The sequence below is a fragment of the Paenibacillus sp. JT22N7 genome (genome assembly GCF_059383875.1).
In genome coordinates, this window is record NZ_JBXENY010000015.1 from 1 (window position 1) to 114,907 (window position 114,907).

Sequence of the window (114,907 nt, forward strand, 5' to 3'; positions counted from 1 at the left end):
GCCGCCGATACCTTGGCCTCCGCCTTGGCCAGCTCCGCCACCAATGCCTTTGCCTCCGCCTTGGCCTGCTCCGCCACCAATGCCTTTGCCTCCGCCTTGGCCTGCTCCGCCACCAATGCCTTGGCCTCCGCCTTGGCCTGCTCCGCCACCGATGCCTTGGCCTCCGCCTTGACCGGCTCCGCCACCAATGCCTTGGCCTCCGCCTTGACCTGCTCCGCCGCCGATGCCTTGGCCTCCGCCTTGGCCAGCTCCGCCGCCGATACCTTGGCCTCCGCCTTGACCTGCTCCGCCGCCGATGCCTTGGCCTCCGCCTTGGCCAGCTCCGCCGCCGATACCTTGGCCTCCGCCTTCTCCTTTAATGCGGAGGTTGCCCTTCGCTCCGCTTTTAGCCTTTGCTCCCGAAGGAAACTTTACTTGGCTGTAAGCATAAGTAATGGATTGGAACGTCCGGCTGTCGACTGCACCGGTTACTGGAAGCCCATGCATTTTCTGAAAATACTTAACCCCCTTAACGGTCAAACTGTCGAATTTTCCGTTGATTGGGCCAGCATAGCTTCCCATTGATTTCAGCATCCCTTGAACGACATATACATCCGGCCCATGATCACCTTTTCCAAAAGCCATGCTCGTGCTCGGCATGCTCATCATCAAGGCGAGAGCCAGAAATAAGGCCCCAATCGTTTTCCCCAATTTCCTGCGAGAGGAAATGCTCCAGTCCCATTTCATGCAGTAGACACCATCCTTATTTATTTTTGATATTGTTTTGCTACACGCCTTACTATTCCCAACTTTTAAAATTCATTCCGCGATTTGCGAAAATCGGTCATGTAAGGAGGCAACGAGGCTCTATCTTCAATCATTAATTGCATGTTAAACACAAGAAAACCGCTTACTAAATAAGCGGCTAATCCAAACTATCGTTTATCGTTACATTTCATTTCAAACAAACCTCTGCCTATAAAATGGGATGATATTGGCTCAATCCCATGCCCATCAAGCTAAGAACCTTCAGTTTGGATTCAAGTGAGGCATTCTCCTATTTTTATAAGTAGTCGTATTGTTTCCTTAAAAATAAACATGCCAAATTAAGCCTAAACGACGAGGCTGTTTTTAAAACGTTAACTATGCAACCTTCTTGGTAGACGTGGCATACTCGTAAACAACACCTAAGATATCAAAGACTGTTTTTTTCTCATAGCGGTGGGACTTTCGCCCTTTTTTTTCTAACAGAAGAAACAGACGAGACAGGATTTTCGATATGGCTTGGGCATTCTTTTGTATGGCTTGATGCAGGATGGGCATGTAATCCTTGATCATATAAAAGGCTTTGTATTCACTGAGCTCTCTTTTCTTCCGCCATAGAAGTTGCCGCATCTGAAACATCGTTGAGGAACAAAGCAAGATACCGATCAACTGACCATAAAGATGACATTGCAAGCGTTCAAGTTTGATCTCTTTACAGTGGTGGATCTGGAAGAATGATTTCCATGTTTTAAAGAGAATCGCAATTTGCCAGCGTAAGGAATACAGGTCATGCAGGTGTATCCCAGGTACCCATTCCATTGGAATATTTGTTATATAAAAGTTCAACGCACTGAGTTTCTTGCTGCGTTCGGAGTACGTAATCCCTTTCTTTTTCCCCCGAATTTCCTGGTCTTTGTCTCTTTTTTTGATCTGGGTTTCCGTTAAGCGATAGACGACAAGCCGCGCAGGTAATTTTTCATACATGCCGATGTAGACAGGAATTTCTAACGTTTCCCCTGCTTGTAGACCTTCCATGATGTCTTCCATCGACAAGGGGAGGTATTCCGATTTCTTCTTGAGCGTGCCGTCCCGAAAATACTCTGGATTCTCGTTCTTTTGATATACCCGTGTGTTGAGTTTTAAGCGTGATATGTAATAGGCCTCTTTCTCATGGATGGTATGTAAATCTTCTAAGCAGAAATATCCTAAGTCCCGAATGAATACATCCTTCTGTTGAATGTCCTGTAAACATGCGGAACCGTAGGTTTTGTCATTTTCCTTTCCGTGACTCGTATGCAGATGAATGAACTGCCCACTCTGCAGATCATATTCCAGTTGGATTTTAACACCAGCGGTATGACTACATCCGCCTGTACCCTTATAAGACGCAGCGAAGCTGTCCGGGAGCTGAAAGGTCGTAGAATCGAGAATTCGAATGCGGGAAAAATAGCCAGAATACTCGCTTGGTATCGTTCCGGACGTATAGCGTGTTTGCTTGAGTAAAAGCGAAACGATCCGCTGCAGTAAACGCACAGCAGCTGCGTTAAAACGCTGATTCAGTCCTTCGGGACTCATGAGAATCCCTGTTGTTGCTTCTAACGTACTGCAAAGCTGATTGAGAGAAGTCGTAGCTATTCGTTGACTTACCCATACACACAAGGCGACTAAATCTTGTGCACGATATTTACTGGTTCGTGTGACGAATCCTGCTTCTTTGGCTAGTTGGGTGAGTGCAAGAGGAGATAAATGTCGTTCCAGTTCCTGTGAAAACAAATGAAGATCATCTGAAATACCAAGATGTATCATAAAATGCTATCCTTTCATTAGTTGGTCTACTGAAAGAATAACGTTTTTTGTTTCGGGGAGGTAGTATTTTCCTCCACTTGATAGGCATGGGGCACGGCCACATGCCCATCAAGTGGAGGATTTTCATGTTGGAATCAAGTGAGGAATTCTTCTATTTTCATGGCTTTGTTAAATTCTAATATTGATATTTTACCATAAGAAAACCGCCTTAACTGAACAGGCGGTTTATTGAACTCCCGTCTTAAAACACCTTTCTATTCATCAACTTCAAATATTGAGTCAATTATGATTGGAAGATTGTCTCTAACGGAAACAGCTCCAAACACTGAACGTGCATGAATGCCCTTATCTCCGAACACGTCCAGCATAAGATCAGTACAACCATTTAACACTTTATGATGTTCTTCAAACTTAGCGTCGGCATTAACAAAACCCTGAATTTTAACCACCCTTTTCACATGCTCCAGCGAGTTTAAAGCTGATTTCAGTACAGCTAAAATTTCAATCCCAGTTTGTCGTGCAAACTGATAACCTTCTTCTGTAGTATAGTCCTGACCTAACTTACCTTTCGGGTTTCCAGTGGGCCCTTTACCTGATACGAACAATAACCCGTTTACTTTTACGAAGTTTGCATACTTAGCCGCTGGTTCGCTTGCACTTGGTAAAACGATTCCTAACACTTCTAATCTGCTTGCTATTGTTTGTTCAGTCATTCAAATACCTCACCTCTTCGGAATGGAAAAATTATACTATAACGTGAGCGGCGGGACTAAGAATAGGCTGCATGCCGGTTTTAACCATGATTGTCTCACTTTATATTCAATCTACAACTTAATTTTCTTCGAACAGGAGCAGCTGCCACGAAGTCTGCTCTCTGGTTATTCAACTCGCTTTATCCTTCCTATTCATGCGAATGCTTTTTGCCGAATGCAGTCCAGTTCACAAGAAATATTCCGATGCCAATGCAAAATCCCCCTAAATAAACATACGTATGTATAGTCTCGTTATGGATGATGAACCCCGAGAGTACACCAAAGAACGGGGCTAAGAACAGATAGGCGCTTGTTTTCCCAGGATCGCCATGACTTAGCAAGTAATACCATGCTGCAAATTGCACAATGGAACCCATAATGGCCAAGTACAATACAACCGACACAGAAGTTAGATTGATCGTAAGCTGCGGCGTTTCCATAACGGCACTCAGCAATAACAGAAGGAGACCGCCGAATAACATTTGATAAGCCGACATCACCCATGTATTGAATTGCGTCCCCCATTTTTTCACCAAAATAGTGGCTACAGCCCACGAAAGCGCAGCTCCCAGCCCCAACCAGGTACCCGTTGTTAATTGCAAATGGGATCCTAGGGATAAGAATACCCCTGCAAATCCTATACATACCCCAAGCCACTGGGATATTCGGTATTTCAAGCCGAGGAACCATGTCCCCAAAATTACGACCAGGAGCGGATTAACAAAGGTCAGTATAGAGGTCTCCCCCGACGGAAGGGTACGCATGCTCAGGAAGATACATCCCATAACTCCCGTCGTCTGAAATAGTCCTATTACGAACAATTTAGATCCATCCTGATAGGATATAGGCAGCCGTTTCATCCTGACAAATAAGGCCATGATGAATCCCGCAAACGTAAATCGGATCCCCACAAGCAGCAAGGGCGAGATATAGGATAAACCGATCTTTCCAACCGCAAATGAAGTGCCCATGAGCGAGGTGGCAAGCACAACTAGCAGTCCAAATACATAACGGTTCATGATATTCTCCTCTTTCTACATTTTGTAAGGTTATGGTAGCATGAGAATACTTCGGTGGTCATCGAACCATACATGTAAGGAGATGACTGACATGAGTACAAAATTGAGGCCGAATATCGTACAGGCAGCTAATCTAATTGGTGATCCGTCACGTCTTGCGATGCTAATTGCTTTGTTTGGATGAAAGGCTATCCCCGCTTCTGATTTAGCGCATGCTGCCCGAATTTCTCCACAGACTGCCTCTTCACATCTATCCAAAATGGTAGAAGGAGGCCTGCTGATTCATGATTCTTACGGTCGGCATAAGTACTTTCGGCTTGTCAGCCCTGAGGTAGCACATGCCCTCGAATCCCTTCTGGCTATTTCACCACCCAAATCCGTAAGTTCACTCCGCGAATCCGATGAACTTAAAACTTTGCGTCATGCTCGGACTTGCTATGATCACTTGGCTGGTAGGATTGGTGTAGACCTAACGGATCGGTTACTTGATATGAACTATTTAGAGGAACAAGGAAAAGATTATGTGTTAAGCGTGGAAGGTAAGGCGACGCTGCAGAATTGGGGTGTGAAAGTTCATGCCGATCAACTAGGACTCCACAACTACGCTCGGATTAGCAGGGGAGTACTGTACGGTTCTCCAGCTTAGAGACATCGCATGACTCGTAATAATTCCCCGTTCCAGATGAAATCGGATGATCCGCTGGGCATCCTGGAACCAGTGGGCGAATGGAGTCACATCCCATAGAATCTCGACCGTTCCCGTCAATTGAATAAGGCTGCCCGAGTCAAAATCCATGAATAACAGCCCTGCCTGCGGGTAACAGACTGCATTCCCAAGCGTATTAAACATCGCATTGCCGCTGTAATCCGGAAACACCAACGTCCGGTCATCCTCGGCTCTTACGAATCCCGGCATACCCCCGCGGTGGGATACATCCGTACCATACTGAAGATGTTGAGTTGCAATGAAGAAGGTATCCGCTTTATTCACCAGGGTCACCACTTCTTCAGAGAGCGTCTCCAGTGCCTGAGCTACCGGTTCAACGCTCGGTCCTTCTCTTAGGGTCCATTCACGCGCTTGGATGTACTTCGGACAGTTGGAGTAGACTTGCTCTGCCCTAACTTGAAACCCGTTCGGTTGGATCTCCCCAATTCGGCCATTCAAGCGCATGCGGCGCCGGGTGGCGAAGTCGACTGCAATGGCTGCGATCGGATTGGAGGGGTACAGGCAGAGTGAGATGGGGTCCTGGGAATCAGGAAGACCGTTAATAATGGCATGCTGAGAGTCTTCTACCTTGATGAATCCGGGGGTTCCGAACCATACGGAAGCCCAAACTGCCCCATCGTCATCTGCTGCGCCAAGTATCAGAAAAGGCTGGCTTTCGAGGAACGTCTTCGCCGCTAGCGGAATCTCACTGTAAATGTTATTTTTGCGTGCTGCGATGTCCCTTACACCCGCCCGTTCCTGAACCTGAATTTCGCCCGGATGATAGTGCATCAGAAGAAACCACAAGCTTTCCCTTCCGTCGCCGTGTGCGCGTGGCAGCCCACACCCAGCAGCGCATAAATCTCCAACCGGATCCCGTCCGGATCTTCGAAGAAGATCCCGCCGGAGTCTCCGCCCTCCGTATGAGCAACCATCCCATCATAGATGAAGGGAACTCCGTTCGCTCTCAATTTTTCCTCATATCCTTTAATGGAATCAACCGAATCCACTTCAAAGGCCAGATGATGCAGACCCGGCAGCCGTGGGGAGAAGCTTCCTTCACTTTGCTGCCATAAGGTGACCAGATTCTTCTGATCATCGCCAAGCAGTGCGAATTTTCTTCCGGGTTCCTCCGATAGATTCCGCAGTGTAAAGCCCAATACCTCCGTATAGAATCGAACCGATCTTTCTATTTCCGATACATTCAAACCAATGTGTCCCAATCTCATTTTCCATATCCCCTAACCACCAAAAATATCTTACAGGCATTACAATACACAATATTATATAACTTGTAAATAGCTAATTTAGCGGTTAGAATTAAAACAGGAGCACAGAGAAGGAGTTGGATCAACCATAGATAAGCCCGCATTTGTTTTTGTAGGCAATCACTTTACAACTGATTTTGTGAACACCCGCAAGAATGTCAAAGGAATCCGGACAGAGCTCATCGAGTCTTGGGGTCATCTGATGAGCTGGCTGGAGCAGGCCGACAGACGGAAATGGGTGATAAGTGATCGAGAGGAGCTTACCCCTGACGAGCAGGACACCATCATTCAAAAGATCCTGATCATTCGCAGCCGGATTGAACAGGCATTTACCCAAATCATTCAGGAACAATCCATTCCGGCCTCGATCGTCACTTTTCTCAATCAAGAGTTGGCGCGTTACCGCAGTTATTATCAAATCGAGGCAGGCGATCAGGAACGTCCATTCACCACTGTCAGAAACTACGAGATCACGCAGCTGCCCGCCTTGTTCCTGGAAGAGGCCTGCCTCTTCTTCACGACATTCAAACTGGCTAATCTCAAGAAGTGTGAGAATCATGCCTGCATCTTGTTCTTCTACGATAGCAGCCGCAATCAGCAGCGCCGCTGGTGCAGCATGGACAAGTGCGGGAATCGCGTCAAAGTAAATCAGCACTACCACCGCAAGAAAAACCAGGAATAAAAAAGAGGGGATGACTTAAAAGTAGAAGAACCTACTTCCAAGACATCCCCTCTTCACCGTTACAATCCGTAAATCCCCTCCGCAGCTTCTGGACCGAAGATTCGCCGTCTTTACCGGGCTTCATACAAATAGAATGGTATTCCTTTTTGCATGTCGGAGTCTCAAGGAACGTTAGCCAATCTTCTAATGTGATGGGGACTACCCCCATCCATTCAGATAGGATTACCGCCACATGCCCATCAAGCTAAAATCTTCGACTACCCCAAAACGAAAAAAGCTATCCTTTATTTAAGAAAAATAGCTTTTTTTCGTTTTGGGGGTGTATTAATTTCTTAGCTTGATGGCTATGTGGCTCAATCCCTATCTCTCTTGTCCATATGGATAGTTGCCATCTTCATCTAGCCCTTTAAAAGGGAATACATAATAATTAAAACATATGTAAAAATATTTTTTGAAATGGGGAAATTTATCTTTCCACAAAACGAAGATGAATTATTTTGAAATATAGGAAAGTATAGCATTACGCGATACCTTCTCTATATTTCTCGAAATGAAACGTGCCGCGCCGCCAAAGGAAGGCGAGAGCCGTTTCACCTTATATGTTTCCGTCGGCCGCCTACCCTTTAACACCTGAGCAAATTTTGAAAAATCTTCCTAACCGGCTGGAGCCAACCGTCATTACACATGGTGAGAGTGTTGTCTGCTACGCCAACTTTTACAAGGATGACAGCAACGACTGCTGGCTGGGAAATGTCATTGTCTCCCCTGATTATCGAGGCAAGGGAGCGGCGGGATTTTTGATCGAAACGATAGAAATGCTCGCCAAGGAAAAATTAAACATAAAGAAGCTGCATCTCCTATGCCATAACACGAATACGAGAGGCAAGCTTTTTTACAAAAAGCTTGGCTATAAGCCTTTCAATATCTCATTAAAATTCCGTTCATCCGGGGAGCATGTGGCGTGTGTGCATATGGAAAAGCTGCTTTAAATGGCAAAGCGGCAGCCCTGAACGATTGTCTCGTCAGAACTGCCGCTGCTGCTCAAACATATTTCATCAAAATGCTTTCGACGTGATGCAGATGCTGCCGCATCGACAGCGACGCCGCCTCGGCGTCCTGCGCTTCAACCGCCTTATAAATGGCCAAATGCTCCTCGTAAAGCTGCTCCGCAACCGAGCGGTTCGCATACAGCTCCACCCTGCGAATTTCGCGAATGGCGGTTTCCACCTGGTTCATGACCGTCTCGAAAAGCTGTACCAAAATCGTATTATGCGTCGCCTTAACAAGCGTCAAATGGAATAGCAGGTCGGTGCGTTCCCCTTCCAGATCATTGCCCGCAGCTGCCTTCATTTGGACGACAAGCTCCTTCAGCACGGCCAGATCGTCCGCCGTCCGTTTCGAAGAAGCGATAGCAGCATTCGATACCTCGAACGATTGGCGCGCCTCCAGCAGCTCCAATAAGGTTTGGCGGTTCATACGCAGCGATTGGAGCTCGGGCAGCTCAAACTCCGCGGGCAGCGTGCTTATGACTGTACAGCCGCCGCCTTGGCGAATGTCAATAAGGCCCATCGCTTTAAGCGCACTGAGCGCCTCTCTGGTCGTAGACCGCCCTACCCCAAAGCGCTCGGACATCTCCTTAGTGGAAGGCAGCTTGTCTCCGACCTTAAGCTCCCCATCTACGATCAAACGCTTAATTTGCGCCGTTATTTCCTCGTAATGGTTCCGCTTTGTCAGCTTCGTTACTTGCAAGCCAGCCGCCTCCTTTTCCTAAATCCGCTTAAAAAATAAATCTAAAACCTATCCGACCAGCAGCGCATAAACGACGCCGGGACCATGAACACCAATTGTCAGGTCGTTTTCAATATCGGACGAGCGGCTTGGCCCCGAAATAAAATGAATGCCTGCCGGCAAGCTTTCGCGGCCCGCTTCATCCAGAGGAATTAAAATCTCTCCAAGCTTCGTCTTAAGCCGCTCAAGCGGAATAATGACGATTAGGACGGTTGGGAGCAGGCTTACTGAACGCCCCTTGTCTTTTCCGGACAAAACCGCAATAGATGACGTATAGGCAGCCGCATAATCAGCCACAACAACCCCAAAATCCGCTTCTGCCGCGCGCGCTTTCCAGTTTTCATTTTCATCGCTATTCCATACGCTTAGGCTTACGTTAGGAAGTGCTTCCTCCAGCTTCATTCCGGCAAGCTCCGGCTGGTTTTGCCTAATGATATACCGCGCACCAAGCTCCGTCGCCTTATCCTTAATGAATTGCTTGGCCTCGTCCATTGTAGAAAAATGGCTGACATGACCGCCATTGCTATGAAAATTCGCTGTAAACCGTTCAATCCGCTCTTCCAGCGTCCATTCATATTCCTGCCAGAAGTCCGGGGCACCGCGGAACGGGTGCACCGGCTTCTCTAGTACACGCGGACGTCGCAGCTTATTTGCGATATCATTCATAAAAGCATCCTGCTTGCGGCGGGAATCTGCTGCAAGCTCTTCCAGCCATTGCTCATGCGTCTGTTCAGCCATGCCCATGCCCTCCTCCATTTTGCTCTCTGTTGCGAACGAGCTGCTCCATCCGGCTGCGTGCATCTGGACTCAGCTCATTCAGACCATGGCGAAGCTCCTCCTCGAGCGTGCCCCATTTATCGCGGAACGACTGCTTCGGCAGGCTTGGCGTGACGCGATAGCTGTTCCAGCCCTTCAGCGGCCCCAGCTTAAGCCGAATTTCACCATTGCGTGCAACGAGCCGCTGTCCCAGCTTGCCCAGCTTGACTACGCCCTTGAAGCGGCCCGAATTGCCCATAATGGCCGAAAATCCTTTCATGCCGCCCGCTTCTGCCAAATCGCGATGTCCGCCCTCTTGCTTGCGTCTGCGCAAATAAATGAGCATTTCATGCAGCGGAATTTTGACCGGGCATGCTTCATAGCAGGCGCCGCATAGGCTGGAGGCGTTGGCGATATCGTCCCAGTCGCCGACATTTTTTTGGAGCGCGGGCGTGAGCACCGCGCCAATAGGTCCGCTGTACGTCCCGCCATAGGCATGACCGCCGATGTGGCGGTATACCGGACAAGCATTGAGGCAGGCGCCGCAGCGAATGCAATTGAGCAGCTCCTGAAACTCAGGGTCGCCAAGCTGGTTGGAACGCCCATTATCTACAATAATAATGTGCATTTCATCAGGCCCATCAGCATCCACATCACGGCGAGGTCCAGTAATGCCGGACATATACATCGTCAGCTTCTGCCCGGTCGCTGAACGCGGCAGCAGCGTCGCCATCACTTCAAGATCCGACCAGGAAGGAATAATCCGTTCCATGCCCATCAGCGTAATTTGTGTTTTCGGCACCGTCGTCACCATACGCGCATTGCCTTCATTTTCAAACAATACCATCGACCCGGTTTCCGCAATTGCAAAATTACAGCCCGTCATGCCGATGTCGGCTTCAAGAAACTTCTCCCGCAGTTTTTTGCGGACGAAGCCCGCCAATATCGTCGTATCCGCTTCAAGCGTCTCGCCCGCTTCCTTAGACAGCAGCTCCGCGATCTGAAAGCGGTTTTTGTGAATGGCTGGAATAATAATATGCGAAGGCGTCTCGCCAGCAAGCTGAATAATATACTCGCCCAAATCGGTTTCGATCGCTTCGATTCCGAGCTCTTCCAGCGCATGATTGAGATGCAGCTCTTCCGTTACCATCGACTTGGATTTTACGACTGATTTGGCCTTTACTTGCTTGGCGATCGCCAGAGATACTTTCACCGCCTCGGCCGCTGTCGAAGCAAAATGCACATGAACGCCATTCGCCCGCGCATTGTCAGCGAACAAGTTCAAATAATAGTCCAGATGGGCGATCGTATGCAGACGAATTTGCCGTCCGCGCTCGCGCCAATCTTCCCAGTTGCCATGCTCGGCTGTAGCCGCATGCTTGCCGTTGCGCAGACGCTCTGTCGTAAATTTAACGGCCTTGCGCAAAAACTCGTCATTTAACGCCAGATCTGCCCGGCCTTTAACCGTAGGCGGCACTTTCGTTCCTGCTGGTGCACTCATGCCTGCTTCACCCCTTCATACAATAGCTCAGCCAAATGCATCACTTTCACGGGTTCATTGCGGTAGCGCAAATTTCCCGCGATATTCATCAGGCAGGCGAGATCAAGACCGACGAGCACCTCTGCTTCCGTCTCCAGCACATGGTCCGCCTTCTCAGTCACCATTGCGCCCGATATGTCCGCCATCTTGACGGCGAACGTTCCACCGAACCCGCAGCAGTCCTCTGCGAACGGCAGCGGTACAAGCTCCATCCCTTTGACATGCCGCATCAGCTCCATCGGCTCTTCCTTGATGCCAAGCAATCGGCTCCCGTGGCACGATGGATGATAGGTCACCTTGTGCGGGTACACCGCGCCTACATCCTTCACCCCTAGCACCTGAACGAGAAACTGGGTGAATTCATAAGACTTCTGCTGAAGCTTATTCGCTCGCGCAAGCATAATGGGGTCATTTTCAAACAGCTTCGGATAATGATGAATCATCCCTGTGCAGGAGCCCGAAGGCGAAATGACAAAATCGCTGTCCTCAAAAGCATCCAAAATCGTCTTCGCTGATTCCCGCGCTTCCTTCCAATAGCCGCTGTTGAAGGCTGGCTGGCCGCAGCAGGTTTGCACCGTTGGAAAATCAAGCCGTACGCCGTATTTCGCAAGCAGCCGAACCATCGCTTCGCCGACTCTGGGATACATCGCGTCACTTAAACATGTTATAAATAAGGATACTTTCACCTTTAGCACCTCTTTTGCTCTGATGAATAACAAATATATAATATCAGGTTGTCAGACAAGTTGGACAAAGCAGGCGGGACTGCAAAACGTCTGGAAAGAATCCGCATGCTGCAAACACTTCCCAACAGCCTTGTGACAAGTCCCGCTTGCTAGAACGCTACCTTACACAATCGTCAAATCCATTGACCTTGCTTTCAGCTCGGCAACGGTATCCGCACCAATCCGTTTGTCTGTAATAATAGAATGGACATCACTCAGCTCTGCTACCTGCGTAAAAGCTTGTACGCCGAACTTGCTGGAATCAGCCAGCAATACGACCTGATCGGCAATGCCGATCATTTTCAGCTTAATGCGCGCCTGCAGCTCGCTCGATTCGCTGATCCCCCGCTCCAAATGCACGCCCTTGCACGATAAAAACAGTTTATCGACGTAATACGCATCAAGCGAGCGTTCCGCAAGCGGACCAACGTAGGACAGCGAGCGTGAAGCGAGAAGCCCGCCGGTGGAGATAACCTCAATCTTCTCCTTCGTGCTCAGCTCCAGCGCGACCTTAATGGAATTGGTCAATACCGTGAGCGGTATATCCGGCAAATGCGAGGCCATATACCAAGCCGTTGTACTGGCATCGAGTACGATTCGGTCCTTCGGCTTAATAAGCTTAATCGCTTCCTGTGCAATTTGCCTTTTTTCCTCCGCATGGGTAATTTCCCGCTCGGTAAAGGGCGTCTCCGGCTGCTGATCCTTCACGTTCACCGCGCCGCCGTGCGAACGCCGCAGCTTGCCTGCCTGCTCCAAGCGATCCAAATCGCGCCGTATCGTTTCCTCCGTTACGCCGCATAGCTCGCTGAGCTCGGACACTCTTATACTGCCTCTGTCATTCACCAGCTGTACGATTTTTTCATAACGCTCCGCAACCAGCATAAGCCGCCCTCCTTTCTTTCACAAAACTACAGCCCCGTCACCTGTGTAAACCGGCCGTAAGCTTCCTGCCATGCTTGCTGCTCCGTTGGCTCGTAATGCTCTACCTCGAAGGAATCCCGAATCACTTTGCGCGCTTCCCATATATCGGCCAGCTCGCCGCGGGCAATCCATTGCACAATCATATTGCCGATTGCGCTGCCTTCAACCGGACCTGCCCATACCGGCTTGCCGATGGCATTAGCCGTCCACTGGCATAGCAGCTTATTCTGAATGCCGCCGCCAACCATATGCAGACCGTTAAACTGCTGCTCGGAAAGCTGCTCGGTTAATTCCAGCACATAACGATATTTTAACGCGAGGCTCTCCAATACACAACGCACAATTGCGCCCGGATTGCGATCAAGCTGCTGCCCCGTCAACTCGCAATAGGCGCGAATGCGTGCTTCCATGCCGCCTGGCGGCAAAAATACCGCAGCGTCGGGATCGATGAAAGCAGTGAAAGGCTTCGCTTCTCCCGCCAGCTTGACAAGCTCTGCAAAGGATTGGACGTTCCCCGCTTGATCCCATTCGCGCTTCAGTTCCTGCACGATCCAGAGGCCCATAATGTTTTTGAGCAGGCGGAACGTACCGTCTACGCCACCTTCATTCGTAAAGTTCAGGCGGTAGGCTGTCTCGTTAATGACTGGACGCTCTACTTCTGTCCCCATCAGCGACCAGGTTCCGCAGCTCAAATACGCGAATGGCCTCTGAAGCGCTGGCACCGCTGCAACCGCAGATCCTGTATCATGCTCGGCAACGGCGATAACCGGAATATTGCCAACGCCAAGCTCGGCGCTTACGGAAGGACGAATACGGCCAGCGTCTGCTCCTGGTTGAACGACCTGGCCAAACATGCTGCGATTCAATCCAAGACGTTCAATCAGTTCGCTGTCCCAATCTCCGGTTAGCGGATTAAACAGCTGGGTCGTTGTCGCATTGGAAAACTCATTAAGCATATCGCCCGTCAAATGATACCGCAGCAAATCTGGAATCATTAGAAAATGCTGGGCTTCACGCAGCAGCGGCGATCCATTTTGCTGCATTGCAGCGAGCTGATATATCGTATTAAAGCTTAAAAACTGAATGCCCGTCCGCTCGAAAATATCCGTCTGCGGAATCGCCGTAAAAACCTTCTCCATCATGCCATCCGTATGACGGTCGCGGTAATGATAAGGATTTCCGAGCAGTTCGCCGCTGCTTCCAATAAGGCCAAAATCTACAGCCCACGTATCAATGCCGATGCTTTGCGGCTCTACCTTCAACTGCTTGGCTTTAACCAAGCCTTGTTTGATCTCATAATACAAGCGAAGAACGTCCCAATGCAGACGCTCTCCCACTTGTACCGGATCGTTCGAGAACCGATGTATTTCTTCCACTTCGATTTTGTTGTTAACGAGGCGGCCAAGCAGCGCTCTTCCGCTGCTCGCCCCTAAATCGTAAGCAAGAATGGTCACCAGCTGGCACCGCCCTTGCCTCTCGCTAGAATATCCTTGCCATAGCTGCTGTCCAAATACGCTCGCATTGGATCAAGCGGCAAGCCTTGCTCCTGACGAACGGCATGCAGGAGCGGCGTTACGTCGAATTCAAACGCTTTACGAACAGCATCTTCAGCGCCAAGCACATCATCTCTGTTTTGCGCATCTGTTACTTCATCATGATTGATCAGCAATGCTTTCGCGAATTGAGTCTGTACGTTCAGTACCGAACGCAGCATCGCTGGAATTTTCTGTTCAATGCTGTGCGATTGGTCAATCATATAAGCAATATTGCTGACGTTGTTGCGAATCGCTTCATCATTATCTTTGCTAGCTAGCAAAATTTGATAGAAAATCAGGAACAGCTCATAAGGATTCGTCGTTCCTACGATGAGATCATCATCGGCATATTTACGGCTGTTAAAGTGGAAGCCGCCCAGACGCTTCTCGTCAATCAGGTAAGCGACGATATGTTCAATGTTCGCGCCTTGCAGATGATGCCCCGTATCAACAAGCACTTCTGCCTGCGGTCCAAGCTTCATCGCCAAATTATACGACATGCCCCAATCTGCCAGATCGGTATGATAGAAAGCCGGCTCAAAGCATTTATATTCAATCAGCATCCGCATATGAGGATCAAGCGCACGGTACATTTCGGAAAGCGATTCCTGCATCCATGCTTTACGCTTGCGAATATCGCCTTGCCCCGGATAGTTCGTGCCATCTGCGAACCATAGGCTAATATCGCGCGAGCCTGTTTCTTTCGCAATCTGCACACATTCCAGCAAATGATCCGTCGCTTTGCGGCGAATTTTTTCATTCGCATTCGTCACGCTTCCGAGCATGTATTCATCTTCTTGGAATAAATTCGGATTAACCGCACCAATCTTGAGGCCGAGATTTTCCGCATGGCTTCTCAGCTTGCCGTAATCGTCCACTTTGTCCCAAGGAATATGAATCGCAACCGATGGCGCTAGGCCTGAATAACGGTGAACCTGCGCTGCATCTTCGATTTTCTCAAATGGCGTGCGTGGAACGCCTTCCTTCTGATATACCTTGAAGCGCGTACCTGAATCGCCATAGCCCCATGAAGGCGTTTCAATTTTAAGCGTTTTCAATTGCTCTTTGACGGCATCCAAATTAATACCTCTGGCCTTCTGCTGTTCTTCCAATAGCTGATACGCGCGATCGGACATGTTCAAACACCCTTTCCATTATAAAATATGATTTTATTTAATAGGATAGCCCATCGTTGACATTAATGCATTTTCCGCTTGCGTAGAATCCAGCCTGCTGTATTGTACAATGACCGGAATGTCGCTTTGCAGCTCGATGGCATATGGAACGCCGATTGGAATCGGCGCCCCGTTTTTGCCTAAGGAGCTGGTGCGGACATGCTTCGTACGTCTGGCAGGAATCACCACAAGAATATCGGTCATGGGGTCGCGGTCTTCGAAAAAGATCGTAATCCGCAGCAGCGCTTCTTCCGACGATGTATTCAACACACAAATGGACTCATGGCTGGGCAGCGAGCCGGAGCTCGTCTCTGGAATGTAACCGTCCGGTATAAACCAATGCTTTTCTCCCTGAGCTTTATACATATCCGCATCTCTCCTAATAAAATTAGCGGGTAAACGCTGCTGGTACGCCGCCGTCAATCGTCAGCATGCAGCCAGTCGTCTTCTCCGATTTCGATGAAGCAAAGAAAGCAATGCCTTCGGCAATATCACGCGGATAAATATTAACCAGCAGCGTCGTACGCTTGCGGTAATACTCTTCCAACTGATCCGGCTCAATACCGTAAGCTGCTGCGCGCTCATTGCGCCAGCTGCCGTTCCAAATCGCCGAGCCTTGCAAAATAGCATCCGGCAGCACCGTGTTGACGCGAATGCCGAATTCGCCGCCCTCAGCTGCAATACAGCGGGCCAAATGAGCTTCTAGCGCTTTAGCGGAGCTGTAAGCAGATGCATTTTTACCTGCATATACCGAGTTTTTCGAGCCGATAAATACCATGTTGCCGCCGATGCCCTGTGTTTTCATTTGCTTGAACGCTTCACGAGCGACAAGGAAATAGCCTGTGCCCAGCACGTTCATGTTCAGGTTCCATTCCTTGAGCGAAGTTTCGTCAAATGGGCTCGATGTAGCAAGGCCTGCATTGTTGACAATAATATCAACGCCGCCATAAGCAAGCGCCGTATCGGCGTAAGCAGCAGCAACCTGCTCTTCGCTCGTTACATCCATTTTAACGGCAATCGCCCGGTTTTCGCCATACTTCTCATTAATTTCCGCCGCTACTTTCTCAGCGCCTTCAAGATTCAAGTCTGCTAGCACCACATGCGCGCCTTCAGAAACGAGGCGGCGAGCTGTTTCGCTGCCGATTCCGCCAGCACCGCCGGTAATGAACGCCACTTTACGGGAAAATTCGGTTTCAGCTGGAGCAAGCGACAATTTGTACAGCTCAAGCGGCCAATATTCAACGTTGTAGGACTCATTTTCGCTAAGCGAGACGAACTCGCCCAGAGCTGTCGCTCCTCTAATAACCGCAATCGCACGGTGGTAAAGCGCGCCGCTGACTTTGGAGTTAGCCCAGCTTTTGCCCGTATTGATCATGCCTACGCCTGGTATTAAAATAACGCGTGGAGCCGCTTCGAACATAACATCGCCTTCATGCTTGTTGCGTTCAAAATACGCTTTGTATTGCTCTTTATAGGCAGCAATGCTTTCTTTCAGCTTCGCTTTAAGGCCTTCTACATCGTCCACGTTCGGTGTCCAATCCACATACAGTGGAACAACCTTCGTATGAACGAGGTGATCCGGGCAAGCAGCGCCTACTTGGGAAACGACTCCGGAGCTCTGTCCGCCTACAAATTGCAGCACATCGGCTTCGTCATCGAATGTCAAAATCATTTTCTTCTCGTCGCTTACTGCACCGCGAATCGTCGGCATTACTTGTGCCGCAATGCTTCTGCGAACATCAGCCGCAAGCGCCTCATGCTTTACGCCGCCAAACAGCTTCGCTTCATCAACGCGAGATTCAATGTAAGCCTCTGCCTCGCTGATGATTTGAATTGTTTTTGCGTAGCATTCCTCTGACGTCTCGCCCCAAGTAACCAGACCGTGCTTCTCCATAAGCACAAGCTCAGCTTTCGGATTGGCAAGCACGCCCTCCGCGATCATTTTGGAAAGGGTAAAGCCAGGACGCACATAAGGAACCCAGACGAAACGGTCGCCGAAAATTTCTTTCGCTACCGCTTTGCCGTTGTCTGCGCAGCACAGGCTAATAATCGCATCCGGATGCGTGTGATCGACATGCTTGAACGGCAGGAACGCATGCAACAGCGTTTCAATAGAAGCGCGCGGATGCTTGGAATCGATCATACAGTTAACAAGATACGCTACCATATCCTCATCAGACATTTCCGAGCGTTCGAACAATGGACGAATGTCTTCCATGCGAAGGCCAGTAAAATTGCCTGCTTTCATGGACGCAAGGTCAGAGCCGCTGCCTTTAACGAACATTACTTCCACATCACGGCCGCGGAAGTCCTTTACGATTGTTTTGGAGGAAGTGTTGCCGCCTCCCCAGTTACATACACGGCGATCAGCGCCAATAATATTAGAACGGTATACAAGTTCACCCAAACCTGCTTCAACTTCTGCTGCAAGAGAGGCATTCCATAAAGATTGTACCATTTTGCAAACCTCCGAAATCATATTTGTTTTTGCTTGTTTTTATACTATCATATTTGTTTGTCTTTGAATATACATATTTCAAACAAAAACAAAGATTTCGGACTTGAAAATATACAAAGTAAAAATAACATGTTTAATCCCACCTTGTAGACCCACCAATACCCTCACATAGAAAAAAGACCATCCTGCACGAAGGATGGTCCATTACTCCCTTTATGGCGTGTATGCAAACGCAAATAAACCAAATGCAGATCCTGATTGAATTTCGCTTCAAACATGAATAGGAGCTGCGTCTGGAGAGGCAGCCTTGTGCATGGACTTTTGGCGGACACAGCGGCCGCTAATTCAACCGAATCACCCGTTATGGCAGTGGCCGCGGACTCAGGAGACGCTAATGCGCTGCCAAACGGTATTTTGATAAGATGACGAAGGCTATAACCGCATTCCTGTCCGCTTACGGCCTCAAATCGGCTAAAAAGCCAGAATAGCGGAAGCTCAGTCCTAAAAAAATGGAGGTCGCGTATCCCGAGCTGTATGGTCCCTGCAACACTCGCTTGCTGAGCTACCTTAAGCCTTGAACCATCAGATAAGATTGGATTCAAATAAGCGCTGAGTAAGGAGTAATGGCCCAAATTTGGTTTGCATGCATACCCTAGTTTCCAAAACAAAAAACAACCGCCATAAATGACGGTTGCTCCCCTGAATGCCATATAAGCTGACTAAATGGCCAGCAGCCTAGTCTTCAATCGGTTCTTTCGATTCTACGACAACGATATCGCCGTAAATCTCTTCAAGCGCTACACCGACAAATTTCGCCGATCTTGGCGATTTAAGCTCGGATTTTTCCCCATTGCGCAGCATGCGCGCGCGTCTGGATGCTGCAACGACTAGCGAGTATTTGCTGTCGACTTTCTTAACCATTTCATCAATAGAAGGGTATAACATGTTCCATCTCCTCGCTTAGGCTTTCTCGATTGCAGCTGGCAGCTCGCCCAGCTCCGCTAAATATTTGCTTGCCTTGCAATGCTCGGCGGTAAGGATGCTCTCAATCCGATAACAAGCCGCCTCAATCTCATCGTTCACGACCGCATAATCATAATGGCTGAGCAGATTCATCTCTTCTTCCGCCACCGTCATCCGGTGATTAATCGTGTCCTGCGTCTCCGTGCCACGCCCTGTAATGCGCTGCTTCAGCTCATCCAAAGATGGCGGCACGAGAAAAATAAACACGCCTTCCGGAAACTTTTCCTTAACCTTCAATGCGCCTTGAACTTCAATTTCCAAAATGACGTCCTGACCGCCTGCCAGTGTCCGTTCAACGAAATCGCGCGGCGTGCCGTAGCAATTGCCGACATACTCCGCATGCTCCAGCAAGGCATCACGAGCCATCATTTCCTGAAACTGCTCTCGGGTCTTAAAAAAATAGTTTACGCCATCAATTTCCCCTTGTCGCGGCAAACGAGTTGTCGCCGAAACAGAGTATACGAGATTAGGCATCTTTTTCCGCAGAACGGAGCAAACCGTCCCTTTACCTACGCCGGATGGACCGGACAATACAATTAACAATCCCTTATTCATAAGACTCCCCGTACTATTCGTCGTTATCGTCATCCTTAGTGGAAAGACGGTGTGCTACCGTCTCCGGCTGTACTGCTGATAGAATAACGTGGTCGCTGTCCGTAATAATTACCGCTCGCGTACGTCTTCCATATGTGGCGTCAATAAGCATATGACGGTCGCGCGCTTCCTGGATAATCCGCTTAATCGGCGCCGATTCGGGGCTCACGATTGAAATAATGCGGTTGGCTGACACAATGTTGCCAAAGCCAATATTAATTAGTTTAATAGCCAAGTAAGCTCCCCCTCCGGTCTCCCTCGTGCAACTGCCCGAATAAACAAGATATTAAGTATAAGTATTTGGACGATGAATGCACTCCACCTGCCAAATAACGGCAGAACTATTGCATTATTGTTGACGAAAAAAGTCCGGGGCATACGTTTTCCGCTAGGCGGACGTATAGACAACATCCGAACTGTACGACAGCCTGTCCTCGCCTTGCTATTCCAACCAGTCAGGGAGGCAGTATTCATTAGTATACATCTTAAATGATTTTGGCGCAACGAACAAGGGCAAAGCGCAAATTCTACCAAGGTGAAACGGCTGTCGCCTTCCTCTGGCGGCGCGGCGCGTTTCAGTCCGAGAAATATAAGCGGAGTATAAGGGTGAAACTTATAAACTCTTATATTTCAAGCGTAAACGACTATCGCCGTCCTCTGGCGGCAAAACTAACGTTTCGCGGTGAAATATAAGCCCATTTATAAATGTGAAACTTATAAATGCTTATATTTATGAAAATGGCACTTTCCCCTTATTCATTTCGATGCTATTAGCGATGAACGCCTGTTTTCTCCCAAACATATTCCGTAAGCTGGACCGCCATATCATAAAACATAAACGGTGTAATTAAATAAATGCCTTTGAAATGGAGCACCGCCTCATCCAGAAGCTCCTTGGCTATACGAACGCCTTCAGCACGCCCCGCTTCCCCTTCAAGGCCAGCCATCCGCTGGCGAACTTCATCCGACAGCTGGATGCCCGGCACCTCATTGTGCAGGTACTCGGCATTGCGCCCGCTCGCAAGCGGCATAATACCGATAAAAACAGGAATCGGAAGATGTTTTGTCGCCTCTGCCACCTGTTTGATCAAAGCCGGATCGTAGACCGGCTGTGTCATAATGTAATCGGCGCCGGATTTGATTTTGCGCTCCAAACGCTGCACCGCTTTGTCCAAATGCTTCACATTCGGGTTGAAGGCGGCACCGACGATGAAATTCGCTTTTTGCTTCAGCGGCTTGCCGGAGAAGGCAATGCCTTCATTAAGCTGCTTCGTCATGCGGATCATCTCAAAGGAGGTGAAGTCATAGACGGAGCTGGAATCCGGCAAATCGCCAAAACGGGCCGGGTCGCCTGTTACCGCAAGCACATGGTCAATGCCAAGCGCGTCAAGGCCCATCAAGTGGGATTGCGTACCGATCAAATTGCGGTCCCGGCAGGCAATGTGCACGAGCGGCCGCAAGCCGACCTTCTCTTGCACGAGCGCTGCGAGCGCCAAATTGCTCATGCGCGTAACTGCCAGCGAATTATCCGCCATCGTAACCGCGTCCGTTCCACATGCCTTAAGCGCTGCTGCTCCCGCCATAAATTTGCTAATATCCAAATCGCGCGGCGGGTCCAGCTCGACAATTACGGTATGACGCTCGCGGACCGTATCCACGATGTTCGGCTCGCTTGGCATGCGTACATCCGGAATTTCCAGCTTCACCGGAGGTTGTTCATTAATAACAATGGTCTCTACTTCCGCAACAGCCGTTTCTCCAGCTGCCTGTGAACCGCTTTGCGGTGAATAGTGGTTCAGCGCTGCTGCCATTGCAGCGACATGCTCAGGAGTCGTACCGCAGCAGCCACCGACAATGCGCGCTCCGTAGTCCGCAAATTCGCGTGCAGATGCCGCAAAATATTCCGGCGTAGCCGCATACGTGTATTTGCCGTCCACATAATCAGGAATACCGGCGTTCGGAAAAATGGACAGCGGCCATGTCGCTTCCCCTTCAATCGCTTTCATCGCCCGCATAATCCCGTTCGGGCCGCTTCGGCAGTTGAAGCCAACGACATCTGCGCCTTCATCGGTAAGCTGGTCGAACGCCTGTCTCAGGCTGACGCCATCTTGCGTACGGCCAACGTCTTCAACTGCGAATTGGCAGATGACCGGGATATCCGTAAGCTTGCGGGCAATCCGCAATGCCAGCAGCATTTCGTCAAGATCGTAAAACGTTTCAAGCATAAAACCGTCAACGCCCTCTGTCAGCAGCGCCGCCATTTGGCGCTCATATGCATCGCTGACGCGGACGGTTCTTGTGTTTTTAAGCTTTCCGGCGCGAATCGAGCCGACCGCCCCTACTACGTAAGCATCCGGGCCGGATGCAGCGCGGGCAATGCGGACACCCGCACGATTAATCGCTTCCATTTCCGCTTCCAAGCCGTAAATCGACAGCTTTTCCAAGTTTGCCGAAAAGGTGTTCGTTTCAATGACCTGTGCTCCCGCTTCATAATAGCGGCGGTGAACATTTTCAATAACATCAGGACGCAAAATATTAAATTCCTCATACGAAACGCCGACAGGGAACCCCATCTGATACAGAAAGGTTCCCATTGCGCCGTCCCCAGTTAAGATGCGCTCAGCGATTGCTGAGCGCAAATCCGGTTTGTTGTTCATCTCTCCCATAGCCGTATCCGCCTTATAATGAGCCGCGGAAAACTTCTGCCGCTGGCCCTGTCATATATACATGATTATCCGCTTCATTCCATTCAATGAGCAGATCGCCGCCCTTCAGCGACACCGTTGCCGTCCGATCTGTGTAACCGTTCAGCACCGAAGCAACGACCGTCGCGCAAGCGCCTGTACCGCAAGCAAGCGTCGGGCCTGCACCGCGTTCCCAAACGCGCATTTCCGTATGCTCGCGGGAATTGACCGTAACGAACTCTACGTTGATTTTGCGCGGGAACATCGGGTGGGTCTCCAGCTTGGGACCCCATGCAGCCAAGTCGAAATTAGCCGCATCATCTACGTAAATAACGCAATGCGGATTGCCCATCGATACAGCAGTAAAGCGGAACTCATGGCCGTCAACCTCAATCGGATGCTCCACAACCTGCTCCTGGTCTACCGTAGTCGGAACCGCCAGGCCATTCAAAATCGGCTCGCCCATATCAACGCGAACGCTTTGAACTTTTCCGCCCTCTACTCTCAATTGTACCGCCTGCGCACCTGCGCCAAGCGTTTCAATCGTAATTAATTCCTTATTGGTTAAGCCGTTGTCATACACGTATTTTGCGACGCAGCGAATCGCGTTGCCGCATTGTTCTGCTTCAGAGCCGTCAGAATTGATGATGCGCATGCGGAAATCCGCATTTTCCGAAGGCAAAATGTATACGAGACCGTCTGCGCCAATACCGAAAAATCGGTTGCACAATTCGATAGCAAGCTGAGCTGCGTTATCAGGCAGCTGCTGCTCGCCCGCAATAACGATAAAATCATTTCCTAATCCGTGCATTTTCGTGAAATTCATATGTGTACGCTCCTTTGCCGCGGCTATCATTGATAAATAAAAGATTCTGATTAATGATAGCATACTGCAAAGCTTGGATAAACACTATTCACTAAATACATCAACATTTGTACTTTTATGTTATCTGGTCGACATTTTGGAGCCAAATGTCAGCTTGCCCGATTTGTTTTTAGGCTTGGATGTGCCCAGCACGCTGCCAATTCCCATAAGGAACGTCGGAATTCCCGCTGCAACAAAGACGAGACACCATTCGCGCAGGCCAAGCGGCACCGTTTTGAAAATAGGCTGCAGCGGCTCAATGTAAAGCACGCCAAGCATCATAATGAGCGACGATAGCACAGCGAGCACCAAATAACGGTTTTGCAGCGGATTGCGGTGAAAAATCGAGCGCGAGCTGCGGCAGTCAAACACATGAATGAGCTGCGCCATTACGAGTGTTGCAAACGCGACGGTTTGCGCTTTAACCAAATGCTCCGTGCTTCCCGGCGCCTCAATCAGCGTAATCCAGAATGCCCCAAGCGTACATAAGCCGATGAGCAAGCCGCGGCTAATGATTTTCCAACCAAGTCGGCGGGCAAAAATATTTTCCTTCGCCGAGCGCGGCTTCTGGCTCATTAAATCCTTCTCCGCCTGATCGACGCCAAGCGCCATCGCCGGCAGCCCGTCGGTCACCAAATTGACCCATAAAATTTGGATTGGCACGAGCGGCAGCGGCAAGCCAACCATCATAGCAAGCAGCATCGTCATAATTTCGCCGACATTCGATGCCAGCAAGTAGCGGATGAATTTGCGGATATTTTCATAAATATTCCGACCCTCTTCAATGGCTGAAACAATGGAAGCGAAATTGTCATCGCTCAAAATAAGGGCAGACGCTTCCTTGGAGACATCCGTTCCGGTAATGCCCATAGATATGCCGATATCAGCCGCTTTGATCGCTGGCGCATCATTTACCCCGTCGCCCGTCATTGCAACGACATGCCCTTGGCGCTGGAGCGATTTGACGATGCGCAGCTTATGCTCCGGAGATACGCGGGCATAAACGTATACATTGTCAACGAGTCGATCGAGCTGCTCATCGCTCATGCTTTCCAGCTGCTTGCCGCTCATCGCAATGCCTCCGCGGGGCATAATGCCCAGCTGCCCAGCGATGGCTTCCGCAGTCAACTGGTGATCGCCTGTAATCATCACCGTCTTGATGCCAGCGCGGCGGCATACGGCGATCGCTTCCCTCGCTTCGCGGCGCGGCGGGTCAATCATGCCCGTAAGCCCAACGAATACGAGCTGGCTTTCCGCCTCCGCTTCGCTATTGCATTTATCCGTCGCCCGCAGGTCGCGATAGGCGAGACCGAGCACGCGCAGCGCTGATTGGGCCATCTCTTCGCTCGCCTCGGCATATTTTTGCTTAAGCGTCCCTGTAAACGGCACAACCTTGCCATCCCACAGCACATAGCTGCACTGGTGCATGAGCACATCTGGCGCGCCCTTCGCATAAATGACGCGACCTCCTTGATGGGCTGCCAATACCGACATCAGCTTGCGCTCCGAATCGAACGGGAACTCCCGCTCCCGCTTGTACAGCCCTTCCAGCGATTTGGCCGTCAAGCCGAGCTTCGCTGCCAGCACGACGAGCGCTCCTTCGGTCGGATCGCCATTGAGCACCCACTCCTGCTTGGCTTCCCCTGCATTTTTGCTGCTGCGCTTGCGGCCATCCTCTGGCTCCACCTGATAAATCGAAGCATTATTGCACAGCGCGGCAATTTGCAGCAGCCGTTTAAGCGAGGCGTCATGCTTCATATCGACGGGCTCCCCGCCCTCCAAAATCGCTCCGACAGGCTCATAGCCCTGCCCGGTCACATCCAGGCGGCGACCGCCCATCCAAATGGTCGTGACGGTCATTTTATTTTGCGTCAGCGTGCCTGTTTTGTCTGAGCAAATAACCGAGGCACAGCCGAGCGTCTCTACCGACGGCAGCTTACGGACGATAGCCTTGCGCTTGATCATCCGCTGCACGCCAAGCGCGAGCGCTATCGTCACAATAGCGGGCAGCCCTTCGGGAATAGCGGCTACAGCAAGGCTGACGCCAGCCAGAAACATGCCATAAGCAGGCTGTCCATGCAAAATTCCTGCTACAACAACGATAATCGTCAGGCCAATGGCGACGGCGATCAATATTTTGCCCAGCTGCTCCAGCCTGTGCTGCAGCGGCGTTTCCATCGACTCCGTCTGCTGGATAAGCTCGGCAATCGTGCCCATCTCCGTCTTCATTCCGGTACGAATGACCATGCCCTTCGCAGTGCCCCGTGTGACCATCGTGCCCATAAACCCAATATTGCGCTGATCACCGAGCGGCAAATCCGCTTCGGAAATTGCCATCGCATGCTTGCCCACTGGCACGGACTCTCCCGTTAAGGCAGACTCCTCCGTATAGCAGCTGTTCGCCTCAAGCAGCCGCACATCGGCAGGAATCCGGTCCCCGCTCTCCAGCACAATGACATCACCAACGACCAGGTCCTTGGCTGGAATGTCCATCATTTGCCCGCCGCGCAGCACCTTGGCCGACGGGGCCGACATTTCTTTTAGCGCATGCAGCGACTTTTCCGCCCGAAACTCCTGTACGAAGCCGAGCACAGAATTAATGACGATAATGGCGATAATCGTTACCGCATCCAAATATTCGCCCAAAAGCCCTGATATAAGAGTAGCGCCCATGAGCACCAATACCATAAAATCCTTGAACTGATTGAGAAACAGCATGATCGGCGATACCCGCTTGCCCTCGGTCAGCTCATTGTGCCCATCCCGCTGCAACCTTTCCGCCGCTTCAGCGGCAGCCAGCCCCTGCTCCGGGATGCTGTTCAGCGCTTGCGTCAGCTCCCCTTTACCCAATTGATGCCATTTCAATTGTTCCATCGCTTCTTTTCCCTCCCGTATATGCCTCAGCGCCCCTCGGACAGCCTCTCAAGCCTAAATGTATTCGGACAACCCGCAAAATATCCCAACAAGGGGTTAAGTTTTTGCCTCAACTATGGCATGATAGAAAGATACGTACCGATTTCAGGAGCCCTTCAGTGACCTGAAACATAAAGGAGCTAGCGAATTATGGCCTTAGACGGCATCGTCATACATGCAATTACCGATGATTTGCAGCGCTGCATTGGCGCCCGCATTCATAAAATCCATCAGCCGACAGCAAACGACCTCATCTTCAGCATTCGTGGAGCCGGAATGAGCGGCAAGCTGCTGCTGTCCGCCAATCCCACCTATCCGCGGCTTCATTGGACGACGGGCACATACGTCAATCCAATGGAAGCCCCGATGTTCTGCATGCTGCTGCGCAAATACTGTGAGGGCGGCGTCATTGAAGCAATCAGCCAAATCGGACGGGAACGAATTATACATATCGATATCCGGCACCGCGACGAGCTCGGCGACTTATCGTTGAAACGCATTGTTATTGAAATTATGGGGCGGCACAGCAACATTATTTTGCTGGATCCGGCTACGGGCATCATCCATGACGGCATCCATCATGTCACGCCTTCCATCAGCAGCTTCCGCATCGTCATGCCGGGCAGCAGCTACGTCTCTCCCCCTGACCAAGGAAAGCTTGATCCATTTGCTATTGCCCGAGAGGACCAGTTCCGCGAAGCGCTTCGCAAGCCGGAGCCGGATCATACGGAGGCAGCTGGCGATGATGCGGACAGCACGCCAGCAGTAGAGAAGCAAGCTAGTGCAGATGCTCCCGTTTTTCAGCAGCTTGTAGAAGCTTTCAGCGGTTTGAGTCCGCTGCTTGCCAAGGAGATTGCGTACCGCGCTAATGATTCCGAAGCTGCCTTATGGCAAAGCTTTTCAGATTTAATCGACAAAGCAAAGCGGGGAGAATTTGAGCCTGCCATCGTAACGAACGCGAAAGGCAAAGCTTATTTTTCCATCACGGCGCTCACTCATTTGGAAGGGGAAACCGCAAGCTTCCCTAACGTCAGCGAAATGCTCGAAGCGTTCTATGGCGATAAAGCTCAGCGGGATACGGTGAAGCAGCGCGCCTCCGATTTAATCCGTTTTGTGCAAAACGAAAAAGCCAAAAACATTAAAAAAATCGACAAGCTGGAGGAAACGTTGGTTGACGCGCATGATGCCGATAAATACCGCGTCCTTGGCGAACTGCTTACCGCCTACATGCATCAAATCCAGCGCGGGGATAAAGTAGCAACATTGGTTAACTTTTATGATGAAAATCAAGCGACGGTCACGATAGAGCTGGATCCGCAGCTCACACCGTCTGACAATGCGCAGCGCTATTTCCGCCGCTATACGAAGCATAAGAACAGCATCGCTGTCGTTGGCGAGCAGATGGAGCTGGCGAAGGCAGAAATTGATTATTTGTCCTCCCTGCTTCAGCAGCTGGACAATGCGTCGCTTGCCGACACGGAAGAAATTCGCGAGGAGCTCGTTGCGCAGGGCTATCTGCGGGATCGCAGCAGCAAGCGCGGACCTAAACGCAAAAAGGCGGCCCAGCCTTCTCTGCTCTGTTACACCTCTTCGGAAAATATTGCGATTTACGTAGGCAAAAACAATACGCAAAACGAATATTTGACGAACCGTCTCGCCTCTTCCTCCGACACTTGGCTGCATACGAAGGACATCCCGGGCTCGCATGTCGTCATCCGCGGGGGCAGCTTTGGCGATGCTACACTTGAAGAGGCAGCTATGCTGGCGGCGCATTACAGTCAAGCAAGATCATCAAGCATGATTCCGGTGGACTACACGATGATTCGCCATGTGCATAAGCCAAGCGGCGCCAAGCCAGGCTTCGTCATCTATGATCATCAGAAGACGCTTTTCATTACGCCAGACGAACAGCGCATTAAAGCACTGCCTTCAAAAATCACCTAATTAAAGCAGTAGGCTTCAAAAGGCCAGCCTCATCTGTACAACTTGGCCTTGCCTACATGGCCTAAATTGCCTGCACACCATAAAAAAGGACGTTAACCCGCTGCTAAGCACAGCTGGTCACGTCCTTTTCATTTAAAAAGACCTATCTTTACGAACTCACATCGTTCAAGTTCAATCCAGATTTCAATAGCTCCAAGACGCCCGCATCCACTGTCCGGCTGCCAATTGCGCCGTGAAATACTTTGCCTTCCCGTTCACCGTGATAATCAGAGCCACCGGTTACAATCAAGCCGTATTGCTCCGCAAGCTGCAAATATCTCGCTTCCTCCTGGGGGCCATGATCGGAATGATAAACCTCAATGCCTTGAACGCCGCCACTGCGAATTAATTCCTCCACCAGCTCGTCGTTGCTGTATAAGCCAGGATGAGCCAGCACGCTCACGCCACCCGCTTCCTTGATCCAGCTAATCGCTTCATAAGGATTCACGCGAGGCGGATTGACATAGGCTGCGCTTCCCGAAGCCAGATAACGGTCGAACGCCTCCCGCATGGTGGCGACTGCCCCTTTACGAATGAGCAGCTCCGCTATATGCGGACGGCCTACCGTCTTCCCGCCCGCCGCATCGCCAGAGTGCTCCAGCGCGACCGCTGTAACCTCCTCCAGCGTTATGTCGATGCCCAGCTCTACGAGCTTGGCAACGATTAGCTCATTGCGTTTGTCACGAACTGAACGCAGCCCCGTAAGGCGCTGCTGCCATAATTGATCCCGCCAATTCGCATAATAGCCGAGCACATGAATGTCCTGACCATCTGCCACCGTGCTTAGCTCTACTCCTGGCACCACCGTGATGCCTAATCGCTCGCCTTCCGCCAGCGCCTCTTCCACCCCAGCCATCGTATCATGGTCGGTTATCGCAATCGCTGCCAGCCCTGCTGCCTTTGCTAGCTGCACATTGTAGCTTGGGGAGCCTGTACCGTCGGAAGCCGTCGTATGTGTATGCAAATCAGCTTGTCTCATCTCACTGCTCCTCATAGCCATTTTCTCAAATCATTTTCTCTAAGAAACGTTAAAAAAGTGACCGCAGAAATCGGCAGCAGCGCGGATTTCAAATAAATCGAATAAAACTGCCGTTTAAATTTCGTATCTACAATCGGCACGCTATGCAACAAGCCTAGCGCAATTTCATGCTTGGTCGATGAGGAGGACAGAAAAGAAATGCCTAAGCCCGCTTCTACCGCACATTTTACCGCGCCGGTGCTTCCAAGATCCATGACGACCTTAAGATCGGAAGGATCAATATTTTTGCGCTTCAGCTGCTCTTCCATCACAAGCCTCGTTCCAGAGCCTTGCTCACGCAGCACAAAGGGATAGCTTGCCGCCTCTGTCAGCGTCACATCCGTCCGCCCCGCTAGCGGGTGGCCCTGTGGCACTACGAGATGCAGCTCATCGCTCATGACGGCCTCCATCTGCATATCCGGATGATTGACAGGCGCTTCAATAAGCCCAAAATTCAGCTGATGATTAATGATGTCCTCCATAATTTGCGCTGTGTTCATCACCTTCATGCTGATGGCAATGTCCGGATAAGCTTGACCGAAAGGGCCGAGCAGCCGTGGAAGTATGTATTCTCCTATCGTCAGACTGCCTCCAAGCAGCAGCCGTCCCTTTAATTGCTTTGTAAACAAGCTCATCGCTTGATCTGTATCTCTAATTAGCTCAATACTGCGTCTCGCGTACGGCATCAGCTCCTGCCCGGCTTCCGTCAGCTCGATTCGCTTTGTCGAACGCAGCAGCAGCTTCGTGCCAAAATAATCCTCCAGCGACTGAACCTGCATGGTCACGGCCGGCTGGGTCATATGGAGCGCTTGCGCCGCAGCCGAAAAGCTGCCCCGTTCCGCGACGGTATAAAAAATATGCAGTTGATGAAAATTAAGCGCCATCTGGCCGACCACCCTTTCCTTTGCCCTATATTATACTATATGGCTAGGCCAAAACGCACGAAAAAGCGCAACTCTCGTTCATCGCACGGCTAGCTGCTGCTTCACCATGCTTGCGAATCGAAGATGCGCTTTCATTTTTAATTCCATATAAGGGCCGGTTTATTTCTTCTTGCGGCTATTTTTAACGAGCGTCATTCGCCGGGAATGGCGCAGCCAGGAATAATAGGATTTCAAATCTCTAAGCTCCATCGTCTCCGACATGCGGCCGAGAAAGGTCACGATAATCATTTTGTGCAGCGGGTTCCCCAAGATGTCCGTATCTGTCAGGGAAGGCGAAAATTCAGCTACGAAAACCAAATCATTGTCAATTAAATAGACATCCTGCTCATTGCGGTAATACGACTCGATTCTGCCCTGCTTCAAGCATTCCCACAAAAATTCTGCGATGTCCTCATAGCCAGTTTTCTCATGTTCAACTCGATCAATCCAGCGGCTACGGGCATGATTCGTAATGACAATATCAGAAACTTTCATATCGCCCAGATCGACATAGAACGTTTCATAGGTGCTCCATCGTTTCGTCAACTTGTCCTTCATCACGAACCCTCCTCCTAAAGAACCAGGCCTTTATGACTAATATATCAAGTATTTTACCATGATTGACCGATTTTACAACAGAAAAAATGCTGAATCTCAAAAATAACAGTTGACGTGACGCCGCCGCGACCGCGGTTCTGATTATGATCCCGCCACAGGCTTGCTAACTCAGCGTTTCGCTTCCTTTTCCGAAATCGATTTTAGCTTCTCTCTTACGGAGGCTACTTTCATTATATTGCTAGGCATAAAAAAATAGCCCGGGTGGTTGTACCCCACCCGGGCTATTGCGCACAGCCTGTTCGCTGCCAACAGCTACATGCTGTAAAATCTTGTTTTGTCTTCACTGTCTTTCGTATATTCCGTTCGCAGCTCATTCCGGAAGGAACGTTCAATTCTGCGAACGAATGGCAAACGTCCAATATTGCGCAGCACTTCTTCGGCACGTTCGGCATTTACGTAGATGACGACATAGTGCATTTTGCGCGACATGTAATGAACGGTGCCGTGTTTTTCTAGCGATCTGGCCGCCTTTAGGTCACTGACCCATATAATATAACCCGTCCGTTCCGGTAACAATACGATTCCCTCCACCTGTGTAAAATTCACACCGAGCAGAGCCGCCTAGCCGCAACCGCCGCTTCCACAGCCACATGATCCGCCGCTTCCGCAACCGCCGCCGCTTGCTTCATTGCTCGGCACTTTAATCGTGTCCGATACTGATTCAGCAATGGTCCGTGATACCTCAAACAGCATCGTATCAACAGCCTGCTCCGCTGATTTGAATCGAACGACCGCCTCGATTTGGGCGAGCTCAGCTTCAACCAGCTTAATTTTATCTTTGGCTGCATGAAAATCCGGATGAAAACGCCCAAAACGCTGGCATTCCTCAAACAGCTCTTTCGCCTTTTCAAACTTCCTGGTCAGCGCCTTAACATCAGCATCCTCGCTGACTGCGTCTTTCCAATATAAATATTCGGCAACTTCAGCCGACTGATTAATCCAATCACCCAGCTCGTAAGCACAAAGCAGCAGCGACGCCATATCGAGCGAAGAAACACCGCTTGCACCTTCAGGGTGTATGGGTAGAACAGCCGAGAGCTCCTTAGTAGCAGGCATTTTTCCACCTCATCTCATTCGCTTACTTCCTTATCTATCATAGCATACTAGCTTAAATAGTACATACCATTTTATGTATAAAAATTAATTCCTGGAACAAGCAGCCGCATCGCCTGCCAGCTTTCAGGCGACAACCTCACGCTGGCTCCATATTGCGCGCCTGAGAAGCTGCCCGTTACAGACCAACTATTGGATTCGGCATGCAGCTCCCAAGGTACAAAAGCAGCCAGTCCTTCCTCCAAATGCAGCTCGACAGGTGTTTGCCACTGCAGCGCACGCTCCATCATCTCCCGGCTTGTGGAATGATGGTAGGCGCGGCGCTGGTTCAGCCAGCTTGCGGGAATTTGCTTTAGCCCCGCATAGCTTCCTTGCTTGTCCTCTTCATCATGCTGAATCAGCTCATAATGGCCCAGCCAGTCCTCATGCTCTGCTCTGGGTGTAGCCATTCCATAGTCGGGATACAGCCGGAAACCAGCGACAAGCTGCTGCTGGGAGCTATCCTGAAAGGAAGGATATTCTCTGCCGTCTCCGAAGCTCCCTGCACCCGCAACTGGCTTGTCCAGCTGGCCCAACTTGCTTCCCCAGTCCCGCAGCAGCGGAGCTGCTTCTGCTGCTGCGTCCTTGCTCCCGGAAGCCCATTCGAGAAATGCGAGCATCGCTGCTTCCGTTCGGCCAAAAGCCATTGCCCGTTCGATCGACTTGCGGCTAAGCCGGTACAGCCCTTGCTGCACCTCGTTCACACGCTCGGCCATAAGCTCCAGCTCCCAGCGAATACGCCCGTCGCATTCCGTTAGGACGATAATTTCCCCATTTGGCTGCACGATGACAGCTTCGCTTTCACTTGAAAGCGGTGCTGATGAACGATCTGTTCCGGGCTGGGGATCTATCATCCAGCGAAACCAGCTGCGCTCCCCGGGTCCTTCGATCCGCTCAAGCCAGCCGAAAGCATGCAGCGTGTCCAACCACCCCAGCAGCTGCTGCTTATCGCTCAAAGGCAATTGTCTAGCCGCAACTGCAACAGCCTCGCCCTGCACCTGATACAGCCACGCCTCAGCCTCATACCAAGGCCCCATGGTTAGCGCAGACAATGCCGATGCGCCATGCGCCAAAAGCGGCTTTCTATATAAATAATGCTCCACAATCAGGCTGTGCAGACAAGCCTCTCGGGCAAAGCTGTTTAAAATCAGCCACTGCTCCAGCTTATCCTTTACCCATATGAGCCGCCCCTCTTCCTCCTCCAGCACGCCTAATCTTACAGCCGTTTCCAAAATAAAGGCAGGTATGCGTCCGTATTGGCGTACCCGATCGTCCGATACATTCAAGCAAGCGATATTTTCCTCCGTAAGCGTAACGGAGATCCCCAGTCGGGCAATTATTTTTTTAGGCAAAATTCCTTTATTCGTCAGCGTAAGCCCGCTTCGCGCGAGCTCCGTCCACGCATCAAGCAATTGAAGTCCCAGCAGTCTACCAGAGGCTCGAAACTGCAACTCGCCTTCCGCCAAAGCATCCATCGCCTTCGCCTCCATATGGCAGGGAAACACCAGCTGCCGCCATAGCGCAAAGCTGTCGCGAGGCACAAAATAAATGCGCTCGCCCCAATTGCGGCTTACCGAAAATACGAGTCCGCCGCGCTGCAGCTCTGCCAAAGCCCAGCGAAACTCCGCGCCTGACATGCACGCCTGCTTCGGGCCGAGGCGAAAAAGCCTCTCCTCAGGAGCTGGATCAGCGCCAGCAAGCTTTATGACCGCTTTCAGCGCCGCAAGCGTCGTAGAAGAGAGCGATTGAATCGCCTCAAGCATGGAGCGGCGATCTTTAACCGCATCGCTCCACTGCTTATTTTCTTTAGCTGCATACCACCACATCGGCGCTTCCATAAATGTTTGCTGCCGATAATCCGTCAGCTTGTCGGCGAGCTCGTGGACGTACATTTTTTTCTCCCCCTACATCGTTTGCCTCGGCTTGCTGCCTTTATTCAAGCAGAGCTGCTTCCCGCGATTCCAGCGCATAGCGATACCCCTGCTCCACCATGAACAGCTGGCGCCGCAAGGCAAAATCCAGCTCCTTGGTGCCGTCGCTGACAACGGTATAAAACCACGCTTCGTTTCTTCCTTGCTTTGGCCTGAGAATGCGCCCAATGCGCTGAGCCTCCTCTTGCCTTGAGCCATAGCTGCCCGATATTTGAATAGCTACTGCCGCATCCGGCAAATCAACAGCGAAATTGGCAACCCTTGAAACCGCCAGCACCGGAATTTCGCCCGAGCGGAAACGATCATACAGCAGCTGGCGCTTATCCTGCTCCAGCTCTCCGGTTATAACGGGAATCGCGAGCGCTTCGGCAACCGCATGCAGCTGATCTAAATATTGCCCGATAATGAGCGTAGGCACGCCTTCATGACGCTTCAGCAGTTCCGTAATTACATCTGCCTTCGACGGATTTTCTGCCGCAAGCCGCAATTGGGAACGGGGAGCGGCAGCCGCATAACGCGTGCGGACATCCTCACCAAGCGGTATACGAATTTCGGTGCAATGAACAGCCGCAATATGCCCCTCTGCTTCAACCGCCTTCCACAGCCATTCATACTGCTTCGGACCAATGAGCGAAAAGACGTCCTCCGCGCAGCCATCCTCGCGGACGAGCGTTGCCGTTAGCCCAAGCCGCCTCGTCGCTTGAATATCTGCCGTCATTCGAAATACAGGTGCAGGCAGCAAATGCACCTCATCATAAATAATGAGCCCCCAGTCGCGCTCTGAAAATAAATTCATATGCTGGTAAGCTGCCGACTTCGCCTTGCGGCTCGTCAATATTTGATAGGTGGCAATGGTTACCGGGCGTACCTGCTTGAGCCCGCCGGCATATTCTCCGATGTGCTCTTCCAACAGTGTTGTTTTGTCCAGCAGCTCGCGCTTCCACTGCTGGACCGAGGTGGTGCTGGAGGTCAAAATCAGGGTCGCGCTGCTTAGCTTAGCAAGAGCAGCCAGTCCCACAACCGTCTTGCCTGCCCCGCATGGCAGCACGACGACCCCGCTGCCGCCATGCACGGAGCCTTCAGCGCAGAAAACATCTACCGCCTGCTGCTGATAGGCTCGCAGCTCAAACGGCTTGCCTTGGCGCGTTACTTCACGCAGCTGCACCTTCAGCGCCTCGCCGGCGTGATAGCCCGCCTGATCGATGACGGGATAACCGAGCCGAGCCAGCTCCTGCTTGAGCAGCCCCCGCTCCTCCCCGCGAACTTCTACACCTAGCCCGCTGAGGCATGCTGCCAAATCCGGGCTAGCTAATTTCGGCCCGATTTCCGGATGGAGAGCAAGCTCCGCCAGCAGCTCCGCGCTGCCACTGAGCATGAGCTTGTCTTCTGCCTGCTCAAGGTGCAGCTTGCCATAGCGGCCCATCCATTTGCGTATGCTCATTTCCGTATAGCCCGGGATGCTCGATGAAGCATACTTCATCAGCAGCGCTATGACGTCCTCCGCTGCCATTCCCGACGCGCAGGCTTGCCACAGCGTCATGGCTGTCATCCGGTACGTATGCCAACCGCCTGGGCGTTTGACGAGCTCTGCGAAAGCAAGCAGCCTGCCAGCAGCTTCCTCTGCCCCGGCCTGCTTCATATTGAGCAGCAGCGTCATATCGCTTTGAACAATGAGCGGCTTGCTGCTTGGTTCCAGCATATTATCCCCTCCTTATGTATCTGTGTGCAGCCTGCCATTAGCACAACGGCGAAGCCAACCCACCCGGCCATAATGGCCTCCTATAGGAGCAGTATGCGGAAATAGGCCCTATTTTATGCAAGCATAAAAGTCGTTGTTATCTTTAGCTGGTCATAAAAAAAGAGAGCATGCCACCGTATTCTGTGACATACTCTCCATTTATCGTACTGCTGCTGCCATGCTCGTCCAGCACGCCGTTTAATGCTCTAACCTTCTAATGCTCTGACACATAATCCTCAGCCAGCCGTATGAGCAGCTCTGCGGATTTAAGCATGGCGCCTTCTTCGAAATCGAACTTAGGATGATGATGGGAATAGCTGGTGGACGTATCACCATTGCCCGCGCCTACCATCATAAAGCAGCCGGGAACCTCGTCCAAATAGTAGGAAAAATCTTCTGCTACCATCATTTCATCGCCCCGCACCGCATTGCCTTCTCCGAGCATCGGCTCCGCTACGCGGAAAAAACGCTCCGCTTCATGCTCATTATTAATGACGGCAGGATAGCCGACGCGAAGCTGAAAATCGTATTTGGCGCCATACATTTGGCACGTATGCTCAATAACCTGCTTCAAACGCTCATGAATAAAATAACGGCTTTCCTCATCGAAGGAACGAACCGTGCCTTTCATCAAACACCGCTCGGCAATGACGTTATTCGTCGTTCCCGCTTGAAAAGAACCTATAGAAATAACCGACGGATGCAGCGGATTGATGCTCCGGCTAACAATCGATTGAATCGACTGCACGAGCGACGCCCCAACCACAATCGTATCAATTCCTTTATGCGGCATGCCGCCATGTCCGCCCAGCCCGATAATTTCAATTGTGAATTCATCGGCTGCGGCCATGAATGCGCCTGCTCTTGTCGATACTTGCCCAAATGGGAGCGGTGCCCACAGATGAATGCCATAGATAACATCTACGCCTGCAAGCGCTCCGTCCTTAATCATATGAATGGCACCGCCCGGCGTCACTTCCTCAGCAGGCTGGAACAGCAGTCTCCGCTCGCCTTTAATGTCACTGCGATGCTCCTGATAGAACTTTGCTATGGCCAGCATCGACGACGTATGACCATCGTGCCCGCAGGCATGCATAATTCCGGGTACTGTCGACGCATAATCACACTGCTTCTCATCTTGAATCGGCAACGCATCGATATCGGCGCGCAGAGCCACGACTGGCCCAGGCTGTTCGCCTTTTATCGTCACAACGATTCCATATCCGCCTACACCTTCCTCAAACTCGCAGCCGAATTCCACCAGCTTCCCTGCGATCCATCTTGAGGTTTTCTCCTCTTGGAAGGATAGTTCAGGATGCTGATGGAGGTATCTCCGCCACTGCACCATCTCTGGATAAAGATGTTGCAGCTTTTCTAACGCATAGACACTGGTCAACATAACAGCAAACCTCCTTCACCTTTTACACATTTGACAGACCTATCGTCTTAATCGTATTAACTTACTCTATTTTAACAGAACGAAGCTCACATAAGGAAGCTTAATTGCAGGAATGTTTATTCGGATTGCTTTGTCGCCGTGGGTAAGGCTTGCACTGGCTGGGGAAACATACTATCATGAGAAATGAATGTTCAACAATTGGTTTTTGAATAATGAGGAGGAAACATCATGATTATTGAGAATACCGGTTTGAACGGTGTTCAGAGCGAGCTGTTCCATCTGGATGAATCGGCAGAAAAGCTCGGCTTCGTTCGCTGGCAGTGGGAATACTACCGTGCTACATATGATTTGAAGCTGGAAGATAAGGCTACGAACTCTGAATACTTTTTGCGCATCAACACGCGTGCTGTTGAAGGAAAGCTTGAATCTCCGCATGCTGTACTTGCAATTGAAGCCGTATACATTGGCAGAGCAACGTTCCCGCATGGCATGGAGTATGAATCCCCAGTGCCACAGCCTATTTTGAACACAGCTACGCAGCGATTGCAGCAACTCAAGCAATTGCTTGACTAGTATGAGCAAAACGCAAAACGGCAGCCGTGGCAGGCCAGATTTTCTGCTTTTAATTTTCACGCTTCTGCTCGTCGGTTTTGGGCTCGTGATGGTATTCAGCGCGAGCTCAAGCATTGCTTTATATTCACCAAAATATTTGAATGATCCGCTTTATTTTGTTAAGAAACAGGCGGTTTTTGCAGCAGCAGGCATATTTTTCATGTTTTTACTGATGAATATTCGTTATGAGTTTTACAAAAAATCTTTTCTGCTTTTCTTTTTTCCTGTCGTCATTTTACTTGCTATCGTTCCCTTTGCTAGTGATAACATTAACGGCGCGCACAGTTGGCTGGAAATAGGGCCCCTAACTATACAACCGACGGAGCCCGCAAAGCTCGCGCTTATTTTGTACTTGGGAGCACTTATCTCCAAAAAAGGCGAAAAATTCCGCGACTTCAAAAAAGGTCTCATTCCCGTCATTCTTGTTACAGGTTTTATCTGCTTTCTCATTATGCTGCAGCCGGATTTGGGCTCTTGCATGGTGCTGGCAGGATGCGCTACCGTTATGATTATGGCTGGCGGGGCAAACCTGAAGCAGGTATTCGTAACGGGCGGACTAATGGGACTCGTGCTTACCGTTGGCGTTAGCATATCTATGGCGATCAGCCCGACAAAGTGGTCTTATCGTATTGCCCGCTTTACTGCCTTTTTGGATCCTGTGGCAGACAAGCAGGATACGGGGCTTCAGCTCGTTTCCTCTTTACAGGCTTTAGGGCATGGCGGCTTGACCGGAGCAGGCTTCGGTGAAAGTGTACAAAAGCTGCATTATTTGACCTATGCGTATAATGATTTTATTTTTGCCATTATCGCGGAGGAATTTGGCTTTATTGGCGCCTCGCTTTTTATTTTATTTTTTCTGGCTTTTTTATGGCGCTGCTTGATCGTCGCTTTGCGCTGCTCGGATCAATACGGCACCATTATTGGCGTCGGCATTGTTGGACTGTTCAGCATTCAGGGATTCATTAACATTGGCGGAGTAACAGGCGCTATACCGCTGACTGGGGTAACGCTCCCTTTCATCAGCTACGGCGGTTCATCGCTTATGGCCTGCCTCATGTGCATTGGCGTATTGCTCAGCATTTCCCGAGAAGCGAATCGCAATGCAAAGCCAAAAAACAAACGTCAAAACTAAAACAAGCTTCCCACCTGCTATGAGGCGCGGAAGCTTGTTTATTGTTGTGTCGTTATATCAGAATGAACAGCTTTATCCGCCGGAGCGGAACATGCCATCACCGATTATTTAATACGCGGGGTAGCTGTTTCCTCAAACACTTCTTCTTCCTTGAATACAACGCCTTCTACTTTCACATTGACTTCAACGACTTGAAGACCGGTCATATTCGATACCGACTCCCTTACATTGAGCTGCAGTTGGCGGCATACTTCCTGAATAGGAATGCCATAATGAACGATAATACGCAAATCAATTGCGGCTTCGAGCTGTCCGACTTCCACGGAAACACCCTTCTGCACGTTTTTCCCGCTTAGGCGTTTAGCAAGCCCTTCAGAAATCCCGCCAGACATGGCTGCTATACCTGGAGTCTCAAGTGCGGCGAGTCCCGCGATTGTTGCTACTACGTCATCAGAAATACGAATAATGCCTGTTTTAAGGTCCTCGGTCATCTTCTTCACTCCTCCATTTGCTATATATGTATATTGTACTGGATGGATTAACCGGAAGCAACTTTTGTCGATTAAAATAACGGTTATCTGTCGAATAGAATTGGATATATTATATAACAGGTTTGCAGACTTTAACAAAGGGGTGCCCATGTGAGACAGAAGCTGTTTTTCACCGGATTAATCGTCATGTTCGTCTTTAGTGCAATCGCACATTTCGCCCATCTGGACATGACGCTGCAATTTGCTGTTTCCGCTGTAGCGATTGTTTTCGCAGCAGGCTTTCTCGGGCAAGCAACAGAGAGCGTCGCCCATTATGCCGGACAGCGGCTTGGCGGCTTCCTCAATGCGACCTTCGGCAATGCCGCGGAGCTGATTATCGCGTTTTTCCTCGTCAAGGAAGGCTTGTTCGACATGGTCAAAGCGAGCATTACCGGGTCCATCATCGGCAACTTGCTGCTCGTGCTGGGGCTCAGCCTGCTGGCAGGCGGCCTTAAATTCAAGCAGCAGCATTTCAATCAGCAGCTGGCCCAGCATAACTCGACTCTCATGCTGCTTGCCGTCATCGGCTTGTTCGTGCCGGCCATCTTCGTTGGAGCCGAACATTTCACCATGGAGAAAGATCATTTTCTCAGCCTAGCCGTTGCGGTCATTTTGATTTTGGCTTACGTGCTGTGGCTGCTGTTTTCCATGGTGACACATAAACAAATGCTGGCAGACAGCGAAATGAGCGCTGATCACGGCGAGGCGCCTGCATGGTCTAAGGGCCGCTCCGTCCTTATGCTCGTTGTAGCTACCATTATGGTCGCTTTTATTAGCGAATGGCTTGTGCACACGCTGGATACGTTTACAACGCGTTTTGGGCTGTCTGAGCTGTTTGTAGGGGCATTCATCATTGCCATTGTCGGCAATGCCGCTGAGCACAGCGCTGCGGTTTTGCTGGCACTGCGCAACAAAATCGGGGCAGCTGTGGAAATTGCGGTCGGCAGCAGCCTGCAAATCGCCCTGTTCGTCGCTCCCGTGCTCATTATTGCCAGCGCATTAATGGGCAAAACGATGGACATTATTTTTACACCGATTGAGCTGACCGCTATCGCAGTATCCGTCTTTATCGCGAAATCGGTATCGGGCGATGGACAGACCAATTGGTACGAAGGGGCGCTGCTGCTCATGGTTTATTGTATTTTGGGCATTGCTTTTTATTTGGTCTAAAGGACGGGAGTATGCTGAAACAGGATCTGGACTGCGCAAAAGGCTTGGAGTTCATAGACACAAAGAGAGACAGACAAAAAAAAAGGAGCAGGCCGCATGGTACGCCTACTCCTTTCTATTCAACGCTTCGTAAAGCTGAGCCAGATTGCGCTCCAAGCGACTTAGCAGCTCCTTGCCGCTATGCTCAGCGATCAATCCTGCGCGTACTGCAAAATCAATTTCCCGCGAGAATCCATACATCTGCGTGTCCAATACTTCCTCGTACAGCGGACATTGACGGGTCGTCAAGTTCTCCATCTGAACCTCAATCAATTTCTCTATTTTAGCCGCATCCTCCATAAGGAGACGAAGAGCTTTCTCATGCAATTGAACCGTGACTTCCGGTGAAGACATCGTTTTCCCCCCTAATGCGTGTACCCGCCGTCGTCTATACCCTTTATATTAGACGAAAAAGAGCCAATACACAAGGACAAAACAGAAAAGCGCCCCTTCGGCTAGCGAAGAGGCGCATGTACTGGTGTAACCTGTTTATTCAGAAACAACCGCAATATTCAGGTTATGCTTAGCGAAAACAGCTGCCATTGCGGCTTTTGCTTCCTCAGCATCTGGTCCGTGGACGTGAAGCTCGTAGGAGTGACCGCCTACCAGCGTAGTAAACAATCCCAAAATACTTTTAACATCAATATATTTGTTATCTGCTTGCAGAACGATTGATGAGCGGAATTGACCTGCTGCTTGGGATATTTCTACAATAGCTGCGTTGTTAGACATGGGGAACCCCTCCAATTAAATTAGTAAAGCTTACCTTCGAAATCATGATAACCTGAAATTAAAGATCGGGCAAGAGGCAAATTGTAAAACGCTTCTTTTTCATTTATTTCAAATTTTCGGAATTTAATGCCTCTAGCTCCGGAATAACGAAGTGCCCATCCTTGCGGATTAGCACATCATCGAAATAAATTTCCCCTCCGCCATACTCTGGACGCTGAATGAGCACAAGGTCCCAGTGAACGGACGATCGATTTCCATTGTCTGTTTCATCATAAGCGCGGCCCGGTGTAAAGTGCAGGCTTCCGGCAATTTTCTCATCAAATAAAGTGTCATTCATCGGGTGCAAAATATGCGGATTAAAGCCAATTGCAAATTCGCCAATATAGCGAGCGCCCTCATCCATGTCCAAAATCTCATTCAAGCGAGCCGTATCGCTGCTGGTCGCTTTGACGATTTTGCCATTTTCAAACGTGAAGCAAATGTCCGAGAAGGTTACGCCTGAATATACGCTGGGTGCATTGTAGGAAATGATGCCTTGTACCGAGTCGCGAACAGGGGCCGAAAATACTTCTCCATCCGGGATGTTGCGGTGGCCGGAGCATTTTTTGGAACCGATATTTTTAATGGAAAAAGTAAGATCTGTGCCTGGCGATACGATTCTGACGCGATCGGTTTTGTTCATCAAAGCCTGAAGCGGGTCCATCGCTTTGTCCATTTTGGCATAATCCAAATTACATACATTAAAATAAAAATCTTCAAACGATTCCGTGCTCATCTTCGCCAGCTGCGCCATGGATTCGTTCGGATAACGCATGACAACCCAGCGAGTGCGTTTTACCCGCTGATCCATATGTACAGCATCGCGATAAATTTGCTCATAAAGCCGCATTTTATCTTCTGGAACGTCGCTCATTTCATTGACATTGCCGCCAGCGCGAATGCCGATGTAAGCATCCATTTGCTTCATGCGCTGCAAATCATATTTCGTCCATTCTTCGATTTGCTCTTTGCTTCCGCTTCGCAGCAGCGTGCGCGTCACCGCAGGGTCTGTAATTTCTACAAAAGGTCTGCCGCCAAGCTTCGCTACCTCTTCAATTAAAGCTTTCGTCAGCTCGCGCTCCGAGCCGATCACTTCAATAAGTACATTTTCTCCTGGCTGAACACCGATGGAATAGCCTGCCAAATTGGCAGCTAGCTGCTGAATTCTTGGGTCACGCATGTTAAACTCTCCTCCAAATCATTGCTTCTCTATCGTTGATAAATACTACCAACTCCATCGTAACATGTTTAACAGGTGCGTGCATCCTTCATGGCGAAGTGGTGCCGTCAAAAGCGCTGAGCGAGATGTTCGTCGTCCGCTTCTCTGTAATCCGCTTTCCCTGCTTTTGATAAGCAAATGTCGTTTGCTCCTGCAACTGGAGCGGCACTAGCTTGCTGCGGTCGATCGTCAGCTCGTATTGCCCATCCACCTCTAAGGTGGACAGCATTTGCTTCAGCTCCTTATTGGACTTCTCATATGTGCGCAGCCATTCCTGCCGGAGAGCTCCTTCCTTAGCGGGAGCCTGGCTCGCGAGCGCCGCCATTTCTGCCGTCAAGCGCTTCTCCCACCGTTTCTTCGCTTTCCCCTTGTCTACGGCTGCATGAAGCACGAGATGCCCTTCTGCGGTTGCCGTCGTTTGAATACTTACCTTATTTGTCGCTTGCTGAATCTCCTTAAGCAGCTCAGCTGGCACGGCGTATTCGCTCTGGTCCGCAGCTGTTGCTGCATACGATTTGACCTGCTCATGGTCCACTACCTCTCCCGAGAAGCGCAGCGGCGAATAGCTCCAGCCATCTGCCCCAATAATGGAAGTAGTGCCGCTGAAGCTGTATTTATCCGTTGCCGCAAGTCCTGCTGCTGATAAAGAAAGCCATTGCTCCGGCGTTCGTTTGTCTGCCACATCCATGCAGCCGCTCAGCCATGCCGTGCATGCGAATAAAGCTAATAGAACAGCTAGCTTAATGGTTTTCATTTTTTCTTCCCTCCATAAGGTTGCTTTTGCTTTCTCTAGCTTCCCCGAAGCAGCAGGCTCCTTATTCCTTTCTGGGCTTCTATTATCTAATGAAGCAGGGCTGCAAAAAAAGAAAAAACGCCTGAGCAAAATGCCCAGACGCTTCTCCTATTTTTTTTCAAACAAAAATCTTATGTCTAATGCCTGCTTTTACCCCACGCCAAGACGAATACAGTTTCTTCCATTATTTTTTGCATCATATAAGGCCATATCTGCACGATAAAATAGCGATTCCACGCTGATTTTATCATTTTCAAACGTCCATTCCGACACGCCGCATGACACCGTCACTTTAGGATCCGTCTCCGCTTCCACAAGCAGACGAATACGTTCAGCAATTCGAAAAGCTTGTTCAGAACGAATGCCTGGCAAATATACGGCCAGCTCCTCCCCGCCCCATCGTGCAGCGATGTCTCCCTGCCTAATCGTAGTCCGTATAATTTCGCTCACTTGGATTAAAATACGATCCCCAACCTGATGGCCGAATGTGTCATTAATGCGTTTGAAATGGTCGACGTCGACGAGCACGAGTGAGCCTAACGGATCTTTGCGCTGACGGCTCTGGATTTGCTCGTTCAAGTAGTGGCGGGCATGCAGCCCCGTTAAATTGTCCGTAATAACCATGCGGCGAACCTCTGCATGCAGCGAAGCGTTCGTCACCGCCAAGGCAATATGTGTGGACATAATTTGGAGCAGCTTATAATTGTCGTAGGAGAAATAATGAGGGTTTTTATGCGTAACCATGATCACGCCCACTACTTCATCCTCAACCATAATAGGGGCAGCGATCAGCGAGCGGGAGCCAGTGTAATCCATCATTTTAGACGTTACGACACGGGTTTGCCAATAATCTGACAAAATAAGCGGTTCTTTCGTTCGGTTAATAATGCCGCTAAAGCCGTAATCCGGCACGAATTGCTCGCGTGCAAGCGTAGGAATGTTGCTGGACATGACATTAAATTGGTTGCGGTCTTTATCCAATTGGAGAATCGAGCAATAATCCGCTTCAAAAATATTAAGCAACTCATTCGTCGCAAACTTGAATATATCCTTAAGCTTCAGCGATTGATTCAGCCGTTTCGCCAGCTCATTAATGACGCGAAGCTCGTTAATGAGCAAATTGGACTGCTCGTACAGCTTGGCATTCTCAAATGCAGATCCCGCTGTATCCGCCAGCAGCACGAAGGCCGGCATATTCGCAATATCCCAGCGCTCAGCGTCAATCGAGATGCAGAGCACGCCGTAAGCCGCCTGCTTGCCGCTCATTGGAACTGCTAGGCGTATCGTGCCATCCCGCTCCTTCTGCGTCATCGGCTTGCCTTCCATGAAAGCTTTCGCAACAATGTCATGCGCTGTATTTTTAAAAATAAGCGGCTTGACGCGCGCGTCGCCATTCAAATGGTCTTGGGACAAATATAGATTGACTTCGGAGCTCGGGTAAAGCTGACCTAAACTGCTTAGCATTTCGGACAGTACGGCTGTAACGTCGAACTGATCATACAATCGCTTAGCTGCCAGAAACAGGGCATCGCGCCTATTGGCATCCTTCTCCGTTCGTTTTTGCTGGAGCATCAAATCCCGGACATATATATGTTCGAAAGAGCGGTAGAAGCAGCTGCGGAAATGAAGGGCACTAAGCCTTGCCTGCTGCTCAGCTTCGGCGGTACTGCTTGGGGCAATATGTATAAATATGCTGAATGGCTCGCCACTCGAGCGTTTGCGGACAGGAACAGCAGCAGCATGAGCAGGCGGCTCTCCAAACGTCACTGAAGCTGCGCAGCCAGACTCAGCTACTTGTGCAGCAAGCATTCGCAGCTCATCGCGCCACAACTCCGCCTGCCCTTTAACAGCACCCGCGCTATCAATTAAACGCAGCTCCCAGTCAAATAATAATGAGGCGCCCTGCACCGCTTCCGCTTCTTCGCTTGCCTCCCTGAACCATAGCTCGAAGCTGTCCTGAAGCAGCGGCATCATATATGGCCTGTCCGCATCGTTAATATCTTCGTGCATAAACCATATTTCAGGATGCAATTGCTCTACAGGAGCTGCAGCCTGAGCAAAGTGATCGTTATTATTCCCATCTCGGTTTCGATTGTTCATCTGCAACACCCAACCCTTCTGTCGGTCTAAACAAGGAGATGAGCAGTCATCTATGTATGAAGAAGATACCATCATCATACTTTATTTTTAAGAATATTGCACTAATTAACAGTTGGTTTATAGGCCTAAAGACTCTATATCATTCCCGATTAGCATAACAGGCTATTTTTCTTGACTTTCTGCTTGAATTTCATATAATATTAATTGTTGAATACATGGGCGTACGGTTTTGTGTCACCCTCGAGAATAAGTTCACTGACAGGCCTGCGGCTGAGGTGCTTGTTAGGCTCTAAGTTTTGACTTGAGCATTTGAGCTTGTTCCGCGAAACACAACCCCATCTTCAAAAATCCCATTTGTTGAAGGAGTTAACACGACGCATGTCACGTTATACAGGACCTAAATTTAAATTAAGCCGCCGCCTTGGTATTTCCCTGAGCGGAACTGGCAAAGATCTCAAACGTCCATTTCCACCAGGCCAACACGGCCCGAACCAACGCAAGAAATTGAGCGGCTATGGCGTTCAATTGCAAGAAAAACAAAAGCTGCGCCATATGTATGGTTTGAACGAGAAGCAATTCCGCAACTTGTTCGACAAAGCAGCTAAAATGAAAGGTATTTCCGGCGACAACTTCCTCGTGCTTTTGGAAAGCCGTCTGGATAACCTCGTTTACCGTCTTGGCCTGTCCAACTCGCGTGCTGGTGCGCGCCAATTGGTTTCTCACGGTCATATAACAGTTAACGGCAAAAAAGTCGACATCGCTTCTTACACTGTATCGCTTAACGACGTAATCGGCCTGCGCGAGCGCAGCCGTGGTCTGAAAACGATCAAAGAAGCTATGGAAGGCCGTCATCACCTGCCTAACTACCTTGAGTTTAACGACCAAGCGCTTGAAGGCAAGTACGTTCGTTTCCCAGAGCGTGCTGAGTTGACGCAAGAAATCGACGTTAAACAAATCGTCGAGTTCTACAGCCGTTAATAAGCTGAAACGCGCCGTCCTTTGGCGGCGCGTTTCATTCCGAGAAATATAGAGATAGGATAGTGTTAGAATATTCTTTCCTATATTTTAAAGGAAATCCCCGGTCATCTTATGATGGCCGGGGATTTTTTTGTTCACTTATTTAGGATGGGGTGTTCTCGTCTTGGCCCGATTCCTTAGAGGACAGCAATTGCATTAATGCCTCGCTCGTTGAGGAAGCTTTCGCCGGAACCGCGACAGCGGGCACTGGGGCAGGGACTGATGTATTTTTCGTCGTTAATCCCTTCATTAAAGCAAACACATCAATGCCCGCTACACTTTTCAGCATTTCTGGCGCTGTAGCCATCAAGGAAGTGACGTAATTGCTTAGACGCATCGCCCCTTCGCCATTGCCCGTATCCACAACGGTCAGCTTATCAATGCCTTTAATTGGCTCAGCGACCTTGCCTGCCAGCTCAGGCAGCATTTTCACAATAATGTCGAGGATCGCTGCCTCTCCAAACTTCTCGAACGCCTCTGCCAGCTTTTCTTTTGCCTTGGCTTCCGCTAGACCGCGCAGCCTGATCACTTCGGCTTCCGCTGTACCTTTGGCCCGCTCAGCATCCGCTACGGCCAAGCCATCCAGCCGCTTCTGCTCGGCCATCGCCTTCGCTTCCGCTTCGATGCTGTACTGCAGCGCATCCGCCTCACGCAGCCGTTTGGATTTCTCCCCTTCTGCCGCCTGCTCGACTGCATAACGATCGGCATCCGCTTTTTTCTTCACCTCAGCGTCGTATTGCTTCTCTCTACGCAAAATTTCTTTTGCTTCAAGGTCAATCTCCCGTTCTTTACGCACCAGCTCAACTTTCATTTGCTCTTCGACCACGCTCTGCTTCGCCCGAGCTTCTTGAATGGCGTAGGCCTGATCCGCTTCCGCTTTCGCGGTATCCTGGTCTTTTTTGAAGGAAGCGACTTTGAGCTCTTTCATTTTCTCTGCCTCCGCGATATTCGTATCCCGCAGCAGCTCGGCCTTCTGTCCTTCCTCTTCGGCACTCGCCTTCTTAATTCTTGCATCCCGCACCGCCTCAGCTTGTGCAATGTCTGCATCCCGCTTCACTGCCGCTATACGAGGCTTGCCGAGCGCATCCAGATAACCATGCTTGTCGCGCAAATCTTTAATCGTAAAGGAGACAATTTGCAGCCCCATCTTTTTAAGATCTTTGGCCGCCACGCTTTGTACCTCTTGGGCAAACCGATCGCGGTTGCGATATACTTCCTCTACCGTCATGGAACCTAGAATCGCCCGCAAATGCCCTTCCAGCACTTCCTGTGCCTCGCTCTTCAGCTCTTCTGTCGGCTTGCCCATGAACTGCTCGGCAGCTGTTGCGACATCCTCTACGATACCGCCGATTTTAATGATCGCGACGCCATCGGCCATAACCGGAACACCTTGCTCCGTATACACCTCTGGAGTAGACACATCAAGCTTATGGGAAAGCAAAGAAAGAAATTCAGCCTTCTGGAAGATTGGCAGTATAAAAGCGCCTCCTCCTCTGACGATTTTAATGCGGCGGCCGCTGTCATCTGTCATAACATTGCGGGTTCCAAGAAATGAGCCGGTTACAATCATCGCCTCATCTGGGCTAACGGTTTTGTAGCGAGCCCAGAACGCGAGTCCTAGTACGACGAATACAGCAACAACAATAATGGGAATAAGCAAAAATTCAGGCATAGTATCAAGCTCCTCTCTATTTGTCAAATAGCCAGTTATAACAGTGGATCAAGGTGAAGGTGAAACGGCCGAAAACCGTCCTCTGGCGGCGCGGCGCGTTTCATTCCGAGAAATATAGAGAAAGGATGGCGAAATCATATCCTTTCCTATATTTCAAGCTGAGACACATACAGCGTATGCTCCTTCACTTCAATTACGACAACGCGGACGCCGCTTGGAATCGGTTCGCCGTCAAAGCTTGCGGCAATTTGATTGGAAAATCCCGCTCCTGCCGGCATCAGCACCTCGCCGCATCCAATCGCCGGAATCGGTACCAATACTTCTCCAAGCCGCCCCGTGAAATCATGAATGGAGACGGCTGTTGAATTTTCGCTTTCGCTCATCGGCTTCACATATAGGAAATATACGCCTCCGCCTGCGACGATCGCGACTAATCCAGCAATGACAAGGACTATTCCAGCTGTCAGCGGTGAATATTGTTGCAGCAGCAGCCCTGCGCCGCCAAAGGCGGTAATACCGCCTACGAGCGAGGTTGGCTGAAGCCAGCCATACCCCTCGCTGGCGAGGAAATCGAGCGCTCCGTCAAAAGCAGAGCTTAGAAAATCGCCAAATATAACGCTTACAATTGCATAAAGCACGCCGCCAAACAGACAGCCCCAGAACAACGCCTCCACTTTGTCCTCCCCTTTCTGCAACCAAATGCTGTTATAACTGTTTTTATTTATTACGATAATTCCTTGGGATTTGTTTCAAAAAAATAAATAAGTCTACACAATTTGTCCCAAATGCTTTGCTATATTTCTTTTTTTCATACTAATTATTCCTTAGTTTTATGGGTATCACATATTTCGCGTATCCATAACATAGCAAATGAGTGAAGTCAATCATCTTCCCTCTTTTCGAAATGGTGTTTTATGCTATAATAGTTGGGTGTATTGGAGGAGGAGTTAATTCATATGCAGGAAGATCAACAACCATCATCATCCCGCAGAAGCGGCTGGCGCACATTTGGACTCGTTACATGGCTAACAGTAAAGTGGCTCTGTTACCTTGTCATATTCGTCGGTTTGCTAACGGGAGGAGCCGTAACGGGCTATGTGGCCTCTTTGGTTAAAGGAGAAGAAGTACGACCGCGAACCTTAATTGAAGAGAAAATAAACGAAAACTCAGTTACCGGCTTTGTCTTCTTTAATGATGATACCCTTATTGGACAGCTTCGTACGGAAGAAGATCGTATTCTAGTGGATTACGATGAGCTTCCCCCGCAAGTCATTAACGCCGTGCTTGCGATTGAAGACAATAATTTTGAAACCCATTATGGCGTCGATTTGAACGGTTTGGGACGGGCAGTCAAGCAAAAGCTGCTTAATGAAGATACGCAGACGGGCGGCAGTACGCTTACCCAGCAATTGGCACGACGCGTATTTTTAAGTCTGGACGTAACCGACAGCCGTAAAGTGAAGGAAATTTTTCTCGCTCTGCGGATGGAGCGCTACTTGACGAAGGAAGAAATTCTTGCAGCATATTTGAATAAAGTACCATTCGGAAATGGCTCAAGCGGCTACAATTTATATGGAATCAAGGCGGCCGCCAAAGGTGTTTTCGGCATTACCGATTTGAGCAAGCTGAACATTGCGCAATCGGCTTATTTGGCCGGACTGCCGCAGCGTCCTTCCGCTTATACCGCGTTTAACGGCAAAGGCCAGTTCAATGAAGGCGGCTTTGACCTCGCCATTGAGCGTCAGGCGACCGTGCTGATGCGGATGCTCCAAACCGGACGCATTACCCAGCAGGAATATGATGAGGCGAAAAAATTCGATATTCGCGGATCGCTCGCAAAGCCAGTAGCGAAAGCCTATACGACGTATCCTTATCTCATGCTGGAGGCAGAGCGCCAAGCGGCGGAAGTTATGCTCATGCAGCAGGACCCGACGCTAACCGTAGCCGATCTTCGCAAGAAGGAAAACGCCGATCTCATAGAAGAAGCGCGCGAGCATTTGCTCCGTGGCGGCTATCAGGTGCATACAACGATTGACAAAGACATTTATAAAATGATGCGTGATATCGGCAATGATCCGAGCAACTTCACTCCGGACAGCAAGGAGAAAGGCATTGAACAAATTGCTGCCGTTCTCGTCGATCACAAAACCGGAGCGATACTTAGCATGCTGGAGGGCCGTGATTTTTACGAGGAGCAAATGAACTTTGCCACTCAGATGACGCGGCAGCCGGGCTCAACGATGAAACCTATCGCCGCCTATTTGCCAGCCATTGATAAAGGGCTGATCCAACCAGCAAGCATTTTGGATGATGCACCGATTATTTTGAAAAACAGTGGTTCCAGCTATCATATTCCAAAAAATGCAAATAACCGTTACAGCGGCCTTGTTACCGCTCGCGAAGCGCTCAACCGCTCGCTTAACTTGCCAGCGCTGAAAATTTTCCTCGATGAGGTTACGATTAAGGAAGCCTGGAAGTTTACTAGAAAGCTCGGCATTACAACGCTGCAGCCAGAAGATGATGCCGCACAGACCGGCGTTCTTGGCGGACTCAGCATCGGGGTGTCTGTTGAAGAATTGACCAGCGCCTATGGCTCGATTCCGAATCAAGGTCTGTACAATGATTCTTACATGATCGCCAAAATTACGGATGCTAATGGAAAAATCGTCTATGAGCATCAGCACGAGCCAACTCGCGTCTTTTCCGAGCAGACCGCTTTCCTGATGACGGATATGCTTCGCACCGTTATTTCCAGCCCAAGCGGCACAGCGAATTCCTTGACTTCACGGCTTAAAAATTACGGTAAAATTCCGTACGCGGGCAAAACGGGCTCCACGCAAAACTACGGCGACGTCTGGTTTATGGGCTTCACCCCAGATGTCACGCTTGGCGTATGGGCCGGCTATGAGAAGCCGATCTACACGCTCGAAGGCGACAGCCGCAAGCGCGCCCGCGAAATTTGGGCGAAGATGATGAATCAGCTGGCCGATCAGAAGCCGGAGATGTTTGCAACCAAAGCGTTCAATCAGCCGGATGGCGTTGTTAAAGCAACTGTATCCAGTGCCAGCGGCAAGCTGCCGACTTCATTAACTAGATCAGCAGGCATGCTGGTAACCGACTGGTTCAACAAAAAATATATTCCTAAGCAAGCGGATGATGCCCTTGTGAATATGTCATTCATACGCTATAACGGCGTCAATTATGTCGCTCATGATGCAACACCATCTGATTTCATTTCGCAGCAGACGGTTATTAAGCGCAAGAAGCCGCTTGATGAGCTTATGGATGAAATCAGCAAAGTGCTTTCCCGCGTTCCGGCAAGCAGCCGCAGAGCGCTCAGCTATTACTTGCCTACGGATGCAGGCAAAAACGCGCCTTCCAAGGTCGATCCACGCAAGGATGACGGAAGTGCGCCAAGTGCACCGGGAAATGTGTCACTCACATCGATTGGCCAGGGCGTAGTCAGCCTTTCCTTCTCCGCTCCGGGCCAGAATGATGTCGTTGGCTTCCGGTTATATCAGGCTGTTAACGAAGGCTCCTTTAACAAAGTAGGAAATTCCATCCTGCTGGGAGATACTTACAGCGCGAGCTTTACCGTCAGTGCCAGCAATGGCTACAGCTTCTATGTAACAGCCGTGGATGTTGCCGGCAAGGAATCGGCACCAAGCCAAATTGTCCGCTTCGGCAAGGCGCCTGTCGCACCTGAAATCCCTGATCCGCTTAATCCGGGCCAGCCTCCTGAAGAAGGCGGCGATCCAGGACAAGGTCAAGGTCAAGGACCTGATGTTCGGCCAACGCCGGAAATCGGCTTGACTGCTCCAGCAGCTCCTGCTGGCCTTTCCGCGCAGGGCAATGAAACAGGGATTACCTTGTCTTGGCAGGCAAGCGCAGCTGGCGAGCAGGTCACGGTGTATCATGTGTATTTCGCCGCAGGCAACGATGGCAAATATGTGGAAGTAGGCTCTACCGCAGAGACGAGCTTCGTCTACGCCTCGCCGCTTTCGTCAGGAACGTTCTACGTGACAGCGGAGAACGCGGTCGGGCAGTCGGCTCCTTCCTCGAAAGCAAGCATTGGCGGTTAAACGTTATTTTTCACAGATAAATCGTTCTAAAGCAAAAGCTCCGGTTCCGCAACTAACGTTGCAGGAACCGGAGCTTTTTTAACTTAACACACAGCCTAATCCTCAATCGTAGATAAATCGCCTGTTGGCAAATTCAGCTCCCATGCCTTCAGCACACGACGCATAATTTTGCCGCTGCGCGTCTTCGGCAGCTTATCCTTGAATTCAATTTCCCGGGGAGCCGCATGTGCAGACAGGCCCACTTTCACAAACTGGGAAATTTCCGCCTTCAGCTCATCGGATGCTGTGTAGCCTTCACGCAGGGCGATAAAAGCTTTAATGATCTCGCCGCGCATCGGATCAGGCTTGCCAATGACGCCTGCTTCGGCAACCGCTGGATGCTCAACAAGCTTGCTCTCCACCTCAAACGGCCCTACTCGCTCGCCCGCTGTATTAATTACATCATCAATGCGGCCCTGGAACCAGAAGTAGCCATCCTCATCGATATAGGCGGAGTCGCCCGATACATACCAGCCCTCCAGATGAAAATATTCTGCGTATTTGGCTGGGTTATTATAAATTTTGCGCATCATCGAAGGCCATGGCGTGCGAATCGCCAAATTGCCCATTCGGAATGGCGGCAGCACATTGCCTTGATTATCAATAATCGCCGCTTCCACCCCCGGCAGCGGCTTGCCCATTGAGCCTGGCTTAATCGTCATCGACGGGTAATTGCAGATCAGCTGTCCACCCGTTTCCGTCATCCACCACGTATCGTGAATGCGCTGCTGATAAACCTTCATCCCCCAGCGAACGACTTCTGGATTGAGTGGTTCGCCCACGCTGAGCACATGACGCAAGCTCGACAAATCGTAGTTCAATACGACGTCATCGCCTGCTCCCATCAGCATGCGGAACGCTGTTGGCGCACTGTACCAGACGGTGACGCCGTATTTTTGAATGGTGCCATACCAATCCGCCGGGCTGAACCTGCCTCCTCTTACAACAATCGTAGCCGCATTCAGCCATGGGGCAAAAATGCCATAGGACGTTCCCGTTACCCAGCCCGGGTCGGCGGTGCACCAGTAAATATCATCCTCTTTCAGATCGAGGACAATCTGGCCTGTATATTTATGCTGAATCATTGCATTTTGTACATGATAGACGCCCTTAGGCTTGCCGGTCGAACCGGACGTATAATGCAAAATAAGGCCATCCTCGCGTCCGAGCCATTCGATCTCGCTATCGGTCGATGCCTGCTGCATCTCGGCGGCATAATCGACGATTACGTCATCCGTCTGCACCTCATCGCCGTAAACGATAATATGCCGCAGCGATGGAATTTCATCGCGCTTAATCCGGCTAAGCAGCGCTGGCGTTGTGATAATCGCAGACGCTTCACTGTCTTGCAGGCGGTCCTTGACTGCTGTTTCCATGAACGCTTCAAATAACGGGCCGATGACGGCGCCGAGCTTGAGCGCTCCGAGCACGCTGATATACAGCTCAGGCGTTCGCGGCATAAACACGAATACACGCTCGCCCTTCGTTATGCCGAGCCCCCGCAGCACATTCGCAAATTGATTCGATTGCGCTTGCAGCTGTCCAAACGTATAAGCCTCGTCGCGCGAGCTGTCGCTGTAATAAAGCGCAACCTTATCTCCTTTGCCTTCAGAAACGTGGCGATCTATCGCTTCATAAGCCATATTCACCTTTCCGGTCTGGTGCCAGCTGAACTGCTGCTCGATCGTTTCCCATCGGAAGGTTTTTACAGCTTCATCATAATCAACCAGGTTAGAATTATTGGCTATTGCTGGAATTCGCTCTTGATGTAGATCAGACATTCTATCACTCTCCCATCAAATCTATTACACCTTTACCGAGTGGAATACGCTTACATGGACGATTATAACATATCTGCTTTATTTTCGACCATGCTTTTCATTTGGCTGAATGTTTGCTATAACCATTAGTAGAACAAGCTTTACCATTTAGGCAGCACCACAGAGAGGGGAGTATGCCTTGCAGCATCGCAAACATTATCAGCAAGACAAAATCATACTCGAAGACGGCCGGGAGCTTGTGCTGGAAGGGCCTGTTCCCGCTGAGCAGCTATCACAGCTTATCATGCATCCAGACCTTGATGCGTTTCGCAGGCCTACCGAGCAGCATGAGGCGCTTGTGGAAATCGCCGCCTTGGAAGAAGGCCGCATTATTTTGACACGGGAAGCTGATTGCATCGTCGGTTATGTCACCTTCCATTACCCCGATGAGCTAGAGCGGTGGTCCGAAGGAAATATGATCGATTTGGTCGAGCTTGGCGCTGTCGAAGTAGCCAATGACTACCGCTCCTATGGGCTCGGCAAAAAAATGATCCAGCTCGCCTTCGCGGAGCAGCAGATGGAAAACCTGATTGTTTTCACAACGGAATATTATTGGCACTGGGATTTGAAAAGCACGGGTTTAAGCGTCTGGGAATATCGCACGATGATGGAAAAGCTCATGAAGTCTGTCGATATGATTTGGTACGCAACGGATGATCCGGAAATATGCTCTCATCCCGCCAACTGCCTGATGGTGCGGATCGGCAGCGAGGTGCCGCTGGCATCGATCGAACAGTTTGACCGCGTTCGGTTTCGGCAGCGGTTTATGTATTAAGGATAGATCGGCGTTATAGGCCGGAGGAGGACGTGATTCGTTTATGCCGTCAAATGCTATTTTTGTGCATCAGCCAGGCTGCTCGCTTTATAAATTTGGCGAGGAGCATCCTTTTAATCCGATCAGGCTGACGCTTACGGTTGACCTGCTTCAAGCACTGGGTGCGCTCCCCCAGAAGCATTGGCATGAGACGGACCGCCAAGCAAGCAGCCAAATGCTCGCGCTGGCGCATCGCCAGGACTACATAGAAGCGGTTAAACAGCTCAGTACGCAGACGCCAGCAGCGGAAGAACAAGACAGCTCCGGGCAATTTGGGCTTAATACGGAGGATACGCCTTTTTTCCCGGGCATGCATGACGCAGCGGCGGCTATCGTCGCTGGTTCCGTAGAAGCGGCGGAGCAGGTGATGAGCGGCAAGACGCTGCATGCTTATCATATGGCAGGCGGGCTGCATCACGCTTTTCCAGAGCGCGGTTCCGGCTTCTGCGTCTACAATGACGCGGCCGTAGCGATTAAGCATTTGCGGGAAACGTATAATGCGAGGGTGCTTTATATCGATACCGATGTCCATCATGGCGACGGGGTGCAGTGGATTTTTTACAATGATCCCGATGTGTGCACCTACTCTATCCATGAGACGGGCAAGTTTCTTTTTCCCGGTACCGGCTATGTGTATGAAAAAGGAACCGATGCGGGCATTGGCACGTGCTTTAATCTGCCAATGGAGCCTTATACGGAGGACGATTCGTGGCTGGAATGCTTCCGCTCCTCCATTACGAAGGTCGCGGCCGCTTTTAAGCCCGACATTATTATTAGCCAGCATGGCTGCGATGCCCACGCCTATGATCCGCTGTCGCATATTCATTGCAGCATGCGCATTTATAGCGAAATGCCTGCCATTATCCATGAGCTGGCCCATACGTTTGCGGGAGGCAAATGGGTCGCGCTAGGCGGTGGCGGCTATGACCTGTGGCGCGTCGTTCCGCGTGCTTGGGCACTCGTATGGCTGACGATGACCGATCACCCAATCGCCTTGGCGCTTGCCGGCAAAACGGGTGCGGGGCTCAAGGAAGCCGGGTTCACCCCTGAGAGCAATCTGCGACTGCCGCAGCAGTGGCTCGATAAATGGCAAGAAAGCAGCCCTAGCGGGCTGCCCGAATGGTGGCTGGATGATTTGGCGCAAATTCCGCCTATTCCCCGCCGTAGTGAAATTGAAGCCAAAAATCGTGCTATTTGTGAAATCGCAATACAGGATTTATAAGCTGGCGTGGCCGAACAGAGCGGGCTATCTATGAAAAACTGCGGGGTGAGAAGCTTTGAGGGAAAACTTAAGGGAAGCTTTCCGAGAAACGTTTAAGAGGCTTTCAAGGAAGCCTTCAAAAAAAACCTCCAAGCTTCCCCCGCTCGCTCTGCCTCAAAGCTCGAATGTCTTTTTCAAATGAGCCTCAAGCTTCGCTAAGCCATCATCCACATCAGGCTCGCGCATCGAAGAATAAAGCGAGAATGTAGGCAGCGGCTTCAGCCCGCAATACTCTTGGGTTTTATGTACGCTGAACAGCACCTCGTCCTCGCTTTTTCCTTCCAGGAAGCCCGCTGGATCGGAGAAAGCGCCAGCGGACGATCCCCAGGTGAGCGACAGCATATATTTTTTATCGGTGAGCAGCCCGCCCCGGCCAAACTTCGTCGCTTTGCCGAAAAAGATATTCGGCAGATAAATGTCGTCGATATATTTTTTAAGCAGGCCCGTAATGCTGAACCAATAAATCGGCGTCTGAAAAATAATGACATCGGCCCATTGGAATTTTCGAATCTCCTGCTCCACCTCATAGCCCTCTGCAACCGTTGTTGTCTGAACCGTATGCTGCGCAGAAAGCTGTGAAACCGCCGCGGCAACGAGTGTCTGGGTCAGCTTACCTTGCGCTCTGTCATAATAATCATGTCCGTTCACAATCAGAATGTTCGTCATCTGCTTGCAGTCCCCCTGTAGGTGTTTAAAATGGCAAGCTTGCTTAGGCTACTGATAGACCAGTTCTACCTTGCTTATTAAATCAAGTGCAGCCTGCTTCGCCTCCTGCGGCGTATCGGCCACGGTAATGACATAACCGAGCCTGTCATCCGAGCTTTTGGCTACGGAAATCTGGTCGCCTTGCTGAACCGATATATGCGAACGGACAATAGCGTCTCCCGGCTGCAAATGCTCAAGCCCTTCTACAGAGGCAACGGTGCCGTCCTTCTCGGCCAGCAAATAAGCGATCGCCGCCGCTCGGCTGCGGCTGGCATGAACATTGACAGGTTCTGCTAAATAATAATGCACAGTCGCTTCAAAAAAATCAACACCGAGCGCTTGAACGAGCAAATCGGAGGAAATATTGTCCCCACCAGGCCGGCCGTTCACCTCAATGATGCGCGGTCCTTGCTCCGAAAGCTTCACCTCGACATGGCTAGGGCCATCCGTAATGCCTATTGCCCGCAGCGCGCTTACCGCTGTTTCAATAATTTCCGCTTGCTTATCCTTATGCACGGAGGTAGGCAGCGTATGCGCCACCTCGACGAAATAAGGCAGCGGCGACGTTATTTTTTCAGTAACGACTGCAAATGCAGGCTCGCTATTTTCAAGGAAAATTTCCACGCTGAACTCCTGGCCATCCAAATATTCTTCAACCAAATATTCCTCTCTCACTTTGAAATCCATATACGTTACTTTAAAATCCGAGATGATCGCCATCGCGTCCTTCAGCTCATCCTGTCCGGAAATAAAATAAACGTTTTGGCTGCTTGCACAATTGGTCGGCTTAAGTACAATAGGATAGCCAATTTCACGAGCCGCAGCCTCCGCTTCCTCATAGGTTCTCACCTTCCTGTATTTTGCGCTGGGCACCCCAAACGCCTCATAGGCTTCACGGGCCAAATCTTTATTTCTTGATTTTAACGCCGCTTCATATGGCACGCTTCTAAGCCCCAGCCGCTCTGCCACCTTTGCCGTCAAATGCGAGGCATAATCTGTTGCCGGAATTAAAGCATCCAGTTTCCCGAAATACGCTGAGCTGCGGATCGCCTCGTAAACAGACTCTTCATCTCGAATATCCGCGACAATTAAATCATGGTAAATGCCCTCATAGCCATACGTACGCGGGTTATCCACAGAGGATACTATCGAAATCACGGTGCAGCCCTGCTGAAAGGCAGCTCTTGCGAAGCTCACCCCGTAGAAGCTCGGCTCAACAAAAGCGACGATTTTAGTTTCGGTCATATAACCATTCTCCTTTAGTTCATGAATTTATACTTCCAGCGTTTTTTTCGCCTTCACGCCGCTGCTTGCTACTAGCATCCGGTGCAAAATCAGCCCGACGAGCATCAGCACGCCCATGCAGAGAAAGCCGACAGCTGCGGAATAACGATCGATGAGCAAGCCCAGCGCCGAAGCGGATACCGTCTGCAGCAGCAGCGAAATGGCCATCCACACCGACATCGCCCGGCCCATGTACGACTTCGACACCGTCTCCATCAGCGTCGTCGTCATGACGATTCGCAGCGAAGAATTGCTGAGGCCGATGAGCACGCTGCCCAAGTAAAGGACAAACGCAAATGTGTTGAATGCGACGGCGATTAATACACCGAACGCTAGAGCGAAAAATAAAGCAATCGTCGTATTTTTCGATAATTTCGCGGCCAGCGGAGCGGCAATGAAGCCCGATAGCAGCCCGCCAATGCCATAAAACATATCCGACAGGCCAAACACGACCGAGTCGCCCTTTACGGCATCGCTCACATAACCCGGCAGCACGACATTATAAATCATCGTGGATACTAACGGAATAATAGCGATGACGCCGAGGAAAAAAATAAACGGGCGCTCAGCCAAATAGCTGAGTCCATTTTTAAAGCTGGAAACAAACGATTCTTCTTTATTTTCAACCGCAATCGCTTCATAGCTGACCCGGAACAGCAGCAGGCTGCTGACGATAAACACAAGGGCATTAATAAGCAGAATCACTTCGAAGCCCGAATATTTATACAGCACGCCCGATGCTGCGCCAGCCATAAACATGCCGACCTGCAGGCTGATTTCGATTAAGGAATTGCCCTTAATCAAGTCCTTCTCAGGCAGCAGCTCCTGCACCAGGCTGCGGGAAGCCGACATATAGATGGTCCAGCCCATCCCATTTACGATCGTAAATAAATACAAATATTCAATGCGAAATCCAGTCCATAAAAACAAGCCCATAATAGCCAGCACAGCTGCCGCCCGGATAAAATACGTCCACTGAATAATCGCTTTGCGATTAAACTTGTCAGTCAAGCTGCCCACAAAAGGCGAAATCAGAAAGCCGGCGATCACATTCAGAGACAGCATAAACCCGATTGCGCTGATGGAGCCCGTCTCGTCCATTAGAAACCAGTTGGCGCCAATGGTGCTCATTCCTACTCCAAAGCCGGATATAATGTCCGAGAGAAAAAAATAACGGAATTTCGCTGGCCGCAGCACACTAAAAATCATCGGCATCTCCTCCGAGCTCTGCGATCTGCCTTGTCAGCGCTTCATAGCCAAAGCCTAAATAATGCAGCACATCAGCATGGCTGCCGCCATACATCGGCCATTCCTCGCCGCAATCATGCGAGTAGACCTGGCTCTCCGGCAGCAGCAGGGCGAGACTTGACGCTGTACCGCCAGCAGCCCGGTGCTCCTCTACAACGAGGAACGTTCCCGCTGCCGCTTGCAGCTCCGCTTTGTAGCGCTTCAAGCTGTCGCGGTCGACATAGCAAAGATGCGCATGATTGACCCGCTCATTTTCCTGATAAATCCGGCTGCATATTTCAGTAGCCTGCTCGCCAATCGACACCAGGCACAGCGGCGCATCGCTGCGGACAGCGCCTTCGAACAGCAGCTCGCGGCAGCTGCTTGACTCATCACGGGCGAGGCTGTCGAACTTGTCATTGCGCGACAGGCGGATGTAATAGGGCTCCTTCGCCGCTGCGGCCTCCTGTACGACCCGCCGCGTCTCCGCTTCCCCATGAGGACAGGCGATACGGATGTTCTGGAACGTCTGGATAACTGCAATGTCCTCCAGACAATGATGCGTTGTCCCGAACCAGCCGCCCGATACACCGCCGTAAGCGGCGACGATTTTAATATTTTCACCCATATACCCTAGCGCCAGCTTCACGCCCTCTGCTGCCCGCAGAGCAGCAAATGACGCAAAGGTCGAGAAAAACGGCACGAAGCCTGCCTTCGACAGCCCCGCAGCAATATCTACGCTGGCGAGCTCTGCTATGCCTAGATTGAAGAAACGATCCGGAAAGCTTTGCTGAAAAGGATGCTCTTTACCACCCAAGTCCGCCTCCAAGCAAATAATGTTCCCATTATCCGCTGCCAGCTTCGTTAATTCATCTTTGTAGGCCTCTCTTGCTGCCAAGCTGCTCATTGCAAGCCCCTCTTCCATTTCAGCGCTATTTTCTCGGAAATTTTGGCATAATGGGCATGCGGATTGCCTTCAATGGCAGCTACGCCCTTGCCCTTCACCGTGTGGGCCAAAATCGCCAGCGGCTTCTCCCCGTCCGGCTCCAGCGCTGCAATAATTTGCCCCAGATCATGGCCGTCGATCTCCTTCACCTGAAAGCCAAACGCTTCAAAGCGCTCCCGCAAATTCGGCAGCGGCGATATGTCGGCTAGCAAGCCGTCGTTCTGACCTCCGTTGCAATCGACGACATAAATAAAATTCGTAATGCCCTTCGCCTGCACGAGCTGTGCCGTTTCCCAGCACAGCCCTTCCTGAAGCTCGCCATCGCCGCCAATGGCAATGCCGAGCCCACTCGTACGCCGCAGCTTTTGTCCGAGCGCCCAGCCAGCTGCATAGGCTACCCCGTGACCGAGACTGCCCGTCGCAAATGGGATGCCAGGCAGCTTCGGGTTGGGATGCCCGGTGAATAGCGAATCTGCCCCGCCGTAGGAGGCTGCTGGATCATCCGATAAAATTCCGTACTGGTAGAGCGCTGCATATAATGCCGCTGCGGAATGACCTTTGCTCAGCACGATGGCCGTATTCTCGTCCTGATGATATTTTGCATAGGCGCCTATGAGCAAATCGATGACCGACAAGCTGCCGCCGATATGGCAGCCTGTCTCACGAGCCGCCATATCGATAATAGAGCTGCGCGCAGCCTGCGCCTTTGCTAGCAATTGTTCAAACTCAGCTGAATGACTTGCCGACTGTACCAACGTACCCATAGGAACCCTCCTCCGATCGCAGGCGATACCATTCCTCAATTGCTCCCCGCAAAATCGCTCGCGCGCCATGCACCTCGCTGAGCTGCAAATACTCCTCATTCGTATGGTCGAGGCTCGCATCACCTGGGCCGTAAGCGACCATTGGTACGCCCTCCCAAGTCGTAGCCAGCGTATTCATATCGCTTGTTCCACGCTTTTTAATATAATGAATCGCTTTCCCCTTACTCGCAAAGCTGCGTACAAAGGCTTTCACTAATGGGCTGTTTCGCGGATTTGCGAAGCCCGGCGTAGCCCGCAGCACCGTTACAGAAACCCCATCGCCATAATCAAGCTGGATCTGCTTCGCATACTCCTTGCCCGCATCAGGGGAAATCCGAAAATTTAAAATGCCCACAGCACTAAGTATTCCATTATGATTACTATGTTTTATATCAATAAGAGATGACAGATGGTTCGGGTCAACGCCCCCTACCTGCTGCCGGATATCCGCCACAATCGTATAAAGCTGATCCAGCACGCTAATGCTGTCCTTGCCGGCGGAATGCTCCTGCGGCTTGCTTATGGCGATACTCAGCTTATATAGTCCGTAGTAGCCTAAGGTCAAGCTGTCCTCCCCGCTCGGCTCGCCGATAATGACCGCATCCGCCCGGTAATGATCCCTGACATAGAAGGCCCCCTTGGACGAAGATACTTCCTCCTCCACCGCTCCAATGACGAGCAGCGAGCCATCCTCTGGCACCTTGGCCTCATAAAGCATTTGAATGAAGCTGAGCAGGCTGCCCTTGGCATCGACCGTTCCCCGGCCAGAAATTCGCTCCTCATCGCATGTAACAGGCCAATTATAGGGCACGGTATCCAGATGGCCGAGCAGCAGCAGCTGATTAGGCCCGTTGCCTTTGCGGAACACCACATTGCCCGCCTCATCGACAAAGCCGTTTACCTCTGGCAGTTGAACCGCATTCAGCAAATAGTCGGCAAGCTCGGACTCGTCGCCGGACACCGATGGAATTCGAATTGCTTTTCTAAGCAAATCCGTTCCGTTTGCATCCCGCTGCATATTCCAAAACCATGTTTTGCCTGTGCCCGGCCGATTCAGCGAATGGGGGCCCGTTATGCTTACGTCGCAAATGCCTTTGCTGATGGCATGATTCGCCGCCCGTACCTTTTGCTTCATCCGTCCTTTGATGGAATGAATGTCATCGCCCAAGTAGACGTCGGATATCGTAGAAGCTGGTTCATCCACATTTTCCAAAAGCCCTGCCGTGCCTGTCACAAATCGCAAATGCTCGGCTGCAAGCTCGGTTGCAAGATGAGCGGCCAGCATGTCCGCATCGATGTTAATATATTCGCTTAGCTCACGGTCATAAATAGGCGGTGTCAAGCATACGACATCAAATACCTGCAGGGCGCCCTGTAGAAAATCGACGTTGCAGCCTGTAAAAGAGCCGAACAGGGAATCGCGAACGATAACCGTTTTGCCATCCTTGACCGCTTTAACCGGCTTCGATTTTTGTCCAAATACAACCTCGTTGTCGCCGCCAATTTGGGCGAATACTTTAAGCTGGTAGCTTTTTAATTGCTCATGGACCTTCGCCAAAATAAACTCCTGATACGCCGCCCGAATGAGCGGCATCTCCGATGGAGAGCAGTACCGCGCCTCATCTCCATTCGCTAAAGCGAGAACCGGAATGCTCCGGTTCAGCTGCTCGTATTTTTGCCGGATGCCTTCAGCTCCACCCGCTACGAGCAGAACCTTTTTCCCTTTTTGCACCAGATCATTGAGCTCGGCAAACACTTCGGGATGGTGCATAATGGTGCTGCTCCCGAGCTTAATGACGTACAAGCTCTGGCTTGACATTAAGGCCACGCCCCCTCTAGCTCAAATTGTAAGCCTGCCTCCTCCGCAATGCCGCTGTACAGGTTCGCCGCCTGAATCGCCTGTCCCGCCGCTCCTTTAATCAAGTTGTCGATCGAGGCAATCGAGACGCAATTGCGCCCCTCTACATAAGCGCCGACTTCAGCGTAATTCGTCCCGGCTGTCGTTTTGATCATCGGATACGAATAGGAGCCGTTTTTGGAATTGAAATAATGGACAAACGGCTTTGCCGCGTAAGCGCCATAAAATGCTTTTTTCACATCGATTTCGCTCGCATGCTCTTTCAGCAAGGAGTAGGAGGTAACGAGAATGCCCCGCGGCAAATCCAGGCTGTGTACGGAAAATTGCAGCTCCACGGAACGTTCCAGATGCTCCTCCAGCGCAAATTCGATTTCCGGCCTGTGGCGATGCCCATGCACTTTATAAGGACGGAAGTTATGGGCGCGCTCCGCGTGATGCTCCGTGCTCGCCTTGCCGCCGCCGCTGGAGCCCGTCTTGGCGTCCGAGATGACGCGCGGCTCAATCAGATTAGCTGCCAGCAGCGGAAACAGCGTATAAATCGTTGCGACCGCCATGCAGCCAGGCAAATTGACGACCTTCGCCTCCAAATTAATATCGCTGAACTCTGGAATAAAATAATGGCTGCCCCCTTGCGCCGGATGGCTGAGGCTCTCTGGATAATACTGCCGCAGCAGCTCCTGATCGTTCAGGCGATAATCGCCGCTGACATTAATCACATATTCGGCATGCTCGGCAATATGGTCGATATGTCGGGGCAATACCCCGGTCGGCAGACAGGAAAAGATGAAATCATAATGTCCAGAAAGCGAAGCCAGCTTTTGAAACTTTCCGCCATCCGCCCGTTTCTGGCGCGCCGACGAAACAAAAAATTTATCCAGCGGCAGCCCCGCCTTCGATTCCGAAGATACAAAATCAACTTTGAAATAAGGATGGCGTTTCAACAGGCGATAAAGCTCCCCGCCTGTAAAGCCATTGCCGCCCAAAATGGCGACGCGCTTCACGCTGCTCCTAGTTACACTCATCCGAGCCTCGCATCCCTCTCATATGATTTTTTGGCCGCCGTGTTCTGAAGCACGAGTTCACGAATAATCGCCGGGTTCGCATCAATTTTCTGAAACGCCAGCGCATAGGCGGCTATGCGCTCATATTCAATGGGTGAGCGAAGCTCTCGGCAAATAGTCAGCGTTGAGCGCAGCATGCCCAGCGTCTCGGGGAAGCGGTCGATATGATAACCAAAGTCTTTGCGCTCGGACAGCGTAAAGGGATACCCTCTGCCGAACCCTTTGCGATTTTGAAACGGCAGATGGCCCGGTATCGGCACGTTTTGCCATTCCCGTGCAAAGACGCCTTCGCTCGATGCCAGCTCTTGAATGGCCTCTTTCACCTGATAATCCGGCAAATCTCCCAGTCCCGCCGCTTCCGGGTCCAGCTTTATTCGGTACATATTGTAGCTATGCTTATGTCCCTCAGGCACATGCGGACCTTTAAACAGCTTCGTTTGCGTTAAAATATTCGTTAAATAGCTCGCATTTCTCGCCCGGATCGCATCGTAATACGGCAAACGATCCAGTTGGCTAATGCCAAATGCCGCAGCGATCCAAGACATGCGGTAATCAATGCCTGTCTCCTGCAAAAAACTCAAAGCCCGCTCATAATCCTCCCGGTCCTTGAAGAAGGCGATGCCCCCCTCTCCGCCTACAGGAAAGTTTTTGTCCGCCATTAGACTCTGCCCCGCTCCATCGCCGATAGATCCGCACAGCTGGCCGCCAATGGAGGCCGAATGCGCATGGGAGGCATCCTCCACCAGCCGCAGCTCATGCTTGTCAGCGAGTGCCCTGAGCTGCGCCAAATCAGCTGGCAATCCATGGACATGGACAGGCATAATAACCTTCGTCCTCGCCGTGATCGCCTGTTCCACCAGCGCAGGATTCAAGTTATAGGTCAGTGGATCAATATCCACAAATACAGGGATCGCTTTTGCCGCCACAACGGCCTGTGCGGTCGCAATAAACGTAAACGCCGGAATGATGACCTCATCCCCGGGCTGTACGCCAACACCAACGAGCGCCAGATGCAGGCTTGACGTCCCGCTTGCCGTAGCGATCGCATAATTCGCCCCAACGTAGCTGCGGTATTTTTCCGTAAACTCATGAATCACTTCTTCCGGGCTTTGCTGAATGGACACTAGCATTTGAACGATATCTTCTTTCGTAATGGAAGGAAAGGTCGTCTTCCGGCTATCCTCGGGAATGACGGCTGGGCCTCCATAATAAGCAAGCTGCTCGTTAATCCAGGCTTCCGATGGCAAGCTCAGCGGCTTGCGGATAAAATCAGTTTTCATAGCCGCTATTCCTCCTTAGAAGCGATAATTTGACGCATGCCGCCACAAGCGGGCTGAGCCTGTAGTTAAACTGTGCGCCTGGCTGAATGTCCGGCTCCGCCTCCTCCTGCGTCCACATCGTCTTCAAATCGAAGGCGCCGAATATTTTCAGACGCTCCGCCTTGGTCCATACGCTCTCGTCATTTACCGAAATTGAGGCGCAGGGGCCGAAGCCAAGCTCCGTGAAATCCAGCACCATCACGGGTGCTTTGTGCAGCTTAGGCTGTAGCTCTTGCTCAATGCGGGGCAAGTTATCCCACGTCACCGTTACCTTCTCGAAGCCTTGCTGCACATCAGAGTCCGTGACCAGCCCTACTCCGAGCCAGCTTGCAAAACGCTGATCCTGCTCGCTTGCTTCCTCCAGGCGCGTCAGCGAGCCATGGACGATATCCTGTCCCCAAAGCGCGGCATGCACCGCGCCCGTGTAGCTGTTGAACAAGGAAACATATTTGCTTTGTGTCAGCTTGCCGATGCTTTTTTCTAGCCCCTTGAGCTCACTCTCATTTTTTTCAATACTCATGATGACGCCCGAATTCAGCACACGGGATAAAACAAAGGAAAGAGAAAAATATTGCTCCTTTTTGATTACTGGTGTCACCTTCTCTGGAGCTGTAATAATTGTCGTATGGGCCATCGCCGATTCTCCTTTATCCGTAGCTTGTTTTCGTGGTTCATGGTTCATGGTTCGTCGTTTAACTGGAACTCGATCATCTAAACTGCGTTAGGCGTTAACCTCCTGCCTCGTTCTGGAGGCCAATTTCCCCTGCAAATAAAGCGCGATATGAGCGGCTACATCGACGCCATGAATTTTCCAGGACTTCGAAAACTCTGGGTTTTGATTAACCTCGCATACGAGATATCGTTTATTTTGATAGTCATAAAATAAATCCAGACCGTAGATGCCTTCACCGAGCACCTCGGTCAGCTTGCTGCAAATCGATTCTATTTCCTTATTGACAGCAATAGGTTCAACCTCAGCTCCCAAATGCGTATTCGTCTTCCAGTTGTCGACCGACACCCGGCGAAACGCTACGATTGGCTTGCGGCCGACAATGACAACGCGAATATCATAATCCCCCTTGTCCACGTATTCCTGTACGAGTACTGGAAAGGACTGCTGGGTCGGATCAAGCGATTCCCGTGCTGCAATCCAGCCATCTAGGCATTCCTTGCCGACAATGCGGGCAATGCCCCTTCCCCAGGAGGAGCTGGGTGGCTTGATTACAAATATGTTGCCAAAATCCTCGAACGATTCGAGGATTTTGTCTGCTGTAAAAGCGACCTTGAAGCGGGGCTGTGGAATGTTATGCTTTTGGAACACGATTGCTTGATGAATTTTATTTGTGCAAATGTTAATCGCTTTAACGGAATTAATCGTTTCAATGCCGGATAACTCCAGCATCGTTGAGCGGCTTAACGCTTTTTTCTGGGAGAGGCAGCGAATGAGCGCGACACCATACTGATCCGCCCAGCCCTGCTCAAGCGGCAGCTCCATCGAATCCAGATTTACTTGGACATGATGTCCAGCCTGCTGGAGCAGCTCATAGATTCGCTTCTCTTCCTCACGCAGCTTCGTCACACATAGCAAAATATCCGTGTTTGTCTGCTTCATCCCCTGGCTCCTTTACTCGCCCCAAGTTTCTTCAATCTCGGGAGCTAATGCAACTGAAATGCTATTATTTACGGCATGCACCTCATGCTCTTGTCCGCATGACGAGCACTCTACGATTTCTCCGCTTATTGCATCAGACTCAACACTAATTTCCGATTTGCATACGACACAGCTAACGTCTGCCATTACCTATCTCCACCTATCCTAAAGTTTAATTTGCGCCAACAGCCTTATTTTCAGAATATTCGGTCTTTTAAATCGTTTCCGCGCTGCTCTACGCTCTCTTTTTTCTTCTCTCCTCCTCATTTAACCAAAAATAGTAAAATGCTGGTGGCAAGATGAATCGTACAATGGTTTTCCTATCGCTGTCAATTAAAATAGATAATTCCTATCGGAATATAATTATTTCTATCTATTTCCTATTTTGAATACTGATTTCCAACGACAAAAACCGCCATCCCGTGTGCCCGGATGGCGGTCTGATACCTTCTTATGAACTAAATATGTCGAAGCATGTCGTCAATAATGGCGTAGGAATTGTTAGCTGCTTTCACCGTGAACTCTGGGAAATTGACATGCGCAGATCCGTCAGCCTTGTCCGACATGGAGCGGATGACCACGAATGGCACCTCATTCATGTCGCATACATGGGCTACTGAAGCGCCTTCCATTTCGGCGCAAGCGCCATTCATCGTCTCACGCAACAGCCCAACCGTCTCGCGGCTCGCAATAAATTGGTCACCGGATAACACGATGCCTTTCAAGCTGCGCCCTTCGAACAAGCGATTGCTAGAATCAACGGCCAGCTGGACTAGCCGCTCATCCGCCACAAACTCCGAACGCGCATGGAATGGAATTTCACCGCGGGCGAAGCCTAGCGGCGTGCAATCCATATCATGCTGAACACAGCTCGTAGATACGACAATATCACCAATATTCAGGCTTGGATCAACGGCTCCGGCTACGCCAGTAAACAGCACGCAGTCCGCACCCAAATCGATTAAAATTTGCGTACATACAGCAGCGTTCACTTTGCCAACACCGGATTTGCAATAAATAACGGTCTTGCCATGAAACTGGCCTTCGTAATAAGTGATGCCAGCCTTAATGGTTTCTTTCGTTACTTGGACGTGCTGGCCGAGAAGTTCTATCTCTTCCACCATCGCCCCAATGATGCCGATTTTGTTAAAAGTCATGCTTCCTATACCCCTCCAACAGACTGGCGCACAATCATCTCATGCGGCAAAATGACTTTGGAGTGATCCACATTTTCTTTATTCATCAGCTTTGTGAGCAGACGCATCGATACAGCTCCGATATCATACATAGGCTGGGCAACGGCTGTCAATTGCGGACGAACCATCGAAGCCATGCGGCTGTTATCTACGCTAATAACTGAAATATCGCCTGGCACGCTCAGACCAGAGTCTTGAATCATATGAATGGCACCAATCGCCATCTCATCTGTCGCTGAGAATACCGCAGTTGGACGCTCGTCCAGCTCAATAAAATATTTCATGGCATCGATACCAGATTCATAACGGTAGTTGCCGATACGGACAAGCGTGTCATCATAAGCAATGCCAGCTGTCTCCAGCGCGCGCTTATACCCTTGGAAACGGGCATAGCCATTCGCAGGGTCCTGCAACGTGCCACTGATCATCGCAATGCGGCGGTGGCCCTGCTCCAGCAATTTGTTGACCGCATCAAAAGCCGCTTCCTCATGATTAATATCAACGGAAGGAATTTCGCCGTTCTCATCAGTCGTTGCGCATAATACGATCGGGACATTCGTTGTTTTGAACGCCTGCATATGCTCTTCCGTTACTGCTCCGCCCATAAAGAGCAATCCGTCAACCTGCTTCTCCAGCAGCGTGTTAATAACGCGAATTTCTTTATCCTTCTTCTTATCCGCATTACACAAAATAATATTATAGTGATACATATTCGCAATGTCTTCAATGCCCCGTGCCACTTCCGCAAAAATAGCGTTGGAAATATCGGGAATTACGACACCAACAGTCGTTGTTTTCTTGCTGGCAAGGCCCCTAGCTACCGCATTAGGACGGTATCCCAGACGCTCAATGGCCTCGTAAACCTTCTTGCGGGTTGCGGGTTTCACATTCGGATTGTTATTGACAACCCGGGAAACCGTAGCCATAGATACTCCTGCTTCTCTTGCTACATCATAAATGGTTACCGTCAAGGTCCTTCTCTCCATTATCTCAGATTTTTTACTTTCGCCCACTGCACAATAGAATAATCATACGACAAAATATTACTTTTCGCAATGTCAGCGCCGGGGCGCTTTCATTTCCGCTCAAGCAACTGCTTGCATTCTCATCGTTTTATTGCGTTATGTATGCCTTGTCGGCCGGCTGATTTGGCCCAGCCGCTTCGTAATATCCGCTATCCATACTTGGTCCTCAAGCGCTTGAGCAAGCAGCAGCAGGTCCAGCAGCGCATCGATGCGCTCCTGAATAAGCCGTTCCACCGCAGCAGGATCGGATTGCTTCTTCGTGTTTCTAGCAATGACGAGCAGGCTCGCCCATTCATTGCACTCATCGAAAAAAAAGGTCTGCTTCGATGGCTCTGCACCAAGCTGAGCAATCAGACCAGTCAAATCGGGCTTCACTTCCGGAAACACTTCGCTTCGACTGCAGGCCACGCAGGAATAAATAGGCACATTGTCTATTTCCACTTTCCCAGAATAAATGACGGTACGCAGCTTCATCTTCATGATGTCACCACAATGACACCGCTTTTCCAAGTTGGTCCACTCCTTCACGCGGACGGCTGTACCGCCCTTCATCTCCGTTTATGCTCATAATTTGAGATGCGTAAAATATTCGACCTTTTTCGCAAAAACTCCTGCTTGCAGACTTATGTAATTTTTACTATTAAAAATGAACGATAAATGCAGGCTCCGAGCGTCGTCCGCCATTGGTGAAAGCCTGGAATACTGACAGCCGCTGTTTTCTGATTGATGTCCTTTGAATAAACTGGACTACCGGGCGATACGCCGCCATAATCGGCGTACTGGCGGCAGCGCCACCAGAACAGCCCACACTGCAGCCCCAATCATGTCATTGCGGACATCGGCCGCATCCGGCATTCTGCCCCCTACGAAGGACTGATGAAATTCATCAGTGATGCCATACAGGCCGCACAGCAGCACAATCAACACTTTGATTACGATACGGTCGGCTCTCGCACCGATAGCGAAATCGATGGTGGCGGCGAGCATAAAATAAGCGACAAAATGTCCCCAATCAAAGCTCGCCATTTGCGGGAACAGCTTTTGAAAAAACGGCAGCAGCGTATTCATCTCTTCGCCCGTCGTCGCTGATGCAGCAAAAATCGCTGTCATGACTAGCACGGCTGGAATACAGCGAAGCACCCGCACCGAACGCTTTGCTATTGTTTGCTTCATAAGTTCTCCTTCGATACAATAGGTAAGACAATATGAATTGGAGGGGAAATCCTTGTCATTACACAATAAAACCGTTATTTGCTTACTTGATGATGAATTCGAAGATTTGGAGCTGTGGTATCCGGTATATCGCGCCCGCGAAGCGGGAGCTACCGTACTATATGCAGGTCCTGAGAAGGGCAAGAAGCATATTGGAAAATATGGCGTGCCCGCCGTTGCCGACCTCAGCTTTGATGAAGTGAACAGCAGCGACATTATTGGCCTGCTCGTTCCCGGAGGCTGGGCGCCGGACAAGCTCCGCCGCTACCCTAAAGTGCTTGAGCTTGTGCAGGAGCTTGATGCAGCTGGCAAGCCGATTGGCCAAATTTGCCACGCTGGCTGGGTGCTCATTTCTGCAAAAATATTGCAAGGACGGAAAGTCACTTCTACGCCAGGCATTCGCGACGATATGGAAAACGCTGGTGCCGAATGGTTTGACGAGGCGGTTGTCGTAGACGGAAACCTCATCTCTGCGAGACGTCCGCCCGATCTTCCGCCATACGCCAAAGCTTTCGTTGACGCTTTAGAGCAATACAAAGGCCAAGCGTAAACGGCTGAAGCCGTCCTTTGGCGGCAAAACAACCGTTTCGCGATGAAATATAAGTCTATTTATAAATGTAATACTTATAAATTCTTATATTTTAAGAAATAGAGGCGCTTTGCCTTCTGGCATCATTTTCATCCATAAACTGTCCTAGCAGCTCATGAATGTCCGCACTCGTGCGGCATTCCAGCAGCTTAGGCAGCAGCAAGCGGCTGTCTTCCTGCCTTGTGCGGAGCAGCCGCTCTTTCACCTGCAGCAAAGAATGCGAAGAAATACTAAGCTCATCAACATCGAGGCTTAGCCATATCGGCAGCGCCTTGGCATCCCCTGCCAGCTCTCCGCAAACGCCCACCTTAATGCCGCTGCGGCGCGCCGCATCAATCGTCAGCTTAAGCATCCGCAGCACTGCGGGATGGAAGGGCTCGTACAAATGCGATATCTCCTCATTCATCCGGTCTACAGCAAGGGTAAACTGCACTAAATCATTCGTCCCAATACTGAAAAAATCAACCTCTCCTGCAAGCAGATCGGCAATGATTACCGCAGCCGGAACCTCGATCATGACACCTACCTGCAAATTCCGGTTATACGGCTGGCCTTCCTGCTCCAGCTCCTGCTTCGCCTCCGCTAATACCGCATTGGCTGCACGAACCTCCTCAACCGAAGAAATGAGCGGGTACATTAGCTTGACCTGTCCAAAATGGCTTGCCCGCAATATGGCTCTAAGCTGCACTTTAAACAAATCTTTGCGATCCAGTGATATACGGATAGCCCGGTAGCCTAGAAACGGATTGTCTTCCTCGGCAATATTGAAATAATCAAGCTGCTTGTCACCGCCAATATCAAGCGTCCTAATGATGAGCGGCTTGCCTTCCAGCTTTTCCGCTACGCTGCGGTATACTTCAAACTGCTCCTCCTCCAGCGGGAAGCGATTGCGGTCCATATATAAAAACTCGGTGCGGAACAAGCCGACGCCATGCGCTCCGCTGGACAAAGCAATTTCCAGCTCCTTGAAGGAGCTGATATTAGCGGCCAACTCCAGCCGCTTGCCATCCGGCGTCATCGACTTATGATCGACGATATCGCGCAGACGGGTTTTCGCCTCCTGCTGCTGCCGCTGCTTCGCCGAATACAGCGCGATAACTTCCTGCTCCGGCTGCACATACATGACACCGTCTCCGCCATCGAGCACGATCATCTGGCCCGTCTGAATCGGTTCCTCCAGCTTCGCTTCCACGCCAACAACGAGCGGTACGCCGAGCGCCCTCGCCATAATAGCGGAATGGGAAGTCGTGCTTCCTGCCAGCGTTACGATGCCAAGCACATTTTGCGGATTAATATGGGCAAGCTGCGAAGGAGAAAGCTCCTTGGCGACGAGAATAAACGGCTTCGTGTTGGATGGAAGCTTAATTTCCGGCACGCCTAGCAAATGCTTAAGCAGCCGATTGCCGACATCCTTTATATCCAGCGCGCGCTCCTTCATATATTCATCATCCAGCAAATCAAACATCGTCACAAAATGATCGATCGCTTCCTTGACCGCTACTTCTGCTGCCTTGTATTGCCGGCTAATAATGCCTTGAATTTCATTCATAAACACCGGGTCGTCCAAAATCGCAAGATGCGCGTCAAAAATATGGGTTTCCGAAGGACCAACCACTTCCCGCAGCTCGTCCTTCATTTGCTCGATTTCGAATTTTGACGTTCGGATGCCTTCATATACTCGCTCGAACTCACGGGCAAAATCAGCAACATCGATGCGCTGCTCCGGCAGCTCCCACTCCCAGCTGGGCAATACGAATGATTTTCCGATCGCTATGCCTGCTGACGCTCCAATACCTTGTATCATGGCCTTTCCCCTCCAACTTGTATCTCTTTAAGCACGACCGACATCACGGAAGATTGTCCTTTTTTAACGGTTTTATATGGCGCAAATCGCCATGAACGCACCATATCCGAATTGGTAATCACCATCGGAGTAGCCAGCGATTTGCTCTCCTTGCGCACCTGCTGCAAATTAAAGCGGATGAGCAGGTCGCCGGGAAGCACCTTGTCCCCTTCTTTGACAGCAGCCTTGAAATAGCCTTTGCCGCCAAGCAGGGACGTGTCAATGCCGATATGAAGCAGCACTTCAAGCCCTTCCGGCGTTCGAATGCCAATCGCATGCATCGTCGGATAAATATGAATAACTTCACCTTTGACAGGCGAGACAAGCTCCCCTTTATCCGGTATGAACGCAACCCCATCGCCAACAAGCTTGCCGGAAAAAATCGGATCGGGCACATCGCTGAGCGCGATCATTTTCCCCTGCATCGGGGAGCTGAACAGTACCTGCTCCTGATCCCGCTGAATGGTATTCAAAATTTCCCCGCGAATCAGCTCCGAATATGTGCCGAAGACGACCTGCACATTTCCGCCGCCGAGGCGAATGACACCGGCTGCCCCCAAATTGCGCAGCGCTGCGATATCAAGCTGCTTCTCATTGGCTACCTTCAATCGCAGCCGCGTAATGCAGGACTCCATTTTCACAATATTGTCCTTGCCGCCAATCGCCTGTAAAATAAGCGGCGCACGCTGCGGAATATCGCCAGCCCACTCATCGAGATGCGAGCCTTCCTCGCGCCCAGGGGTCGGAATTTGAAAACGGTCGATCGCCCAGCGGAACAAAAAATAATAAATGAGCCCGACTACGATACCTATTGGAATGAGCAGCCAGCCGCGCGTAGCCAAGTGCTCGTTGACGATAAAATCAATCGCTCCGCCCGAGAAAGAAAAGCCATGGCGAATGCCCAGTTCATACGTCACCCACATAATGACGCCCGACAACAGCGCATGCACGACGAACAAATAAGGCGCAACGAATAGAAAGGCAAATTCTACAGGCTCGGTCACACCAGTCAAAAAGGAGGCCAGAGCCGCGTACATAAACGTTTTGCGGATTTTAGGCTTAAGATCCTCCCTCGCCTCATGGATAATGGCAAGCGCGATTGCAGGCAGTGCAAACATCATCGTCGGGTACATTCCCGCCATGAACACGCCTGCTGTGGGATCGCCAGCGAAAAACCGCGGCAAATCGCCATATACGGTTGTCCCATCCGCCATCGTATAACTGCCAATCTGGAACCAGAACACATGGCTGACGAGATGATGCAGCCCAAACACGACCAAAATTCGATGGACGAAGCCATAAAGAAAAACACCGAACCCGCCTCCTGAAGCTACGATGTTGCCAAGCTCTTCAAGCATGCGTTCAATATATGGCGTTAGTCCAATCATAAATATGGAAAATAAGACCGATATAAAGCTGACAAACAGCGGTACAAACCGCGGCCCTCCGAAAAATTGTATGTATTCAGGCAAACGCAAATTCTTAAATCGTTCATAACTAAAGCCTGAGATGATGCCCATCAACGTTCCGATAAACACCGTCGGCTCAATTTCCGGCACAGCCGTCTGGGTAATGCCCACATAAATGAACATCCCGCCAAGTGCCGCTAAAGCAGCTGCAAGCGCATTTCCCGTCATTCCAAGCGCAATGCCTACCGCAAACAAATAAGGAAGGTAAGTAAAAATGGCGTGACTTGCGGCCTGCAAATAAAGCGTAAGCTGCGGCAGTCCAATATAATCCCACGGCAATTGACTGAGGCTCGAAAATATGGCTGCTGCTGGAAGCACAATCATTGGCAGCATAAATGCTCTTCCGAGCTGCTGCAGGCTTCCTAATATATTCACTTTCGTACCCCCTTTGCGGATTAAAATGTCTTTTTCTCGATGGTAAGGCTTTCCGCACGTTTTGTCAAAGTGAAGAGCGGGCCTCTCGGCCCGCTCCTGTTGATGATTCTTCCTATAAAACGATACAGGGGAGGGCTTAGCTTAAGCCCTTGCGTATATAGCTTAGCGGTTTTGTCCAGCTTGCCATCCCAAATGCGAAATGACCGGACCGGATTGTGCATAAGCGTTCGTTGCGTGGTACACCGGATTTTGTCCTGTCGCCGATTGTACGGGCATGCCGCCATGCGTTTGGTGTTGGTTATTGGTGTTATTGGACATGCCTGCATAGCCGCCGCTTGAGAAGTTTTGGTTAGCGTAGCCTGTGTGGGACTGAACATAATGCTGCTGCGGGCTCGATTGATAGCCTAAATGCGAGATCACCGGATTCGCTCCATAATTAGCCGAGCTTTGGTGCGAAGTATAGCTTGGAACTTGGTAATGCGACGTGTGCGATTGGTAGCCGCTATTCGGCTGATATTGATGCTGCATCATTCCCGCATTTTGTTGATGGCTTGGCAAATATGCAGCAGAGCTGTAGCTGTGCTGATTCGTCGCCTGATAACCGCCAATTGGAGATTGCACAATGCTGCTTGGGTTCTGGTTAAAGGTTGGCTCGCTCAGTTGGCCTTGATAATGCGACTGTACGAAGCCCGATGGCTGATAGTTGTTCGAAAATTGACCTTGTTGACCCAGTTGACCTTGCTGCCCTTGGAAATATCCTGGCTGTTGCGACATTTGATTCACGTGTTGTCCTCCTCGACATTAAAAAAGAAAGTCTTCATGAACGACATGCTGCATCGCCCCTTGAAGCCTTTCTTATTGTGTTAAATCGATCGGTTTTTTATTACAGTCAGGTTTTGGATTTTCCTTGCGGCAGCAAAATCGAATCCTCTACCTTAATGCAGCGGTCCATAATCACTTGCAATCCACCAGCTTCAGCGATGTTCGCTGCTTCATCATTAGCGATGCCAAGCTGGAGCCACAAAATTTTCGCACCAATTGCAACGGCTTCCTCCGCTACTTGCGGGGTATGCTCGCTGCGTCTGAACACATTAACGATGTCCACTTTAAATGGAATATCACTTAACGTTTCGTATCGGGTTTCACCCAAAATTTCTGCCGCCTTCACAGCCGGATTAACCGGAATGATGCGATAGCCTTTAGCCTGCATCGCCTGCGATACCATATAAGAGACGCGGTCAGGCTTGTCCGACAAGCCGACCACCGCTACAGTAGCACTTTGCTCAAGCAGCTGCTTAATTTTCTCGCGTGATGGATTTTCAAATGCCATATGAACCGCTCCTCCCTTATTCAACCTGTTTATTTCTCGTTCCGCAAGCTTATTCTACCCACTCTACGTTCGCACCAAGCGCCTTCAAATGGTCAAAATAAATCGGGTAGGACTTCGCTACATGGTGCGCGTCGCGAATACGGATCGGCTGCTTCGAGCGCAGTCCGACAATCGTCAAAGCCATAATGACGCGGTGGTCATAATGCGCATTAATTTCGACGCCGCCTTCAACGCCTTCCGGACGTCCGTGGACAATAATTTCGCTTTGACGCTCTTCTACATTTGCTCCCGCTTTGCGAAGCTCGTTCAAATAGTCGGTAATCCGGTCGCATTCCTTGTACCGCAAATTTTCAACATCATAGAAACGCGAGGTACCCTCAGCAAATACAGCTGCCGCTACCATCGCCAGCACCGCATCCGTCGCTTGGTCGCCGTCGAACTCAACAGCTTTCAGCTTGCCATTGCCCTTGACATGAACGATATCATTGTCATGAGTGAGCGGCACTTCCATCATGCGCAGCACATCTACGATCGCACGCTCGCCCTGCTTGCTTTTCTCAGCGAGACGGTGCACGATAACATCCGATTGCGTCACTGCCGCAGCCGCAAGAATCGCTGCCGAGCCTGGATAATCTCCTTGTACGATATAGGTTTTCGCTTCGTAGCTTTGGCCGCCTGGAATGCGGTAGCTCATCAAATCCTCGCTTGCATGAATGACGATGCCCGCTTGCTCCAGCACCTCCAGCGTTTGTCCAACGACAACCTTGGACTTCAAATCATTCAGCACTTCGATTTCGCTATCTTCTGCAAGCAGCGGAGTCAGGAACAGCAAGGCGCTCAAAAATTGCGAGCTGACAGCGCCGGACACTTGAATTTTGCCGCCTTTCGCTTGTCCGCCCTTAATCGTAATCGGCAGCTTGCCTTCATTATGGGTGACTTGTACGCCAATTTGCCCGAGCGCATCAATTAAATCACTGTGCGGGCGTTTGCCAAGCGAATCCGGATAACGGTTTACAAACGTCACTTCCGGGCACAGCGATGCGATGGCCATCAGGAAACGCAGCACAGCTCCTGCATTGCCTACGTCCAGTTCCTTGACATCCTTCGGGTTACGGCCAAAACCGGTAATGACGATTTTCTCTTCATCTTCTTCTACCGTAGCGCCCAAATCGCGAATACAGCGGCGCATCGCATCGCTGTCTTCACTGTGAGCTGGATAATAAATCGTGCTCGTGCCTTCAGCAAGCGCAGCGACCAGCAAGTAGCGCGTCGTATAATTTTTAGAGGAAAGCGCTTGAATTTCCCCGTTTAGCCTAGGTGTGGGCGTAACTAAAACATCTGTCATTTATTTTGTCTCCCTTGTTTGTATAATAGTTGCGCATACGGCATGCACATTGAGCGATGTCGTATCCAGCACCAGATGTGCAAAATCGTAAGCGTGCTTGCGCTGCTCCATAATCCGGTTCACATTCGCGGCAACGTCGCCTTGCAGCAGCGGCCTAGACGAATCGGACTGTACCCTCGCAATAATCTGCTCGGCGCTTGCCTTGAGTGCGACTACGAGACTTCCGCCCAGCATCGCCTCCCGGTTGGCTTCACGCAAAACAGCGCCTCCACCCGTCGCAATAATGGCCGGCTCCTTGCGGCTTAGCAGCTCTTGAATGATGCCGCTCTCCAAATCACGAAAGCCCGCTTCCCCAATTTCCGCAAACAGCTCTGCGACCCGCTTGCCCTGCGAGCGTTCGATTTCCTCATCGGTATCGAATCTTGCATAGCCGAGCTGCTCGGCGAGCAGGCGGCTGACGGTCGATTTCCCTGTTCCCATAAAGCCTACCAGCACAATTTTGCTGTGGCGGCCTGCTTCCTGATTCATTCTCTAGTGCCCCCATCAAATTAATGTATCCTATTAATTTCTTCAACCATCATATCATTTTTCACAGCAAATCGGGTATAAAAAAGTTCATTTTGCCGTATCGTTGATAATGATGCTTATATCAAACGGTAGGAGGGTTGCCGTAATGACCAATGATCGTGAATGCTCAGCCGCACAGAAGGCGGAATTGCGTATTAGCCGTATTTTAAACCCCACTCATCCGCTTTCCCGCGAAGATGTTATCTGGATGCTCGAATATATTAAAAAAAAGGTGGCTGACGATGATCCTGCTTTAACAGGTTTGTCGCAGCCACGATTGTTGCGTAATTTTCATTGCTTTGCAGAAGCGGCCATGAGCCTCATTCACCGCGGACGCGCTTCCGAACAGGAAGCCGATCGTTTGCGGAGCTGGCTCAAAGAAGCGTCTTACGGTTTAACCGCAGCAAAAAGGAGCGAGCCGCACGAATAATGCCGCTCGCTCCTCTGCAAAGGCTCGATTAAGATTGAATCCAGTTGTAGTGGAATGTGCCTTCTTTGTCCAGACGTTTGAACGTATGAGCACCGAAGTAGTCGCGTTGTGCTTGAAGCAGGTTCGCAGGAAGACGCTCTGTACGGTAGCTGTCGAAGTAAGCAAGCGCGCTTGCGAATGCAGGTACCGGCGTACCGTTCGATACAGCCACGGAAACCACTTCACGCCATGCGCCTTGGTACGATTCAACGATTTCCTTGAAGTAAGGATCAAGCAGCAGGTTGCGCAAATCCGCATCGCGGTTGTAAGCATCCGTAATGTTTTGCAGGAAGCGGGCACGGATAATGCAGCCGCCGCGGAAAATTTTCGCAATTTCGCCGTATTGCAGGTTCCAGTTGTACTCATCGGAAGCTGCACGCATTTGAGCAAAACCTTGTGCGTACGAGCAAATTTTACTTGCAAACAAAGCTTTGCGTACGGATTCGATGAATGCCGCTCTGTCGCCTTGGAATGGTTGTTTTGCAGGACCGCTCAGCACTTTGCTAGCTGCTACGCGCTCTTCCTTCATAGCAGACAAGAAGCGAGTAAATACGGATTCTGTAATGATGGAAAGTGGAACGCCCAAATCAAGCGAGCTTTGGCTTGTCCATTTGCCAGTACCTTTTTGACCAGCGGAGTCCAAAATCACGTCAACCATCGGCTTGCCTGTTTCTTCATCGTATTTCGAGAAGATGTCAGTTGTAATTTCGATCAGGTAGCTGTCCAGCTCGCCTTTGTTCCACTCGCTGAAAATGCTGTGAAGCTCTTCAACGCTAACGTCAAGCACGTTTTTGAGCAGGTCGTAAGCTTCGCAGATCAGCTGCATGTCGCCATACTCAATGCCGTTGTGCACCATTTTTACATAGTGGCCTGCGCCGTCTGGTCCGATGTATGTGCAGCAAGCGTCGTCGCCGACTTTTGCCGAAATAGCTGTAAGGATTGGCTCAACCAGCTTGTAAGCTGACTCTTGTCCGCCTGGCATGATGGAAGGGCCTTTCAATGCGCCCTCTTCGCCGCCGGATACGCCCGTGCCGATGAAGCGGATGCCTTTATCTTCAAGCGCTTTGGAGCGGCGCTGTGTATCAGGGAAATAAGCGTTGCCGCCGTCGATAATGATGTCGCCTTTGTCCAGATGCGGCAACAGGGAGTCAATTGTAGCATCAGTACCCGCGCCTGCTTGTACCATGATCAGGATTTTGCGCGGAACTTCAAGCGATTGTACGAACTCTTCAACTGTATAAGCAGCAACGAGGTTTTTGCCTGCTGCTTCCTGGATCAGGTCATCCGTTTTCTCGCGGGAGCGGTTAAATACCGACACCGTAAAGCCTCTGCTTTCAATATTAAGGGCCAAGTTTTTGCCCATGACTGCCAAGCCAATTACACCGATTTGCTGTTTAGACATCTGGTTCTTCCATCCTTTGTTATTGTATTTGGGTCAACAATAGCTCTATTTTACTCCTTTTGTGCAGAGAAGAAAACTAGTAGGGTTTAAAAATATAATCAAAACACCATCAGTTTTATTGACCGCTTTAGAAAGTTTACCTTATATTGCGCCAGAATGCGACCTTCCACTAGCAAACATTGCCTCCATCCGGGCTATATTAAAAAAAAAACGGGAATAACCGCAATGGCTACACCCGCTTTATCTATTTTGTACAACCTTTGTTCTCAAATAGACGGCGTTTACAATTCGAGTTGCAGCATTTCCAGCCGCAGCTCGCCAAGCTTTGCTTTTGACGAAAGGACAGCAGCCTCATCTACAGCTTCCAGCGCTTCATACAGAACGGACAGCTCGTAATCAAGTTCATAGCGCAGCACCTGGGCGCGCTCCTCTGCTCGTTTGGATTGAAAAGCTTTGATCATTTCTTCCATGGTCACAAGCGGCTTCTTCTGATAAATAATCCGATGTTCCATACCGGACACCTCCACAAGTCGTATAATCTCACCGAACATAATGCTCTCAATGACGATTTGACGATCCTTCATTCGCTTGACCACCGCATGACCTCTGGAATCATTAATGAGCTTTTCCAGCAGCTCCGACAACCTCTCGTCCCGGATTAAATAGTCTCCCACCATCTTGTAGCTATCCTTCATCCGCTGAAACTTAAGCTTCACCAGCTTGCGGCCTGTTCGAATCGAGATGAGAAACTGTACCTCCGTTTCGCTCCAATACAAGGAGTACCCTTCCTGAATGAGATCGCGGATGAGATTTTGGATTTGCCGCCGTTCAAATCGCAGCTCCAAATTGCAATACTCGACTTCGTGGCTCTTATTCACGGCAATCCCTCCTTCAAAACAGTGTCGTAACACCTTTCACAAATTTGACTAAATGTTCTGACAATTTTGTCTTATTTCTATCTTATACTCCATCTTATGTTCTGGCAACTTGGATTATTGACTAATTTTAAAGCGAAAGTGGATTTTGGGTAAAAAAATAATACAAGCCGCCCCTAAACCGGGGCGGCTGTCAGCGTGAGCAGCAGCTTCTACGCGCTTACTGCGGCAATATAGACGTACGGAGTTCCTTGTCTGGCGCATCCGTCGTATAGTAATACATGTGCAAATCAAGATTGTCTCCATCGTAGTTCCGGAAAACCTCCGTCGAGCTGTTAATGCCATCGCCAGAGAAATTCGCGGTCAATATCTCGCTAGGGAAGCTTTTCTTACCTTCCAGTCGGTACGTCTGGTTGACGCCGCCGAACGTCTTGTCATCGCTTTCGTTTTGGACGAACACATCCGCCCCTTTGCGGTAATAGGTCCACTTAACCTCGTAGCCGCCTACTTCCGTTGTCATGTGCTGCTTCTCTTCGGTTATGCTGCTCAGGTGAATGACAGCATCCTTGTCCGTATGCTCTGTTACCTCATAGCTTTGAATGAGCGTAATCGGCGTCTGCTCTGTAACAGTAAGCCCCTGTGGACGCTCAAACCGGATAGAATTGGTATACGGGTCGTCGCTCCCCCAAAAATGGCCTTCCAGTATGGTTCCTCCCACATCAAGCTCATAATTTTTGAAGGAATACTGCATATATTTTTGCTCATGGCTAGTAGCAAGCCTAATTTGAGTTGGTGTAATGACAACCTGATCAATATTAAAACTGCCTTGCGGCAAATCAATCGGCAAATGAACATCACGTTTAATCGTACCGGCTAGCATTGCCTGTTTATCGAGCTGAAGCGGGAGATTCCATTCCCCCTCAATACGATTCTCTTCACGTGCGTAGCTTAGGCTATACGTTATATTGCCACTCTTTAATTCGCTTTGTTTAAAATATTGCTGCATCGTATATTCACCATTAGGCCCCGGTTTCCCAAATGTACCGCTGCGGCTTGTTTTAATCGGCGTGTCCCCGCTCTTGACGGTCAGCTCTGGGTAAGCATAGCCCGACACGGTTTTATCTGTAAAGCTGAGCGCGGAAGATAGCAAAACCTCGTCTCCATTTTGCTTGAAAAGCTGGACTTCCAGCTTGCCCATTCCATCCTTATCCAAATTAAAAACTTGTATGCCATCGCTTGCTAAGTCCAGTTCAATGGGAAGAGACGCGTTTGAGATGAAGCTTGCCTCCGACGCCGTAAAATCCACCTTATCAACTAACTGCTCTGGCGTCCATTCCGTCTCGAAATAACCGCGGTACGATTGGCTGGCCTCATCCCAGCCTCTCATTGAGTAGTTGCCATCAATCGTTTTACCGTTTGAGTCCGTCAAATGCATATTTGTGAAGGATAAATAACCGTCCTCCCCATCTGGTGGAACGAGGCTGTACAGCAGCACGGTACGATTGTCATCAACAACCGCTGTATGAATCGTAAACGTTGCATCGTCCTGTACTGCCGACTTTTCAATATTTTGTCCCATCCCTTGAGCTAATGCCGATTGAATGCCGCTTCTGCCATTCAGCAGCTGAATCCAGTCCATTTGATAGGCAAAAACCGGAGTCGCCGCAACTAAAGCAACGGCTGCTGCTATAAATAGACCGCGCTTCAGGCTGCGCGGCTTCCGCAAAACGCGCACAGATTCGTGCCCGGATGCTGCTGCACTAGATTTTCCTTGCTGCAAGCCTGCTCCGTTCAGCTGAGAACCCTCTGTTAGGGCAGCCCCTTTGCTGCCAATGGCTCCTTCAACGCCTGCTTGCTCAATCCGCTGCCACATCGCCTCAAAATCCGGATAGGCTGGCGGTTTAACTTCTTTTAAACGCTGAATCATTTCGTTCTCTGATGGCTTCATAGGACAGGCCTCCTTGTTTATTATGGGTCGAACTGCTTTCCAGCGACTGCTTCATCAGCTTCAGTCCTTTGTGCAGCCGCGATTTCACCGTGCCTACTGGAATACCTAGAATGTCTGCTATTTCTGGCAGCGTCTGCTCCTGCATATAGCGCAGCGCTATTACTGAGCGAATTTTCAGCGGCAGTTGCTGCACAAGCCTGCTGTATTCTTGATCCGTTTCCCGCTTCTCGACTACCTGCTCCACCGTTTCCGGCTGTCTGCGAGACAGCCATTCGCTTAAGCTTTCTTTAAGCCTCCCATTTTTGGAGCGGCGGATTGCATTCAGGCAGCAATTGACTGTCAAGCGCAGCAGCCAAGCTTTAAGCTGCTCCACCTGCCGCCATTCCTTGCGGAATGCTGTCACGAATACTTCCTGGCATATATCTTCCGCATCCGCTGCATTTCTGAGCATGTAGTAGCATGTTTTATAGACGTCCTTGTTATATTGCTCAAACAGCTCTCTTTCCGTCATAACCCGCTTTCCCTCCTCTCGCTCTCGCCGTGTACACCCTATTAACAATTAACGGAGTCAAAAGGTTCACTTTTCGCTCTCTAAATAATTCCACGCAAAAATAGTGCAGGCCCTCCCCACCAGCAAGCTGCGCCAGTGAGCAAGTACATGCACTATTGTAAATGATTCAATAGAGAAGCTGAATCCCCGTTATTGCTGGCTTGGGCGTAGTACAGCCGCGCCGAAAATAAGCAGTACGACAGCGAACAGCATTAAAATCAATATCGGCTGCGCAATGTCTAAGAGCCCGGCGCCTGTGCTCAGCCGGTCAATGGCTTGCAGCGCCCATTTTTGCGGCATGAAATTGGCCAGCTTCTGCAAAAATTCCGGCATCATCGACAGCGGAAAAAAACAGCCGCTGATCATCGAGGTAGGCGAGACAATGAGCAAATTGATTTGGCTGAGCTGATGGGCATTTCGCACGAGCCCCGCCACAGCCGTCATCACGCCTATTGCCGCCAGCATAAAGCATTCCAATACTAAAAGCATCGCACCGAAGGAAACGCCTGGCGAATAGCCAAATACAAAATAAGTGAGCGAGAGCACCAGCACAAGCTGAATGGTGCCGACCAATATGCTGCCCAAATAATTGCCTAGAGCAATATCGAAGGCGCGAAGCGGCGCCGTGTACATGCGCTGCATCGTCCGCATTTCCCGATCCTCCATTATAAAGCCGACAGACTGGCTGACCAGCAGCATGAGAAAAAGCAAAATCGATCCAATCATAATCGGATTGGCAGCCACTACCCCTAGCTTCATCGGAGTATGCTCTACGCTGACCGCAGGCTTCGCCTGCTGCTCCAGCAGCTCGCTCAGCTTCCCCGCATCAGGAGCAGCACCGCCAGAGGCTGCTAGCAGCAATTGTACGGAAGCCGCCATGCTGCTAGCCTCAGCCTCAAGCGAGGCTAGCAGCGAGGCATTCCACAGCTGCTCTGTCCAGCGATACAGCACCGGCTGTGGCTGCTCGCCGGCAAGCAGCCGCTCCGTGAAATCGGCAGGAATAAAAATGGCCGCATCCGCGTCACCAGCAGCAACGGCTTCCCTGAGCTGCTTGCCCGTCAAATCCGTCTGTATGCGCACCTCATAAAGCGAGTCCTGATTCACAATGTTCAGCATATAAGCGCCGAAAGCTCCTCGATCCGCATTGCTGACCGCAATAATTTCTTTATCCGCTTGCAGGCTGCTGAACAAGCCAGCGATAACCGACAAGGCAATTGCAGGAAGCAGCACATTTAGAAAAAAGCCCCGGCGCGTCCCCATCGTTCTGCGAATGAGCTGCATCGCAATTGGCAAGCTACGCATGCTGCTTCACCACCTTAGGCAAACGAATAATTGCAAAAATAGCAAGAACGGCGGCTATAGCAGCCAATATACCGATATTTTGCCAAACGAGAACGCGGCTCGAACCATCCATTAAGCCGCGCAGAGCAGCATTCGCCCAAAAATTAATATTCAGCTTGCTGATAAGGCCGAGCTTGTTCTGAATCATCGCAACCATGCCCCCGCTTAAAAAAGTCATGCTGAAAATAATCGTGTTAAACAGCGTCTGCATCGTTTTGACGGTTTTGGCAAAAGAAGCTATCGTCAGTGCTAGTCCAGAGCCCGCGATAATGGTCAGCAGTGAGATAAGGGCGATTCCCCAGTAAGCCCCTCCCCAATCGACGCCGTAAACATACTTGGTAAAAACAATAATAATAATCGTCTGCATCACGCCGAGCAGCGCCGCACCGCTAATGATGCCCGCTACAACTCTATTAAACGACGCAGGGATGCCATATAAGCGCTGCAAGGTTCCTTCTCTTTTTTGCCGCAGCAGTGAAACCGCTCCCGTCATGCCGCCATACTGCAAAAACATGACCAAATAAGCGACAGAATAATATTGGATAGCCGATACAGAGCCGAAGGATTGGTCTGACCCGCCGCCCAGCGTCTGCACTTTAACGAGTGCAGCTGCATCCGTCTGGCGGCTCTCCAGCCCGGATAAGCTTTCAGGCCCAAGCACCTTGAAGGCCGCCACCTCCATGTTCACCTGAGACAGGTACGAACGAACGATAGAATGGGCCGCAATATTTTTACTCCCGTCATGACCGTCGAGGGTGTGCCAGCTTACGCTTTCTCCCGCTGCAAGCTTGGCGGAATAATTAGCAGGAATGATAACGCCGTAATCGGCTGCTCCATCCTGCACCGCCTCCCGCACCTCAGCCTCTGAGGAGAGCGCTGCGGGACGAACGTATGGGAGGATGTCAGCTCCTTGCCAGAAAGCATCTACACCTTCGCGCATCGCCCCTTGATCGGCATTGTATACCGCCACCTTCGCTGGTTTGATTTCGCTGTCAAAAGCGCTGCCAAGCAAATAGATGAGCAGCAGCGGGAGACCAGCCAGCACAACAAGCAGCGCGTGCATTCGGATCAATTTTATCCATTCATAGGTTAATGTAATCCACCAAGTCCGCATGTTCCGCCCCCTATTCATCGCGCAGCGAGCGGCCGGTTAACTGGAGGAACAAAGACTCCAAATTCGGTTCGACGCGGGTCAGCTGGCGCAGCGAAATGCCGTGCTTTTGCAAAATAAACAGCAAATCCTGAAGGACAGATGGCGAATCCTTCACGGTAACCTCAAGCCTTCTCTGGCCGTCCTGCTCGTCTATCTGCTTGACGGCCGGATGCTCGCTCATCTCCTTCGCCGCAGCTGGATGGGCCTGATCGACTTCAAAAATAATGCGCTCCTCCTGCCCGACCTGCTGTCTGAGCTGCTCCTTGCTGCCGCAGGCAATAAGCTTGCCTTTATCGACAATGCCAATTCGCGAGCAAATCGCATCCACTTCCTCCATGTAATGGCTCGTGTATATAATGGCCGAACCCAGACGGTTAAGCTCGCGCACCGACTCCAATATATGATTGCGGGACTGCGGGTCGATGCCGACCGTCGGCTCATCCATAATAATAAGCTTCGGGCGATGGGTAATCGCGCAAGCAATGTTCAGTCTCCGCTTCATGCCGCCTGAAAACGTTGACGGCTTGTCTTTTGCCCGCTCCAGCAGCCCGACAAACTGCAGCGACTCCTCCACCCGCTGCTTCAGCAGCTTGCCTCTGAGTCCATACAATTTTGCGAAAAAAGCTACATTTTCCCAAGCGGTCAGCATGTCGTAAATCGCCAGCTCCTGCGGCACCAAGCCAATGAGGCGCTTAACGTCCAGCGGCTGCTTGCGGATGGAATATCCGCCAACGGTAATTTCCCCGCTACTCAATGGCAGCAGCCCCGACAGCATATGGATGGAGGTGCTTTTCCCCGCTCCATTAGGCCCAAGCAGTCCAAATATTTCGCCTTCGCCAATATCAAAAGTCAAATGGTTGACGGTAATGGTGCTGTCATATTTTTTAACGACATCTTTAAATGTTACTAGGCTCATCAAGCGCTCATCCTCCACGTTTATCATCTTGTGTCCATTATAAAACGCCGCCTCACGAGCATACAGCTCTACAAAGTCACAAAATGAAGGTGACGAAAGTCATATCATTGGCTCCGGCTGTATACAGCCGGTTTTTGGCGGATTATGCTATAATGAAACGATATAAATTAAAATGAAAAAACGCCTTAGGACGATAAAAGCCTAATGCGCTGCGGGAGCTAATCCGATATGAACGTACCGTTTCACTGGTTTCGAGGCCTATTAATTGCTGGACCCGCAGTCATCAGCGTATTCTCGATTTCAGCTGCAAGCTATGCCTTTTATACAATAGGCGTACTGATAGCTTTGTCCCTCATTAAACTAGGTTCGCTGTTTCCGAAATACACGGCGTTGATTTTGTTGATAGAGCTGCTTGGCTTCGGATCGTTCGCCTATCATTTTGGCGGCGTCTTGTTTCTGCTCCCCTTCTCTACTTTAATAGCAGCCTTAAGCACGAAGCCCTCAGCTGGCATGGCCGCATTATGGACCCTGGCTGGAGGGGCATGCCTCTGGATCGCCATGCACGAACAAGCGCCGGGCATGATGGCTGCTATGCTGCTGCTGTGGCTGACGATTGCGGCGGTGCTGCAGGCTGCCCAGCAGGTAGAGGACAAGCGCAGCCAAGTGGAGACGCTGTATGCAGCACTTGCGCAAAGCCATGAGGAACTGGAAGCCGCAAGGCGCCGCATGCAGAGCTACGCCTCGCAGATTGAGCAGTACGCGCAGACTGAAGAGCGCAATCGCATTGCGCGGGACATTCATGACGATCTCGGGCATCGCTTGATTCGGGTGAAAATGATGTCCGAGGCCGCGCTGCATCTGTTCCAGGCAGACCCTGCCCGCGCGCAGGCGACGGTCGGGCAAATTCGCGACCAGCTGCAGGACAGCATGGAGCGGATGCGCCAAACGGTGCGCAGGCTCGCAGTGCCTAGCGAAGGAGACTCGAGGCAATATGCGCTGGACCGACTCGTTACAGATTCCGGCGAAGCGCTCGGCATCGCAGTCGCCTTTGAGGTGCAGGGAAATCCGCGCCCCCTCTATCCAAGCATGGAATTTATTTTGTTCAAAAATGCGCAGGAAGCCATTACGAATGCGGTTCGCCATGGCGGCGCTACAAGGGTAAAGGTAACGCTGCTTTTTCAGCCGAACACCGTAGCCCTAACGATAGCCAACAATGGGGCTGTGCCCGAAGGGGCCATAACAGCAGGGCTTGGCATGCGCGGCATGCGGGAGCGCATTTCATTAATCGGCGGAAAGCTGTCCTGGCAGTCGGAGGTTGGCTTCAGCGTGACGACTGAGCTCCCGCTGCTAGGCGGCAGTGCTGCTAATGATGCAGGCGAGCGACAAGCATTTGTGAAAGGATAGGAGGAAGCCGCTGCCATGATTACGGTATTGATTGTAGATGACGACCCGTTCATTCGGGAAAGCATGCAGGTTATTTTGCAGCTTGACCCGGAGCTCCACGTTGCGGGGGTATGCGCCGACGGCAAGGCGGCCGCTGAATTCGTGCAATCAACGAAGGTTGACGTCGTGCTGATGGATATTCGCATGCCTGGCTGTGATGGCGTCGAAGGCACACGGCTCATTCGGGCACAGGAGCAGCCTCCTGCCGTCCTCATCCTGACCACCTTCGATGATGACGATTATATTGTGCAGGCGATCCGCTGCGGCGCTGGCGGCTATTTGCTGAAGAACGTACCGCCAAGCCGCATTATTAACGGCATTAAAACCGTACATGAAGGCTCGCTGCTCATTCATCCCGATATCGCCCGCAAGCTGGCGGGCATGATTACGATGCCAGAAACAGAAGAAGCTGCAATAACTGAGCTTTCTTCAGAAGAGCAGACCAGCAGCGAGCTTGCGGCACGTTACAGCTTGACGCAGGCCGAGCAGCAAATTATTCGACTCGTGGCCGAGGGGCAATCCAATAAGGAAATTGCCGCATCGCTTTTTTTAAGTGAAGGCACGATCAAAAACTATATTTCCGATATGCTTCACAAGCTGGGGCTGCGGGATCGCACGCAAATGGCGATTTTTTATTTGAAATTATCATTCATTCCAAGCAAGGAGAGATAACCATATGACCATAAATACAGTAGCAAACAGCACGACCGAATTTACAGGATTTACACAAGAGGACTTCGATGTGTTTCAGCTTCAGGGATTAGCGGAGCGCATGGCGGGAATCCAGGAAAAAATCCAGCCTAAGTTCCACGCCATTGGCGAGCGCTTGCGCACCGAGCTTTCCATGCAGGCAGGCGACGAAATGTTTCTGCATGTAGCAAAGCATGCCCGCCGTTCCGTAAATCCGCCTAAGGATACTTGGCTCGCCATTTGCAATAATAAGCGCGGCTATAAGGCGCATCCTCATTTTCAACTGGGCCTTTTTGACGATCATCTATTTATATGGTTTGCGCTCATTTACGAGACGCCGAATAAATCCCGCATCGCTTCCGCTTACTTGAATCAGCTTGATGAGGTAATCGCGCAGGTTCCTTCCTCTTATGTCATTTCGCTTGATCATACGAAAAAGGAATCCGCTGCCGTCAGCGAAATGTCGGATGAGCAATGGAAGCATGCCCTCATCCGCTTCCGCGACGTGAAGAAGTCAGAGCTGCTCATCGGTCAGCATATTGCGGCTGACGACCCGATTTTGCGTGATGGCGAAGCACTTATGAAGCTTGCTTCCTCAACCTATGAATCGCTGCTGCCGCTGTATCGCCGCTCGCTCGTGCAGGAATAAGACGCATAAAAGTATCGCACATGCTAAAAGCCGCTGCCCTTGTCTATTGCAAGGTGCAGCGGTTTTTTGTTGATCAGCAAATATTTCGGACATGGGAGTTGATGGCCTGAAAAGTAAGTGTTAGCCTATCGCTGATCATTTCGATAGCTTGCTTTTCAGCAGCCTTGCCGAGTAGTATGCAGCTACTCCAAACAGCATGACAGGCAATACCTGCAGCCACGCCCAAATAGGAGTGTTGTCCACCCAGCCTACGGTTACGTTTTTCTGCAAGTAGTCTACAGATGCATATTGTTCCATGATGTCGGGGACGTAATGTTTTGTCATATATATGCCTCCGAGTATTTGCACACCATAAAAAACAATGACAAAGGCAGCTCCCGTAAGCAATGCGCGAAAAATCGGTTTCTTCATTACCTTCTCCTCTCCTTGTAATCATATCCTCATATTACCATATATTTATTTTTAAAAAATAAAACTCTGTCCCTTTATCCTCAAAAAAAAGCAGCTCTAAGTATTCATTGCGGATGCCCAAAACGACCGAGACAAGCCTTTCCACTCCATCACGTTTATAGTACTATCACTATATAAGGGAGGAGAGTTAATTTATGGTGAAACAACTGATCATCGGAGACGCCATGCATGAGCTGGCCAATACACGCCGAATACTGGAGCGCTTGCCCGAGGAGCATATGGCGTGGAAACCGCACGAGAAATCGATGACACTCGGAGGGCTCGTCACGCACCTGGTCAACCTGCTGAACTGGCAATTAGCTATGCGGGCGATCGCGCTCCGCACCTTTGGACTCAGCCATATGGTTCACCACCGGGCTCAGCTTGGGGTTTATTACCGCCTTCTCGATATTCCGGTGCCTGGCCTCTACGGTACTTCAGCCGACGAAGAAGGCAAATAAATGAAGCTGCACCGAACAGTCGCGGGGCATCGGCATGATCGCCTGTACTCTGCGACTATTTTATTCGGGACGATTTTCGGGCTAATCGTTTTTTTGTCACATATGAGTGCCCCTTTTTCTCCCGCCAGACCGCCCAGATATAGAGATTCCCCATTTCTTCTGCCCCCAGAAAAGAAAATAGAGCTGCCCGAAGGCAGCCCCAAAGAAAGTGATGATATTTGAAGCACACGAGAAATATTAAGCTTGCGCTACAGCTTTCTTTTTATCCAATTGACGGAATTGCGCGAGCAGCAGCAGCGCTGCCAGACACAGAATGCCTCCGGATACATAAGGAAGCCTCAAATCCAGTGTAAACAGGAACGTTCCCGCCAGCGGCCCAGCAATACGCCCCAAGCTGTCCATCGACGAGCTTAGGCCAGAGGCAACGCCCTGCCCAACTGTCGTCTTCTGAGTAATTAATGACGTTACACAAGGGCGAATGAGCGCATTGCCGATGCCGAACACGGCCAAGGAAAGGGTTGCCCACCAAAGCGAATGCGCAGCGAGCAGCATGAAAAAGCCGATGCTCGATATAACTAGCCCGATGGCAATGTATTTGCCCTCTTCGCCAGCTTTGATCCTTCTGCGCACGACACCACCTTGAATTAAAGCCCCGACAAAGCCGCAGACGAAAAATAAAATCCCAACCTGCAGCGGCGTTACATCAAAGCGCCTCATGCCGAAAAACTGCAAGGTCGCTTCTAATCCCGCCAGTGTAAAGGTAACGAAAAACGCAAGTATGTACAAATATTTAAGCGGCCCGGTAAATGCTTTCCAGCGCGACTCTCGGCGGCTCGCCCCGCTGCGGCGCTGCTCCGGTGTCAGCGATTCCTTGAGCTTGGCCCATGCAAGAATGAAAGTAATCAGCGCAAGGATGGAAGCTGCATAAAACGGCATCTCCAGCGACACGAGGCTCAGCAGACCGCCAAATCCCGGCCCAATCGTAAAACCGAGGCCGATTGACATGCCAACCAGTCCCATGCCCTTGGTGCGCTCCTCGGGCGTTGTAATATCCGCTACGTAAGCAACAATAACCGAAGTCACTGCACCGGAAAATAACCCTCCCAGCACACGGGACAAATACATCAGCGTCAAATTGCCCGACGACAAGCCGAATAATACAAAGCTTAAAGCGAAGCCAAGTACGCCAATGAGAATGATAGGCCGTCTGCCGATTCGGTCAGACAAGCTTCCCCAAACTGGCGACAGCACAAACGATACGGCCGAATACACCGCGAGCATCAAACCCGTATGCGCCTCAGCGCCAAGCGGATCTGCTGCTTTAATAATTTCGGGCATGACCGGGATAATAATCCCGAAGCCAATAAATGTTGTCATTAAGGTAGCCATTACAATTAACAAGCGTCTGTCCATTAAGCTCATCCCCTCCACACGTTATGTTATCATAACTGGCTGTTTTCTGGTAATGAACAAATGGAGAACAAATAGGACGAGCAGCATTGCACCGCTTACTAAAAATGGTGCCTGATGCCCGAATGTATCCCACAGCTTGCCGGACAAAATCGTGCCCAGCACCATGCCGGAGCCTTCGATCGTCAGGAAAAAGCCCCATACTGCACCTCGCTCTTCTTTCGGAATCGCTTGAGCAATTAAAGCATTCCATGCCGGGATGATGCAGGCATAGCCAAGTCCTACAATCGCCACAATAACCAGCACCAGCGGCAGTGAACGAGTCATGCCTAGCAGCGGCAGCGAGATCGCGGCGAGGAGAAAGCCGACATGCAAAAACCATTTTGTCCCGAGCCGGTCGACAAACTTCCCGACTGGGATTAGCCCCAGCACTGTAATGGCGCCGCCCGCGATAAGAAACCAGCTGTACTGGGCAGGCGTCAGATGGAGCACTGAACGCGCGAACAGCGTTAAGATCGGCGTCAACAGCCCCAGCGAGAAGTTCTGCACAAACATTGCCGGATAAAGCAGCTTGCTGGCATGAAGCGACTTGCCCACCTTGGCAAAATAACGGCTGGCCCGAACTTTGAGCGGCTCTCTTGCAGCATCACTTGTGTTCGCTGCATGCGAATCCGTCTGCGCCGCAGCCTCTTCCGCTGCGCCTGAACGCTGCTTCATGCGCCCGCGACCGGGCAGAAACATCGTCGTCAGGACAACGACGATCATGCCGCCAATAATGAGGCGGAACGCTGCCGTATACGAGCTGGACAGCAGAAAATTAATCGCAATCGGCCCCGCGCCCACGCCAACCAGCCAAGCGACATAGACGACACTCATCGCCCGGCCGCTCGCTTCCTCTCCAGCCTCCTCTGTTGCTCCTGTAATGACGCAAGGCCATAGCGGGGACGACCCGATGCCAAGCAGCAGGCAAGCGACTACAATCCAGCTCGTATGATGCACGAAAGCGACAAGCAAAACAGAGGTGAACGTCAGCACAATACCCGCAAGCATTACGGAGCGGTAGCCCAAACGGTCAATAAGCCAGCCAATCGGGCTGCGGAACAAATTATCGCCAATATATTGCAGCGCCAGCGCCCAGCCAATCGCATAGGCAGATAAACCCAGCACCGTACCCATGTACACTGGCAAAATGGAGATGAGCAGCGCGCCCTTTACAAATTCAATAATAAACATAATAATCAGCAGCTGAATAATAAAAGGAGAGCGCCAAATAACGACGCCGGATGGCTTTATGCCCCTATGTTCTTTCATTAAATATCGAGCCTCCGTTTCTGCTGCAAGCAAGCGATCCAGGTGAAACGGCTCGCGCTGTCCTTTGGCAGCGCGGCGCGTTTCATTCCGAGAAATATAGAGAAAGGATTGCGCAATGCTATACTTTCCTATATTTCAAGCGCAAACGGCTGTCGCCGTCCTTTGGCGGCAAAGCACCGTTTCGCGTAGAAATATAGAGAAAGTACCGCGTAATGCTATACTTTCCTATATTTTTAAAAAAAGCTTCTTGCATTCCGACTTGTTTTTGCTATACTCAACCTTGTTTGTATTTTAACTAGAGAGGCAGGGATGAAAGCGATGGATCATAACAAAACCCCGCTCTTCAGCGCATTACGCCGCCATGCGGAACAGAATCCAACCCAATTTCATATTCCAGGACATAAGAAAGGGTTAGGCAGCGATGCCGAATTTCGTGCATTTATCGGCGATAACGCGTTATCGATCGATTTAATAAATATAGCTCCGCTGGATGACTTGCATCAGCCAACCGGCGTTATTGAGGAAGCCCAGAAGCTTGCAGCCGATGCTTTCGGCGCAGATTATACTTATTTTTCCGTGCAAGGAACGAGCGGTGCCATTATTACGATGATTATGAGCGTCTGTCTTCCCGGCGATAAAATCATCGTTCCGCGCAATGTGCATAAGTCCATTATGGCAGCGATTATTTTTGCAGGTGCCCGTCCGATCTTTATCTCACCCGTGCGTGACGAAAATCTCGGCATTGATCACGGCATTACGACACGCGCTGTCAAACGCGCGCTGGACAAGCACCCCGATGCGAAAGCAGTGCTTGTTATCAACCCGACGTATTATGGCGTATGCGCCGACCTGAAGGAGATCGTCGATCTCGTGCATACGTTCGATATTCCGGTTCTCGTAGATGAGGCGCACGGCGTACTCATTCATTTCAATGAAAAGCTTCCGATGTCTGCGATGCAGGCTGGCGCAGATATGGCAGCGACGAGCGTTCATAAGCTGGGCGGCTCGATGACGCAAAGCTCCGTGCTGAACGTGCGCGGCGGGCGGGTTAATCCCCACCGCATTCAGACGATTATCAGCATGCTGACGACAACGTCGACATCCTATATTTTGCTGTCATCGCTCGATACGTCGCGCCGCAATTTGGCTTTGAACGGTCACAAGCTGGCTGAACAAGCGATTGAGCTTGCCCAATATGCGCGCAAGACCATTAATGAAATCCCAGGCTTGTACTGCTTTGGACGGGAAATTTTAGGTGGCGAAGCTACCTTTGATCTCGACCCAACCAAGGTCGCTATTCATGTCCGTCATCTCGGCATTACCGGCTATGAGACGGAAAACTGGCTTCGTGACCATTTCAACCTCGAAATTGAAATGAGCGATATGTATAACATTCTTTGCCTTGTTACGCCTGGTGATACATCCGATTCGATAGAAAAATTGCTGGAGGCGCTGCGTGCGCTGTCGGACAGCTTCCATGAAGGCGCCGAGGCTCGTGAACTCGTTGTCAAAATCCCGGATATTCCCCAGCTGTCGCTCTCGCCGCGCGATGCTTTCTACGGACAGACCGAGGTCGTTCCGTTCAAAGAGTCAGCTGGCCGAATTATCGCCGAGTTTATTTATGTTTACCCACCTGGCATCCCTATTCTACTTCCAGGCGAGGTTATTTCCCAGAAAAATATCGACTACATTGTCGAGCATGTTGAAGTTGGCCTCCCCGTTAAAGGTCCGGAGGACCGCAACGTAGAATTCGTTAAAGTCATTTTCGAGGAAACGGCTATTTCCTAGACATCGTTATATTTCAAGGTGAAACAGCTGACGCCGTCCTTTGGCGGCGCGGAGCGTTTCACTCCGAGAAATATCCTTTCCTATATTTGAACAAAAGACACCTGCTGTCCCAGGAGCATTCGCCCTTGGTGACGCAGGTGTCTTTTGCATGCAAAGCTTAGCTGCATGATGGCTTGGTAGAGCAGCGTAAAGAGCGAGAAATCTACTCTTCTTTTGCTGCGTTTTCAGTAACGGCGATTTCTTCATAAATCTTCGTTACGCGATCCCATTCTTCATCGTCTTCGATACCAACGAGGAATGCCTCGTCGTTCTCTTCCTCGATGCGGAAAATAACGCCGTCTGCTTCAGGATCATTGCGATCCAACAATACCGCATAAGCGTTGTTTTCGGATTCAAACGTATAAACCATGACCATTTCGCGTTCTTGGCCCTCATCGTCCGTTACAATAAATACACTTTCTTCATGTTCATGGTCTTCTCCGCAACCGCAATCTGCGCCATGATTATGCTCAGTCATTGTTTTACCCCATTTCAGTCAATTATCCATACCTGTGTATCGTACCATGAGTCCTAGCAGCGGTCAAACAAGCGTAAACGGCTGTCGCCGTCATCCGGAGGCAAAGCTACCGTTTCGAGGGTGAAATATAAGAAATTATAAGCTTGAAACTAATAATTTCTTATATTTCGAAAAAGCCCGCGTTTCCTCCACTTGGAAGAAACGCGGGCCATTGCCGTTATTGCGAAGAAATCAGCTTCTCCGAGACGAGCGTCCAATCGTCGGACGAGCTCGTTTTCAGGAAAAATCTCACCGCATATTTTCCCGAATACTCGAAGTTATACTTCATGTCTTCCGTCCGATACCAGAAGTTATCCTTCGTAATCTTATCGGTCTGTGTCTGAATAACCTTCTCGCTGCCATACGGATCAAATATAGATACTTTAACCGCGGCAATATCCGTCTTCAAATTGTCGACCTGCGACAATACGCTGAACGTATATGAGTTGCCCTTCGTCACATTGCCAAACAGCTTGCTATCCTGCATAAGTACAATATGTACATTCGGTCTCGTTAAGGTTGCCTTCTTATTCTGCCCATCCCAATTGACGATGGTTTGCAGGCTATTGGCTATTTCCCGAATCGGCAGGTAAGTCTTGCCATCCACCATAATGCCGCCATCTTCAAGCTCGCTGCCATTCAGGAGAACCTTAACAGTCTGCGATGCTGCACTCGCAATCATTAAGGTACTGCTGCATAAAAAAAGCGCCAGCAGCAAAACCGCTACTTTTCTGAATTTCATAGATGAGTACCCTCCATCCGCTTTGTCTGGATATATGGTTATACTCTTCAAAATGAATAGAGTTGCGCTGTTACAGAAACTTTTTCTGCCCTGTACCAGCGCTATATTTTGTCTCCAGCATAGGCGGGTGCTCTCCCTTTTTTCAGACGATCATTTACAGGGATTTAAGCAGCATGCCCGTGCGAAAAAAATTGTAGAAATGTGCGGTTGCCTGGGAAATATTCGGGTTAATGATACGTACGGGTGAGCACGCAAGGAACCCCTTTTCCAACTGCGCCCGGCTCAGACATTCGGTCCAAATACGCGAGTCCCCTTGCACAAGGTGTCGGACACACTTCGCAGACTGGGGATAGCACCAATTTGTAGTGGTACTGTTTCCGTTCACCTGACGGTTGTTTCTTCTTAACGTTTTTGCCTTTTCCTTTGCTCATTGATGCTCTGTCCTCCCTGCCGGTTCTTGCTCATGCATTATATGTAGCTACCCAGCAAAGGGTATCTCTATTTGTCAGTTTGCCATTCATTTGATACATTGGATGTAGCGAGATGATTTCTATGACGGGGGTGTTCCAATGAATATACAAATGATCGGAACTGGGAGTGCTTTTGCCAAGAAATATGATAATAACAATGCGTTAATTGAGGTGCCTGGATACAAGCTGCTGGTCGATTGCGGCATTACGCTGCCTAAGGCGCTGCACGAGACGAATCGTTCGTTCGATGAGCTGGATGCTGTGCTGATCAGCCATATTCATGGCGACCATGTGGGCGGGCTGGAGGAATATGCTTTTCAGATGATGTTTCTCTATGGAAAAAAGCCGGTGCTGTACATCGCCTCCTCGCTAGTAGAGCCGCTGTGGGAGCAGACGCTGCGCGGCGGGCTGACGCAGGGACCGCTTCAATCCATTAATGACTTCTTTGAAGTGAGACGGCTCGAGGAAGGCGTACAGCATGAGCTGCATCCGGGCTTGAAGGTGAAGCTGCTTCAAACCGAGCATATTGTGGGGAAAGACAGCTATTCGTTTATTTTCAATCAGCAATTTTTTTATTCGGCAGATATGAAATTCAGTCAAGCGTTGCTGGAGCAGCTTGTTGAGGATGGCGTCGATACGATTTTTCACGACTGCCAGCTGATTGCGCCCGGTGTTGTACATGCCTGTCTCGACGAGCTGCTGACACTGCCAGAGCTGCTGCAGGAGAAGGTGTGGCTCATGCATTACGGGGATACGATGGAAAATTACATAGGCCATACGGGGAAAATGCGCTTCGTACAGCAGCGTGAGATTTATACGGTGTAGGTAGTCGCAGAAATGATCAGCAACCATAACAAAAAGAGCCTGACGTTTTTTCGCGTCAGGCTCTTCTTGCTGCTGGCTATGCTTAGCTCAGGCTTGCCGTTTAAAACATCGGAAGCTGGTCCAAATTGTTTGTAGGATCGCCGTCCGCGTCGCCACGGATATACGTTTCACCATCTCTGCCTTTGAAAGCATTCACGCCAGCGATCTGCCCTGCCTGCACCTCTTGCAGCGCCGTCTGGTAATCCAGTACACGGCCCGATGATGTTTTAAAACTCGTCAGGTCACCGTCGCCATTTTTCTGTACCGCTACAATATGTTCTCTTTCCCCGCCAGTCATTTCATTCGTGCTCATTCAAAGCTCGCCTCCTTCGGATTGTGAGCGGCAATTACCGCCCGCCACTCGGCATTCAATCGATAGGATGCGTAGCTTTTGAAAATTTTATACGGCATGATGCAAATATTAATCAGAAACAAAAAAAGACCGAAAACCCTTGTTATAAAAGGATTCTCGGACCTTCTTTACTGTATGATCTGTAGTGGGCTCGAACCACTGACCCCTACCCTGTCAAGATAGTGACAAGGTATTACCATAGCTTCCTTTGACCTCCTAGAGCTTGTTGGCATTGCATTTCCCTCATTTGTTAATAGTCTTTGTCTTCCTGTTCCCACCCCTACTTTTCACTATTGCGGCACCAACTTTCGCGCCAATTTTTTAATGGTGTGATGCCTTGATATTAAAGGGAAAATAGTGATTATTGGGGTGGGCCTCCTATATTAAAATTTAGCCTCTCCTTCCATCCATCTAAGGAATACACTTTTCGAAACTTTCTTCATTCTCCCGATCCTCAATACATGGTATTGTCCCGAGTTCATCAAATCGTAAGTTTGCCTCTCGCCAATCCCGAGTATCTTTTGTATGTCGGATGCCACTAGCACGGATGGATATTGTTCTGTGCTTGTATATTCTTCTGGCATAGTATAAACGCCCCTTTCAAAATAATGTACCTTCCCAGCCTTTTGACACTTTTTCATGAGCTCTCTTTATATAGGTTGAAACACTACTTTCGGAGAGTTTGAGCATCCGTGCAATCTGTTGATGCGGTATCACATGCCCATGAGCCATTACATAACATTCACTCTCCTGTGGGCTTAATCTCCAATACTTCCTCCAGCGCCTTTTTCTCATCCTCAGTGAGTGACGATCCGCTCCGACTATTAACCGGATTCGCAAAGCTCTGCATAATCATCGGGTCCAGCAGCACGGTATTTTGATACACGCTGCGCCGCTCAATGCCCCTGCGCGTACCTGGCTGCTCGCCTCCAGTAGCTCGGGATTGTCGTGTATGTTGCCGATGACCTCTATTGACTCTCTGTCGACCACATAAAACCCCAACCCAATTCGATGACATAATCTCTTTTACAATGCGGGCATGTGACGATATCGCCAATTCCAAACTCTTCTGGCACTGTCGTTCCCTCCCATGTATTTCTGTATTCTTCAATCCATTTCGGAAGGCTGATTCTATAGGCTTTTTTTCGCATCTAGATCATAATGATTTTTTATCGAGAACAGAATATTTATTTTCCCCGTAGGGAAACATATACTCGTGATAAATTCAAAACAAGGAGCGATTAATGTAATGAAAAAATTATTCCCGTTGCTATTCACCTTAGTAATTCTGTCATCTGCACTGTCTATTCCTGCCTTTGCGCAAGGAACGCCAAGCCTTTCCCATGCAACAAACAACAGCCAGATGAACAGCTATGGAACAAACAATAATACAGAAGGTAACACAAATCTTAACGCGAACAACTACCGAACAAATGCCACGACTGATGATAATGATTTTGATTGGGGCTGGCTCGGATTGCTTGGCTTGGCCGGACTGTTTGGTTTAAGAAGCCGTGATCGGGAACGCACCTAAATAATTAACCAAATAATTTTTCCAAAAACCCCTGCTTAAAACCAGGGGTTCTGTATGTTTGGCAGCCTCAGCTAGAAGTAATTTCAAAAATCAAAATATACGCAGAATTGCATATTTATCTGATCTCTGAGCAAATTAATTCAGTAAAAATCAAGGAATGAAAAGGAGCAAATTAAATGGGCATTTTAAGCGGTAATCCAAAAGACGAACCTATGCACTATGGTGAAATCTACGGTGTGTGGCAAGCTTCAATGGTAGCAAAAGGAATCGTGTCATGTTACCAAGCGTTCATGAACCATGCCGGCGACAAGGACCTCAAGAAAATCTTGGATGCACTTATCGACCAAGCGAAGCTTGAGATCAGAGAACTGGACGAATTACTTACTAACAATGGGATTGCGCCTGCTCCTTTATTAGCGGAAAGACCACCAGTTAAACTTGAGGATATCCCAGTTGGTGCGAGATTCACTGATCCCGAGATTGCTGCTGCTATCTCCGCAGACACGGCTGCAGGAATCGTTGCATGCAGCCAAGCTATGACGCAATCGTTAAGGGAAGATATTGGTGCATTATTCGCTAAATATCATCTCTCGAAGACAGGTATTGCTGTTCGTATTTTGGAAATGAATAAAGAAAAAGGTTGGCTAATTCCCCCTCCGCTCCAATTAAAAAGACCTGAGCCAGTAAATGCTTAATTTTATCGATCCTGCTTTCATAAAGCAGGATCTTTCTTTTCAGATAAATGGTCATTTCCGTCGACTTCATAGACCTGCGGGTATACTTTTTTCGCATATCCATGAACGTCATTCGTTTTAACCGTGCCCGACTTTACGTTTATATGCATGTGGGCTTTGCTCGCTACGTCTCTAATCCACGCCGCATTTTCTAATATTTCCTTGTCACTCATATCCGTGATGCGATCTAACTTTTTCAAAGTTTCCTGCCTGTTCATCTGTCGTTCCCTCCCATTTGTCACCTCACTTAGGGCGTTAACATACATTGTTATTGCCTACACACTTGAAAAGGATGGTAACGATTTGGATAATAGGATGGCATGGGAACATCATTTGAAATTAGCCTCTACGTATAAGATGCTTGCTGATAAATATGAATATATAGATCATCCGTTACACGTTTACTATGGAGGCGAATATAGAAAACATCTAAGTGAAGTTGAAAAGCATTTCCTTGCTATGCATCAGATGCACCCTTCTTGAGCGGCCAATAATGGCTGCTTTTCTTTTTTTACCCTCCTCTATGCACTTCATTATTCATTGTGTTGTATCGTTGAGTTGGCGGTAATTCTCGAATTCTCCGCCCTCACCTTCGCATACCGGACATTCAAATGCTGTATTGTCCAGTTCGTACAAAACGCCTGCTCCGTCGCATAAAAGGCAGTTCACAAATTTATTGCCTTCCGTCATGATCAGCCCTCCTAGTACCTGTTAGCCTGACTCTCGCCTGAACTGATTATAAAAATGACTCGCTGGCATCGTATGCTTGTCCGTGTCGTAATCGGTACGTCGGTAATGGATATCGCCGTCCACGTCCTCGTACATCGCGAATACCAGCTCGACGTCAGATATGCTCTCGAAAAAGTAATATAGCTTCTGTCGGATATAGATTTTACGGCCCATCAGTATCCTTTAGCTTGATCATCCCAATTCCAAAGCCCCTGCTGCCCCTTGGCTGCTATCGGCCCTGCAAGCCGCCGAACCTCTGTAAGCTCCCATGCGTAACGGCCTTCCTCATACCAACCAAAATTGACTTCTGGCTTCCAGCATGAATTGCTAGTGCCCCCCGATGTTTTGTCGGCCAACCGCGCGTTTCGTATTGCTTGGCACCAATCGCGATTAGTGTCGCCCATGGCTGTATGATTGTAATAGCTTTCATTTTGTGCTCCACCTCCACAGCTAAAACCCCAATTTTACCCAATATATCAAATGCACAATCGAATCAATTAAACTTTGAATATAATAGATTAATTGACGGAAAGGAGATGATTTGAATGGGATACGAATATGCCAAAAAGAAAAAGGTTAAAGTTATATTTGTTAAACCTGGTCAAAAAATTCTTATTATCGGAAAGAAGCATTGGAAAAAGAAACCTCATTGCTAAGCTTGTGGAGTGCTTGCTCATACAAGCGCTCTTACATACTCGATCCGGACTATCATTTTAAGCTTGCTCCTTTCCCCTCTATAGGGGGTTATAATTGCAGCATCTGCTGAACGTTAGCCGTCCGGCGTTCAGCTATTTCCACGTATTGCGGCCCGATCTCGATGATCGTACATTTTCGCCTGTGTTTATGCACCACTTCTAAACTCATGCCACTCCCGCCGAATGGATCAAATACCTTGTCGCTAACCGAGCTGCCTGTTCCACACGGAGCGTTTATTCCGGAAGCCAAAATACTTCACATCTACTCTATCTTCTCTATGCTGCTTGCTCTTACCAGGCACGTCTCCTTCATTAACCTTTCGAGCAAAACTGTATGCCGCACCTACTGCCTTCATGGTCCCGTTCGTTTTGGCGCCTCCGTTTGCGCGATTTGATCCAGCTTGCCCCTCGAAATCCTGTGACAATCCCACAATGCTAGATGCTGCCATTGGTTCCTTAATCGCTTCGGCGTTGTAGTAATATTTTTCCGATTTTGACATGAGGAACACGTATTCATGAGCCTTTGTAGGGCGATCCCTGACGCTCTCCGGCATGCAGTTAGGCTTATGCCAAATGTTGTCCATTCTGAGATACCAGCCGTCTGCTTGGAGCGCGAATGCCACACTTCACGGTATGCCTATTAAATCTTTTGGCTTAATACCCTTATTAACAGAAACTCGGCAGCGCGAGCCGCCCTTTTTGGGATTTGCTGGGTCTGGCCAATTCTGATCGGCGCTATTAGGCCTAGATGCATAACTATCACCGTAATTAAGCCACAGTGTCCCATCGTCCCGCAACAGGCGCCATACTTCCCGAAATACATGCACCGTATGAGCCACAAACATTTCCGGCGTAGGATCCAGCCCTAGACAACCGCGCCATGCTGGTACTGGTACCGTCACCGCAGGCAAGCCGGGCATGGGAGTATAAGTCACTTCCGGCCAATCGCTCGGCGGTATACCATAATCCCGCAGCCCCCAATACGGAGGCGACGTGACGCATACCTGAAACTGCCCTGCCTCCATAACAGGCACTACAATGATGTTGTCGCCCTGTATGATCATTGCTTGTCCTCCTCTCTGTATGGAGCTATAGCCCCGTGCTGCAGGTCGTTTTTACTACCCATGATGCAAAACACGCACGACAAACGCTCATTGCCAACAGCGTAAGCCCAGAAAGGCTTTTGTCCAGCATCCGCAATTGCTTGGAATACCTCTGCTGTCTTCCATTCGAAAATCGGCATCCAGTCCCACACGTCGCGGTGTCCACAGCTCTCAGCAGCGTTATAGCGGAACGGCTCCTTCTTCGCTCTGGCCGTTGATTCAGCAGCCCGAATACCCATGCAGTTGACGGCGATTTTAAGACCACGGTCCTTGAGATAGTGCCTGATAAACTTCATAATCGGCGCCCGTTTTAAATCGCTGGTACATTGCCTGTGTTTAGCTGACGGCCACATACCGCGGGCATCGACCATTTCAAGAAAATCTTTATTTGCTTTAACTACAAATACCTCATGGCTTGTGTTTTCAAGGATATGATCTTGAACCCCCTGCCACTCCACGCAGCCCAGATCAGCATGGACCACGACAATCTGATGGGCAGGAACTATGACCTTTAGGTGGTCGTACATGGCTTGACTATCCTTACCGCCGCTATGGCTGCAGAAGAATATTGCTCCTTCGTCGATTAAAGCCTGAATTACCAAAACTCTCACCTCGTTTCTATGCTGTATGGAGCTATAGGGCTTAAAACAATCTAGCTACACTTCTGGAGCGATGCCCCTTATATTGGTGTTTTGAACAAACACATTATTTTTTCAGGCTTGGTAAGAATAAGAAAGAACGACCAAATACAAGGAGTGATAAAATGCCAAAGGTAGACGTCGATGTACCAGGTGTACCTGGAGTTTATGTCGAATTTGAAGGTGACGTCGAAGAGGTTAAGGCTTCATTGTTCGTTTTAGGACAGGAGGTTGGTCATAGAACAATCAATGTTGATCCAACTCGTAGTGATGGATATAGCTATTACAGTGAAGAGTCGGGAGCACCCGGCGGTTTTAATTTAAAATTAGAAGTATGGGTGCATTGGGCAACACGCGTATTGACCCTTGTTGTTTTGTATAAAAGCCCTCTGGGAAAAGGAAAAACAGAAAATAGAACGACATGGTAAGCAATCCTAATCGTTTTAAACCCAATTTCCGAGTCTGTAAAATATTCTGTGTAAACTCTCAAACCCTATTACAATAGAAGAAAGGCTGGTTTGAGAGGATGGCACCGATGGCGAGATTCAATAAGGAACAAGTGAAGGCATTTGTGAAGGAAAACAACCTCAAAACGATGGAAGATGTGCAGTCGGCCTTGAAGGAGCTATTTGCAGAGACGCTGCAATCCATGCTAGAGGCTGAGCTCGACACGGAGCTGGGCTATGAGAAGCATGATGTGAAAAGCAAAGCGACACGTAATAGTTGTACCGGGAAAACGAAAAAGACGGTAACGAGCGAGTACGGCGAAATGGAGATAGCCGTGCCTCGTGATCGTCATGGTGAGTTTGAGCCCGTTATTGTAAAGAAGCATCAGTCCACCGTCACCGGTATTGAAGACCAAATCATCGCGATGTACGCGAAAGGTGTCAGTACGAGGGATATTCAAGATCACCTCCATCATTTGTACGGAATAGACGTCTCACCAACCATGATTTCAAACGTGACGAACAAAATCGTCCCCCTCATTAAAGAATGGCAGAATCGGCCGCTGCAAGGCATCTACGCAGTCGTATTTATGGATGCGATTCATTACAAAGTGAAGCAAGACGGCGCCATTGTGAATAAGGCAGCCTACATGGTCATTGGCATCGATTTAGATGACAACAAGGACGTATTAGGCATGTGGATTGGGGAGCACGAGTCCGCTAAATTTTGGCTCAGTGTATTAAACGAGCTTAAAAACCGTGGTGTACAGGACACTCTGATCACCTGTGTGGATAACCTCACAGGCTTCTCCCAGGCCATCTCCGCCTGCTATCCGAACACCGAGATTCAGAAATGCATCATTCACCAAATCCGTAACTCCATCCGTTACGTCTCCTACAAGGATCTAAAAAATGATGTCAGTTACAATATTTATATCAGTCTCCAATTTTGAAACTGATTCTTTTTTCGTTTCACTCATACATGCTTTTCTCCTCTCTCTTACATTCGTCCCATTACTACCTAGAAGACCAAGTATTTCGAGTATCAACACTTAAATCATCTGCCGCCGCTGCAACGGTGGCTTTTTCATTGCTATCTGACATAATGAATGTTCCTCCTCTTATGATTACTATGGTTTGTAGTTATCTTCTTGTTCCCGCTTCCAATCATCCTCTCTTAACGTCAATGTTTCAGCCGCTTTCATACTAAGACTTTCTCGGATTCTCCGTTCAGCTGCCGCCACTTCTTCCGAAATGATTGTTCTTATGGATAACTCAATTGAAATACCCAGCTTACAGCCCCCTAAATCGTATTTTAAATACATTTTATAGGCAAAAAAATAAGCACACCTTTACATCCTATTTTAAATACAGTATTATGAATTTGTCGTATTAATAATACTGTTTTATAGATCAGGAAATAAGACTCTCGGCTCGCCTTTTAGTCGGTCGCAAATTCTATTCATTAGTTTAACACTTGGATTTATACGACCGTATTCTAAGCTTCGGATATGATCAACATGTACTGATAACTCAGAAGCCAGTGCTTCTTGAGTCAACCCCTCATCAACCCTAGCTTTTTTGAGTTCGACTCTTTTCAATTTGTCACCACCTTGTTTATTCGTTGTGATCATCATGCATTGTATTTCAAATACAGTCAACAGTATTTTTAATACAATTTATTTCGGAAGGATGTAAAGTTATTATGTCACTAGGAAGCCGTATTAAAGTTTTAAGAAAATCCCTCAATCTTACACAAAAACAAATTGCGGATAAGTTAGGGATGGGCAATTCCAATTTCGGGCACATCGAAAATGACAGAGTAACGCCTACTAGCAAAGATTTAGACACCCTAGCGGAAATTCTCGGGACTTCTACGGATTACCTTTTAGGACGCGAGGAACAAATTCAAGCCCCTTCTTGGGCAACAGAAAACGACATTTTTGATTTAAAAAGGTTGTTAGAAGCTGATGGTGAAGTGCTATTTGATGGCGCGCCAATAAGTAAGGAAGACAAACTTAAAGCAAAAGAATTTCTAACAGTTCTTTTTTGGGAAAGTAAGAAGAAGTAAAATAAATAGCAAAAAAAATGCATAACACTCTATGATCTTGCGCTTCCACCGCTGCGAGGCGGTTTCTTATAGACAAAAAAGAACATACGTTCTGTTGAGGGGAATGAAATGGCAAAAGGTAGCATCGAAAAGAGAGGAGAAAACACTTGGAGATTACGAGTCGATTTATTAAATTTCACGGGCTACGACACAGTTCAGGTACTCTAATTTTAGAAGATGGCGAAGATGATGCAGCTAACTTTGATTCCCTTCTCATTGTGATTCAGCGTAGACTAGGGCATGCCAGGTTATCGACCTCAGCTGACACTTACATGCATATCACCAAAAAAGTTAGACAACGCACAGCGAATAAATTCGATAAATTTTCTAGAAAAAGTACACAAGATTGATCCTGAATAGTCTTATAAAATCAATTAGCAAAGAATCCGTCCCCAGATCGCTTTTCACTGACAGTAAGCAAAAAATTGAAAAAACCCAAGAAACCATATATAATGCGGCTTCTCAGGCTTTTTCTTTGTATGATCTGTAGTGGGCTCGAACCACTGACCCCTACCCTGTCAAGATAGTGCTCTCCCAGCTGAGCTAACAGATCGTATATTAGCGACGTTTATTAATATACCAAGCTTGAGCGGAAAAGTCAACCATTTTGCTATTATTTTTTTTGAGCTTCAAAAAAAGCTTCGTCCTCCAATCAACCGGAGAATGAAGCTTTTTGTTTTCAGCCTATGCTCCATTTCAGCTCGGGAATTGAACATTTCCCGGAACTATATAAGCGCCTGATGTACCGTTTGCTGGAAGTGCGGGAATCGTATCCAGAACCGCTTTCCCGCGAATATCGGTTATCCGAACCTGCAGCGGGCTTGTCCCCATGTTCGTGCCCAAGAAATGGTTATAGTCCATTTTCTCCAGATTGATCCACGCGCCAGCCTTCTTATATTCCATTTTCATGACCGGATAAAAATGATTGCGCACTTGAATCGCCGCCCACCACTGGCTGCTGCCTTCCTTCACCCGGTACGAAAAATTTCCGGTTATCGGCGCTTTCACGACTTTCCATGAAATATTGATTGTGCCTGCCGACATTTCCCCAATTTTAGCAAAAGCGTTTGGCGACAAGTCAAGCGCTCCCGGAGCGCCTTCCGGGTATAAATCGGTGACATAGACGACCGTTTTGCCCTTAGGCCCCGTAACCTCCAAGTAAGCGCCCGCAAGCGCCGCTTTGACCCCATTGTAATTCATATCAGTCGGATTTAAGGCCGTAATTTCCATATTCGGATTAATCGGATCAAGCAGTACTGCACCGCCCGAATATCCTGAGCCTGTATACGTCGCATAGCTTGTACGCACATCGTTCCAAGCTGCAAACGCCTGCACCGCCGGGTACAAAACGAACATCGCAAGACAAACGATTCCAAATTTGACTACACCGTGCTTTTTTTTCATAACAGAAACCTCCTCCACATTTTTGAAACCCTAAATCTACCAGTAGAGTCCATTCTAAGTGGTGAGGAGGAATATTTGCTAGCACTTTCGATACTTCTTTTCTAGCATTTTAATGACATTTCCCAACAAAACTAGACTTTATTCGTCAAAAACAAGGAGCATCTGCCGCTTCGGCTAGCTTGCGTTATTGTTCACCTTCATAATATCCATGAACGGAATTTTAGTAATTTCTTCACCTTTCGCTACGTGCACCAGCCTCGTCCGGGAATCCATTTTTACAATTAGCCCCGCAACGGGTTCTTCCCAGTTCCACACCTCAAAAAGCAGCTCAATACCCTCTTGATACGCTTCAACCAGGCGCTCTCCGAGCTCCTCCAATTCAAACTCATCCCTTGTCGGGCGCTTTGGTTTCTTTGCCATTACTTCCGTCTCCATTCTATGTTTTAGTACATGACCTTCATTTAACTCATGCCTTTTTCAACCCATCTTTAAATCATACCCTTTCTTCAAAGCATTTGTCATGGAGATTATGAAATTAGGCAAAAAAACATCCCCCTGCCATAACATGGCAAGGGGATGCTTCTTCTCTATTTTTAACTTAGAACGCATGGTTAAGGAAATACTGATTAGGTCAGGATGGAACTAAGCCGCTTCTATTACCACATACAGGAGCAAATGATGATAACCAATAGAATGAACAGTACAAGAATAGCGCCTGGGCTTGTGAAAGCACCGCCTACTTTATTTCCGCAGCCACCGTATCCTGGACCTACTCCTACATTTCCTACTTCATATCCCATTTCGTTGCTCATCTCCTTTTTTTAAGGTACACAGCATCATATGGTCAAAAGCCAAAAAGGGTTGGGCTTTCAGGCAAAATGGGTATTTGCCTCGATGGACGGGTGCCGCTGCTTCTTTTTTTAATTTTCCGTTTACATTACGTTCATTCCCAGATAATTAAACAGGTGCATACTGACTTTAAGCAGGAGGTGATTCACCCATGTATTATGAAGAAGATCGCGTACCGTTCGATGCGCCAGATGAAGTCATTGTCAAAGAGGAGAAAAAAGAATAAGGAAACGCCAAGGCTTCCCGGACACAATGGGAGCTTTTTTTATTTTATTTTCAGCTTCGTTTCAGTGCAGTTTCAGATGGTTAATCCATACTAGCAACATACTCCCTTTTAATATATTTTTGGGCCCGCTTGAATAGCGGGCTACTTTTTTGCCTATTTTCAAAAAAAATGATCAGATGGCCTTGAAATATAAATTTAATGTTGTTATCAGTTGGCATTCATTTTATTTTAAGGTTGGCTGCCTATACTAATCACATGACCCCCCACTATTTATATAGTTAATCCTTGACGACTCGCCTTCCGGCGGGTTCTTTTTTTTGCTTAAAGATGCGTGCGTGAATGGCCATTTATATCATAGAAAAAAAGCATTAAGCTAAAAATCAGCTTCGTTTCATTTCTATTTAAGGTGCGAGGCGCATACTGACTTTACTCTCTTTTCGACATATATGGTTGTGACCCGCAGCGATGCGGGTTATTTTTTTGCCTAATTGTATTCATCCCTCCGCCATGCTTGCCGATAATAAAGGTGGAGGTGGTGAATAATGGATATAGCAGCATTATCAACGTCACTTAGTCAAGCATCACTCGGCACGGCTGTATCGGTTCGCATGCTGGATATTGGCCAAGACCAAATGCAAGTGCAGGCACAAGGACTTATCAAAATGATGGAGCTCAGTGTAAATCCAAATGTCGGCAGCCTACTAGATATTAAAGTATAGGATAGGCAAGTGTGGAGCGGGAAGGTCAATCCTTCCCGTTTTTTCATGTTGGACAGAAAATAGTACGCTTGCTAATTAGCCTATAAGCGAACAAATGAATCGATTTTACTTCGTTCTGCAACAATAAAAGAAATAGCAACGTCTGGGATGATATAAGAAAGCGAAAAAAATAAAGAGGTGACTGGAAATGAAGAAAAAACCACTACTGTTAACCCTTATCTTGACCATGATGATGCTGACAATCGGACAAAGTGCCTGGGCCTTCAACGATGTCAAAAATGACCCGAATGCCAAAAAAATTGAAGCGCTCCAGCAGCAAGGCATTATTTCCGGGGACAAAGACGGCAATTTCCGCCCGCAGGGCAAACTGACTTATGCAGAAGGAATCTCCATGATTGTCAAAGGACTTGAGCTTAACTTCGATCATATTCGTTTCATTAAGCAGCCGCTGGCAGCCGACTATTATACGAATATTAAAGATGACAAATGGTACTCCCAAGCTTTCATCATCGCCCATTTCTACGATCTTGGTGTAGCTAAAGATGTGAAAGCAAATGACGTGATGACTCGCGAGCAATTCGCGCAGCATTTGTTCAAAGCGATTGACAATAAAGTGACTTATGCCATGATTGAAATGTATGTGATGCTTAATGATGAGGCCGATGTAAATCCAGATTTTATGGGCAATATCCAAAAGCTGCTCCTCAGCAAAATCGCAACGCTTGACGCAAAGCAAAATTTTTACCCAACGGCTTCCATTAAACGCAGTGATGCTGCGGCATGGCTGCATGATGGAATTGCATTTATGAAGGAAATGAAGGAAAATGAAGCACCTGCTACGGGAAATGAGCCAACGGATAACCCTTTCACAGATGCAAGATTGACCGTTACGCCAGTCAATGCTGAAGTCAATAAAGTGACGGTAACAGCAACGGTGCCTCATCCAGGCTATGGCATTCAAATTTCCGGCATCACGTTTGATGGCGACCAAGCCACTATTAAGTTAGAGCGCACGGAGCCTAAACCCGATCAAATGTATCCCCAAGTGATTACAGAAGTACAGGTTACAACTTATGTAGATGCTAAATTCAAGCCCGTTCTTCCAACAGCCGCTAATGCCGTTTCAGGCAGCTCCGCTGCTGCTCCTGCGGGCAGCAATACGTCTGTCGCTTCCTAATAATTGAAGCTGAAGAGCTTCAGCTAAAACCATTTTAAAAAGCCGCTGAACTACGCGTAAGCCATTACGCAAGTTCAGCGGCTTTTGGTTTGTGAATGAATGCGGTTATACAGCTTGAAAAATTATAATGCCGGTATACTCCAATCGATTTCTCGCTCTCCCAGCTCGTTCAGATAACCATTTGCTTGCGAGAACGGCTTGCTGCCGAAAAATCCGCCACGGGCAGACAATGGACTAGGATGTACGGACGTAATGATTTTATGCTTGTCCGTGTCAATGAGCTCCAGCTTCTTCTGGGCGGGATTTCCCCATAAAATGAATACGACCGGACGCTCGCGTTCATTAAGCGCAGTAATGATGCGGTCAGTGAAGGTTTCCCAGCCCTTCTTCTTATGCGAGTTGGCTGCGGCCGCTTCCACTGTCAGCACCGTATTTAGCAGCAGCACCCCCTGCTCTGCCCAAGCTCGCAGCGAGCCATGGGATGGAATCGGGCAGCCCAAGTCTGCATGAAGCTCCTTATATATGTTGCCCAGCGACCTTGGAACCGCAACTCCTGGCTGCACGGAGAAGCTCAGGCCATGCGCCTGGCCTTCTCCATGATAAGGATCCTGTCCTAAAATAACGACCCGCGTTCCTTCATAAGACGTGTAATTAAGCGCATTAAACACATCCTCCTGCTTCGGATAAACGGTTTTGGTGCTGTATTGCTCCGTCAAGAAAACTTCTAATTTCTTGAAGTAGGGCTGTTCAAATTCAAATTGCAGCTTAGCTGCCCAATCATTGTTCAACTGCTGAAACACCGCGTAGTCCCCTCTCTATGTATAACGTTATTTTCTCCCAAAATCTGCTTTAATTTCTCCCCATTCCTCAGTGTTCCATTTGAGCACTTTATTCGGATAGGTGTTCGTCTTGAGCCATCTCTCCGCTTCGTCTGTCAGCGCCCAAATTTTTGCTGTAGAGGCATCTCTTACGAGGGTCGATGCGACCTTCTTATTACGCAGCCAGCTGAGTGCCGTTCTGGAGTCGCTGTATACCGTTCTCTCGCTGCCCTTCTGCTTCAAATAGGCAAGTGCATGCACAACGGCGATAAATTCACCGAGATTGTTCGTACCATTCGGAATCGGCCCTACATAAAATAAAATTTCGCCTGTCTGCGTATCGACTCCCTTGTACTCCACTGGACCCGGATTGCCCCGCGTACCGACATCTACAGAGATGCTGTCATAATCGATTTCTCCGGACTCTTGCGGCTTGGAAGCCGTTTTCTTAAAACCGCCCGAGCTGCTGCTTGCGCCGCCTGCCGTGCTTTTCCCCTTGCCCCAGTGGCTGCGCCAGCCCTCCTTGAAAGCGGCCTCCGCCAGCGCCTTGGATTCAAAGGACTTATATTTCGCATCCTGAACGCCATTCACCTGCTCCTGGCATTCCTTCCATGTTGCGAATACGCCTGCTTGCTTGCCTACCCAAACGACATAATATTTTGATTTCGCCATTAGCTTGTTCTTACCACCTTTACCAAACGTCCATCCTTCTATTAAATCGAAAAATGCGGCTCCTGTCCACCCGGATGACAGAATCAAACAAGGTGAAACGGCTGTCGCCGTCCTTTGGCGGCGCGGTGCGTTTCAAAAAAAGCGACCAGCAGCGCTGATCGCTCTTCCTTGAAAATCACGTCCTTAGTCTCGGCTAGCACCAAGGAAACGCAGAATGAACAGAAACAGATTCACGAAGTCAAGATAAATGCTCACGACGATCATCGGAATGTCCTCATCGCTAAAGCCTTGACGAGTAAGACGCGAGAAGTCAAACAGCGTCCAACCGATGAAGATCAAAATACCGAAGCCGGATACCATCAGCTCTGTTGTACCCGAGAAGGGGAGGAACAAGCCGACGAGTGTCATCAGTACAAGTACAATAGTGGAAGCGAACAAGAAGCCGCCGAGGAATGAAAAATCCTGCTTCGACTTAATCGCGTAAAGCGCCGTACCGCCAAATGCAAGAATCGCAACGCCAAGACCTTGCAATACCAGTGAAGCGCCCAGCATGCTAATATAGCTCACAATGACGAAATACATCGTCAAGCCGGATACGAACATAAAGCTGTACATCAGCGTGTAGCCGATCGATTTCTTTTTTCGTAAAAAGAGCAGTGCAATCAGAAGTCCAATTTCCACTATATACAGCGGCATAGCCAGTACAGGCGGAACAACCTGACCGATTAAGAAGCCGACCAGCGATACGAGCAGTGAAAGAAATAAGACCCGAAAAACTTTCGGCAATAACAGTTGCGAAGAACGAATCGTATCCATAAAATAAGCTCCTTTACTATTAATTTAGTTTATTCTATTAGCTATTTTACACCAATTCCTTGAATAATAACACTATATGTAAGCATAGCTTTTCAAAAATCACAATGTTTATCACTTGAATATTTACAGATAAAAGAAATAAGCCGCCAGATCACAGCGATCGGCGGCTTATTGTTATTTTCAAGTAAAGATTAGGAATGCTGCCCGGGATACATCATGGGCTGAGTTTGCTGGCCGCCAACCGCCGTCTCCGAATATGTCTTTTGACACATCATATTAGAAATTCGCGGAATGTATACCATTTCCCCTGCTTTTAATTGAGCCGGGTTCACATGGGGATTGGCTTCCTCCATGATCGCATGAGGAACGTTGTATTTATGACAAACTGCCGCTAGCGTCTCCCCATGCTGGGCTTGGTGCTGAGCGTATATCATGTCGTCCGAGTTGCCTTCTCTGAAGAAAGGGAACAAAAATGGTGAAAAGAAGAAAAATGGGAACAAGAAACGGTTAGGGAAAAAAGGATGAGGGAACGGACGAAAGAAAGGACGGCCGAACCCACCACCAAAGCCACCACCAGGAACAAATGCACGATCTGTACGATCCATAACAAAACCTCCGTTTTTTTATATAGTCATTCGTCTATATAGAGTATTGTTTTGGGCGCCATTGGTGACAACTTTTTTGAAAATTTTCCAAATATGCACTAGCTCGACAGCTCCAGCCACTGCTCCAAACGCTGATCCAGCCTCGTTTGCAGCTCTTCCCGTTCCCTCCATTGCTTCTCAAGATTTTCCGTGTCGCCCATGCGATCCAATCGTTCCAGCTCGGCATCAGCTATTGCAATTTCGGCTTCAAGCTTAGCTATCTCCTGCTCCATATGCTCCAGTTTGCTTTCAGCAGGTGCCGGACTTCCATTTGAGCGTGGCTTTTCTATACCTGCACCTTTAGCTGTTCTCGCCTCTCCTTTGGCGGATGAATTTGCTTGAGCAAGCCGTTCCTCCCGCTTCGCCTTAAAATCATCATAGTTGCCCAGATAAGTGGCGACCTTTCCTTGTGCCAGCTCCCATACCCGCTTAGCCAAACGATTGATGAAATAGCGGTCATGCGAGATCGCAAGCACCGTGCCGGGGAAATCCTCCAGCGCCTCCTCCAATGCTTCGCGCGATGCGACATCCAGGTGGTTAGTTGGCTCATCAAGCAGCAGTAAATTTGGCTTGCGTCTTACAAGCAGCGCAAGCCGCAGCCGTGACCACTCTCCGCCAGATAGCGCTGCGAGCGGCTTAAATACATCCGCCCCATAAAATAAATATTTAGCAAGCACATTCCGTGCTTCGCCTTCCTCCAAGCCTCCCTCCAGCCGGAAATGCTCCAGTACCGTTTGCTTATTGCCCTTTAACGGCTCCTGCTGCGCCAAATATCCGATTTCCAATCGCGTTCCCTGCGCCACTTGCCCGCTATCCGCTTCCATCACCCCGAGCAGCAGCTTAAACAGCGTCGTTTTCCCGGAGCCGTTATCGCCTAGCAGCACGACTTTCTCGCCATATAGCAAGCCGCCCTCTGCCTCCCGTAAAATGACTCGTTCCCCGAACTGTTTCGTCAAACCTTCAAACGAAATGACGTTGCGTCCAGAACGGTCAAGCGGCGACAGCTCGAACTCCGCTGTATTCCGCTCCAAAACCGGGCGCTTCACCGTTTCTAATCGCTCTAACGCCTTGCGGATCGACGCCGCACGCTTGAAAAACTTCCCGTTGTCGCCGATGCGGCCCCATTCTTCCAGTTGGCGAATCGTTTCTTTCATTTTTCGAATGACTTTCTGCTGCTCTTGGAACTGGGCAAATTGCTGGAGCAGCCGTTCCTCCTTCTCTTTCAGATAACCGCTATAGTTGCAGTGATAGGTGTGGGCTTCGCCATCCTCCAGTTCAATCATTTTTGTGCCGACGGTATCGAGAAAATAACGGTCATGCGATACGATAACACAAGCGCCTTCATAGTGCTGAATAAACTGCTCCAGCCATTCAATCCCTTTGAGATCAAGATGGTTCGTCGGCTCATCCAGCAGCAGCAAATCCGGACGGACGACGAGCTGTGAAGCTAGAACGATGCGGGTTTTCTCGCCGCCCGACAAGCTGCTGAAGCTCCGCTGATCGTAGCTGCGGTCAATGCGCAGGCCGCTGGCAACCTGATCAATCGCCGTATCCATGTCGTAGCCGCCGCCCTGCTCGAATTTTTCCTGCGCAAGGGCGTATAGTTTCAATAGCCTCGCCATTTTTACAGCATCATTTGCCGCTTCTTCCCCCGCCATCTCGCGTTCCAGCTCCGACATTTCCTGCCTGCAGGCCATCAGCTCTCGAAATCCGTAGGCCATTACCTCATATACAGTAAGTGATTCGAACGCAGCAGGAATTTGCGGCAAGTAGCCGATTTGCAAATCCCTCTTTACAGTCAGCATCCCATCGTCAACCTGTTCATGTCCGGCAATCAGCCGGAGAAGCGTCGATTTGCCACAGCCATTGCGGCCTATGAGCCCTACTTTCTCTCCCTCCTGAAGCTGAAGCGTTACGCCATCCAGCACCAGATTTGCCGCGTGGTATTTTTTTATTTGTTGTACATTTACAATAATCATTTGAAGAGCCTCCTATTTGATGAGGAAGACCCTAGCTTGAAAACACAAGCAAAAACGACTTCGTCGTCCTTCTAGGACGAGCGAAGAGCTTTGTCGGAGAATTCTAAGTGAATATAAGGATAAAACTTATAAATGCTTAGAATTCAAGGTGAAACGGCTGTCGCCGTCCTCTGGCGGCGCAGCGCGTTTCATTCCGAAAAATATAGAGAAAGGATAGAAACATCATATACTTTCCTATAATT

General features: G+C 49.6%; 114 protein-coding genes, 1 tRNA gene and 1 pseudogene. 25 read left to right on the forward strand and 91 right to left on the reverse strand.

Annotated features, from left to right (window positions below; genetic code table 11):
• The 6 genes from AC50Y5_RS29585 to AC50Y5_RS29610 all read right to left on the reverse strand — a co-directional run.
• Positions 1–726, reverse strand: a 726-nt coding sequence (locus tag AC50Y5_RS29585; RefSeq protein ID WP_494865046.1) for a peptidoglycan-binding domain-containing protein, incomplete at its 3' end; no start/stop codon positions are given.
• Between the two features lie 396 nt (positions 727–1,122).
• A complete protein-coding gene (locus AC50Y5_RS29590) occupies positions 1,123–2,547 on the reverse strand; it encodes an IS4 family transposase (RefSeq protein ID WP_494865224.1) in 1,425 nt (474 codons plus the stop codon).
• 257 nt (positions 2,548–2,804) lie between these two features.
• Positions 2,805–3,263: a RidA family protein gene (locus AC50Y5_RS29595; protein WP_056038557.1), complete on the reverse strand. Its 459-nt coding sequence runs from the start codon at positions 3,261–3,263 to the stop codon at positions 2,805–2,807.
• Positions 3,264–3,451: 188 nt separating this feature from the next.
• The gene (locus AC50Y5_RS29600) at positions 3,452–4,321 is read right to left on the reverse strand and encodes a DMT family transporter (RefSeq protein ID WP_494865051.1); all 870 of its coding nucleotides are present in this window, start codon (positions 4,319–4,321) and stop codon (positions 3,452–3,454) included.
• Between the two features lie 586 nt (positions 4,322–4,907).
• Positions 4,908–5,834 (reverse strand): pyridoxamine 5'-phosphate oxidase family protein, encoded by a 927-nt coding sequence (locus tag AC50Y5_RS29605; RefSeq protein WP_494865056.1) that lies wholly within the window; start codon positions 5,832–5,834, stop codon positions 4,908–4,910.
• The gene (locus AC50Y5_RS29610; protein WP_056038567.1) at positions 5,819–6,256 is read right to left on the reverse strand and encodes a VOC family protein; all 438 of its coding nucleotides are present in this window, start codon (positions 6,254–6,256) and stop codon (positions 5,819–5,821) included. The genes AC50Y5_RS29605 and AC50Y5_RS29610 overlap by 16 nt, the downstream gene beginning before the upstream one ends.
• 127 nt (positions 6,257–6,383) lie before the next feature.
• On the opposite strand from AC50Y5_RS29610, the gene AC50Y5_RS29615 reads away from it, so the two are divergent.
• A complete protein-coding gene (locus AC50Y5_RS29615; protein ID WP_327204934.1) occupies positions 6,384–6,977 on the forward strand; it encodes a CGNR zinc finger domain-containing protein in 594 nt (197 codons plus the stop codon).
• A 599-nt stretch (positions 6,978–7,576) separates the two neighbouring features.
• Complete coding sequence (locus tag AC50Y5_RS29620) at positions 7,577–7,966, forward strand: GNAT family N-acetyltransferase (protein ID WP_494865058.1); 390 nt, start codon at positions 7,577–7,579, stop codon at positions 7,964–7,966.
• A gap of 52 nt (positions 7,967–8,018) precedes the next feature.
• Here AC50Y5_RS29620 and AC50Y5_RS29625 read toward each other — a convergent pair whose 3' ends face one another.
• From AC50Y5_RS29625 to AC50Y5_RS29695, 15 genes are all read right to left on the reverse strand, one after another.
• Positions 8,019–8,726 carry a FadR/GntR family transcriptional regulator gene (locus tag AC50Y5_RS29625; RefSeq protein ID WP_056038573.1) on the reverse strand — a complete coding sequence of 236 codons (708 nt, stop codon included), beginning with the start codon at positions 8,724–8,726 and terminating at the stop codon, positions 8,019–8,021.
• A gap of 48 nt (positions 8,727–8,774) precedes the next feature.
• Positions 8,775–9,503 (reverse strand): LutC/YkgG family protein, encoded by a 729-nt coding sequence (locus tag AC50Y5_RS29630; RefSeq protein ID WP_056038576.1) that lies wholly within the window; start codon positions 9,501–9,503, stop codon positions 8,775–8,777.
• On the reverse strand, positions 9,496–11,022 hold the full coding sequence (locus tag AC50Y5_RS29635; RefSeq protein ID WP_056038578.1) for a LutB/LldF family L-lactate oxidation iron-sulfur protein: 1,527 nt from the start codon (positions 11,020–11,022) through the stop codon (positions 9,496–9,498). The genes AC50Y5_RS29630 and AC50Y5_RS29635 overlap by 8 nt, the downstream gene beginning before the upstream one ends.
• Complete coding sequence (locus AC50Y5_RS29640) at positions 11,019–11,747, reverse strand: (Fe-S)-binding protein (protein WP_056038581.1); 729 nt, start codon at positions 11,745–11,747, stop codon at positions 11,019–11,021. The genes AC50Y5_RS29635 and AC50Y5_RS29640 overlap by 4 nt, the downstream gene beginning before the upstream one ends.
• A 162-nt stretch (positions 11,748–11,909) precedes the next feature.
• Positions 11,910–12,668, reverse strand: a complete 759-nt coding sequence (locus AC50Y5_RS29645; RefSeq protein WP_056038584.1) for a DeoR/GlpR family DNA-binding transcription regulator — start codon at positions 12,666–12,668, stop codon at positions 11,910–11,912.
• Positions 12,669–12,694: 26 nt separating this feature from the next.
• Complete coding sequence (locus AC50Y5_RS29650) at positions 12,695–14,161, reverse strand: rhamnulokinase (RefSeq protein WP_494865061.1); 1,467 nt, start codon at positions 14,159–14,161, stop codon at positions 12,695–12,697.
• Positions 14,158–15,378: an L-rhamnose isomerase gene (rhaI, locus tag AC50Y5_RS29655; RefSeq protein ID WP_494865063.1), complete on the reverse strand. Its 1,221-nt coding sequence runs from the start codon at positions 15,376–15,378 to the stop codon at positions 14,158–14,160. Before rhaI ends, AC50Y5_RS29650 begins: the two co-directional genes overlap by 4 nt.
• A 33-nt stretch (positions 15,379–15,411) precedes the next feature.
• The gene (locus tag AC50Y5_RS29660) at positions 15,412–15,783 is read right to left on the reverse strand and encodes a sensory rhodopsin transducer (protein WP_099520796.1); all 372 of its coding nucleotides are present in this window, start codon (positions 15,781–15,783) and stop codon (positions 15,412–15,414) included.
• 22 nt (positions 15,784–15,805) lie between these two features.
• A complete protein-coding gene (locus AC50Y5_RS29665; protein ID WP_494865064.1) occupies positions 15,806–17,875 on the reverse strand; it encodes a bifunctional aldolase/short-chain dehydrogenase in 2,070 nt (689 codons plus the stop codon).
• A 735-nt stretch (positions 17,876–18,610) separates the two neighbouring features.
• Positions 18,611–18,820: a DNA-directed RNA polymerase subunit omega gene (rpoZ, locus tag AC50Y5_RS29670; protein ID WP_056038602.1), complete on the reverse strand. Its 210-nt coding sequence runs from the start codon at positions 18,818–18,820 to the stop codon at positions 18,611–18,613.
• Between the two features lie 15 nt (positions 18,821–18,835).
• Positions 18,836–19,453: a guanylate kinase gene (gene gmk / locus AC50Y5_RS29675; RefSeq protein ID WP_056038605.1), complete on the reverse strand. Its 618-nt coding sequence runs from the start codon at positions 19,451–19,453 to the stop codon at positions 18,836–18,838.
• 13 nt (positions 19,454–19,466) lie between these two features.
• The gene (remA, locus tag AC50Y5_RS29680; protein ID WP_005548256.1) at positions 19,467–19,727 is read right to left on the reverse strand and encodes an extracellular matrix/biofilm regulator RemA; all 261 of its coding nucleotides are present in this window, start codon (positions 19,725–19,727) and stop codon (positions 19,467–19,469) included.
• Positions 19,728–20,262: 535 nt separating this feature from the next.
• Positions 20,263–22,158 carry a bifunctional homocysteine S-methyltransferase/methylenetetrahydrofolate reductase gene (locus tag AC50Y5_RS29685; RefSeq protein ID WP_235533221.1) on the reverse strand — a complete coding sequence of 632 codons (1,896 nt, stop codon included), beginning with the start codon at positions 22,156–22,158 and terminating at the stop codon, positions 20,263–20,265.
• Positions 22,159–22,171: 13 nt separating this feature from the next.
• Positions 22,172–23,002, reverse strand: a complete 831-nt coding sequence (gene dapF / locus AC50Y5_RS29690; RefSeq protein WP_056038606.1) for a diaminopimelate epimerase — start codon at positions 23,000–23,002, stop codon at positions 22,172–22,174.
• 120 nt (positions 23,003–23,122) lie between these two features.
• Positions 23,123–25,915 carry a calcium-translocating P-type ATPase, SERCA-type gene (locus tag AC50Y5_RS29695; protein WP_056038610.1) on the reverse strand — a complete coding sequence of 931 codons (2,793 nt, stop codon included), beginning with the start codon at positions 25,913–25,915 and terminating at the stop codon, positions 23,123–23,125.
• 189 nt (positions 25,916–26,104) lie between these two features.
• Here AC50Y5_RS29695 and AC50Y5_RS29700 point away from each other — a divergent pair, with 189 nt between their 5' ends.
• The gene (locus AC50Y5_RS29700) at positions 26,105–27,898 is read left to right on the forward strand and encodes an Rqc2 family fibronectin-binding protein (RefSeq protein ID WP_494865069.1); all 1,794 of its coding nucleotides are present in this window, start codon (positions 26,105–26,107) and stop codon (positions 27,896–27,898) included.
• Between the two features lie 148 nt (positions 27,899–28,046).
• Here the strand turns inward: AC50Y5_RS29700 and AC50Y5_RS29705 are convergent, their stop codons facing one another.
• From AC50Y5_RS29705 to AC50Y5_RS29740, 8 genes are all read right to left on the reverse strand, one after another.
• On the reverse strand, positions 28,047–28,916 hold the full coding sequence (locus AC50Y5_RS29705; protein WP_494865072.1) for a PHP domain-containing protein: 870 nt from the start codon (positions 28,914–28,916) through the stop codon (positions 28,047–28,049).
• Positions 28,917–28,927: 11 nt separating this feature from the next.
• Positions 28,928–29,839 (reverse strand): selenium metabolism-associated LysR family transcriptional regulator, encoded by a 912-nt coding sequence (locus AC50Y5_RS29710; protein WP_046230589.1) that lies wholly within the window; start codon positions 29,837–29,839, stop codon positions 28,928–28,930.
• Between the two features lie 159 nt (positions 29,840–29,998).
• Positions 29,999–30,436, reverse strand: a complete 438-nt coding sequence (locus AC50Y5_RS29715; RefSeq protein WP_046230588.1) for a hypothetical protein — start codon at positions 30,434–30,436, stop codon at positions 29,999–30,001.
• A gap of 312 nt (positions 30,437–30,748) precedes the next feature.
• Entirely contained in the window at positions 30,749–31,012 is a 264-nt protein-coding gene (locus AC50Y5_RS29720; RefSeq protein ID WP_046230587.1) for a YlbG family protein, read from the reverse strand.
• Between the two features lie 45 nt (positions 31,013–31,057).
• On the reverse strand, positions 31,058–31,552 hold the full coding sequence (locus tag AC50Y5_RS29725; protein WP_081418931.1) for a YlbF/YmcA family competence regulator: 495 nt from the start codon (positions 31,550–31,552) through the stop codon (positions 31,058–31,060).
• A 71-nt stretch (positions 31,553–31,623) separates the two neighbouring features.
• The gene (locus AC50Y5_RS29730) at positions 31,624–33,480 is read right to left on the reverse strand and encodes a helicase-associated domain-containing protein (protein ID WP_494865078.1); all 1,857 of its coding nucleotides are present in this window, start codon (positions 33,478–33,480) and stop codon (positions 31,624–31,626) included.
• A gap of 40 nt (positions 33,481–33,520) precedes the next feature.
• The gene (locus AC50Y5_RS29735) at positions 33,521–35,218 is read right to left on the reverse strand and encodes a DNA repair helicase XPB (RefSeq protein ID WP_494865080.1); all 1,698 of its coding nucleotides are present in this window, start codon (positions 35,216–35,218) and stop codon (positions 33,521–33,523) included.
• A gap of 253 nt (positions 35,219–35,471) precedes the next feature.
• Positions 35,472–36,656, reverse strand: coding sequence for a M20 metallopeptidase family protein (locus AC50Y5_RS29740; RefSeq protein WP_494865082.1), 1,185 nt, complete (start codon positions 36,654–36,656; stop codon positions 35,472–35,474).
• A gap of 228 nt (positions 36,657–36,884) precedes the next feature.
• Between AC50Y5_RS29740 and AC50Y5_RS29745 the strand changes: the two genes are divergently transcribed.
• Together AC50Y5_RS29745 and ftsW are read left to right on the forward strand one after the other, a co-directional pair.
• Positions 36,885–37,229, forward strand: a complete 345-nt coding sequence (locus AC50Y5_RS29745; protein ID WP_046230584.1) for a YugN family protein — start codon at positions 36,885–36,887, stop codon at positions 37,227–37,229.
• Position 37,230: 1 nt separating this feature from the next.
• Positions 37,231–38,400: a putative lipid II flippase FtsW gene (ftsW, locus tag AC50Y5_RS29750; RefSeq protein WP_494865084.1), complete on the forward strand. Its 1,170-nt coding sequence runs from the start codon at positions 37,231–37,233 to the stop codon at positions 38,398–38,400.
• Between the two features lie 104 nt (positions 38,401–38,504).
• On the opposite strand, the gene AC50Y5_RS29755 is transcribed toward ftsW, so the two are convergent.
• Positions 38,505–38,891 carry an Asp23/Gls24 family envelope stress response protein gene (locus tag AC50Y5_RS29755; RefSeq protein WP_056038629.1) on the reverse strand — a complete coding sequence of 129 codons (387 nt, stop codon included), beginning with the start codon at positions 38,889–38,891 and terminating at the stop codon, positions 38,505–38,507.
• Between the two features lie 150 nt (positions 38,892–39,041).
• Here AC50Y5_RS29755 and cax point away from each other — a divergent pair, with 150 nt between their 5' ends.
• Positions 39,042–40,100: a calcium/proton exchanger gene (gene cax, locus AC50Y5_RS29760; protein WP_494865087.1), complete on the forward strand. Its 1,059-nt coding sequence runs from the start codon at positions 39,042–39,044 to the stop codon at positions 40,098–40,100.
• 105 nt (positions 40,101–40,205) lie between these two features.
• Here the strand turns inward: cax and AC50Y5_RS29765 are convergent, their stop codons facing one another.
• The 5 genes from AC50Y5_RS29765 to AC50Y5_RS29785 form a co-directional block, all read right to left on the reverse strand.
• Entirely contained in the window at positions 40,206–40,493 is a 288-nt protein-coding gene (locus AC50Y5_RS29765; protein WP_056038636.1) for an Fpa/YlaN family protein, read from the reverse strand.
• Positions 40,494–40,628: 135 nt separating this feature from the next.
• Positions 40,629–40,871 (reverse strand): HPr family phosphocarrier protein, encoded by a 243-nt coding sequence (locus tag AC50Y5_RS29770; RefSeq protein WP_046230579.1) that lies wholly within the window; start codon positions 40,869–40,871, stop codon positions 40,629–40,631.
• 103 nt (positions 40,872–40,974) lie between these two features.
• Positions 40,975–42,090 carry an aminopeptidase gene (locus AC50Y5_RS29775; protein ID WP_056038639.1) on the reverse strand — a complete coding sequence of 372 codons (1,116 nt, stop codon included), beginning with the start codon at positions 42,088–42,090 and terminating at the stop codon, positions 40,975–40,977.
• 88 nt (positions 42,091–42,178) lie between these two features.
• A complete protein-coding gene (locus AC50Y5_RS29780) occupies positions 42,179–42,883 on the reverse strand; it encodes a hypothetical protein (RefSeq protein WP_494865089.1) in 705 nt (234 codons plus the stop codon).
• A gap of 189 nt (positions 42,884–43,072) precedes the next feature.
• Positions 43,073–45,022, reverse strand: a complete 1,950-nt coding sequence (locus AC50Y5_RS29785) for a sensor domain-containing diguanylate cyclase (RefSeq protein WP_056039100.1) — start codon at positions 45,020–45,022, stop codon at positions 43,073–43,075.
• A 378-nt stretch (positions 45,023–45,400) separates the two neighbouring features.
• Here AC50Y5_RS29785 and rpsD point away from each other — a divergent pair, with 378 nt between their 5' ends.
• Positions 45,401–46,000, forward strand: a complete 600-nt coding sequence (gene rpsD, locus AC50Y5_RS29790; protein ID WP_494865091.1) for a 30S ribosomal protein S4 — start codon at positions 45,401–45,403, stop codon at positions 45,998–46,000.
• A 142-nt stretch (positions 46,001–46,142) separates the two neighbouring features.
• Here rpsD and floT read toward each other — a convergent pair whose 3' ends face one another.
• A complete protein-coding gene (gene floT / locus AC50Y5_RS29795; RefSeq protein WP_494865093.1) occupies positions 46,143–47,711 on the reverse strand; it encodes a flotillin lipid rafts scaffold protein FloT in 1,569 nt (522 codons plus the stop codon).
• A gap of 146 nt (positions 47,712–47,857) precedes the next feature.
• The gene (locus tag AC50Y5_RS29800) at positions 47,858–48,385 is read right to left on the reverse strand and encodes an NfeD family membrane protein (RefSeq protein ID WP_056038647.1); all 528 of its coding nucleotides are present in this window, start codon (positions 48,383–48,385) and stop codon (positions 47,858–47,860) included.
• Positions 48,386–48,667: 282 nt separating this feature from the next.
• Here AC50Y5_RS29800 and AC50Y5_RS29805 point away from each other — a divergent pair, with 282 nt between their 5' ends.
• Positions 48,668–51,793, forward strand: coding sequence for a transglycosylase domain-containing protein (locus tag AC50Y5_RS29805; protein WP_494865096.1), 3,126 nt, complete (start codon positions 48,668–48,670; stop codon positions 51,791–51,793).
• A gap of 95 nt (positions 51,794–51,888) precedes the next feature.
• Here the strand turns inward: AC50Y5_RS29805 and acsA are convergent, their stop codons facing one another.
• Positions 51,889–53,613, reverse strand: a complete 1,725-nt coding sequence (acsA, locus tag AC50Y5_RS29810) for an acetate--CoA ligase (protein WP_056038654.1) — start codon at positions 53,611–53,613, stop codon at positions 51,889–51,891.
• A 178-nt stretch (positions 53,614–53,791) separates the two neighbouring features.
• Between acsA and AC50Y5_RS29815 the strand changes: the two genes are divergently transcribed.
• Positions 53,792–54,427: a GNAT family N-acetyltransferase gene (locus tag AC50Y5_RS29815; protein WP_056038658.1), complete on the forward strand. Its 636-nt coding sequence runs from the start codon at positions 53,792–53,794 to the stop codon at positions 54,425–54,427.
• Positions 54,428–54,470: 43 nt separating this feature from the next.
• Positions 54,471–55,688: an acetoin utilization protein AcuC gene (locus tag AC50Y5_RS29820; protein ID WP_056038660.1), complete on the forward strand. Its 1,218-nt coding sequence runs from the start codon at positions 54,471–54,473 to the stop codon at positions 55,686–55,688.
• Positions 55,689–55,841: 153 nt separating this feature from the next.
• Here the strand turns inward: AC50Y5_RS29820 and AC50Y5_RS29825 are convergent, their stop codons facing one another.
• From AC50Y5_RS29825 to AC50Y5_RS29895, 15 genes are all read right to left on the reverse strand, one after another.
• The gene (locus AC50Y5_RS29825) at positions 55,842–56,393 is read right to left on the reverse strand and encodes an NAD(P)H-dependent oxidoreductase (RefSeq protein ID WP_494865099.1); all 552 of its coding nucleotides are present in this window, start codon (positions 56,391–56,393) and stop codon (positions 55,842–55,844) included.
• Between the two features lie 48 nt (positions 56,394–56,441).
• The gene (locus AC50Y5_RS29830) at positions 56,442–57,677 is read right to left on the reverse strand and encodes an ATP-grasp domain-containing protein (RefSeq protein ID WP_494865101.1); all 1,236 of its coding nucleotides are present in this window, start codon (positions 57,675–57,677) and stop codon (positions 56,442–56,444) included.
• Positions 57,678–57,704: 27 nt separating this feature from the next.
• Complete coding sequence (locus AC50Y5_RS29835) at positions 57,705–58,925, reverse strand: MFS transporter (protein ID WP_494865103.1); 1,221 nt, start codon at positions 58,923–58,925, stop codon at positions 57,705–57,707.
• The gene (locus AC50Y5_RS29840; RefSeq protein WP_494865105.1) at positions 58,915–59,850 is read right to left on the reverse strand and encodes a transketolase family protein; all 936 of its coding nucleotides are present in this window, start codon (positions 59,848–59,850) and stop codon (positions 58,915–58,917) included. Before AC50Y5_RS29840 ends, AC50Y5_RS29835 begins: the two co-directional genes overlap by 11 nt.
• Positions 59,847–60,653, reverse strand: a complete 807-nt coding sequence (locus AC50Y5_RS29845; RefSeq protein ID WP_056038674.1) for a thiamine pyrophosphate-binding protein — start codon at positions 60,651–60,653, stop codon at positions 59,847–59,849. The genes AC50Y5_RS29840 and AC50Y5_RS29845 overlap by 4 nt, the downstream gene beginning before the upstream one ends.
• Positions 60,616–62,511: a M20/M25/M40 family metallo-hydrolase gene (locus AC50Y5_RS29850; RefSeq protein ID WP_494865107.1), complete on the reverse strand. Its 1,896-nt coding sequence runs from the start codon at positions 62,509–62,511 to the stop codon at positions 60,616–60,618. The genes AC50Y5_RS29845 and AC50Y5_RS29850 overlap by 38 nt, the downstream gene beginning before the upstream one ends.
• Positions 62,511–63,572, reverse strand: a complete 1,062-nt coding sequence (gene argC, locus AC50Y5_RS29855; protein ID WP_056038678.1) for an N-acetyl-gamma-glutamyl-phosphate reductase — start codon at positions 63,570–63,572, stop codon at positions 62,511–62,513. The genes AC50Y5_RS29850 and argC overlap by 1 nt, the downstream gene beginning before the upstream one ends.
• Positions 63,569–64,891, reverse strand: a complete 1,323-nt coding sequence (locus AC50Y5_RS29860) for a DegT/DnrJ/EryC1/StrS aminotransferase family protein (protein ID WP_494865109.1) — start codon at positions 64,889–64,891, stop codon at positions 63,569–63,571. The genes argC and AC50Y5_RS29860 overlap by 4 nt, the downstream gene beginning before the upstream one ends.
• The gene (locus AC50Y5_RS29865) at positions 64,881–65,564 is read right to left on the reverse strand and encodes a degT/DnrJ/EryC1/StrS aminotransferase (RefSeq protein WP_494865111.1); all 684 of its coding nucleotides are present in this window, start codon (positions 65,562–65,564) and stop codon (positions 64,881–64,883) included. Before AC50Y5_RS29865 ends, AC50Y5_RS29860 begins: the two co-directional genes overlap by 11 nt.
• Positions 65,565–65,651: 87 nt before the next feature.
• Positions 65,652–66,542 (reverse strand): RimK family alpha-L-glutamate ligase, encoded by an 891-nt coding sequence (locus AC50Y5_RS29870; RefSeq protein WP_056038688.1) that lies wholly within the window; start codon positions 66,540–66,542, stop codon positions 65,652–65,654.
• 12 nt (positions 66,543–66,554) lie between these two features.
• A complete protein-coding gene (locus tag AC50Y5_RS29875) occupies positions 66,555–66,728 on the reverse strand; it encodes a lysine biosynthesis protein LysW (RefSeq protein ID WP_046230559.1) in 174 nt (57 codons plus the stop codon).
• A 311-nt stretch (positions 66,729–67,039) separates the two neighbouring features.
• Positions 67,040–67,738 carry a 5'-methylthioadenosine/adenosylhomocysteine nucleosidase gene (locus tag AC50Y5_RS29880; protein WP_494865114.1) on the reverse strand — a complete coding sequence of 233 codons (699 nt, stop codon included), beginning with the start codon at positions 67,736–67,738 and terminating at the stop codon, positions 67,040–67,042.
• 5 nt (positions 67,739–67,743) lie between these two features.
• Positions 67,744–68,748 (reverse strand): catabolite control protein A, encoded by a 1,005-nt coding sequence (gene ccpA / locus AC50Y5_RS29885; protein WP_056038693.1) that lies wholly within the window; start codon positions 68,746–68,748, stop codon positions 67,744–67,746.
• Positions 68,749–68,898: 150 nt separating this feature from the next.
• Positions 68,899–69,312: a hypothetical protein gene (locus AC50Y5_RS29890; protein ID WP_056039103.1), complete on the reverse strand. Its 414-nt coding sequence runs from the start codon at positions 69,310–69,312 to the stop codon at positions 68,899–68,901.
• A 237-nt stretch (positions 69,313–69,549) separates the two neighbouring features.
• Entirely contained in the window at positions 69,550–69,975 is a 426-nt protein-coding gene (locus AC50Y5_RS29895; RefSeq protein ID WP_056038697.1) for a VanZ family protein, read from the reverse strand.
• 52 nt (positions 69,976–70,027) lie between these two features.
• On the opposite strand from AC50Y5_RS29895, the gene AC50Y5_RS29900 reads away from it, so the two are divergent.
• Positions 70,028–70,564 (forward strand): type 1 glutamine amidotransferase domain-containing protein, encoded by a 537-nt coding sequence (locus tag AC50Y5_RS29900; RefSeq protein WP_056038700.1) that lies wholly within the window; start codon positions 70,028–70,030, stop codon positions 70,562–70,564.
• Between the two features lie 91 nt (positions 70,565–70,655).
• Here the strand turns inward: AC50Y5_RS29900 and ptsP are convergent, their stop codons facing one another.
• The 6 genes from ptsP to AC50Y5_RS29930 all read right to left on the reverse strand — a co-directional run bounded on the left by ptsP (position 70,656) and on the right by AC50Y5_RS29930 (position 77,493).
• Entirely contained in the window at positions 70,656–72,407 is a 1,752-nt protein-coding gene (gene ptsP, locus AC50Y5_RS29905; RefSeq protein ID WP_056038703.1) for a phosphoenolpyruvate--protein phosphotransferase, read from the reverse strand.
• Positions 72,404–74,290: a glucose PTS transporter subunit IIA gene (locus tag AC50Y5_RS29910; protein WP_056038706.1), complete on the reverse strand. Its 1,887-nt coding sequence runs from the start codon at positions 74,288–74,290 to the stop codon at positions 72,404–72,406. The genes ptsP and AC50Y5_RS29910 overlap by 4 nt, the downstream gene beginning before the upstream one ends.
• Before the next feature lie 162 nt (positions 74,291–74,452).
• Positions 74,453–75,073: a hypothetical protein gene (locus AC50Y5_RS29915; RefSeq protein ID WP_494865118.1), complete on the reverse strand. Its 621-nt coding sequence runs from the start codon at positions 75,071–75,073 to the stop codon at positions 74,453–74,455.
• 106 nt (positions 75,074–75,179) lie between these two features.
• Positions 75,180–75,620 (reverse strand): CoA-binding protein, encoded by a 441-nt coding sequence (locus tag AC50Y5_RS29920; RefSeq protein WP_494865120.1) that lies wholly within the window; start codon positions 75,618–75,620, stop codon positions 75,180–75,182.
• A gap of 49 nt (positions 75,621–75,669) precedes the next feature.
• On the reverse strand, positions 75,670–76,965 hold the full coding sequence (gene aroA, locus AC50Y5_RS29925) for a 3-phosphoshikimate 1-carboxyvinyltransferase (RefSeq protein WP_494865122.1): 1,296 nt from the start codon (positions 76,963–76,965) through the stop codon (positions 75,670–75,672).
• Positions 76,966–77,493: a shikimate kinase gene (locus AC50Y5_RS29930; RefSeq protein WP_056038717.1), complete on the reverse strand. Its 528-nt coding sequence runs from the start codon at positions 77,491–77,493 to the stop codon at positions 76,966–76,968.
• A 145-nt stretch (positions 77,494–77,638) separates the two neighbouring features.
• Here AC50Y5_RS29930 and AC50Y5_RS29935 point away from each other — a divergent pair, with 145 nt between their 5' ends.
• Entirely contained in the window at positions 77,639–77,962 is a 324-nt protein-coding gene (locus AC50Y5_RS29935; protein ID WP_494865125.1) for a hypothetical protein, read from the forward strand.
• Between the two features lie 28 nt (positions 77,963–77,990).
• Here AC50Y5_RS29935 and gnd read toward each other — a convergent pair whose 3' ends face one another.
• From gnd to AC50Y5_RS29970, 7 genes are all read right to left on the reverse strand, one after another.
• Entirely contained in the window at positions 77,991–79,403 is a 1,413-nt protein-coding gene (gene gnd, locus AC50Y5_RS29940) for an NADP-dependent phosphogluconate dehydrogenase (RefSeq protein WP_056038723.1), read from the reverse strand.
• 281 nt (positions 79,404–79,684) lie between these two features.
• Positions 79,685–80,281, reverse strand: a complete 597-nt coding sequence (locus tag AC50Y5_RS29945) for a YkzI domain-containing protein (protein WP_056038727.1) — start codon at positions 80,279–80,281, stop codon at positions 79,685–79,687.
• Positions 80,282–80,498: 217 nt separating this feature from the next.
• Entirely contained in the window at positions 80,499–82,226 is a 1,728-nt protein-coding gene (locus AC50Y5_RS29950; protein WP_056038730.1) for a DUF4179 domain-containing protein, read from the reverse strand.
• Positions 82,180–82,737, reverse strand: a complete 558-nt coding sequence (locus AC50Y5_RS29955; RefSeq protein WP_056038733.1) for an RNA polymerase sigma factor — start codon at positions 82,735–82,737, stop codon at positions 82,180–82,182. The genes AC50Y5_RS29950 and AC50Y5_RS29955 overlap by 47 nt, the downstream gene beginning before the upstream one ends.
• A gap of 189 nt (positions 82,738–82,926) precedes the next feature.
• Positions 82,927–84,078, reverse strand: coding sequence for an ABC transporter permease (locus tag AC50Y5_RS29960; protein ID WP_056038738.1), 1,152 nt, complete (start codon positions 84,076–84,078; stop codon positions 82,927–82,929).
• Positions 84,071–85,231, reverse strand: coding sequence for an ABC transporter permease (locus AC50Y5_RS29965; RefSeq protein WP_494865128.1), 1,161 nt, complete (start codon positions 85,229–85,231; stop codon positions 84,071–84,073). Before AC50Y5_RS29965 ends, AC50Y5_RS29960 begins: the two co-directional genes overlap by 8 nt.
• A gap of 10 nt (positions 85,232–85,241) precedes the next feature.
• On the reverse strand, positions 85,242–86,186 hold the full coding sequence (locus AC50Y5_RS29970) for an ABC transporter ATP-binding protein (RefSeq protein ID WP_494865130.1): 945 nt from the start codon (positions 86,184–86,186) through the stop codon (positions 85,242–85,244).
• A 228-nt stretch (positions 86,187–86,414) separates the two neighbouring features.
• On the opposite strand from AC50Y5_RS29970, the gene AC50Y5_RS29975 reads away from it, so the two are divergent.
• Genes AC50Y5_RS29975 through AC50Y5_RS29985 form a run of 3 tightly spaced genes read left to right on the forward strand, consistent with a single transcriptional unit; the run spans position 86,415 to position 88,968 of the window.
• Positions 86,415–87,590: a sensor histidine kinase gene (locus tag AC50Y5_RS29975; protein ID WP_056038746.1), complete on the forward strand. Its 1,176-nt coding sequence runs from the start codon at positions 86,415–86,417 to the stop codon at positions 87,588–87,590.
• Positions 87,591–87,605: 15 nt separating this feature from the next.
• The gene (locus AC50Y5_RS29980) at positions 87,606–88,301 is read left to right on the forward strand and encodes a response regulator transcription factor (RefSeq protein WP_056038749.1); all 696 of its coding nucleotides are present in this window, start codon (positions 87,606–87,608) and stop codon (positions 88,299–88,301) included.
• Between the two features lie 4 nt (positions 88,302–88,305).
• Complete coding sequence (locus tag AC50Y5_RS29985; protein WP_056038751.1) at positions 88,306–88,968, forward strand: DUF1054 domain-containing protein; 663 nt, start codon at positions 88,306–88,308, stop codon at positions 88,966–88,968.
• 135 nt (positions 88,969–89,103) lie between these two features.
• Here the strand turns inward: AC50Y5_RS29985 and AC50Y5_RS29990 are convergent, their stop codons facing one another.
• Entirely contained in the window at positions 89,104–89,379 is a 276-nt protein-coding gene (locus AC50Y5_RS29990) for a hypothetical protein (protein WP_494865133.1), read from the reverse strand.
• A 194-nt stretch (positions 89,380–89,573) separates the two neighbouring features.
• On the opposite strand from AC50Y5_RS29990, the gene AC50Y5_RS29995 reads away from it, so the two are divergent.
• Entirely contained in the window at positions 89,574–89,879 is a 306-nt protein-coding gene (locus AC50Y5_RS29995) for a DinB family protein (protein ID WP_056038755.1), read from the forward strand.
• A gap of 237 nt (positions 89,880–90,116) precedes the next feature.
• On the opposite strand, the gene AC50Y5_RS30000 is transcribed toward AC50Y5_RS29995, so the two are convergent.
• Positions 90,117–91,292 (reverse strand): MFS transporter, encoded by a 1,176-nt coding sequence (locus AC50Y5_RS30000; protein WP_056038762.1) that lies wholly within the window; start codon positions 91,290–91,292, stop codon positions 90,117–90,119.
• 21 nt (positions 91,293–91,313) lie between these two features.
• On the reverse strand, positions 91,314–92,600 hold the full coding sequence (locus tag AC50Y5_RS30005) for an MFS transporter (protein ID WP_056038766.1): 1,287 nt from the start codon (positions 92,598–92,600) through the stop codon (positions 91,314–91,316).
• A 318-nt stretch (positions 92,601–92,918) separates the two neighbouring features.
• Here AC50Y5_RS30005 and AC50Y5_RS30010 point away from each other — a divergent pair, with 318 nt between their 5' ends.
• Positions 92,919–94,388, forward strand: coding sequence for an aminotransferase class I/II-fold pyridoxal phosphate-dependent enzyme (locus tag AC50Y5_RS30010; protein WP_099521842.1), 1,470 nt, complete (start codon positions 92,919–92,921; stop codon positions 94,386–94,388).
• Positions 94,389–94,590: 202 nt separating this feature from the next.
• Here AC50Y5_RS30010 and AC50Y5_RS30015 read toward each other — a convergent pair whose 3' ends face one another.
• The 3 genes from AC50Y5_RS30015 to AC50Y5_RS30025 form a co-directional block, all read right to left on the reverse strand.
• Positions 94,591–94,905: a DUF1292 domain-containing protein gene (locus AC50Y5_RS30015; RefSeq protein ID WP_056038772.1), complete on the reverse strand. Its 315-nt coding sequence runs from the start codon at positions 94,903–94,905 to the stop codon at positions 94,591–94,593.
• A gap of 217 nt (positions 94,906–95,122) precedes the next feature.
• Complete coding sequence (locus tag AC50Y5_RS30020; protein ID WP_056038776.1) at positions 95,123–95,686, reverse strand: stalk domain-containing protein; 564 nt, start codon at positions 95,684–95,686, stop codon at positions 95,123–95,125.
• A 227-nt stretch (positions 95,687–95,913) separates the two neighbouring features.
• Complete coding sequence (locus AC50Y5_RS30025; protein ID WP_081418934.1) at positions 95,914–96,117, reverse strand: hypothetical protein; 204 nt, start codon at positions 96,115–96,117, stop codon at positions 95,914–95,916.
• Positions 96,118–96,255: 138 nt separating this feature from the next.
• Between AC50Y5_RS30025 and AC50Y5_RS30030 the strand changes: the two genes are divergently transcribed.
• Positions 96,256–96,981, forward strand: coding sequence for an MBL fold metallo-hydrolase (locus AC50Y5_RS30030; RefSeq protein WP_494865137.1), 726 nt, complete (start codon positions 96,256–96,258; stop codon positions 96,979–96,981).
• 100 nt (positions 96,982–97,081) lie between these two features.
• On the opposite strand, the gene AC50Y5_RS30035 is transcribed toward AC50Y5_RS30030, so the two are convergent.
• From AC50Y5_RS30035 to AC50Y5_RS30045, 3 genes are all read right to left on the reverse strand, one after another.
• Entirely contained in the window at positions 97,082–97,318 is a 237-nt protein-coding gene (locus AC50Y5_RS30035) for a DUF3892 domain-containing protein (RefSeq protein ID WP_056039108.1), read from the reverse strand.
• Between the two features lie 654 nt (positions 97,319–97,972).
• Positions 97,973–98,167 carry a sigma factor-like helix-turn-helix DNA-binding protein gene (locus AC50Y5_RS30040; RefSeq protein WP_494865139.1) on the reverse strand — a complete coding sequence of 65 codons (195 nt, stop codon included), beginning with the start codon at positions 98,165–98,167 and terminating at the stop codon, positions 97,973–97,975.
• Entirely contained in the window at positions 98,115–98,429 is a 315-nt protein-coding gene (locus AC50Y5_RS30045; RefSeq protein WP_494865230.1) for a hypothetical protein, read from the reverse strand. Before AC50Y5_RS30045 ends, AC50Y5_RS30040 begins: the two co-directional genes overlap by 53 nt.
• 192 nt (positions 98,430–98,621) lie before the next feature.
• On the opposite strand from AC50Y5_RS30045, the gene AC50Y5_RS30050 reads away from it, so the two are divergent.
• Together AC50Y5_RS30050 and AC50Y5_RS30055 are read left to right on the forward strand one after the other, a co-directional pair.
• On the forward strand, positions 98,622–98,906 hold the full coding sequence (locus tag AC50Y5_RS30050; protein WP_056038785.1) for a WGxxGxxG family protein: 285 nt from the start codon (positions 98,622–98,624) through the stop codon (positions 98,904–98,906).
• A gap of 176 nt (positions 98,907–99,082) precedes the next feature.
• Positions 99,083–99,601: a DUF3231 family protein gene (locus AC50Y5_RS30055; protein WP_494865142.1), complete on the forward strand. Its 519-nt coding sequence runs from the start codon at positions 99,083–99,085 to the stop codon at positions 99,599–99,601.
• A gap of 17 nt (positions 99,602–99,618) precedes the next feature.
• Here the strand turns inward: AC50Y5_RS30055 and AC50Y5_RS30060 are convergent, their stop codons facing one another.
• The 7 genes from AC50Y5_RS30060 to AC50Y5_RS30090 all read right to left on the reverse strand — a co-directional run bounded on the left by AC50Y5_RS30060 (position 99,619) and on the right by AC50Y5_RS30090 (position 102,769).
• Positions 99,619–99,858, reverse strand: coding sequence for a hypothetical protein (locus AC50Y5_RS30060; RefSeq protein WP_494865144.1), 240 nt, complete (start codon positions 99,856–99,858; stop codon positions 99,619–99,621).
• Positions 99,859–100,177: 319 nt separating this feature from the next.
• On the reverse strand, positions 100,178–100,330 hold the full coding sequence (locus AC50Y5_RS30065) for a hypothetical protein (protein ID WP_155973320.1): 153 nt from the start codon (positions 100,328–100,330) through the stop codon (positions 100,178–100,180).
• Between the two features lie 268 nt (positions 100,331–100,598).
• The gene (locus AC50Y5_RS30070) at positions 100,599–100,799 is read right to left on the reverse strand and encodes an ASCH domain-containing protein (RefSeq protein WP_494865146.1); all 201 of its coding nucleotides are present in this window, start codon (positions 100,797–100,799) and stop codon (positions 100,599–100,601) included.
• Positions 100,800–101,113: 314 nt separating this feature from the next.
• A complete protein-coding gene (locus AC50Y5_RS30075) occupies positions 101,114–101,233 on the reverse strand; it encodes a hypothetical protein (protein ID WP_494865148.1) in 120 nt (39 codons plus the stop codon).
• Positions 101,234–101,267: 34 nt separating this feature from the next.
• Entirely contained in the window at positions 101,268–101,648 is a 381-nt protein-coding gene (locus AC50Y5_RS30080; protein ID WP_494865150.1) for a DNA methyltransferase, read from the reverse strand.
• Positions 101,649–101,690: 42 nt separating this feature from the next.
• A complete protein-coding gene (locus AC50Y5_RS30085) occupies positions 101,691–102,128 on the reverse strand; it encodes a hypothetical protein (protein ID WP_494865155.1) in 438 nt (145 codons plus the stop codon).
• The gene (locus tag AC50Y5_RS30090) at positions 102,125–102,769 is read right to left on the reverse strand and encodes a phosphoadenosine phosphosulfate reductase domain-containing protein (RefSeq protein ID WP_494865159.1); all 645 of its coding nucleotides are present in this window, start codon (positions 102,767–102,769) and stop codon (positions 102,125–102,127) included. The genes AC50Y5_RS30085 and AC50Y5_RS30090 overlap by 4 nt, the downstream gene beginning before the upstream one ends.
• Before the next feature lie 161 nt (positions 102,770–102,930).
• Between AC50Y5_RS30090 and AC50Y5_RS30095 the strand changes: the two genes are divergently transcribed.
• On the forward strand, positions 102,931–103,233 hold the full coding sequence (locus tag AC50Y5_RS30095; protein WP_494865161.1) for a hypothetical protein: 303 nt from the start codon (positions 102,931–102,933) through the stop codon (positions 103,231–103,233).
• A 107-nt stretch (positions 103,234–103,340) separates the two neighbouring features.
• Positions 103,341–104,162: pseudogene (locus AC50Y5_RS30100) on the forward strand (IS256 family transposase); the annotation flags it as partial.
• A gap of 495 nt (positions 104,163–104,657) precedes the next feature.
• Here AC50Y5_RS30100 and AC50Y5_RS30105 read toward each other — a convergent pair.
• Positions 104,658–104,888: a helix-turn-helix transcriptional regulator gene (locus AC50Y5_RS30105; protein ID WP_494865163.1), complete on the reverse strand. Its 231-nt coding sequence runs from the start codon at positions 104,886–104,888 to the stop codon at positions 104,658–104,660.
• A 68-nt stretch (positions 104,889–104,956) separates the two neighbouring features.
• Between AC50Y5_RS30105 and AC50Y5_RS30110 the strand changes: the two genes are divergently transcribed.
• On the forward strand, positions 104,957–105,322 hold the full coding sequence (locus AC50Y5_RS30110) for a helix-turn-helix domain-containing protein (protein WP_494865168.1): 366 nt from the start codon (positions 104,957–104,959) through the stop codon (positions 105,320–105,322).
• 519 nt (positions 105,323–105,841) lie between these two features.
• Here AC50Y5_RS30110 and AC50Y5_RS30115 read toward each other — a convergent pair.
• The 3 genes from AC50Y5_RS30115 to AC50Y5_RS30125 all read right to left on the reverse strand — a co-directional run bounded on the left by AC50Y5_RS30115 (position 105,842) and on the right by AC50Y5_RS30125 (position 107,185).
• Positions 105,842–105,914: transfer RNA gene (locus AC50Y5_RS30115), tRNA-Val, on the reverse strand.
• 143 nt (positions 105,915–106,057) lie between these two features.
• Positions 106,058–106,717: an expansin ExlX gene (exlX, locus tag AC50Y5_RS30120; RefSeq protein WP_442952545.1), complete on the reverse strand. Its 660-nt coding sequence runs from the start codon at positions 106,715–106,717 to the stop codon at positions 106,058–106,060.
• A gap of 222 nt (positions 106,718–106,939) precedes the next feature.
• Complete coding sequence (locus tag AC50Y5_RS30125; RefSeq protein WP_046230532.1) at positions 106,940–107,185, reverse strand: YolD-like family protein; 246 nt, start codon at positions 107,183–107,185, stop codon at positions 106,940–106,942.
• 1,197 nt (positions 107,186–108,382) lie between these two features.
• Here AC50Y5_RS30125 and AC50Y5_RS30130 point away from each other — a divergent pair.
• Both AC50Y5_RS30130 and AC50Y5_RS30135 read left to right on the forward strand, forming a co-directional pair.
• Positions 108,383–108,559, forward strand: a complete 177-nt coding sequence (locus tag AC50Y5_RS30130; protein WP_081418938.1) for a YjfB family protein — start codon at positions 108,383–108,385, stop codon at positions 108,557–108,559.
• A gap of 187 nt (positions 108,560–108,746) precedes the next feature.
• Complete coding sequence (locus tag AC50Y5_RS30135; protein ID WP_056038816.1) at positions 108,747–109,736, forward strand: S-layer homology domain-containing protein; 990 nt, start codon at positions 108,747–108,749, stop codon at positions 109,734–109,736.
• Between the two features lie 122 nt (positions 109,737–109,858).
• On the opposite strand, the gene AC50Y5_RS30140 is transcribed toward AC50Y5_RS30135, so the two are convergent.
• From AC50Y5_RS30140 to AC50Y5_RS30160, 5 genes are all read right to left on the reverse strand, one after another.
• The gene (locus tag AC50Y5_RS30140) at positions 109,859–110,536 is read right to left on the reverse strand and encodes a uracil-DNA glycosylase (protein WP_056038819.1); all 678 of its coding nucleotides are present in this window, start codon (positions 110,534–110,536) and stop codon (positions 109,859–109,861) included.
• Positions 110,537–110,563: 27 nt separating this feature from the next.
• The gene (gene rnhA, locus AC50Y5_RS30145; protein ID WP_056038823.1) at positions 110,564–111,226 is read right to left on the reverse strand and encodes a ribonuclease H; all 663 of its coding nucleotides are present in this window, start codon (positions 111,224–111,226) and stop codon (positions 110,564–110,566) included.
• Between the two features lie 183 nt (positions 111,227–111,409).
• Positions 111,410–112,042, reverse strand: coding sequence for a Bax inhibitor-1/YccA family protein (locus AC50Y5_RS30150; protein ID WP_494865175.1), 633 nt, complete (start codon positions 112,040–112,042; stop codon positions 111,410–111,412).
• Between the two features lie 191 nt (positions 112,043–112,233).
• Positions 112,234–112,647, reverse strand: coding sequence for a LysM peptidoglycan-binding domain-containing protein (locus tag AC50Y5_RS30155; protein WP_056038829.1), 414 nt, complete (start codon positions 112,645–112,647; stop codon positions 112,234–112,236).
• Between the two features lie 98 nt (positions 112,648–112,745).
• On the reverse strand, positions 112,746–114,665 hold the full coding sequence (locus AC50Y5_RS30160) for an ABC-F family ATP-binding cassette domain-containing protein (RefSeq protein ID WP_494865177.1): 1,920 nt from the start codon (positions 114,663–114,665) through the stop codon (positions 112,746–112,748).
• Positions 114,666–114,907 lie beyond the last annotated feature (242 nt).

Excerpts from the sequence above, each read along its gene's own strand:
- AC50Y5_RS29595 (WP_056038557.1), bottom strand. The coding sequence starts at position 3,263 with ATGACTGAACAAACAATAGCAAGCAGATTAGAAGTGTTAGGAATCGTT.
- AC50Y5_RS29600 (WP_494865051.1), bottom strand. The coding sequence starts at position 4,321 with ATGAACCGTTATGTATTTGGACTGCTAGTTGTGCTTGCCACCTCGCTC.
- AC50Y5_RS29610 (WP_056038567.1), bottom strand. The coding sequence starts at position 6,256 with ATGAGATTGGGACACATTGGTTTGAATGTATCGGAAATAGAAAGATCG.
- AC50Y5_RS29620 (WP_494865058.1), top strand. The coding sequence starts at position 7,577 with ATGTTTCCGTCGGCCGCCTACCCTTTAACACCTGAGCAAATTTTGAAA.
- AC50Y5_RS29630 (WP_056038576.1), bottom strand. The coding sequence starts at position 9,503 with ATGGCTGAACAGACGCATGAGCAATGGCTGGAAGAGCTTGCAGCAGAT.
- AC50Y5_RS29635 (WP_056038578.1), bottom strand. The coding sequence starts at position 11,022 with ATGAGTGCACCAGCAGGAACGAAAGTGCCGCCTACGGTTAAAGGCCGG.
- AC50Y5_RS29645 (WP_056038584.1), bottom strand. The coding sequence starts at position 12,668 with ATGCTGGTTGCGGAGCGTTATGAAAAAATCGTACAGCTGGTGAATGAC.
- rhaI (WP_494865063.1), bottom strand. The coding sequence starts at position 15,378 with ATGTCCGATCGCGCGTATCAGCTATTGGAAGAACAGCAGAAGGCCAGA.
- AC50Y5_RS29660 (WP_099520796.1), bottom strand. The coding sequence starts at position 15,783 with ATGTATAAAGCTCAGGGAGAAAAGCATTGGTTTATACCGGACGGTTAC.
- AC50Y5_RS29665 (WP_494865064.1), bottom strand. The coding sequence starts at position 17,875 with ATGGTACAATCTTTATGGAATGCCTCTCTTGCAGCAGAAGTTGAAGCA.
- rpoZ (WP_056038602.1), bottom strand. The coding sequence starts at position 18,820 with ATGTTATACCCTTCTATTGATGAAATGGTTAAGAAAGTCGACAGCAAA.
- gmk (WP_056038605.1), bottom strand. The coding sequence starts at position 19,453 with ATGAATAAGGGATTGTTAATTGTATTGTCCGGTCCATCCGGCGTAGGT.
- AC50Y5_RS29685 (WP_235533221.1), bottom strand. The coding sequence starts at position 22,158 with ATGGGAGAGATGAACAACAAACCGGATTTGCGCTCAGCAATCGCTGAG.
- dapF (WP_056038606.1), bottom strand. The coding sequence starts at position 23,002 with ATGAATTTCACGAAAATGCACGGATTAGGAAATGATTTTATCGTTATT.
- AC50Y5_RS29695 (WP_056038610.1), bottom strand. The coding sequence starts at position 25,915 with ATGGAACAATTGAAATGGCATCAATTGGGTAAAGGGGAGCTGACGCAA.
- AC50Y5_RS29700 (WP_494865069.1), top strand. The coding sequence starts at position 26,105 with ATGGCCTTAGACGGCATCGTCATACATGCAATTACCGATGATTTGCAG.
- AC50Y5_RS29705 (WP_494865072.1), bottom strand. The coding sequence starts at position 28,916 with ATGAGACAAGCTGATTTGCATACACATACGACGGCTTCCGACGGTACA.
- AC50Y5_RS29710 (WP_046230589.1), bottom strand. The coding sequence starts at position 29,839 with ATGGCGCTTAATTTTCATCAACTGCATATTTTTTATACCGTCGCGGAA.
- AC50Y5_RS29715 (WP_046230588.1), bottom strand. The coding sequence starts at position 30,436 with ATGAAGGACAAGTTGACGAAACGATGGAGCACCTATGAAACGTTCTAT.
- AC50Y5_RS29725 (WP_081418931.1), bottom strand. The coding sequence starts at position 31,552 with ATGCCTGCTACTAAGGAGCTCTCGGCTGTTCTACCCATACACCCTGAA.
- AC50Y5_RS29730 (WP_494865078.1), bottom strand. The coding sequence starts at position 33,480 with ATGTACGTCCACGAGCTCGCCGACAAGCTGACGGATTATCGGCAGCAA.
- AC50Y5_RS29735 (WP_494865080.1), bottom strand. The coding sequence starts at position 35,218 with ATGCTGGAACCAAGCAGCAAGCCGCTCATTGTTCAAAGCGATATGACG.
- AC50Y5_RS29740 (WP_494865082.1), bottom strand. The coding sequence starts at position 36,656 with ATGTTGACCAGTGTCTATGCGTTAGAAAAGCTGCAACATCTTTATCCA.
- AC50Y5_RS29745 (WP_046230584.1), top strand. The coding sequence starts at position 36,885 with ATGATTATTGAGAATACCGGTTTGAACGGTGTTCAGAGCGAGCTGTTC.
- ftsW (WP_494865084.1), top strand. The coding sequence starts at position 37,231 with ATGAGCAAAACGCAAAACGGCAGCCGTGGCAGGCCAGATTTTCTGCTT.
- AC50Y5_RS29755 (WP_056038629.1), bottom strand. The coding sequence starts at position 38,891 with ATGACCGAGGACCTTAAAACAGGCATTATTCGTATTTCTGATGACGTA.
- AC50Y5_RS29765 (WP_056038636.1), bottom strand. The coding sequence starts at position 40,493 with ATGTCTTCACCGGAAGTCACGGTTCAATTGCATGAGAAAGCTCTTCGT.
- AC50Y5_RS29770 (WP_046230579.1), bottom strand. The coding sequence starts at position 40,871 with ATGTCTAACAACGCAGCTATTGTAGAAATATCCCAAGCAGCAGGTCAA.
- AC50Y5_RS29775 (WP_056038639.1), bottom strand. The coding sequence starts at position 42,090 with ATGCGTGACCCAAGAATTCAGCAGCTAGCTGCCAATTTGGCAGGCTAT.
- AC50Y5_RS29780 (WP_494865089.1), bottom strand. The coding sequence starts at position 42,883 with ATGAAAACCATTAAGCTAGCTGTTCTATTAGCTTTATTCGCATGCACG.
- AC50Y5_RS29785 (WP_056039100.1), bottom strand. The coding sequence starts at position 45,022 with ATGAACAATCGAAACCGAGATGGGAATAATAACGATCACTTTGCTCAG.
- rpsD (WP_494865091.1), top strand. The coding sequence starts at position 45,401 with ATGTCACGTTATACAGGACCTAAATTTAAATTAAGCCGCCGCCTTGGT.
- floT (WP_494865093.1), bottom strand. The coding sequence starts at position 47,711 with ATGCCTGAATTTTTGCTTATTCCCATTATTGTTGTTGCTGTATTCGTC.
- AC50Y5_RS29805 (WP_494865096.1), top strand. The coding sequence starts at position 48,668 with ATGCAGGAAGATCAACAACCATCATCATCCCGCAGAAGCGGCTGGCGC.
- acsA (WP_056038654.1), bottom strand. The coding sequence starts at position 53,613 with ATGTCTGATCTACATCAAGAGCGAATTCCAGCAATAGCCAATAATTCT.
- AC50Y5_RS29820 (WP_056038660.1), top strand. The coding sequence starts at position 54,471 with ATGCCGTCAAATGCTATTTTTGTGCATCAGCCAGGCTGCTCGCTTTAT.
- AC50Y5_RS29825 (WP_494865099.1), bottom strand. The coding sequence starts at position 56,393 with ATGACGAACATTCTGATTGTGAACGGACATGATTATTATGACAGAGCG.
- AC50Y5_RS29830 (WP_494865101.1), bottom strand. The coding sequence starts at position 57,677 with ATGACCGAAACTAAAATCGTCGCTTTTGTTGAGCCGAGCTTCTACGGG.
- AC50Y5_RS29835 (WP_494865103.1), bottom strand. The coding sequence starts at position 58,925 with ATGATTTTTAGTGTGCTGCGGCCAGCGAAATTCCGTTATTTTTTTCTC.
- AC50Y5_RS29840 (WP_494865105.1), bottom strand. The coding sequence starts at position 59,850 with ATGAGCAGCTTGGCAGCAAGAGAGGCCTACAAAGATGAATTAACGAAG.
- AC50Y5_RS29845 (WP_056038674.1), bottom strand. The coding sequence starts at position 60,653 with ATGGGTACGTTGGTACAGTCGGCAAGTCATTCAGCTGAGTTTGAACAA.
- AC50Y5_RS29850 (WP_494865107.1), bottom strand. The coding sequence starts at position 62,511 with ATGTCAAGCCAGAGCTTGTACGTCATTAAGCTCGGGAGCAGCACCATT.
- argC (WP_056038678.1), bottom strand. The coding sequence starts at position 63,572 with ATGAGTGTAACTAGGAGCAGCGTGAAGCGCGTCGCCATTTTGGGCGGC.
- AC50Y5_RS29860 (WP_494865109.1), bottom strand. The coding sequence starts at position 64,891 with ATGAAAACTGATTTTATCCGCAAGCCGCTGAGCTTGCCATCGGAAGCC.
- AC50Y5_RS29865 (WP_494865111.1), bottom strand. The coding sequence starts at position 65,564 with ATGGCCCATACGACAATTATTACAGCTCCAGAGAAGGTGACACCAGTA.
- AC50Y5_RS29870 (WP_056038688.1), bottom strand. The coding sequence starts at position 66,542 with ATGAAGCAGACAAACACGGATATTTTGCTATGTGTGACGAAGCTGCGT.
- AC50Y5_RS29875 (WP_046230559.1), bottom strand. The coding sequence starts at position 66,728 with ATGGCAGACGTTAGCTGTGTCGTATGCAAATCGGAAATTAGTGTTGAG.
- AC50Y5_RS29880 (WP_494865114.1), bottom strand. The coding sequence starts at position 67,738 with ATGACTTTTAACAAAATCGGCATCATTGGGGCGATGGTGGAAGAGATA.
- AC50Y5_RS29895 (WP_056038697.1), bottom strand. The coding sequence starts at position 69,975 with ATGAAGCAAACAATAGCAAAGCGTTCGGTGCGGGTGCTTCGCTGTATT.
- ptsP (WP_056038703.1), bottom strand. The coding sequence starts at position 72,407 with ATGATACAAGGTATTGGAGCGTCAGCAGGCATAGCGATCGGAAAATCA.
- AC50Y5_RS29920 (WP_494865120.1), bottom strand. The coding sequence starts at position 75,620 with ATGGCATTTGAAAATCCATCACGCGAGAAAATTAAGCAGCTGCTTGAG.
- aroA (WP_494865122.1), bottom strand. The coding sequence starts at position 76,965 with ATGACAGATGTTTTAGTTACGCCCACACCTAGGCTAAACGGGGAAATT.
- AC50Y5_RS29930 (WP_056038717.1), bottom strand. The coding sequence starts at position 77,493 with ATGAATCAGGAAGCAGGCCGCCACAGCAAAATTGTGCTGGTAGGCTTT.
- AC50Y5_RS29935 (WP_494865125.1), top strand. The coding sequence starts at position 77,639 with ATGACCAATGATCGTGAATGCTCAGCCGCACAGAAGGCGGAATTGCGT.
- gnd (WP_056038723.1), bottom strand. The coding sequence starts at position 79,403 with ATGTCTAAACAGCAAATCGGTGTAATTGGCTTGGCAGTCATGGGCAAA.
- AC50Y5_RS29950 (WP_056038730.1), bottom strand. The coding sequence starts at position 82,226 with ATGAAGCCATCAGAGAACGAAATGATTCAGCGTTTAAAAGAAGTTAAA.
- AC50Y5_RS29955 (WP_056038733.1), bottom strand. The coding sequence starts at position 82,737 with ATGACGGAAAGAGAGCTGTTTGAGCAATATAACAAGGACGTCTATAAA.
- AC50Y5_RS29960 (WP_056038738.1), bottom strand. The coding sequence starts at position 84,078 with ATGCGTAGCTTGCCAATTGCGATGCAGCTCATTCGCAGAACGATGGGG.
- AC50Y5_RS29965 (WP_494865128.1), bottom strand. The coding sequence starts at position 85,231 with ATGCGGACTTGGTGGATTACATTAACCTATGAATGGATAAAATTGATC.
- AC50Y5_RS29970 (WP_494865130.1), bottom strand. The coding sequence starts at position 86,186 with ATGAGCCTAGTAACATTTAAAGATGTCGTTAAAAAATATGACAGCACC.
- AC50Y5_RS29975 (WP_056038746.1), top strand. The coding sequence starts at position 86,415 with ATGAACGTACCGTTTCACTGGTTTCGAGGCCTATTAATTGCTGGACCC.
- AC50Y5_RS29980 (WP_056038749.1), top strand. The coding sequence starts at position 87,606 with ATGATTACGGTATTGATTGTAGATGACGACCCGTTCATTCGGGAAAGC.
- AC50Y5_RS29985 (WP_056038751.1), top strand. The coding sequence starts at position 88,306 with ATGACCATAAATACAGTAGCAAACAGCACGACCGAATTTACAGGATTT.
- AC50Y5_RS29990 (WP_494865133.1), bottom strand. The coding sequence starts at position 89,379 with ATGAAGAAACCGATTTTTCGCGCATTGCTTACGGGAGCTGCCTTTGTC.
- AC50Y5_RS29995 (WP_056038755.1), top strand. The coding sequence starts at position 89,574 with ATGGTGAAACAACTGATCATCGGAGACGCCATGCATGAGCTGGCCAAT.
- AC50Y5_RS30000 (WP_056038762.1), bottom strand. The coding sequence starts at position 91,292 with ATGGACAGACGCTTGTTAATTGTAATGGCTACCTTAATGACAACATTT.
- AC50Y5_RS30005 (WP_056038766.1), bottom strand. The coding sequence starts at position 92,600 with ATGAAAGAACATAGGGGCATAAAGCCATCCGGCGTCGTTATTTGGCGC.
- AC50Y5_RS30010 (WP_099521842.1), top strand. The coding sequence starts at position 92,919 with ATGGATCATAACAAAACCCCGCTCTTCAGCGCATTACGCCGCCATGCG.
- AC50Y5_RS30015 (WP_056038772.1), bottom strand. The coding sequence starts at position 94,905 with ATGACTGAGCATAATCATGGCGCAGATTGCGGTTGCGGAGAAGACCAT.
- AC50Y5_RS30020 (WP_056038776.1), bottom strand. The coding sequence starts at position 95,686 with ATGAAATTCAGAAAAGTAGCGGTTTTGCTGCTGGCGCTTTTTTTATGC.
- AC50Y5_RS30025 (WP_081418934.1), bottom strand. The coding sequence starts at position 96,117 with ATGAGCAAAGGAAAAGGCAAAAACGTTAAGAAGAAACAACCGTCAGGT.
- AC50Y5_RS30030 (WP_494865137.1), top strand. The coding sequence starts at position 96,256 with ATGAATATACAAATGATCGGAACTGGGAGTGCTTTTGCCAAGAAATAT.
- AC50Y5_RS30035 (WP_056039108.1), bottom strand. The coding sequence starts at position 97,318 with ATGACTGGCGGGGAAAGAGAACATATTGTAGCGGTACAGAAAAATGGC.
- AC50Y5_RS30040 (WP_494865139.1), bottom strand. The coding sequence starts at position 98,167 with ATGAGAAAAAGGCGCTGGAGGAAGTATTGGAGATTAAGCCCACAGGAG.
- AC50Y5_RS30050 (WP_056038785.1), top strand. The coding sequence starts at position 98,622 with ATGAAAAAATTATTCCCGTTGCTATTCACCTTAGTAATTCTGTCATCT.
- AC50Y5_RS30055 (WP_494865142.1), top strand. The coding sequence starts at position 99,083 with ATGGGCATTTTAAGCGGTAATCCAAAAGACGAACCTATGCACTATGGT.
- AC50Y5_RS30060 (WP_494865144.1), bottom strand. The coding sequence starts at position 99,858 with ATGAACAGGCAGGAAACTTTGAAAAAGTTAGATCGCATCACGGATATG.
- AC50Y5_RS30065 (WP_155973320.1), bottom strand. The coding sequence starts at position 100,330 with ATGACGGAAGGCAATAAATTTGTGAACTGCCTTTTATGCGACGGAGCA.
- AC50Y5_RS30070 (WP_494865146.1), bottom strand. The coding sequence starts at position 100,799 with ATGAAAGCTATTACAATCATACAGCCATGGGCGACACTAATCGCGATT.
- AC50Y5_RS30075 (WP_494865148.1), bottom strand. The coding sequence starts at position 101,233 with ATGAGTTTAGAAGTGGTGCATAAACACAGGCGAAAATGTACGATCATC.
- AC50Y5_RS30080 (WP_494865150.1), bottom strand. The coding sequence starts at position 101,648 with ATGGACAACATTTGGCATAAGCCTAACTGCATGCCGGAGAGCGTCAGG.
- AC50Y5_RS30085 (WP_494865155.1), bottom strand. The coding sequence starts at position 102,128 with ATGATCATACAGGGCGACAACATCATTGTAGTGCCTGTTATGGAGGCA.
- AC50Y5_RS30095 (WP_494865161.1), top strand. The coding sequence starts at position 102,931 with ATGCCAAAGGTAGACGTCGATGTACCAGGTGTACCTGGAGTTTATGTC.
- AC50Y5_RS30105 (WP_494865163.1), bottom strand. The coding sequence starts at position 104,888 with ATGATGATCACAACGAATAAACAAGGTGGTGACAAATTGAAAAGAGTC.
- AC50Y5_RS30110 (WP_494865168.1), top strand. The coding sequence starts at position 104,957 with ATGTCACTAGGAAGCCGTATTAAAGTTTTAAGAAAATCCCTCAATCTT.
- exlX (WP_442952545.1), bottom strand. The coding sequence starts at position 106,717 with ATGTTCGTTTTGTACCCGGCGGTGCAGGCGTTTGCAGCTTGGAACGAT.
- AC50Y5_RS30125 (WP_046230532.1), bottom strand. The coding sequence starts at position 107,185 with ATGGCAAAGAAACCAAAGCGCCCGACAAGGGATGAGTTTGAATTGGAG.
- AC50Y5_RS30130 (WP_081418938.1), top strand. The coding sequence starts at position 108,383 with ATGGATATAGCAGCATTATCAACGTCACTTAGTCAAGCATCACTCGGC.
- AC50Y5_RS30135 (WP_056038816.1), top strand. The coding sequence starts at position 108,747 with ATGAAGAAAAAACCACTACTGTTAACCCTTATCTTGACCATGATGATG.
- rnhA (WP_056038823.1), bottom strand. The coding sequence starts at position 111,226 with ATGGCGAAATCAAAATATTATGTCGTTTGGGTAGGCAAGCAAGCAGGC.
- AC50Y5_RS30150 (WP_494865175.1), bottom strand. The coding sequence starts at position 112,042 with ATGGATACGATTCGTTCTTCGCAACTGTTATTGCCGAAAGTTTTTCGG.
- AC50Y5_RS30155 (WP_056038829.1), bottom strand. The coding sequence starts at position 112,647 with ATGGATCGTACAGATCGTGCATTTGTTCCTGGTGGTGGCTTTGGTGGT.
- AC50Y5_RS30160 (WP_494865177.1), bottom strand. The coding sequence starts at position 114,665 with ATGATTATTGTAAATGTACAACAAATAAAAAAATACCACGCGGCAAAT.